Raw genomic sequence first — 109,600 nt, 5'->3', positions numbered from 1 at the left:
GCATCGACGCGCTGAAGAACAAGGACGCGCTGAAGGACTATTCACTGACCAAATTCATCCCCTTCGATCCCGTGAGCAAGCGCACGCAGGCGACGGTGACGGATCGCCAAGGCAAATCGATCATCGTCTCCAAAGGCGCGCCGCAGGCGATCGTCGATCTCGTCCATGCCGAACCCGGCGTTGCGCAGCGCGTGAAAAGAATCGTCGACGAGCTCGCCGAGAAGGGCTCGCGCTCGCTCGGCGTGGCGCGCTCGGAGGACGAGGGCAAGACGTTCCAATTGCTCGGCGTTCTGCCCATGTTCGATCCGCCGCGCGCCGATTCCAAGGCGACGATCGCCGCCGCGCGCGCCAAGGGCGTCGTGGTGAAGATGGTGACCGGCGACGATACGGCGATCGCCATAGAGACCGCGCGCCAGCTCGGCCTCGGCGATCATATCGTCGCCGCCGCCGATATATTTCCGAAGAATCTCGATCCCAATAATCTCTCTGCCGACGTCGTCGACGCGATCGAGCGGGCGGATGGTTTCGCGCGCGTCTTTCCGGAGCACAAATATGCGATCGTCAAGGCGCTGCAGCAGCGCGGGCATCTCGTCGCCATGACGGGCGACGGCGTCAATGACGCGCCGGCGCTGAAGCAGGCCGATTGCGGAATCGCCGTCTCCGGCGCGACCGACGCCGCGCGCGGCGCCGCGGCGCTGATTCTCACCGCGCCGGGCCTCTCCGTCATCGACAGCGCGATCGACGAGGCGCGGCGCATCTTCGGACGCATCGAGAGCTACACCACCTATCGCGTGGCGCTGACGATCGACATCATGTTCGTCGTCGTGCTGTCGAGCGTGTTTTTGGGCTTCACGCCGCTCACCGCGGCGATGATCGTGGTGATGTCGCTGCTCGACGACGCGCCGATCATGACGATCGCCTATGACAACACGCCCGTCGCCCCGCAGCCGATCCGCTGGCGAATGCCGCGTCTGCTCTCCATCGCGACCATGCTCGGCCTCGTCTGCGTCATCGAATCTTTCGGCTTGCTGCTCATCGGCGTGCGCGCGCTGGCGCATGAGCCGCTGCGGGACGCGATGCAGCTGTTCACACCGCAGCAATTGCAGACGATGATGTTCCTGCAGCTCGTCGTCGGCGGCCATCTGCTGCTGCTCGTCGCGCGCACGCAGCGCTGGTTCTTCATGCCGCCTTTCCCCGCCGCCAAGCTGTTCTTCGCGATCGTGGCGACGCAGATTCTCGCCGCGGCCATGTGCTATTTCGGCTGGCTCGTGCCGCCGATCTCGCTGCGGCTCATCGGCATCGTCTGGGCCTATTGCCTCGCCTTCATGTTCATCCTCGGCTTCACGCGCAAGATCGTCGCGCGCGTCGTCGACCACAGGACGAGGCGGCAGGAGAAGAGCGTGGCGACCGTCGAGCGGCCGCTCGCCGGCGGCCTCGTGCTGGCGCAGGAAAAGGCGCCGTGACGAAGGCCCCCGTGAAAAAACGCCCATCGAGAGGAAACGCGAATGGACTGGCGTGACAAATATATCGTCGACCCGGGCGCGAAGCTGCGCCTATCCGATCACGACCCCTCCGACACGGGCAAGCACAAAACTCACGAGGAGGCGCTGCCCAAGATCAAGGAGCATGTCGAGCGGATGGCGAAGCTGCAATATCTGCTCTACGCCGACGGCTCGCAGGCTCTGCTCATCGTGCTGCAGGGGCTCGACGCCGCCGGCAAGGACGGCACCATCCGCCATTTGTTCTCCGGCATGAATCCGCAGGGCGTCTCGGTCGCCTGCTTCAAGCAGCCGACGCCGATCGAGCAGGAGCATGATTTTCTCTGGCGCATCCACGCTCATGCGCCAGCCAAGGGCGACGTCGTGATCTTCAATCGCTCGCATTACGAGGACGTGCTGGTCGTGCGCGTGCACAAGCTCGTCCCGCGTGACGTCTGGTCGAAGCGCTACGACGAGATCAATGAGTTCGAGCATCTGCTGACGCGCGACGGCAATGTGCGCATTCTGAAATTCTATCTCCACATCAGCCCTCAAGAGCAGCTCGCGCGCTTTGCGCAGCGGCTCGACGATCCCGCGCGCAATTGGAAGATCAGCGAGAACGACTACACGGAGCGCGAATATTGGCCGCAATATGTGGAGGCCTATGAGGAGGCGCTCTCGCGCACCAGCGCCAAGCATGCGCCCTGGTTCATCGTGCCCTCGAACCATAAATGGTTCCGCGACCTCGTCATTTCGCGCATCGTCGTCGATACGTTGGACGAGATGGGGCTGAAGCTGCCGCCGACGCGCGTCGATCTCGGGCAGATCGCCAAAAAATATCACGCGGCCGTGGCGGAGGCGAAGAACGGAAGCTTCGGGAAGGGCAAATAGGCCTCGAATAGAGTCGCACGCGATCGTAAAGCGAGCCTGAAGGCTCGCGGTCCAGGGACCGCTCGGACCGCGAGCCTTCAGGCTCGCATCGCATCGATTAATTGGAAAGCCTGTCAGTCGGCCTTGCGCTGGGGCGAGCCGTCGCTCTCGTCGCGGCGGCGGAAGCGCAGCACTGCTCCCGGCGCGCGATTGCGGGCGCTGATGCGGCTGCGGCCAGTGCCGGTGAGCACGTAACGGCCGCGGCTGTCGTCCCAACGCATCAGATCGGCCGCGATGGCGCGCTGGCGCAGCGCCATCGTCATCGGATCCTGCACATGCGGCGGCGCGATGTCGCCATGCGCATCGACCTTCTTCAAGGCCTCGATCAGCGTGGTTTCTTGAGAGTCCGTCATCGCTCTCCGTATATGACGCCGATCGGGCCGAGGAGCAAGGATTTTGAACGAATAGCCGAGGCGAAGGTTAGCGCTGTCTTGCGTTCGGCGCCGTCTCGCGCACCGTCTCGCTTGGAGACGGCGAACTCGGCGCTGCGTCGCGTGCTCAGCGGGCGGCCTCGGGAAGGCGGCGCTTCCATTTCTCGCCGGCCCGCAGCTCGGTTCCCAGAACCCAGCGCAACTGGATGGAGCGGCGGACCCGGCGGCCCGTCGTCGCGACGTCCGCGGCAAGGGCGATAGCGACAGGAGCGGGCGGCTGCTGCGCAATGACGGCGATCGGCGGCGGCGCGGGCGAGCGCCGGCGCGCAGGAGCAGAGGAGGGGGCAGGGGCGAGGGCAATGACGGGCGCGGCTTCCGTCGGCGCGCGCCGAATCGGCGCCTCGGCTTCCGGCTTGGGCTCGACGGCCTTCTTCACCCCGCGCGGACGGCCGCGTCCGCGGCGAACGGGCTCTGCCGTCTCGGACTCGGTCTCCGGCGCCACGGTCTCGACGAGGCTCGGCAGCACGCGTCCGGTCGTTGTCGGGGCGAGCGGGGCGTCCGCCGTCGCCGGCTCGATCTTTTTCCCGAAGACGAGGTCGGCCGCTTTCATCGCGGCTTCATAGCTGTCGTCATGGTGCGTTTCGCGTTCGACAACCCGCGGCGCGAAGGACGCGAGGTCGAGAAACGCCGGTTTCGGCTCCGCCGCCGCCGATTCTTCGATCAGAGGGAGGCGGCCCGCCGCCGCCTTGGCGGAGCGAGATTTGAATTCCTTCACGAAGGGGCGGACGATGCGGCGCATGGGTCTCCGGCGTCGATTGGGGCGAAACGACTTCCTTCGGACGATCAATCGTCCGAATCGGCTACGTCAGCTCCGAGCTTTCTCAGGATGAACGGAAATTCCGAACGCTGGTAGAGTGGGCGAATACTTAGTCGATGTCGAGAGGAAATGCTATGACGGTAACAGATTTGTTACCCAGGCGCACGCGACGATAGATGTCTTCGCGCGCATCTCTACTTTGTCGTGCGAATCATATCGCTGCCGCCACATCGCGCCGAAGTTTACGATGCGGCGCGGCGAGGCCGGGATTGAAGTCGCTCGAAGCGCCTCTAATTGCATGGCGATAGACGAGAACTCGGGAGCCGATCATGGAGTCCTGCGAACAGCCGCTCGCGTCGATGACATTCTGCGAGGCGGTGAGCTGCGTATGGGCCAAGGGCGAAACCGCCGTGAATTCGGTGGTGCAGACGCCGGCTTCGGCGAGCATAGGCGATTGGGGCCTGACGCTCCTCTTGGGGCTCATTCTCGTCAATCTCGTCATCATGCTGTTCAGAGCAGCGTTTCCGCGACGCCGATTCGACGAGCACGCTCCGACCCCGAGAGCGTGAGGATCATTCGGCAGGTCTGCGCGGAGAGGTCGTCTGCGCGGGAAACTCTGAGCGGGCGGCTGGATTTGGCTTGGTGGAGCTGCGGGGAATCGAACCCCGGACCTCTGCAGTGCGATTGCAGCGCTCTCCCATCTGAGCTACAGCCCCGTTCCGAGGCGCTGGATACTCGGCGCCTATCCGGCTGTCAATCCGCTCCGCGTCTAAATCGTTCCCGGCGACCGCGATCGAGCCGAAACGAGGCCGCGCCAAGGCCGCGCCGTCGCTTTCTCCGGGCCGCGGGGCGAGTGTGGGGCGGTGGCGAAGCGGTGGCGGGAGTTGCGGCGGCTGGACAGGAAGGATAGAGACGTCTGCGAATTCGACCGGTGGAACGCGCAACATGCAATATGCCGTGGCCAATCTTCTCTTCACGATCATCGACCTCTATTGGTGGGTCGTCATCGCCATGGCCGTGATGTCCTGGCTCATCGCTTTCGACGTGGTGAACACGAGGTCGCGGGTGGTCTATTCGCTGTGGAACGCGCTCAATGCGCTGACCGAGCCGGTGCTGCGGCCGATCCGCAGCGTGCTGCCGAGCCTCGGCGGCATGGATATTTCGCCCATCATCCTGCTGCTCGCGCTGCAATTCCTGCGCAATCTGCTCGCCGGCCAGCTCGGCGGCATGGGCTGACATGGCCGATGCGACGGCGGCAGCCTGGAGCGCGGAGGGCGATGGAGTGGCCCTGTGGGTCCGGCTGACGCCCAAGGGCGGCCGTGACGCCGTCGACGGCGTCGAGCGGCTCGCCGACGGCAGGGCCGTGCTCAAGGCGCGGGTTCGGGCGGCGCCGGAGGACGGGCGCGCCAATGACGCGCTCGTCGAGCTCCTCGCCGAAAAGCTCGGCGCGCCGCGCAAAGCCGTGTCGATCGCCTCGGGCCATACGGCGCGGCTGAAAAAGCTTTTCATCGCGGGCGATCCCGCACGGCTCCTCGCAGCGCTGGAGAAGACCGGCGCGACAAAAAATGGTTGAGGCATGAGCAAGTCGAAGGTCGGAAACTTCTTCGAGGATTTCTCGCTGGGCCAGGTGATCCGCCACGCCGCGCCGCGCACGGTGACCGTGGGCGACGTCGCTCTCTATACGGCGCTCTATCTGCCGCGCTTCGCCGTGCAGTCGTCGGCGGCTTTCGCTCACGCGATCGGCTATCGCGAGGCGCCGATCGACGATATTCTCGTCTTCCATTTCGTGCTCGGCAAGACCGTGCCGGACGTGTCGCTGAACGCCATCGCCAATCTCGGCTACGCCGATTTCAAATTTCTGGCGCCGGTCTATCCGGGCGACACGCTGACGGCGAGCTCCGAGGTCATCGGCCTCAAGGAAAACTCCAATAAGGAGACCGGCGTCGTCTATGTGCGCTCCACTGGCAAGAATCAGCGTGGCGAGACGGTGCTCGACTACGCCCGCTGGGTGATGGTGAAGAAACGCGACAAGGACGCTCCCGTCGGGCCGGAGGTCGTGCCGACGCTGCCGAAATCCGTCGCCCCGGCCGATCTCGGCAAGGCCGCGCCGCCGATAAACGTCGCCGCCTATGACAAGGATCTGGCCGGCTCGCCCTATTTCTGGGGCGATTATGAAATCGGCGAGAAGATCGACCACATAGACGGAATGACCGTGGAGGAGGCCGAGCATCAGATCGCCACGCGCCTCTACCAGAACAACTCCAAGGTCCATTTCAACCAATATTACGAAGCGCAGGGGCGCTTTGGAAAGCGCATCATCTATGGCGGGCATGTGATCTCGCTCGCCCGCGCGCTCTCCTTCAATGGTCTCGAGAACGCTTTCCATATTACGGCGGTGAATGGCGGACGCCATGTCAATCCGCTGTTCGCGGGCGGCACCGTCTTCGCCTGGTCGGAGGTGCTGGACAAGGCCGAGATTCCGGGCCGCGCGGACATTGGCGCGCTACGTCTGCGGCTCGTCGCCACCAAGGATCACCCGCCGGCGGATTTCCCGCTCACGACCGCCGAGGGCAAGCCGCATCCGGCGGTGCTGCTCGACCTCGATTATTGGGCGGTTCTGCCGCGCTGAGGTTCTGCCGCGCTGACGATCGCGGCGGCCGGAGAACCGGCCGCCGCTTTGTCTCTCCCCTGGGAGCGCAGCGGAGAGGCGTCGCTCAGTGAAGCGTCTTCAGCCAGTCATCGACGTCTTTTTGAACGGCTTCCTTGCTCTTTCCGTAGCGTTTCTGCAATTCGCCTTCGAATTGGTCGCGCTTGCCCTGGATTCTCGTCAGATCGTCATCGGTCAAGTTGCCCCACTTCTCTTTGATCTTGCCTTTGGCCTGTTTCCAATTGCCTTCGATCTGGTTCCATTCCATCTTTCTTCTCCTCTGCTGGGGCGCGTCTATTTCGAGCGCCGCATAGGATCGGATGACAATTCTTGCGACGGCAGATGGTTCCATCGCCCTTCGCCACGCTCGAGCGCGGCGCTATTTGTTCGATGCAATCGTGAAACGAGAGGTCTGGATATGATTTCGAAAGCCTGGATTGCGCTCGCGCTCGCTCTGGTCCTCGCCGGCTCGTCGAGCCTCGCCGCGCCGCCCGCCGCGCAGAAAAAGGAGAGCGAGGAGGCCGCCGACCAATCGCAGGGCCTTCCGACGGAGGTCACGACCACCCATTCGATGTCGATTCGCGGCGAGAAGCTGTCCTTTCTCTCGCGCGCCGGCGCGGTGCGGCTGCGCGACGCGCAGAGCGGCGCGCCGCGGGTCGACGTCGCCTATGTCTCCTATGAGCGGTCCGACGTCGACGCGCTGGCGCGGCCGATCGCTTTCGTCTTCAACGGCGGGCCGGGCGCGGCCTCCGCCTGGCTCGGCCTCGGCGGACTTTCGCCCTGGCGCCTTTCGCTCGGCTCCGGCCCTCTCTCGCCGTCCGCTCCGCCTGTCGTGATCGACAATGCCGAGAGCTGGCTGCCTTTCGTCGATCTCGTCTTCATCGATCCGCCGGGCACGGGCTACAGCAAATTCCTCATCGACAATGAGGAGATGAGAAAGCACTTCTTCTCGACCCAGGGCGACGCCGAGGCGCTCGCCGTCGTCGTGCGCAAATGGCTGGCGACGCATCGGCGCATCGCCTCGCCGAAATTTCTCGTCGGCGAGAGCTATGGCGGCTTTCGCGCGGTCGAGGTCGCCCATGCGCTGCGCGAGCGCGAGAGCGTCGGCGTCGAGGGTCTCGTGCTGATCTCGCCGGCGCTCGATTTCGCCTGGCTCGACAGCCCGCGCAATCTTCTGTCTCTGGCCGGCCGCCTGCCGTCCTATGCGGCGGTCGCGCGCGACGCCAAGCAGCGTTCCGAGCTCGCCGATGTCGAGGCCTACGCCTCGGGCGAATTTCTCGTCGATCTGCTCAAAGGCCCGCGCGACAAGGAGGCGCTGGAGCGGCTTGACGCCAATGTCGCCCGCTTCACCGGGCTCGAGGCGCGCATCGTGGAGGAGGAGGGCGGCCGCGTCGCGCTGAAGACTTTTTTGCGCGATCGGCTGCGCGCCTCGCGTCTCGTCTCCAGCGCCTATGACGGCGAGGTGACGGGCTTCGATCCGCGGCCCTTCTCGCGCGAGAGCGATTGGGCCGATCCGGTGCTCGACGCGCTCGCCGCGCCGCTCGGCGCAGCCATGACGCGCGTGACGATCGAGAAGCTGCAATGGCCGATCGGCGACGCGCGCTATGAGATTCTCAATCACAAGGTCGCGCGTGATTGGGACTTCGGCCGCGGCGGCCGCGCCAACGCCGAGGCGATCTCGACGCTGCGCGACGAACTCGCGCTCGACGGGCGTTTGAAGGTGCTCGTCGCCCATGGGCTCGCCGATCTGGTGACGCCCTATTTCGCCAGCAAGCTGCTGCTCGATCAGCTGCCGGCCTTCGGCGAGGCGACGCGGCTGCGGCTGGTGACCGTGCCAGGCGGGCACATGTCCTATATCCGCGACGACTCCCGCCGTCTGCTGCGCGACGAAGCGCGCAAGACGATCGAAGGCAAGTGAGTTTTCGCGAGGCCGGACGAAGCAAGGGCGGCGCCGCAGCGCGCCGTCTCTCGAGCCATAGGATGCTCGTCGCGCGCTTGTCTACGCGGTGAGACGAGCGAGATAGTTCCGCCCGATTCTAAAATGGAAATATTCCAATCAGCGCCTTTCGAACAATGTTCGAAAGGCGACAGAAGCTTTTGTCGCGAGCAGTTCAAGAATTGAGTTCCTGCAAGATTTCCAGTCTACGCATCCGTCGATTGACCCTGCCCCCAACGGAAAATACTCATAGTGGAATACCTTACCGGCTTTGCCGGATTGGATTCCACGGGGGCAGGACAGAATGAACAAGATCAAAGCGCCGTTTTCTCTGCGCAGCCTCCGACGCGGCTCGTCCGCGCCGGCGCCGCGCATCGACGGCCCGTCCGCGAAAGTATTGGGGGCTGCGGCTTTGCTCGTCGCGGGCGTCGGCGTCGCGACGGCGCAGGAGTCGACGCAGCCATTGCCTGCGGTGCGCGTCGACGCGCCGAAAGAAAAGCCGAAGCCGGTCGTTCACGCCGCGGCGGCCGCGCATCACGCCGCCAAGCCGCGTCGCACGACGCGCGCTCCGGCGCAGCAGCCGGCCGGGCCGCAGGGCGGCGTGCAGGGCGCTCAGACCGCGCAGGCGGGGACGGGCGGCGGCGCCGCGCCGGCGGACGCCAATCCCTACGCCGATCCGAAGGCGCCCTATAAGGCCGATCGCCTGTCGTCGAATAAATTCACCCAGCCGTTGCTGAACACGCCGCGCACCGTCACCGTCCTCACCAAGGAAATTCTCGAGGACAAGAACGCCACCACGCTGAAAGAGATCGCCCGCAGCACGGCCGGCGTCACGCTCGGCTCGGGCGAGGGCGGCAACGCCTTCGGCGACCGTTTCTTCATTCGCGGCTTCGACGCCCGCAACGATATATTCGTCGATGGCGTCCGCGATCCGGGCGTCAGCCTGCGCGAGAATTTCTACACGGAGCAGGTGGAGATCCTGCGCGGCCCGGGCTCGACCTTCGCCGGCCGCGGCACTGCCGGCGGCGCGCTGAATATCGTCACCAAACAGGCCAAGGATCAGGATTTCACCGATGTGAAATTCTCCGGCGGCCCTTCGGACAATTCCAAGCGCATCACCGTCGATGTGAACAAGGCGATCAGCCCGATTCTCGCGGTGCGCGTCAACGGGCTCTTCCAGGACGCCAATGTCGCGGGACGCAATTATGTCACCGACGATCGCAATGGCGTCTCGGGCTCCGTCGTCTTCAAGCCGATCGAGAATTTCACGCTCACGGCGAATTACACGCATTCCTATCAGAACGGCCTGCCGGACTTCGGCATTCCCTATAATCGGAACACCAATCGGCCCTTCTCGGAAGGCGTGACGTCGCGCAGCACCTGGTACGGTCTGCTCAATCGCGACTTCCAGAAATATCGCCAGGACTTCGGCACTTTCACCGGCGAATATCGCGTCAACGACGATCTGAAGATCACCAGCCGCCTGCGGCAGGAACGCTCGGTCATCGATTATATCGGCACGCTGACGCAGAGCGCGAGTCAGGCCGCGTCCTCGGTCAATATCGGCGCGCAGAGCCGTTATCAGGTGACCAATGTTCTCGCGAGCCAGACCGACATAAATTACAAATTCGCCACTGGCCCGGTGAAGCACGAAGTGGTGCTCGGCGCCGAATACAGCCGTGAAGGCGTCACGCGAACCAATTATCAGGGGCTCGTGTCGGAGTTCAACGGGCTCGCCTCGGTGGGCGGCGCGCTTGTCTGCAATCTCTATCTGCCCTGCAATGCACTGCCTTTCCCCAATGAGCCCTATCTCAATCAGAATGTGACGCGCGTCGCGGTCGACACCAAGGCCGGCTATCTGATCGAGACGGCGAATTACGAGGATATCGTCATCGCCAACGCCGGCGTGCGCTTCGACGATTACACGATCAGCAACCGCAACGAGGCCTATACGACCTTCGCCGCCAATCATTCGTCTTTGGTGAACTATAATTTCGGCCTCGTGCTGAAGCCCTTGCCGGAGGTGAGCCTCTATGCGGCCTATGCGACCTCCGCCAATCCGGTCGGCGCGGAACTCGACGGCGGCGCCGCCAATTACGGCGGTCTCACCACGGCGGTGCAGATCTTCCCGCCGCAGCGCAATTACGCCAAGGAGATCGGCGCCAAATGGGAGCTGTTCGATCGGCATCTCCTGGCCACGGCGGCGCTGTTCCGCACCGATGTGACCGGCGCGCGCGAGGTGAACGGCTCGGTGACGAGTGGCGACGCGGCCTATTACGTGCAGGGCGCGGATCTGGAAATCGCCGGCAATATCACCGACAAATGGAGCGTGACCGGCGGCATCGTCATCATGGAGTCGAAAGTCACGCGCTCGCAGATCGCCACCAATGTCGGCCTGCAGCTCGCCAATATCGCGCATGAATCCTTCAGCCTGCTGAGCAAATACAAGCTCGGCGATCTCTTCGGCCTCGATCCGGACACGATCGAATTCGGCGGCCAGGCGGTCTATCGCTCGAAGATCTACGGCGGCAACAATATCATCGCCAATGGCGCGACGAGCGTGAACGGCGTGACCGGTTGGCCCGCGCCGACTGCGGCCAATCCCTTCGTGAATGTGCCGACGGTGCTGCCTTCCTATTGGCGCTTCGACGCGTTCCTCGAAGGCAAGGTCACGGAGAATATCACGCTGAAGGTCTCGGTCGTGAATTTGTTCGACCGCACCTATTATGACGCCTTCTATCAGACCGCCACGCCCTTCACCCAAGTGGCGCCCGGCCGCACCGTGCTGTTCGAGGCCCGTGCGAAATTCTGAGACGCGCCTTTTACGGCGGGCGCCGGCTCCCTTGGAAAAGTTTCAAACAAGGAGCCGGCGCCTTTCCTCGGCGCTTCGAAACATGGAAGGTGCGGCGACAGAGGGGTCCCCATGCTGATCTGCGTCCCGGACGTTCTGAGCAAGGAGGCGGTCGCCCAGTTCCGCAGCGTCATGGACGCGGCGGACTGGGAGGACGGCGCCTCCACCGCCGGCGCGCAGCCGCCCTCGGTGAAGAGCAATGAGCAGCTGCCGCCCAATGGCGAATTGTCGCGGCGCCTCGGCGAGCGCCTGTTGCAGGCGATCGTCTCGCATCCGGGCTTCGTCTCGGCGGCGATTCCGCTGCGCATCTATCCGCCCATGTTCAATCGTTATCGCGTCGGCCATCGTTTCGGCGTGCATGTCGACAATGCCGTGCGTGGCGATCCGCTGACCGGAACGCGCATTCGCGCCGATCTCGCCGTCACCATCTTTCTCTCCGAGCCGGACGAATATGACGGGGGCGAGCTGGTCGTCGACGACGCCTATGATTCTCATCAGGTCAAGCTTCCGGCCGGCGCGCTCGCCGTCTATCCGGCGAGCGATCTGCACATGGTCGCGCCGGTCACGCGCGGCGCGCGCGTCGCCTCTTTCTTCTGGGTGCAGAGCATGATCCGTCAGGAGAGCGTGCGCGATGTGATCTATGACCTCGACACGGCGATCCAGGAGCTCGCGCCGCGCCTCGGCGGAGATGACGAGGATGTGATGAAGCTCGGCGGCGTCTATCACAATCTCATCCGCCATTGGAGCGAGGTATGAGGGTCGCGCCATGCTGATCTGCATACCCGATGTGCTCGATGCGCGGCAGGTCGCCCATTTTCGCGACGTGATGTCGCAGACCGCGTGGGAAGACGGCCGCACGACGGCCGGTGCGCAATCCTGCCTGGTGAAGAATAATCTCCAGCTGCCGCAGGATGGCGCCGCTGCGCGCGAATTGGGCGATAGGGTGCTCGATGCGCTCGCAGCCTGTCCGACTTTCGTCTCCGCGGCTCTGCCGCTGAAGATTTTCCCGCCGCTGTTCAACCGCTATGGGGCCGGACACGACTTCGGCCTGCATGTCGATAACGCCATTCGCGGCGTGCCGCGCACATCGGTGCGCATTCGCACCGATCTCTCCGTCACTCTGTTTCTCGCCGACCCCGACGAATACGACGGCGGCGAGCTCGTCATCGAGGACCATTATGGCGCGCAGGAAGTGAAGCTGCCCGCAGGTCATCTGGTGCTCTATCCATCGACCAGCCTGCATCTCGTGCGAGAGGTGACGCGTGGTGAGCGCATCGCCTCGTTCTTTTGGCTTCAAAGCATGATTCGCGACAACGTGGTACGTTCGTTGCTATTCGATTTGGACCAGACGATTCAAGGACTCACGGGGAGGCTCGGAGCGGGCGATCCGGCCTGCGTCAAGCTGACAGGCGTCTATCACAATCTCATTCGCATATGGGCGGAAGCATGAAACGATCATACCAGACGTTCACGATCGCGGCCTCGTCGCTTCTCCTCTCGATGTCTCTCGCTTTCGCGGAAGGACGCACGGACATCGTCAATCGTCCGCATGATCTCTCGATATCGAGCATGTTCCTCAATGCCGATATCGTCGTGAAGATCGTCATGCTCGGCCTCGTCGCCGCCTCCATCGGCACATGGACGGTGCTCATCGCAAAGACGATCGAATTGAAGCGCGCACGCACGCGCATTCGCGACTCGATCGAACGTCTGCAGGATGCGCGCGGCCTTTCCGAAGCGCGTCTCGCGCTCGGCGCCGCCGATCCTCTGGCGAGCGCTCTGATCGCCGAAGCGCTGCGCGAGTTTCGTCTCTCCTCCGATCTTTCGTCCGCCGGCGGATTGAAGGAGCGCGTCGCGTCGAGCTTCGCCGAGATCGAGCGCGCCGAGAGCCTCTCCATTCGTCGCGGCACGGGCCTGCTCGCTTCGGTCGGCTCCACCGGCCCCTTCATCGGCCTGTTCGGCACGGTCTGGGGCATTATGAACGCGTTCATCGGCATTTCGAAAGCGCAGACGACCAATCTCGCCGTCGTCGCGCCGGGCATCGCCGAGGCGCTGCTCGCCACCGCCATCGGCCTCGTCGCCGCCATTCCCGCGGTGCTGATCTATAATCATCTGGCGCGGCAGACGGGCGCCTATCTCGAGCTCGTCTCCAATCTCTCCGGCGAGCTGCTGCGCATCGTCTCGCGCGATCTCGATCGCGGCGTCCAGCAGGCGCCCGCCGCGCTGCGCGCCGCGGAGTAACGCCAATGGCCGGCAATATCGGAGGATCGCCGCGCGGCGCGCTCGAAGAGACTCACGAGATCAATGTCACGCCCTTTATCGACGTCATGCTGGTGCTGCTGATCATCTTCATGGTGGCGGCGCCGCTCGCCACTGTCGATCTTCCCGTCGATCTGCCGGCCGCGAGCGCGGCGACGCACGCCAAGCCCGACAAGCCGGTCTATCTCACCATTCAGGCCGATCTCGCCTTGGCTCTGGGCGAGACGCAAGTGAAGCGCAATGATCTCATCGCCTCGCTCGACGCGCTCGCGGGCGGCGACAAGGACAAGCGCGTCTTCCTGCGCGCCGACACGGCCGTGCCCTATGGCGAGATGATGGCCATTCTCGAGCGCCTGCGCGCCGGCGGCTATAGCAAGATCTCTCTCGTCGCGCTCGACGCCGGCGGAGCGACGACGGGCGGGGCGACGAAATGAGCGTCGCCGCCGATCTCGGCAATTCGGGCGCGAACAATCGCGTCTGGCGCGGCGCGGCGCTGGCCGCGCTGGCGGCGCATCTACTCGCGCTCGCCGCCATTTTCGTCGTCTTCGAGATCGAGCCGGACGATGACTCGAGCGGCGCGCCGGCGATCGAGATCGGCCTCGCGCCGGCCGCGCCGCACGTCGAGGATTCGCCCGACGCGCCGCCGGGCCCGCAGGCCGACGAGGCCGCCGCCGCCGCGCCTGCCGTCGCCGCCTCGCAGACCAAGGACAATGACGATCCCAAGATCGCCCGCGTCGAGGCCGACGACGCCGATTATACGACCGCCGAAAAGCACGAGAAGCCGGTGGAGGAGCCGACGAAGCGCGAGGCGACGCCGGTGATCTCGGCGGAGTCGGCGGCCTCCGAGGCGGCCGCGCCGCCACAGACCGACGCGCTCGCCGAGGCGCCGCGCGCCGTCGCGCCCGCGCAAGGCGCCGACAAGGCCGCGCGCGCGGCCAAGCTCACTTGGCTGAAGGCGTTGATGGCGCATCTCAATCGCGCCAAGCGCTATCCGAGCGGCGCGGGCCGGCGCGCTGGCGAGGTCGCCGTCGCCTTCACGCTCGACCGGCTCGGCCATGTGGTGAGCGCGAGCGTCAAGCGCTCCGCCGGCGATCGCGCCTTCGACGACGCCGCGCTCGCCATGATGAAACGCGCTGATCCCGTGCCGCCGCCGCCGCCGGCCGTCGCCGATGAGGGTCTCACCTTCGAGGTGCCGGTTCAGTTTCGCGCCGATAAGCACTGAAGCGGCGATCGACAGCTACGGAACATGCTAAGCTTCGGGAGAAATTCAACCGAAGGGACGGCATGACTGAGAGAGCCTCTTTCCTGCGCGATCTCGCGCGCGTCAAATCTCTGGAGACTCTCGCGGCGGAGTCCGGCAGGCCGAGCGAGCTGCGCCGCGTGCTCGGCCTTTGGCAATTGACCAGTATCGGCCTCGGAGGGCTGATCGGCGTCGGCATTTTCGTTCTAACCGGCGTTGTGGCGGCGACGCAGGCGGGGCCCGCGGTCTCGCTGTCCTTCCTCATCGCCGGCGTCGCCAGCGCCGCGGCCGCGCTCTGCTACGCCGAATTCGCCGGCATGATCCCGGCGGCGGGCAGCGCCTATACTTACGCTTATGCGGTGCTCGGAGAGCTCGCGGCCTGGATCATCGGCTGGGACCTGTTGCTCGAATATGCGCTCGTCGTCGCGGTGGTCTCCATCGGCTGGTCCGGCTATCTGCAGGCGCTGCTGGGCCAGCTCGGCCTCGCTCTGCCGGTCTGGGCCTCGGGCGCCGCCGGGACGGGCGAGGGCAGAATCGTCGATCTCGCGGCGATATTGGGCGCGCTCTTCGTCGCCGGCGTGCTCGTGCTGCGTATCGAATGGGGCGCGCGCTTCAACGCCGTCATGGTTGTGGTGAAGATCGCCGCGGTTCTGCTCGTCGTCGCCGTGGGTCTGCCGCATGTGCGCGTCGAGAATTGGACGCCCTTCATGCCCTATGGTTTCGGCGGCGTCGTCGAGGGCGCGGCGGTCGTGTTCTTCGCCGTCTTCGGCTATGACACGCTGACGACCGCGGCAGAGGAGGCGAAAGACCCGCAGCGCCAATTGCCGCGCGCGGTTCTGCTCTCGCTCGGCGTCGCGCTCACGCTCTATGTGGTGATGTCGATCGTGCTCACCGGAATGGTGCGCTACGACACGCTGAACAATCCGGCGCCTGTCGCCGCGGCCTTCACCGCCGTCGGCCTTCCCTGGGCGACCTTCGTCATTTCGGTCGCCGCGGTCGCGGGCATCATCAGCGTCATGCTCGCTTTTCTGCTCGGCTGCGCGCGCATCTGCTTCGCCATGAGCCGCGACGGGCTTCTGCCCGCCTGGTTGTCGCATGCGCATCCGCGCTTTCATACGCCGCATCGACCGACGCTCGTCATCGGCGCGCTGACGGCCGTCGTCGCCGGCCTCTATCCGATCCGCGAAGTCGCCGAGCTCGTGAATATCGGAACGCTTTCGGCCTTCGTCGTCATCTGCATTTCCGTCATCGTGATGCGGCGCACGCGGCCGGATGCGCCGCGCAGCTTTCGCACGCCGCTCGTGCCTTTCATTCCGCTCGCCGGCGTCGGCTTCTCGCTCTGGCTTCTCTCCAAGCTGCCCGCCGCGGCCTGGGAGCGTTTCGCGATTTGGATGATTCTGGGGCTGATCTTTTATTTTTGCTATGGCCACAAGCGAAGCAAGCTCGCGCGTGCGGCGGACACGAGCGCGCAATCGGCGAAAGTGTAGCTTGAAAATTTGCGACGCCAGCTTCAGATAAATGAAAACAGGTCCGTGCGACGGACGTCGTCCCGACACGTCGCTCGGCGGGATCGGATCGAATGAGCGAAGTCGCGGGCGTATCCTCGGCTGTCGAGGGCACAAACAGGATCGTCGAGCTCGAGGCCGAGCTCGCCAGTGTCCAGGCCGAGCTACGCGCTGTGAAGGATCGCTATCGTGAGCTTCGCCATCGCGTGCGCAATGATCTGCAGGCGCTGGCGACATTGATCTCCGCGCAATCTCGGCGTCTCGAGAAGCCCGAAGGCTGCAGCAATTGCGCCATGCGCCTGCGCAGCGCGGTGGAGCTCCACAATGCGCTGGACGAGGACGACGACGCCGAAATCTGCATGTCCTCCTATCTCTGGGCGCTCTCCGAAGCGCGCCGCAAGGCTTTCGACGACCGCATCATCGGCGAGACGATCGCCGACGACGACATTTTTCTCGACTATCGTCGCGCGCAATGCGTCGGCCTCGTCTATGTCGAAGCCGTCACCAATGCGATGAAGCATGCGTTTCCCGGCGGAACGCGTGGCGAGGTGCAGGCGCGTCTGCGCCGCATCGGCGACAGGCTCGAGCTGACGATCTCCGACAATGGCTGCGGTTTCGATCCGGGCAAAGTGGTGAAGGGCGACGGGCTTCAGCTGATGCGAGGTCTCGCGCGTCAGCTCAAGGGCGAAGCTTTTTTCGAGCGTCTTGCGCAAGGCACATTGGTGCGGCTCGATTTCCCGGAGCATTTGGCGGCGATCCAATCGGATCGGAAACTGCTCTAGAGTCATTCCGGTTCAGATTGAACCGGAATGATTCTATATCTCCTTGTTCGGTCGTGTTTTCTTCACGCGAACCGGTTCCCACTTCGCTCGAAAACACTCTAGAGTCTTTTATTTTGACGCGTTTCCAACGCCGAACCGGCGTCCACTTCGGCTGGAAACTGCTCTAGCCGTAGCGGATCGCTTCTCCGTTCAGCGCTCTCACCACTCCCTTCGGGCGCTTCGCTGCGGCGGATCGCGCCACGAGACGAATGCGCCGCGTCGCGCCCGGCGCCAGATGCAGCCAATTTTCGGCGGCGCGGTAGTCTTCGTCTTCGATCGCCACCGATTGTGCGGCGACATCCGTCGTCAAGACGATGACAAATCCGTCGTCATCCTCTTCGATCGCCACGCGCAATCCGAGCTGCGACTTTCGGGCGCTGCGCCCGAGCGGGAAATGGAAAGCTTCGATCGTCGCGCCGTCCGCCGCGTCGACGAAGCGCGCCACTGTGAGGTCATGCGACGGCGGACCGAAATTATAGGCGAGCGCCGTGTCGAAAAAGCCGCCCCAGAATTCTGCGTCGCGCAATGTCGTGACGCCATGCGGCTCGACGACGATGCTGCGGTTCGCTTTCATCACCGGCACATGGCCGTCGCGGAAACAGCCGAGCGAAATCTCTCCCTCTATGCGCCGCGGACCGTCGTTGCGCAAATGGATGAAGAGGCCGTTGACGCTCTCGTCGGTCAATATCAGCGACAGCGGACGAAAGGCGCGCTTTGCCGCATGATAGGCCGATTTCGGCTCGCCCTGCGCGTCCAGGACGCCCCAGCCGGCGCCCGGCCACATATCCTTGAAGAACCAGACGATCGCGCCATGCGTCGTGGAGCCCCCGCGCCGCCATTCGCCGATCGCCGCCTCTATCGTCTCGGCGACTGACGCGCGCGCTATGTCGAGATAGAGCTGCGGATCGCTCTCGCGCAGCGTCGCGGGATCGCAGCCATAGAGCAGGCGCATATAATGTTCGGTGACGTCGCCGAATGTCTGTGTCGCGCCCATATCGCGCGCGACGCGCGCGGCAAAGAGCGGCGAGGCGAGCGGCGCTTCGCCGAAATCGCGGCGCAGCGTGGCGTCTTCCGCTATATTGGCGAAGCCGAGGCATTCCGAGGCGAAACGCACATTGGCGCGGCGCGCGTCATCGAGAGGGCGTCGATAGGCGCCGACGCCATAGTAATGCGACACGCCTGTATCTGCATGGAAGGGCAGCGGGCCGCCGGAGGGCGAGTTCTCGACATAGATCGTATCCGGGCGCTGCTCGCGAACGAGATTCGGCAAAATCTCGTCGAAGAGCGGCGAGCGCCATTTTGTCTCGGCGAGGCCGAGCATGGCGGCCTGCTGATAGATTTCGCTGCCGCCGCAGAGAACGGCGAGCGACGGTGAAGATCGCGTCCGCGCCAGAAACTCCGTCGCCTCGCGCTCGACGCTGGCGCAAAAGCCCGTATCCTGAATCGGATAATCGAAATTGGCGAAGGCGAAATCCTGCCAGACCATGAGCCCGAGCTCGTCGCAGAGCGCGTAGAAATCATCGCTCTCATAGAGCGTGACGCCCGGAATGCGAACCATATTCATGCCGGCGTCGCGCATGGCGCGCAGCAGCGGCGCGCAATCTTCTCGCCCGCCGGCGAGCGACACGACGTCGGCCGTCGTCCAGCAGGCGCCGCGGCAGAACAGTGGAATATCATTCACGCTCAGCGCGAAGTCTGCGCCATCCGCGCCGCGATCGACGCGAATGTCGCGAAAGCCCGTGCGGCCGAGATCGATGCGGCGATCGCCGATCTGCGCCGCGGCCGCATAGAGATGCGGCTCGCCATGCGTATGCGGCGTCCACAGCTTCGCGTCGGGTAGAGACAGCTCGGCGGTGATGCGATTGTCCGACACGCGCTCGAAGCGCGCGTCCACATCGCCGCAGAGGAGGCGCGCTTGCGCATCGGCGCCGCTCGCGAGCTCTAGCGTGACGCGCAGGCTCGCGCGACGCGCGCTCACAACCGGACGCATGTCGACGTCGAGCAGGCGCAGCGCGCCATGCTCGATCAATTCGACCGCGCGCCAGGGCCCGACGGGCGGCGTCGGCGGCGCGAAGCCGGGCAGGCGGCCGAGCGCCGTGGTGCGGATATGGCGCAGGCCGGCCGGCGTGATCATGCGCGGCCGCCAGCGCGCACGGCCACTCTTGGTCGCGATCTCGCGCTCTACGGAGCGAAAACGTATGTGGAGATCATGCGCGCCGGGCGTCTCGATCTCGATGGCGTGCGCATGGAACATATTGTCCGAGCGCAGCGCGAGCCGTCCGTCGAGATAGACATCGGCGAGGCTCGCGAGCCCGTGCAGTCGCAGCTCGGCCGGCGCCGGATTGGTGAAGGACGTCTTGTACCAGACGTCGATGGAGTCGAGTGGCGGCAGATCGTCGAAGCGCGCGCCGTCCTCGATCAGCGCCTGCGCCAGCGTGCCGGGAACGCGCGCGGCGCGCCAGCGCGCCGCGGTGGGAATGGCGGAAGGCTCCGTCCATTCGCCGGCCTCGTCGATCGCAAAAGACCAGGAGGCGTCGAGACGTAGGCGCCTCTCTCCTTCGATGCGCGCGCGCATATGCGTTCTCAGCGCAGCTTCGCCGCGAGACCTCCGAACAAGCCGTCATAGACGCAGGCGAGCTCGTCGAGCGTCTCGCGCGGATCATAGACGCGCTTGCGCGAGGAGGCGCGCGCCGCCTGGAACTGCATCGCCTTGGCGCCGGCGGAAATGCGGCGGCAGGCTTCCGCTTCCGCGGCGAGATCGCCATTCGGCCGCAGCCAGTCGAGATGGCTGCCGAGCAGCTCGAAATTGGCGCCGAGCTGGCGGAATGTGTTGAAGGCGAGGCTGTGGAAGAAGCAGGGCAGGCGCGCCTCGAGCACGGTCCACAAAGCCGGGAAGCGTGCGGCGAAGGCGCGGATGGGATTGTCGCTCGGGCGACGTGCGAAATGCTCGCGCGCGAGATCTTCGGCCAGTCCGCGAATGTCGTCATGCGCGCGCTCGCGGTCGAAGCGCACGAATTCGGCGTAGGGAAACAGCGCCGACGGATCGCGCGTCTCGCCGGCGCGGCCGAAGATTGCGTCGAAGTCTTCGCGGTCCAGCGCGAAATATCCGTCATTGTGGAAATAGTCGATACGCCGCGCGACGAGATCGATCTCGGCGACGCCGATCGTCGTCTTGGAGTGATCGATGCGATAGGTGACGCCGCGCGTGTCCGGCAGATGATAGCCGTCCACCTCCACCATCACCACGCGGCCGCGCGCCGTCTGGCGCGCGATGTGATCGTCGAGCCGATCATAGAGCGCGAGCTCCTCGACGCGCAGGCCGTAGAGTCGCTCGAGATCGGCGAGGCGCGGCTTGAAGAAGGTGAATTGATCCTCTTCGCAGTCCTGCGCCAGCGTGAATCCGAGCATGGCCTCGGGCTCGAAGCCGCGCATGGCGACGAGCTCGATCATGAGATCGACATAGCAATTCGTCTGCGGCCAGTCGCGCTCCGCATGATGCAGCGCATGACGGAAGTGCGGCTTCGCCGGTTTTGGCGGCGAAAGCTCCGCGTCAGAGAGAGAGAGCAGTGCGGACTGAGGTCGGCCAGCCATTGGTGTCGATCCCGTGATGTTTGAACAAAGCGAGGGCGAGGCGCTCCATGCCGAAGCCGACGCAAGCGGTGTGCGCGGTCTCGCCGGAGGCGGTCTTGATGTCCCAGAGCGCGCCGAAATGATCCTGATGATAGTTGAAGCTCTGGCACGCGGTCGGATTTTCCGCGCTCTCGATCGGCACGAGCAGCTCGAATTTGAGCGCCTGCTCGCGCTGGCTCGACGCCATCATGCGTCCGGCGCGGCCGAAGAAAGGATCGTTCGCGACATCGATGTGATGCGGCAGCTCGAGCTGCTCCGCAAAGTCGCGCGCGCGCTCCAGCCAGGATTCGCGGAAGCTCGCGGCCTGCTCCGGCAAGCCGATGCGGACGAATTCGCGCATGCGGAACATTTGCATGCGCGCCGGGTCCTTCGACGGCTCGTGGCGGAAGCAATAGGATTGAATGTCGAAGAGCCCGCCCTCGGCCGCGAGCGGCCCGCGCCGCGCGACGATCGGGTAGAGCGGATAGCAGGCGGCCGGCGTCAGCACTATGTCGGTCGCTTGCTGTCCGCCGGTCCATTGGCCGCCATTGTGAATATTGTCGAGAAGGGCGAGATGGTCCTTCTCGCTTCCCGCGAAGCTGTGCACGGTGCCGGCGAGCTGCGGGAAGTTTTTCATATAGCCGCTCTTCTCGAAGAGCGCGCGATTCATGCCGGGCGGAAAGCGGATGACCTCGGCGTGATCGTCCGCGCCGAAGCGCGTGATCAGCCGATCCATTCCTTCGATGACCGCCTCGAAGGCCTGGCCGCGGCCATAGAGTCCGTCGACGCCGGTCTCATGCAACACGCCTTTGGCGAAAAGGCGATCCATGAAGCTGTCGCAGGCCTGGCACATGGTCAGTCTCCCAGTCGCTGGTCGATGCGCTGCGCGAGCAGCAGATTGGACAGATTGGTGAAGATGCGGTCGTTGGAGATCATCACCTGCGCGGAGAGCGCGTCGCGCATATGGCGGCCGACGCTGAACGGCGTGTCGTTCTTGTAGCCGGCGATGCCGGCGATCAGCAGCGCATGATTGATGATCTCGATCGAGAGCTGCGACGAGCCGATCTTGATGTTGTTCATCGCCACGGCGAAGCTCATCGAATTGAGATCGTCCGCATTCTGCTGCGCCTTGGCGAAGCGCTTCAGCCCTTCGACGATATTGGCGCGCATGAGCTGCAGCTTGCTCGTCGCCTCGGCGAGGCGCAGCGCGCCGGGAGCCGGGCCGTTGGGATGACGACGCGCATCCTTGCGCACGAAGGATTGCGCGCGTGCGAGCGCGTCCGAGGCGACGCCATACCACACGGCGCTCCACAGAAGATGCGCGGTCGCGAGCATAGATTCCGAAGCGATCTCGGCGAAGTCATGGGTGAAGATCTGCTCGACGGGCGCCTCGCCGCTGAAGGTGAAGCCCTCGCTGCAGGTGCCGCGCATTCCGAGCGCGTCCCAGCCGCCGGTGCGCTCGAGCCGAAATTGGCTCTTCTCGAGCACGGCCATCTGCTGATCGGAAGGCGGCGCGTCCGGCGCGCGACGCGCCGTGACGAGGATCGCGTCCGAATAGGCGCCATAGGAGATGAGCGCGCCTTCCTTGGCGACGCGGAAGATCGCGCCGTCGCGCTCGAACGCGCAAATGCTGTTGCGCATATTGCCGCCGACGCCGCCTTCCGTCGTTGCCGAGCCGAGCAGCAGCTGCTCGTCGCAGAGGCGGCGCATGAAGGCCTCGTGCCAGGCGCCGCCGCGGCCATGCGCGATGAGGCTCGACACTTTGATCTGATGCATCGCGAAGATCATCGCGGTCGAGGCGCATCGATGGCCGAGCGAGGTGCAGATCTCGGCGACATCGGCGAGCGAGGCTCCGCCGCCGCCGAATTCGTTCGGGATCAGCAGAGACAGCAAGCGTGCGTCTTTGAGCGCCTGGATCGCTTCGATCGGGAAGCGGCCATTGCGGTCGACATCGTCGGCGTGGCGGGCGGCTGTCGCAACGACATGCGCTCCGCGATCGAGCGGCGCATTCATCAGGCGGCTTCCTCTGCCTCGAGTTCATGCAGGCAACCGGCGATCGCGGCGATCGACGAGAAGCTGCGGCGATTGAGCATGCGATCGGGGAATTCGATGTCGAAAGTCTCCTCGAGCGCCAGCATGAGCTGGACTGCGGCGAAGGATGTGAGGCCCGTCGCGTATAGATCGGCGTCGTCGCCGATCGTGGCGGCCGCGACGGACAAACGTCCTTGTTCGTCGACCAGTCGTCTAATCGTATCGAGCATCATCTTCTCCATCGACCAAGCTCTAGTTTCATCCTCACCATACGCCGTTGCGCAGTATTTTCAGCTCATTTGCGGTTCGTTGGTGAACAGTTTGCGGATTTGATCGTTGCCAAATTCGTTCCGTAAAATTTGACCCGTTTTGGAAAGAACTCGCCGCGATTTGCGTGAAAATGATACGCGGTTATGATGGTCTGGACACAAGCGAGACACCCGGGGCGTCCCGATATCTGTCACGACCGGCTCGGTGGAGCGAATCCGCGCCGCGGACCCTATTTTCGACATGAAGAGGATGAATGAGAGAGAGGAGTTTAAGAAAAGTTAACCATGAACTGGAACATTCGCGTCCAACGCGAATGCGGGGCTGTACTCGCTTGTTCGACGTCGGAACGGAACTCGCGTGATGTTGGATTATGAATCCGGGTCGAAAAGTCTCGCAGAGCGTGAACGGCCTGCCGCCGCGGAGGCGCCGCGTCCCCGTTCCGCGGTGACGCCGGGACGATTGATCGCGCTCGCGCTTCGCAACAAGCTGTTTATTCTCGCGGTGGCGCTGGCCGGCGCGTCGGGCGGATATGCGCTGACCAAGCTGCTGACGCCGCGCTATGTCGCGGCGGCGCAGATCTACCTCGATCCGCGCGGGCTGCCCGGTCTCGAGGGCGACGCCAATCAGGGCCAGGATTCGACCGGCTTCATCAATTTCGTCGAGACGCAGACGCGCATTTTGACCTCGCAGGTCGTGCTGGAGCGCGTCGTGGAGGCGGAGAAGCTCACCGAAGATCCCGAGTTCGGCGCCACGACCTCCTTTTTCGGCAAGCTGTTCGGCCGCTTCGGCCGCACGCCGACGAAGGAGGAGATCGCCGACGGCGCGGTGCGCGTTCTCGGCACCAAGATCATGGTGCGTCGCCCGGAGCGCACTTTCATCATCGACATCGCCGCGTCGAGCGACAATGCGCAGAAGTCGGCCCGCATCGCCAATGCGGTGGCGCAGGCCTATATCGACGTGCGCGCCGCCATGCATTCGGACGCGGCGCATCAGGCGGCGACGTCCTTCACCGGGCGCCTCGACGGGCTGCGCGAGCGCCTGCTCGTCGCCGAAAAGGCGGTCGAGGCCTATAAGGCGGAAAACGGCTTCGTCGGCACGCGCGATTCCTATATCGACGAGCAGCGGCTCAAGGAGCTCAATCAGCAGCTCACTTTCGCGCGCACGCGGCTCGAGGACACGCGCTCGCGCTTCGAGCAGGCGCAACGGGCGGCGCATTCCGACACCGAGCTCGCCGCCATCGCCGCCAATATGAACCTCATGACGTTGAACGCCTTGCGCGGGCAACAGGCGGAGGCGGCGCAAAAGCTCGCTGATCTCTCCGCCGAGCTCGGGCCGCAACATCCGGTCGTCAAAAATGCGACGGCCCGGCTCGCCGAAACGCGGCGCCTCGTCAGCACGGAGCTCACCCGCGTCGCCGCGTCGCTGCGCAAGGATTACGAGCGGGCGCGCGGCACAGAAGAGGCGCTGAACCGGCAAATGCAGAAGCTCGAGGGCAAGGCCGTCGTCTCGGCGCAAGCCTCGGTCAAGCTTCGCGATCTCGAGCGCGAGGTCGAGGTCAGCCGCACGATCTACGAATCCTTCCTCACGCGCTCGCGTCAGACCGGCGAGGCGCGTCAGCTCGACGCCGCCAGCACGCATATCATCACAATGGCGACGCCGCCGATCGCGCGCAGCTTCCCGCCCGGTGCCGGGCTGATGACGAGCGCGGGCTTCGTCGCCGGCCTCACTTTCGGTCTCGGTCTCGCCTTTCTGCGCGAGCGCGGTTTCGGCGGCTCCGACCCCGAGGAGGGTCGGCGGCGCGACCGGGAGGCGGCGCCTTTGCGCGTCGCCGTGACCGATGCGACGAAATTCACCGTGCGCGGCCCGACGGCCGGCCCGGACAGGCTCGAATTGACGCGCCTCGGCATTCCCTTCGTGCGCCCCTTCGCCGATCGCCGCGAACTGGAGGCGGTGGTGTCGCGCTTCGGCGCTCTCGTCGCGCAGAGCGCGCATCGGCCGCTGGTCATCGGGCTCGTCGGCGATGCGCCGGGCTCGATCCGCACGGTGATGGCGGTCAATATCGCTCTGGCGCTGCGGCTGCAGCATCTCGAGGTCGCGCTTGTCGACGCCGATCGCGACAACGCCGCGCTCACCGTCCTCATAGAGGATGGTCTCGAGGCTTTCGGCGACGCTGACGATCCCTTCGTGCGGACCAATGACAGCGTGCTGCTGGCGCTACCCGCGATCGATCGACGCTCGCGCGCGGCCGGCGCGGTCGAGCGCATCGTGGATGGCTTTCGCGACGGCAATCCGGCGGAGGTCGACATCGTGCTCTGCGACGGCGTCGGACAGGACGAGAGCATGTTCGAGCGGCTCGACTTCGTGGCGCCGGTGCTCGGGCGCGACCAGGACGAAGAGACGGCGATCGCCGAGCTTCCCGAGGCGCTGCGCGCCAAGATCGCCGTGATTCTCCGGGTCGATCATAGCGACCCCTGGCTGCCGCGGCGCGATGCGCGCCGACGATCGGAGACGCGCAGGACCGCCTGAAGCGGCGGCTCTTGTTTTTCCGCGCGGATGTGAAGGAAAGCGAAGGCTCTCGGGCTTTCGCGAAAGTCACTCGGCGGGAAGCGGCGCCGTTCCCATGGGCTCGAGATCGAGCGAGGCGGCGACTGCGGCGGCGGCGTCGCGCCAGCTCTGATCATAGAGCGACGACATCGGCCGCGACGTGCGGCGCTCGGCATGCGCGAGACGTTCGGCGTAGACGCGCGCATCCGCCTCATGCGGGAGCAGGATCAGCGAGCCGTCGGCGATAGCGCGACGATAGGCGCGATGATGGTCGAATTCGCCTGCCTCGCGCGGCGCGTTGACGATGACCGGCTTGCCGGACTGCAGGCAGGCGAGAACGCTGCCGCGGCGAGAGGTCAGGCCCTCGGGAAAACGATAGAGGAAGCAGTCGACCTCGCCGAATAGCGCGTGGAGCGGGCGCGCGCCGTCGACATAGCCGGTCACGACACAATCCTCGGAGAGGCCGAGCGCTTGCGCCTTGGCGCGAAACTCCTCCTCGACCCGATCGACGCCCTTGATGAAGTCGCCGATGAAAAGGCAAAGCGCTGGACGGCCGGCGTCGCGGAGCCTGGCGGCGACGTCCAGAACGAAGTCCGATTGCTTCTTCGGATAGATCGAGCCGAAATGGCCGATGATGATGCGCCCTTCGGCGCGCGCCTCGCGGATGCGTTCGGCGAGCGGGGAGGGGCTGTCCGGCTCGGTCGGCGGAATGTTGGACGGAATGGGCGCTATGACGCTGCGCGCGGGCAAGTTGCGCGCGGGCAGGAGCCGCGTCACGCCGCCCTTGGCGAAGCCGTCGCGCACGAAGGGCGAGGAGAAGACAAAACGCTGCGCGAAAAGGGCGTAGACGGAGATCACGAGCCGGCGCCGCCAGTCGAGATCGGCCCATTCATGCAGGACGAGGATGCGCCCGCGCCCGCGCAGCAGCGCCAGCACCAGCGCGACGAGAGGCGTCAGCACGACCTTTTTCCAAGCCACCACCGGCAGATTGATCGCCAGCGCGTCGACCTCGCCCAGCGCGCGCCAGATCGCCGCCCAATCGCCGACGCGGCCGGAGACCGGGAGCCGCTGCGCCTCGAGGCCGAGCTCGCCCCAGCGGGCCGCCACATGGCGCGCGAAAGATTCGACGCCGCAGGGCTGCGTCGTCGTCGAGACCAGAAACAGCGTCTTCTTGCGTTCGGTCGCGCGGATCATGAAAGATTCCCGTCCTGCATCAAAATGAGACAGCGGCGTCGCCGCCACCCGGCTCGGAGCAAGAGGCGAACCGTTCCGCTCAGCGGCCGGCTTTCACCCTGGTCCATTCGCGCGTGACGATCTTCTGGATCGGCTGGTCCGGGGCCGTGACGGTGAACAGCCGCTTCATCGTCGCCGCATCGGGATAGATGGCCCGGTTTTCGGTGATATCCTTGTCGACGAGCGGTCGCGAGGCGGCGACTCCATTGGCGAAATTGGTGATCTTGGTGTTGCGGGCGGCGATCTCCGGCCGCAGCAGATAATCGATGAAGAGATGCGCCTCATCCGGGTGCGGCGCGTCCTTGGGGATGGCGAGGCTGTCGAGCGACATCAGTGTCCCTTCCTGCGGGATCACATAATTGATCTCGACGCCATTGGCGGCCTCGCGCGCGCGATTGCGCGCCTGGAAACTGTCGCCGGCCCAGCCGATGGCGAGGCAGATGTCGCCATTGGCCAGCGCATTGATATATTCCGAGGAGTGGAATTTCTTTATGTGGCGCCGCAGGCCCGAGAGCAGATCGGCGGCGCGGCGAATGTCGCCCGGCTCCTTGGAGTTGGGATCGAGCTTCAGATAATTGAGCGTGATCGAGAACAGATCTTCGGGACTGTCGAGCACATAGACGCCGCAATCGGCGAATTTGCGCAAATTCTCGGGCTTCAGCACCTGATCCCAGGAGGTGATCGGCTTGTCGCCGATGCGCTCCTTCACCTTGGCGACATTGTAGGCAATGCCGGTCGTGAACCACATATAGCTCACCGCATGGGCGTTGCCCGGATCGTAGCGGGTGAGGCGCTGCGCGATCTCCGGCCAGAGATTGTCGAGGTTTTTCAGTTTGGTCTTGTCGAGCGGCCGATAGACGCCGGCCTTGATCTGCCGTTGCAGAAAGGTCGCCGATGGAACGACGACGTCATAGCCGGCGTTGCCGGCGAGCAGGCGCGTCTCCAATATTTCGTTGGAATCATAGGTGTCATAGACGACTTTGACGCCGGTCTCGCGGGTGAAGTCCTCGAGCACGCCCGGGTCGATATAGTCGCTCCAATTGAAGATATTGACGATCCGCTCCGCGCCCTGCGCGCCGACGGCGCCGCCGATGAGAAGCAGACATGCGGCGAGGATTCTCATTCTATCGGCTCTCCCTCATCGCCCGGCGATTCGCTTCGCCGCTTGCGCGGCGCGCCGCCTCATGGGCACAATGTCTCACGACCGCACTCCCGCCGTTTCGAGATGCTCCCGATGGACATGGCGCGTCCGATCGAAAGTCTGCGCGAACAAAACGCCCGTCTCGTGACGCGCGGCGCGCGCCGCTATCTTCGCGCCGCGGGTTTTTCCGTGCTCGCGGAGCTGCCGCTGCCGGGCGGCCGGCGCGCCGATCTCGTCGCGCTCGGGACGGATGGCGCTTTGCGCATCGTCGAGGTGAAGAGCTCGCTCGCGGATTTTCGCGCCGATCGCAAATGGCTGGACTATCGCCTCCATTGCGACCGCTTCTATTTCGCCATTCCCTGCGATCTGACCGAGGAGGCCTTTCCGACGGACGCCGGCCTCATCGTCGCCGATGCGCATGGGGCGATGCTGACGCGCGAGGCGCCGGTCCACAAGCTCGCGCCGGCGAGCCGCAAGGCCATGCTGCTGCGCTTCGCGGGCGCTGCGGCGGAGCGGCTTCATTACGCTTTGCATCGCGACGAGTTCTGAACCGCGCCGCCGCGCATCATCTGGGCGCGCTCATCGCGGCGCACGCTTGGCCAAAATGCGTTGCAGCGTGCGGCGATGCATGTTGAGGCGGCGCGCCGTCTCCGACACATTGCGATCGCAGGATTCATAGACGCGCTGAATATGCTCCCAGCGCACGCGATCCGCCGACATCGGATTGTCGACCGCATCAGGCTTGTCGATCTTGGTCGCCATCAGCGCGTGATAGATTTCGTCGGCGTCGGCGGGTTTCGCCAGATAATCGAAGGCGCCGAGCTTCACCGCCGTCACCGCCGTGGCGATATTGCCATAGCCGGTGAGGATGATGCCGCGCGCGTCCGGTCGTTTCACCTTGAGCGAGGAGATGACGTCTATGCCATTGCCGTCGCCGAGCCGCATGTCGATGATGGCGAAAGCGGGCGGGGCGGCCTCGACGGCCGCGAGCCCTTCCGCGACGCTCTCCACCGCGGTGACGAGGAAGCCGCGCGCCTCCATCGCGCGCGTGAGCCGGCCGAGGAAAGGCTTGTCGTCCTCCACGATCAGCAGCGAGCGCTCCTGCGGGAGCTCCCCGAGCGCGGCCTCCACGGCCGCGTCGAAATCCGTATGTTCGGCTGCGCCAGCGTCGTCGATCATGCGTCGTCGTCCTGGTTTCGGTTCGTTCAATATAACATCACGCCGCGTCGGACGCAGGCGTTTGTTGGTCCAAGTCGCGCTCACGTCCGGCCGCCTCGCCGCCCGCCGCCGACCGCTCGAACGCGCTGCGCGGCCAGTTGATCGTCACCTTGGCGCCCGTCAGCGGAGCTTGGACATTGGCTGTCGTCACCGTCGCGCCGGAGCGCTCGAGCAGCGTCTTGGCGATGAAGAGGCCGAGGCCGAGGCCGGAGCCCGGCTCGTTTTTCGTGCGCCGATCGGTCGGGCGTCCACTGACATATGGGTCGCCGAGGCGGTTCAAAATCGCCTGCGAGAATCCCGGTCCGTCGTCCTCTATGACGATGACGACGAGCTCCTTCGACCACAGCGCCTCTATGCGCACGCGCGAGCTGGCGAAATCGACGGCGTTCTCGACGAGATTGCCGAGCCCATAGACGATTCCCGGATTGCGCGAGAAGGTCGGCTCGTCCGGAGGGCCGCGCCGCGTCAATTCGATCGCCACGCCGAAGGCGCGATGCGGCTCGATGACCTCCTCTAGCAAAGTCTCGAGCGTCTGCATGTCGAGCAGGCCCCCCGTATCGGCCTGGCCGAGCGAGACCAGCTTGCGCAAAATCTCGCGACAACGCCGCGCCTCCTGCGCGAGCAGCGCGAGATCGTCGGCGAGCGCCGGCGCCGTCGACGGCGCGGATTTCTGCAGCTCCTTCGTCACCACGGCGATGGTCGCGAGCGGCGTGCCGAGCTCATGGGCGGCGGCCGCGGCGAGCCCGTCCAGCTGCGAGAGATGCTGCTCGCGCTCGAGCACCAGCTCCGTCGCCGCCAGCGCCGTCGACAATTGGCGCGCCTCGTCGGAGACGCGGGCGGCGTAGAGGCCGACGAAGGCCGCGCTCAGCAACAGCGCCGTCCACACGCCCGTGCGATAGAGCAGCGGGAAATGCAGCTCGACCCCTTCGTACCAGGGCAGCGGCTGATATTCGACGGTCAATATGGTGGCCGAGGCGATCATCAGCACGCCGAGCAGAATGGTCAGCTTGCGCGGCAGCGACACGGCCGAAATCATCACCGGCGCGAGAAACAGCATGGCGAAGGGATTGGCCACGCCGCCGGTGAGATAGAGCAGGGCCGAGAGCTGCAATATGTCATAGGACAAGAGCAGAGCCGCCTCGCCGTCGTCGAGGCGAAACGTGCGCGTCGTGGCGAGCCGCAGCGCGGCGTTGAGGCAGGCCGAGGTCGCAATGGCGATGAAGCTCAGCCCGATCGGGAAATCGAACTGAAAATAGAAGAAAGTGACGAGCGTCGCGAAGGTCTGGCCGGCGATCGCCAGCCAGCGCAGGATGATGAGCGTGTCGACGCGGAGCTGGCGGGCCTGATGGCCGAAATCGGCGTCGGCGGGATTGGTCATGTGGCGGTGTCGTCTCGAAAATTGCAGCAGCGCGAGACGCGCGACTTTTCGATTTGTAGCGCGTTTCGCCTGCGCTCCGCAGCGATTTTCCGTAGGACTATATGCCGCGCCCCCTTGCCGCGCGCCAGAGCCGCCATTGCCGCCGCCATTGCGCGGGCTCGGCGATGGAGCGGAACGGGTCGAAGCCTTTGCGCTCCATTTCTGCTAGATAGAGTGGAATCAAGGCTGCGGGCAGCAGAGCGGCGCGCGCGGGGCCGTCGCCGCGCACCGCTGTGCGCGCCTTTTCGAAATATTCGCGCGCTTTTCCGCGTAGCTCCGCCAGCGCTCCCGCAACCGCGGGCGTCGCCTCGGCCCCGGCGAAATCGCTCTCGGCGCGATGGCGCGCCAAGAGATCGACGGGCACGAATCGCTGCCCCTGCGCCAGATGGCGGGGCAGGGCGCGCAGAATGGCCGTGAGGCCGATGGCGCGCCCGGCGTCGCGCAGCGCGTCTTCCTGCCGGCTCGCGTCCTGCGCGTCGATGGCGATGGCGCGCCAGCGCATGGGCGCGCCGAAGACGCGGTCGCAATAGGTCTCCAGCGCCGCGAGACTCTCCATCGGCTCGTCATAGAGATCGAAACTATGGGCCTCGAGCAGTTCGACGACCTCCTCGCGCGCAATCGCATGGCGGTCGAGCGTGTCGATGAGCGCGTCGGCGATGGGATGGGCGCGCGCCGCTTCGCTATCGGCCGCCGCCTCCAGCGAATCGTACCACCAGCGCAGGCGCATCTCGCCGAGAATCGGCTGCGAGACGCGTGCGCGCACGCCGGCGATCTCGGCGGCGAAAGCGCCGATCGCATGGAGGTGCGGGCGCGCGCTCGCGGGCGCGAAGAGGCCGGCGAGCCAAAGGTCCAGCTCCTGCTCGCGCAGCGCCGCCTCGCAATGCCGATAGTGATCGGCAAGCTCCGTCCGGCGATCGGTCGCGGCGTCGTCCATGGAGGAAAAACCCTCGTCAGCGCTCACACCATGATCAGCACGGCCGCGACGCGCCGGTCTTCGTCGAGCAGCATATTATAGGTTCGGACCGCCGGCCCCGTCGCCATGGCCTCGACCATGATTCCCGCTTGTCTAAGCCGGGCGCGCAGCGCCGCGGAAGGCGGCCGCAGATTCTCTCCGGAGCCGAAGATCAGCAGCTCGACCGTCCCCGCGGGCTCGGCGAAGAGCGGCGCGAGCGCCGCCTCGTCGATCTGCGCCGCCGCTACCGCGTCCAGCGCGTGAATTCCGGAGGGCAAAGCGAGCAGCGAGCCGCGATGCGACATTTCCGCGAAGCGAAAGCCGCCGCCGCCATAGGCCTCGACCCTATGGCGGCCCGGAACGAAGCCTCGACCCTGCTCTGCCATTCGGGGCGGCCTTCAGGCCGTTTTGGGCTTGGCGCGCGTCGTCGCTTTGGCGGCGGCCTTGCTCGGGGCCGCCTCCGGCGCCTTGTCGGTGTCCTCGTTGCGCAGGCCGAGATAGATCAGCATGGGCGAGCAGATGAAGACCGAGGAATAGGTGGCGACGAAAATGCCCCAGATCATGGCCAGCGAGAAGGAGCGGATCACATGGCCGCCGAAGATCGCCAGCGACAGCAGCGCCAGAAACACGGTGGTCGCGGTCATGATCGTGCGCGGCAGCACCGCGTTGATGGAGAGATCGATCATCTGATCGGTCGGCATTTTCTTGTATTTGCGCATCATCTCGCGAATTCGGTCGAGCACGACGACGGTCTCGTTCAGCGAATAGCCGACAATGGTCAAGATTGCCGCGATCGACGTCGTGTTGAACTCGAGCTGGGTGAGCGAGAAGAAGCCGACGGTGAGCAGAAGATCGTGCATCGTCGCGATGACCGCGCCTATGGCGAATTGCCATTCGAAGCGGAACCACAAATAGGTCAGCACGGCGACGATCGACAGCACGACGCCGAGCGTGCCCGATTGCACCAGCTCGCCGGAGACGCGCGGGCCCACCACCTCGACGCGGCGCAGCTCGTAATCGCCGCCGACGGAATTGCGGACTTTCTCCACCGCGGCCTGCTGGGCGGTGTCGCCGCCCGTCTGCGGGCCGAAGCGCAAAGTCGCATCGGAGTCATTGCCGAAGGACTGCACCTCTATGTCGCCGAGCTCGAGCTTCTCGAGGCCCGTGCGCAGCGTCGCGATCTCGGCGTGGCCGGATTTGGCGCGCAGCTCGATGACCGTGCCGCCGGCGAAGTCGATGCCGAAATTCATGCCGATGAAGACGAACAGCAGCACAGAGCAGATCGAAAGAACCGCCGAGAAAGGATAGCTCACGCGGCGGAACCGCATGAACGGGAATTTGGTGTTCTCCGGGGCGAGACGCAGCAGCTTCATATCTGTTTCACCCTCAGATCGGCAGGCGCGTCGGGCGCGCGAAGTGATACCAGACCGCGATCATCATCCGCGTCATGGTGACGGCGGTGACGATGGTCGTCAGAATGCCGAGCGCGAGCGACACGGCGAAGCCGCGCACGGGGCCCGATCCGAGGAAATAGAGGATCGCCGCGGCGACGAACATCGTCACATTGGAGTCGACGATGGTCGCGAAAGCGCGGTTGAAGCCCGCGTCCAGCGAGGCGAGGATCGAGCGCCCGCCATGCTGCTCCTCGCGGATGCGCTCATAGATCAGCACATTGGAGTCGACCGCCATGCCGATCGTCAGCACGATTCCGGCGATGCCCGGCAAGGTCAGCGTCGAGCCGAGCAGCACGAGGCCGGCGAAGATGAAGGCGATATGGACGAACAGCGCCAGATTGGCGAAGATTCCGAACACGCCATAGGTGATGAGCATATAGACGACGACGAGGCCGGCGCCGACATAGGCCGCGCGCTTGCCGGCGTCGATCGAATCCTGGCCGAGGCCGGGGCCGACGGTGCGCTCCTCGATGATGTCGAGCTTGGCCGGCAGGGCGCCGGCGCGCAGCAGGATCGACAGATTATTGGCCTGCTCGACGGTGAAATGGCCGGAGATCTGGCCCGAGCCGCCGGTGATCGGCTGCAGGATGCGCGGCGCCGAGATCACCTTATTGTCGAGCACGATGGCGAAGAGCCGACCGACATTCTTGGAGGTCACTTCGCCGAATTTCTGCGCGCCGCGAATGTTGAAGCGGAAATTGACCACCGGCTCGCCGCCGCGCTGCTGGTCGAAGCCGGGCTGGGCGTCGGTCAGATCCTCGCCCTGCACCATGATCTGCTTCTCGATGGCGATCTTGCCCGGCTGGTCGACCTGATCGAGCTCCTCGAGCTCGGACTGGCTCTGGCCCGGCTCGGCGACGAGGCGGAACTCCAGCTTGGCGGTCTGGCCGAGAATGGTCTTGAGCTGCTCGGGATCCTGGAGGCCGGGCACCTGGACGATGATGCGGTCGTCGCCCTCGCGCTGAATGCTGGGCTCGCGCGTGCCGAGCGCGTCGACGCGGCGGCGGATGACCTCGATCGACTGGTCGACGGCGTGGCGGACCTTGTCGGTCACGCCGGCGTCGGTGACGACGATCTGGACCAGTCCGTCGCCCGAATCGCGCACGTCGAGAGGCGACGCGCCGCCGACTTTGGCGCCGGCGAAACTATGCGCGAGATTGCGGAATTTCGGCAGCACTTTGGCGCGGTCGGCGGCGTCCGGGATGCGCAGCTGCACGCCGCGCGCCTGCGCGCCTATGCCGCCGGTGATGGCGACCTTCTCCTCGCGCAGGATGCGGCGGACGTCGTCGCGCAGATTGGTCACCTGCGTGTGCAGCACCGAGGCCTTGTCGACCTCGAGCATCACATAGGAGCCGCCCTGAAGGTCGAGGCCGAGCACGATGGTGCGCGGCTGCGCCCAGGAGGGGAGGGCGGCGGCCAGCGATTTCTGGCTCGCCGGCGCGAGCATGCTCGGGACGACGACGAGAACGGCGGCGAGCGTCAGCGCCAAAATCGCGATGATCTTCCAGGTGGCGAAGCGCAGCATGGATCGTCGGTCCTGTGAGGGCGGTCCAGAGGGGCCCGGCGCCGGGGATCGGCGGCCGGGGTGGGGGCGGGCGGCGCGTTGCGCGCTAGCGCGAGGCCGCTTGGTCCTTCACCGGCTCACCCTTGGCGCGCACCTCGGTAATGGCCTGGCGTAGCACGCGCACGCGAATGTTCTGGGCGATCTCGACCTCGACCTCGGCGTCGTCGACTGTCTTGGTCACTTTGCCGATCAGCCCGCCGCTGGTGACGACAGTGTCGCCGCGCCGCACATTCTTGAGCGATTCCTTCTGCTCCTTCGTGCGGCGCGCCTGCGGCCGCAGCACGATGAAATAGACGATCAGAGTGACGAGCAGCAGCGGGACGAGCTGCGTGATCATATCGGGGGCCTGAGCCGCCGGGGGAACGCCCGCATCCGGCGTCGCCTGCACAGTGGCGCTGGGCGGGACCGGCGGCGCCGAGGGAGCCACGGGAACCGGAGGAGCGGTGGGGGCGGGCGCAGCGGGAGGCGTCGACGCCGCAGGGGCGTCGGTCTGGGCTTGGGCAGTTTGGATCAATTTCATGTTCGATCTCTTGGAATCGGCGCGCGCGCCTTCGTGCCGGCAGGAAGCCGCCTTGCAACGGGCGCGGACTATAGCCGGCCCTATCCCGAAATCAATGGCGGCGGGCGCCGCGTCACTTCGCCTTCGTCGGTAGGAATTCGGCGAGGTCTGTGCGACAACTCACAGTCGGCGGCCTCGGCGGGTATTAAGTCGCTTCTTGGAAGCATCGGGGCGGAGAGGCTCCAGGCGCTTCGCAGCGAAGGTGAGGAGAAATCCGATGTTGCACAAATTATCGCTCGTCGTCGCTCTGGGCGCTGCGCTCGCGCTGCCATCCGAGGCTTTTGCTCAGCATCACGGCGGCGGCGGTCATGGCGGCGGAGGCGGCTGGTACGGCGGCGGCGGCGGCGGCGGAGGCGGCTGGCACGGCGGTGGCGGTCATGGCGGAGGCGGCTGGCATGGTGGTGGCGGCTGGCATGGCGGCGGAGGCGGCTGGCATGGTGGCGGCCACGGCGGCGGCTGGCGCGGCGGCCCCGGCTGGCGCGGAGGGCCCGGCTACGGCGGACGCGGCCGCTATTGGCATGGGCGTTGGTATGGCTATGGTGTCGGGCCCTGCTGGCGCTGGGTCGGCTATTGGGTCTGGGCCTGCTATTGAGGGCCAGCGCCCGCTCGGCGCCGTCAGGCGCCGAGCTCGCGGGCGAGGCCGCGCATGAACTCGACGCAGGCCGCAAGCTCGGCCACTTCTATATATTCATCCGGCTGATGCGCCTCGTCGATGCGGCCCGGGCCGCAGATGACGCTCGGAATGCCCGTCTGCTGGAAGTGTCCGGCCTCGGAGGCATAGGGCACGGCGATGGTGCGATTGGCGCGGGCCAGCCGTAGCGCCAGCGTCTCCGCCGGCGAGCCCGGTTGCGGCGCGAGGCCTGGAACCTCCACCTCCATCCGCGTCTCGATCCCGGTTCCGGGGAAGGGAGCGAAATAACGCTCGGTCAGCTCCGCGGAATAGGCGGCGAGCCTTTCCTCGACGATTTTTTCGGCGTTCGTCCCCGGCACGCCGCGAAGCTCCCAGTGGAACGCGCAATCCTTGGCGACGATATTGCGGGCCGTCCCGCCCTCGATCGCGCCGATATGCAGGGTGGAGTAGGGCGGGTCGAAGCGGCCGGTGGGATCGCCCACCGCGACCAGCTCCTCGCCGATTCGCAGCAGCTCCGCGCCGAGCAGCAGAGCCGTATGCACGGCGCTGACGCCGCGATGCAGATTGGCGGAGTGAATCTCGAAGCCACGCACCTTGGTGACGAAGGTCGTCACGCTCTTATGCGCGTCGGCGACCTGCATGGAGGTCGGCTCGCCGATGACGGCGGCCGCCGGCCGCGGCAGATCGTGGCCGAGGCGCCCCAGCAGATCGAGCGGCCCGAGGCAGGTGGTCTCCTCGTCATAGCTCAGGAAGATGTGGATCGGGCGTGTGAGCCCCGCCGCCTTGAACTCGGGAATCATCGCGAGGCAGACGCCGGCGAAGCCCTTCATGTCGACGGCGCCGCGGCCGAGCAGCCGATCGCCCTCGCGGCGCAGAGTGAAAGGATCGGCGGTCCAATTCTGCCCCGTGACCGGCACCACATCCGTATGGCCGGAGAGCACGACGCCGCCTTCGATCGGCGGGCCGATCGTCGCGAATAGCGCCGCCTTGTCCCCCTTTGCGTTGGGCGCGCGGATAAAAGGCACGCCCTGCTCACGCAAATAGGATTCGACGAAATCGATGAGCGCCAGATTGGACTTGGAGCTCTCTGTGTCGAAAGCGACGAGCCGGCTGGTCAGCTCGATCGCGCGCTCGATGGTCGACATGTCCCGCTGCGACATGTGGACGGCTCAGTTGAGGGTCGGCTTGGAGAGCGGGCTGTCCAGCGAGAAGGCCGGCACTTCTATGTCGAACGTCTCGCCGTGGGGGGTGATCATCGTATAGCTTCCCTTCATCAGTCCCGAGGGCGTCGAGAGCGGACAGCCAGAGGCGTAGCGAAACGTCTCGCCGGGCTCGAGAACCGGCTGCTCGCCGACGACTCCGGGCCCTTTCACTTCTTCCCGACGCCCATAGGCGTCGATGATGATCCAATGGCGTGACAGCAATTGGACACGTTCTTTGCCGAGATTGGCGATCTCGATCGTATAGGACCAGACGAAACGATCGTTGGCGGGGTCCGACTGCTCCGGCAGGAAGTCGGGCAGGGCGGTGACCTGAATGTCGCGTGTGACGGATATATACATGGGGCCTACTCTAGGACGCGGCGCGTCGAAGGTGAATGTGGATTGCGTCGGCCCCTGCTGTAAAAGCAGGCGCCGACCCACCTCTGTGAAGCAAAATCTGTGACATAATAGACGCGGGTCAAGAAAGGGGCTTTCGTCGGAACGAGCGTGGGAGCTCTTTGTGCGCCGCCATTCGCGGCCTCTGCTGTCGGCTCCGACGCCTGCGCGTCCCTAGCCGCGGCCCAGCCCCAGCCCCATGTCTCGCGCGACGACCGAAGCGTCGCCTTCACGCCGATATCAATGCGGGGCGGCTCCGTCGATCTGGTAGATCAGATATCGACGCCCCGTGTCGTCTTCGGGAGTCGTCGTCGAAATGCATTTTCCAAAGGGTTCGAGGAAGCGGAAATCATGTGCGAAAGGCGGTCTATCGGGCTGGTAGGCGGGAGCCGCCCATTCGTTGAACTGGTCTAATATCAGATATTTTATGTGGCCGAGGTGCGGGCGAATGAAATTTTCTAGCTCTAGCGGGCTGAGATAATGCGCCATTCCGACGCCCAATAGCACGTCGATCGTTCCTTCGATCTGGTTCAGTCGGCTGCAATCGCCTTCGATCCAGACGACATTTGCAAATGGATGGACAATTCGGGCGGATTTTATCGCCATTTTATCCGGATCGATCCCGAATTTCCGCGGCGCGTCTATATTGGCGATAATGTCGCCCAGACCGCAACCGATCTCCACCACGCAGGTTGGATCGAGGCCGGCGGCGAGGTCGGCGACATACTTCTTATACGAGCGGCTACACCATGGGTTGCCGGCGTGCCAGGGATGGAATCCATAGAAGAAGCGCAGAGCATGCAAGAAGGACGAATAGAGCTTGCAGGCCAAATATTTCGTTGCGCCTCGCCTTTGGATAGTTTCGATTCTGCGTTTCGTGACATCGACGATGCTCATGACGAGTCCTTGCAAATACAGTTGTGTCTCGAAAAAATTTTCGTGGGCGGAGCGCTCCATGCGGCGCGCCGGTGTTTCGTCGCTCGAAAAAAGGCTGCATCCAGCATTGCGCGCGCAGCAAAATCGCCGCGCCGCGAGCTGATGTGGCGGCGGACCGAAGCGGCTGCGTTCTCCCTTCATCAGTCCCGCTGGCGTCGAGATCGGACAGCCTGGGCATTCTAGGATGCATCGCGCCGCAGGGGAATGAGGGTTGCCTCGCCCCTGTGGCGCAAGTCCGCGGCGAATGGTTGCTGGAAAATCTGTGACATAATTGACACGGATCGAGGAAAAGTCCCCCCGTCGCCTCGGAGTTCGATTGCCCGAGTCGTGGGCGGCGCGTAACTTCTGTCGGGCCAAATCTTCCCGAGCGGCGACCGGTGGCGATGCGTCGATTGTGTCTTCGCAAAATATTGGCGGTCCTCGCCCTGGCGCTTCAGGCGCTGACCTTCGCCTATGGCGTCGGCGCGTCGCCCGCGGCCGCGCATAGCCGCAGCGAGGCCGGCATTTGCGACGCCCTCGGCGCCGCGGTCGACCGACGCGCTCCTGCCGGCGGCCACAGGGACACCGGCGCCTGCCTCGTTTGCCAATATTGTCTCGACGGTTTCTCGCCATTCGTTCCTTTGTCCGTCGCCGACCATCTCGCCGACCGGCGCGGCGTGGCGGCGGCAGATCGAATGCTCGGCGCGACGATCGGACTGGGCTTCGATCTCGCGCGCGCGCACCGCGCTCGCGCTCCCCCGGCCTCGGCCTGACGTCCTAGCGCCGCGGCCGAGCGTCGGCGGCTTATCATGGCAGACATTTTTCGCCGCAGCCCCAAGAGCGCGGACGGGATGGTCGGCTTTCCCAAATTCGTCATCGTCGAGGATCGTCGCGCCGGCCGGAAGCGCCGCTGGCCGCGGTCCGGAAAAGCGCCCGCATGAAGGCGCTGGAGGGTAAAATATGCTGGATCGCTCCAATTTGCGGCGCGGCGTCTCCGCTTGTGCGCTGGCCTTTTCGCTCGCCGCCGGGACGGCGCGAGCGCAAGAGGCGCTACCCAATATCGACATCGCTGCGCAGAATGGCGGTGAGGGACAGGGCTCCGCGCGAGCGCCCGAGACGCCCGTCCGCCGCGCGATTCCCGACAATATTCCCGCCGTGGTGGAGAGCGTCACGCGCGCCGACATCGACCGCACCGTCAATGTCATGACCACCGCCGAGACGATGAAATATCTGCCGAGCGTGCTGGTGCGCGAGCGCTTCATCGGCGACCGCAACGGCATATTGCAGACGCGCGTCAACACGCCGATCGCCGGGGCGCAGAATCTCGTCTACGCCGACAATATTCTGCTCTCCAATCTGTTCGGCAACACATTCAGCACCGCGCCGCGCTGGGGCATGGTGTCGCCCGGCGAGATCGACCGCATCGACCTCATCTACGGGCCTTTCTCTGCGCTCTATCCCGGCAACTCCATGGGCGGCGTGATGACGATCACGACGCGCATGCCGGAGAATTTCGAGTTTCACTTCTCCGGCAACGCCGGTCTGCAGCCTTATTCGCTCTACGGCTCCAAGGAGAACAATCTCGCCGGCGACATGAATCTTCTCGTCGGCGACAAGATCAACGATTTCTCCTTTTGGGTGAGCTACGACCGGCTCGACGCTCAGGGCCAGTCGCAGACCTTTCCGGGCGGCAATGTCAAATCGGGCTCGGGCACGCCGATCCTCGGCGGCTATGCCGACATAGACCAGGCGGGCAATCCGCGCTTCGTCGGCGGCGCCAATCAGGCCGACCATTCCGAGCAGCATATGGCGAAGATAAAGCTAGATTACGAGCTTTTGCCTAAGGTCCATGCGACCTATCAGCTCGGCTTCTGGTCGTTGATCGACAACACCTATCCGACGAGCTACATCACCGACAAGAACGGCGTGCCGATCTACAACACGCAGAACGGCAATGTGCAGATCGGAAACGCGGTCTTCCCCTTCACCGTCAATCCGAGCCATGGCGACGCCTCGCATCTGATGCAGGCGCTTTCTTTGAAGTCCGACACCAAGGGCGTCTTCGACTTCGACTTCTCGGGCACGTCCTATAATTATCTGCGCGACTACAACAACACGGCCAAGGCCTACGGCTGGCTGCCCAACGCCGCGGGAACCGCCTATTCGATCAATCCGGCGGGCTCGAACGTCAATCAGACGGGGTCTTTCTGGCATACATTCGACGCCCGCGGCATTTGGCGGCCCGAATGGACAGAACTCGGCAAGCACGAGGTCTCGGTCGGCGCGCATTGGGACATTTATTCGCTGGCCCAGACGCAGACCAACACCAATGTCTTCACCGACAATTATTACAACTCGATCCAGGCGATAAACCTCGGCAAGACGGAGACCAAAGCCGTCTATCTCCAGGATGTCTGGTGGTTCGCGCCGAAATGGAAGCTCACTTTCGGCGGCCGCGAGGAGTTCTGGAGCGCTTTCGGCGGCGTCAACAACACGCTCGGCCAGAAATACACGCCGGGCTTCGCCGGCTGGCCGCCCATGCTGGTCACGCCGCCGACGCTGCCCGCCGTCACGAAATCGGCCTTCTCGCCCAAGGCGGCGATCGAATATCAGGTCTTTCCCGATCTCACGCTGCGCGGCTCGGTCGGGCGCTATTATCGCTTCCCCACCGTGCTCGAGCTGTTCCAGAATATTTCGGGACCCAGCTCCATCTCGATCAGCAATCCGACTCTGCAGCCGGAGAGCGGCACGTCCTATGATCTCACCGGCGAATATGTGACGGACAATGTATTCGACGGCCTCATCGGCCAGGCGCGGCCGCGCATCTCGCTGTTCATGGACCAACGCTGGAATGCGATCCTCTCGCAGACGGATTTCACGACCGGCGTCTCTGTGTCGCAGAACTCCAATGTCGGCAAGGCGGTCTTTCGCGGCGTCGAGGCCGCCGTCGTGCTGAAGGATGTCGTCTGGAAGGGTCTCGACTTCAACGGCAGCCTGACCGTTACCGACGCCAGGGTCGTGTCCGACTATCAGCAGCCCTGGGTGCAAGGGATGCAATATCCCCGCATTCCGCGCATCCGCATTCGCGCCGTCGCCTCTTATGCGCCGACCGACGAGTTCTCGATCGCGGCCGGCGTGCGCTATGCGACAGGCGCCTTCGTCAGCCTCAACAACAACGACTTCAACCACGACAACTACGGCAGCGTCGACAGCGAATATCTCGTCTTCGACGCCAAGGCGACCTACAGACTGACCAAGGAATGGACGCTCAACGCCGGCGTCGACAACATCGGCCGGTGGAAATATTACGTCAATCCGAATCCCTATCCACAGCGGACCTATTTCCTCGGTCTGAAATACGACTTCGGCGGCCCGGCTTCGGGCATGTTCTCCGATGTGAAGCTCGGCGCAAAATAGGGCGCTTTCCGCTCGAGCGGAATCGTTCGAGCGATCGGAGTGTCGAGCCGCGATCGAGACGACGGCGGGGAGCTGATGCTGCGGCGCATCACATTCCCCGCCACTCGGTCTCTTGCCCCGCGGGGTGAATTACGACAGACTTTCGCCCCGTCGCAGGCAGGAGCGTTCATGCGCCGGAATCTGGTCAGCATATTGCTGTTTTCGTTGGCGTTGGCCATTCAGGCCATTGCGCCGGCGACGGCAGGGCTCGTCCAGTCCTCGCTCGCTCCGCGGCAGATTTGCGCGACTCTCGCCGATGTCTCCGCCGCGACCTCGGCCGCGCCCACGGGCCATTCCGAGACCGGGCCTCGGCTTTGCGATCTTTGCGCTCTGTGCTGCGGCGGCGGCGCGGCTCCGCTGGCGGCGCGTCCGGAAATCGCGGACGTCGCTTCGCCGGACTGGGCTTTCGCCGAATGGGCGGCGACCGTCCGCCGGATCGTGGTTTTCCAGCCCGATCACGCGCGGCGGGCGCGGGCGCCGCCCCTCTCCATCTGACTTTCTGACCGACGCCGACCGCCCGTATCGCTCGCGGGTGTCGACCATCGTTTCGAAAATGATGATGCGGCGCGAAAAGGCGGCGCGGGGAGGGGAAAAAGTGTTTCGATTTTCGATGGACAATCGCGCCGGGCTCGGCGCGTTCATTCGTGATTTTCTGCGGACGCTCACCGGCGAGCGGCGCGCCTTCGGCGTGTTCGAGACGCGCGGCGCGATCGTCATCCCGCTTCCGCAGCGCGAGGCGGAGCCCGAGCCTCAGCCGGCGCCCCTGGTCGCGGCGCGGCGCAGCGGCCGCCTGATCGACCTCGAGCGCCGGGCCAAATTCGGCCAGTTCGGCTCCTGACGGCCTCAGCCGCGCGCGGCGGCGAGGCCGCGCGCCAGATCGTCGATGAGGTCGTCCGCGTCCTCGAGCCCGACCGAGAGACGCAGCAGCCCGTCGCCGACGCCGATACGCGCCCGCGCCTCCGGCGTCAGCCGCTGATGCGTCGTCGTCGCCGGATGGGTGATGAGGCTCTTGGCGTCGCCGAGATTGTTGGAAATCTTGACGATCTTCAGCGCATTGGCGAGGCGGAAGGCCGCCGGTTTGCCGCCTGCGACATCGAAGGTCACCAGCGTGCCGCCGCCCGTCATCTGCCGCCGCGCCAGCTCCGCCTGCGGATGATCGGCGCGGAAGGGATAGAGAACGCGGGAAATCTCCTTCTGCTCGGCGAGGAAATCGGCGATTTTCGCCGCGCTCGCCGTCTGCTGCGCGACGCGCAGCGGCAGAGTCTCCAGCGCCTTCAGCATGGTCCAGGCGTTGAAAGGCGACAGCGCCGGCCCGGTCTGGCGCAGGAAATTATGGATATTCTCCTCGATCAGCGCCTGCGACGCGAGAATGACGCCGCCGAGGCAGCGGCCCTGGCCGTCTATGTGCTTCGTCGCCGAATAGACGACGACATCCGCGCCGAGCTCGAAGGGCTTTTGCAGCAGAGGCGTCGCGAAGACATTGTCGACGACGAGCCGCGCGCCGGCCTCATGGGCGATATCGGCGATGGCGCGAATGTCATAGACCTCGAGGCCCGGATTGGTCGGGCTCTCGAGGAAGAACAGCTTCGTCTCCTTACGGACGGCGGCCTTCCACTCCTCGAGATTCGCGCCGTCGACCAGTGTCGAGGCGACGCCGAAGCGCGGCAGCAGATCCTCGACCACATAGAGACAGGAGCCGAACAGCGCCCGCGCCGCGACAATATGATCGCCGGCGCGCAGCTGCGCGAGCAGGGCGGCGGTGACGGCGGCCATGCCGCTCGCCGTGGCGCGCGCGGCCTCGGCGCCCTCGAGCAGGCACATGCGCTGCTCGAACATGGCGACGGTCGGATTGGAGAAGCGCGAATAGATGAAGCCCGGGTCCTCGCCCTTGAAGCGGGCCTCGGCGGCCTCCATCGTCGGATAGGCGAAGCTCTGCGTGAGGAACATCGCCTCGGACAATTCGCCGAATTGGGAGCGCAGTCCCCCGCCATGGACCAGCTGGGTCGCAGGCCGCAGCTTCTTCTTGTCGTCGCTCAATTTTCGTCTCCCCGTGCGGCGCGAGACGCACCACTGCGGCAAAAAGCGGATTTCACGAGGAAACCCGGCCTTTTAGCGCCTTTTTTTAACGTGGCGGCAAGCCGGCCGGCTCAAAGAACCACGCGTTCGATATATAGAATGCCCAGAAGGACGCGGCCAAGTCAACCGCGGCGGCGTTTCCTTCGTGTCCTTGGCGTGTTCGTGGATTTTTTACCTCTTAGCTTTCTTTCGTTGGAGCGAATTCCGATCGAACGATTCCGTTCGATCGGAAAGCGCTCTAAGACGCAAAGGACACGAAGGCGTGGGGCGTGTAAGGTCCCACGACGAGTGAATTTTTGTGACAGGAGTTCAGATGGCGTCCGCGCCCGCCGCGTCCTTCTCTTACGGCGTGCTCTCTTGCGAGCAGATTCGCGAATTGGCGGCCGCGGGCGCGATTCTCGCGACACGGCCGATCGAGGATGGGCAGCATCAGCCGGCGAGCCTCGATCTGCGTCTCGGGCCCAAGGCCTATCGCGTGCGGGCGAGCTTTCTGCCGGGCAAGCGCCGCAGCGTCGAGGCGCTGCTCGCCGAGCTGACCTATGACGAGATCGATCTCGAAGGCGTCGGCGCCGTGCTCGAGCGCGGCTGCGTCTATGTGATCCCGCTTTTGGAGAGTCTCGCTTTGCCGCCGGATATTTCCGGCGTCGCCAACCCCAAGAGCTCGACCGGGCGGCTCGATATTTTCACCCGCCTCATCACCGACGACACGGAAATTTTCGACCATGTCGCGGCGGGCTATCGCGGGCGGCTCTATGCAGAAGTCTCGCCGCGCAGCTTCAGCGTGCGCGCGCGCCAGGGCTCGCGGCTCGACCAGCTGCGCCTTCGCCGGCGCGATCCGGGGGCGGAGCTGACGCTCTCCGACGCGGCGCTCGCGGCCGAGCATGCGCGCGCGCCGCTCGCCGATGGCGAGCTGACCCTGCGCGACGGCCTCATCCTGCGCGTCGCGCTCGACGGGCTCGGCGATGTCGTCGGCTATCGCGCGCAGAAACATACGGATGTGATCGACGTGGACTGCGTCGATCATTACGCGGTCGAGGATTATTGGGAGCGGCTGACGCCGCGGCGCGGCCGCAAGCTCATCCTCGATCCGAATGAATTCTATATTCTCGCCTCGCGCGAGCGCATCCGCATCCCCTCGCATCTGTCGGCCGAGATGATGGCGATCGACCCGGCCATGGGCGAGTTCCGCGTCCATTACGCCGGCTTTTTCGATCCGGGCTTCGGCTATGGCGAATCGGGGCGGCCGGGCAGCCGCGCTGTGCTGGAGGTGCGCAGCCATGACGTGCCTTTCATATTGGAAGACGGGCAGGTCATCGGCCGGCTGGTCTATGAGTCCATGGCCGCGGAGCCGACGATTCTCTACGGCCAGAGCGGGGTCTCCAATTACCAGGGCCAGGAGCTGAAGCTCTCCAAACATTTCAAGGCGCCGTGAGCGCGACAGGGCGTCGCCTCGCTTTTCGTCGATAAACTGCAATAGTTCGGTGAAACAAGGAGCGGTGGCCGTCACCGTTTCGTCGCTCCGCTCCACGCGATGACGGCGCGGCGCCGATTTCGAACGCTAGATGTTGTGATATGGACAAAGGCATGACAGAGAGCCGCTCCATCGTCGACGCCGCAGGGCTCGAGGCACTGCTCGAGGCTCTGCGTCAGCACGGCTATTCACTCATCGGCCCCACCGTGCGCGACGAGGCGATCGTCTATGACGAGATCGCGACGCTGAATGATCTGCCGCGCGGCGTCGGCGACGAGCAAGACGGCGGCCATTATCGCCTGACGCGTCGCAATGACGAGGCGCTGTTCGGCTATGTCGTCGGCCCGCAATCCTGGAAGAAATTCCTGCATCCGCCCGTGCTGCGCCTGTGGAGCGCGCGGCGCGAGGGCGACGAGCTGCGCGTCGAGGCCGAGCCCGAGACACATGAGAAATTCGCCTTCATCGGCGCGCGCTCCTGCGAGTTGCACGCCATCGCCATTCAGGACCGCGTCTTCCTCGGCGGAGATTACATCGACTCGCATTATCGTGCGCGGCGCGAGGATGTCTTCATCGTCGCGGTGAATTGCGGCGTCGCCGGCGGCGCCTGCTTCTGCGTCTCGATGGATACGGGCCCGAAGGCGACGATGGGTTTCGATCTCGCGCTGACCGAGATCATCGCCGGATGCTCCTTTCTCGTCGAGGCGGGGACGGAGGCGGGCAGGGCGCTGCTGGAGACATTGCCGCATCGCGCCGCGACCACCGGCGAGATCGAGGATTCCGAGGCGATCCTCGCGGGCACGGCGGCCAATATGGGCCGCAGCCTCGAGGCCGGCGATGTGCAGCAATTGCTCGCGCGCAATCTCGATCATCCGCGCTGGGACGATGTTGCCTCGCGCTGCCTCGCCTGCACCAATTGCACAATGGTCTGTCCGACCTGCTTTTGCACGAGCGTCGAGGACACGAGCGATCTCGCCGGCGTCGAAAGCGCGCGATCGCGGCGCTGGGATTCCTGCTTCACGCTGGATTTTTCCTATATTCACGGCGGCAGCGTTCGGCAGAGCGTCAAATCGCGCTATCGCCAATGGATGACGCATAAGCTCTCCACCTGGCATGACCAGTTCGGAACCTCGGGCTGCGTCGGCTGCGGGCGCTGCATCGTCTGGTGCCCGGTGGGCATAGACCTCACCGAGGAAGCGCGCGCCATTCGCGAGAGCGACGCGCAGAAAGGCGCGACATGATCGAGAGCATCGAGCATATCGTCAAAGAGCATCGATTTTTCGCCGGAATGGATGCGGAAATCGTCCAGCTGGTCTCCGGCTGCGCCAAGAATGCGCGCTTCGATCCCGGACAATATCTCTTCCACGAAGGCGATGGCGCCGATTGGTTCTATCTGCTGCGCAATGGCCGCGTCGCCATCGAGCTGCGTGATCCCGCGCGCGGCGCCGTGACGCTGCAGACGCTGCGCGAGGGCGAACTCTGCGGCCTCTCCTGGCTGGTGCCGCCCTATCGCTGGACCTATGACGCGCGCGCGATCGATCTCGTGCGCGCCATCGCCGTCGACGCCGCCTGCCTGCGTCGCAAGAGCGAGGCCGATCCGCGGCTCGGCTATGAGATGATGAAGCGCTTCATGCCGCCGCTGCTCGAGCGGCTGCAGGCGGCGCGACTGCAGATGATCGACATATATGGCGCCCATGGTTGACGCATTTCCGACGGCGCGCGCTGGAGACCCCATGATTGCGCCCATGGTTCCGCGCGTCGCGCGTATCGCCAAGCGCCGGCGCGAGATCGCCGATGTCGTGACATTGGAAATCGAAGGCGGCGCTTTCGATTTCGCGCCCGGGCAGTTCAACATGCTCACCGCCTTCGGCGTCGGCGAGGCGGCGATCAGCGTCAGCGGCGATCCGGCGGAGAGCGCGCGTCTCGTTCATACGATCCGCGCCGTCGGCGCCGTCTCGCGCGCGCTCACCGAGCTGCATCCGGGCGAGCCGATCGGTCTGCGTGGACCTTTCGGGCGCGGCTGGCCGATGCAGGAGGCGGAAGGGCGCGATGTGATCGTCGTCGCCGGCGGGCTCGGCCTCGCGCCGCTGCGTCCGGCGCTCTATCGCTTGTTCGCCGAGCGCGAGAAATATGGCCGCATCGTTCTGCTTTTCGGCGCGCGCAGCCCGCAGGACATTCTCTTTCGCGACGAGCTCGAGGACTGGCGTGGCCGCCTCGATGTCGAGGTGGAGGCGACGGTCGATCATGCGCGCGGCGACTGGCGCGGCAATGTCGGCGTGGTGACGTCGCTGATCTCGCGCGCGAGCTTCGATCCGTCGCGCGCGCTCGCCATGCTCTGCGGGCCGGAGATCATGATGCGTTTCGTCGCCAATGCATTCGTCGAGATGGGCGTCGCCGAGGAGCGCATCTATCTCTCGATGGAGCGCAATATGAAATGCGCGATCGGCTGGTGCGGCCATTGCCAGTTCGGGCCGGTCTTCATCTGCCGCGACGGGCCGGTGTTTCCCTATTCGCAATTGCGTGGCCTCATCGCGAAGAAGGAAATCTGATATGAGCGCGCAACATCACGCGCCGCGGCTCGCCGTGTGGAAATTCGCCTCCTGCGACGGCTGCCAGCTCAGCCTGCTCGATTGCGAGGACGAGCTGCTCGCCGTGGCGCAGGCGCTGGACATCGCCTATTTTCCCGAGGCGACGCGCGCGCCGATCCGCGGCAATTATGATCTCTCGCTCGTCGAAGGCTCCATCACCACGCCGCATGACGCGGAGCGCATCCAGGATGTGCGGCGACGCTCGCGCGCGCTCGTCACCATCGGCGCCTGCGCGACAGCGGGCGGCATACAGGGCTTACGCAATTTCGCCGATGTGCGCGACTATGCGTCCATCGTCTATGCGCGGCCGGATTATATCCATACGCTCGCGACGTCGACGCCGATCGCCGATCATGTGAAGGTCGATTTCGAGCTGCGCGGCTGTCCGATCGACAAGGGCCAGCTGATCGAGGTGATCTCGAGCTTTCTGGCCGGCCGCAAGCCAGCGACGCCGTCGCATAGCGTCTGCCTGCAATGCAAGCTGAAGGGCAATGTCTGTGTGATGGTGGCGCATGGGACGCCGTGCCTCGGGCCCGTCACTCATGCGGGCTGCGGCGCGCTGTGTCCGTCTTACGATCGCGGCTGCTATGGCTGTTTCGGTCCGATGGAGACGCCCAATGCGCCCTCGCTGAGCGCGCGGCTCTCGGCGCTCGGCATGGATGAGGAGGCTTTGCGCCGCGTCTATCGCACGTTCAACGCCGATGCCGATGCCTTCCGCAAAGAGAGCGAGCGCCATGACGACTAGAACCATTTCGGTCGGCGCGCTGGCGCGGGTGGAGGGCGAAGGCGGGCTCGAGATCGTCGTGCGCGATGGCGTGGTGAAGAGCGCTGCGCTGAACATCTTCGAGCCGCCGCGCTTTTTCGAGGCGCTGATCCGCGGGCGCGCCTTCACCGAGGCGCCCGACATAGCCGCGCGCATTTGCGGCATTTGTCCCGTCGCCTATCAGATGAGCGCGGTCCATGCGATGGAGGATGCGCTCGGCGTCCGCGTGACCGGGCCGCTGCGCGATCTGCGGCGCTTGCTCTATTGTGGCGAATGGATCGAGAGCCACATGCTGCACGTGCACATGCTGCATATGCCGGATTTTCTCGGCTATGCCGGCGGCGTCGAGATGGCGCGCGATCATGGCGATGTCGTGCGGCGCGGCCTTGCGATCAAAAAGGCCGGCAACGAGATCATGACGCTCGTCGGCGGGCGCGAGATTCATCCGATCAATGTGCGCGTCGGCGGCTTTTATCGCGCGCCGCGCAAGCGCGAGCTGCTCGCGCTGGTGGAGCGGCTGGAGCGGGCGCTGAGCGGAGCGCTCGAGGTCGTTCGCTTCGTCGCCGGATTCGATTTTCCAGATTGCGCGCGCGATTATGTCTTCGTGGCGCTGCGTCACGAGGGCGAATATCCGTTTAACGAGGGACGCATCGTCTCGAGCCGTGGGCTCGATATCGCCGCGCGCGAATTCGACGCGCATTTCGAGGAATTCCACGTCGAGCGCTCAACCGCGCTGCATGCGCGCATGCGCCATGGCGGTGGGGCCTATCTCACCGGCCCGCTCGCGCGCTATGCGCTGAATTTCGCGTCTCTGTCGCCGCTCGCGCAAGAGGCCGCGCGCGAAGCGGGCCTCGGGCCCGTCTGCTCCAACCCTTTTCGCAGCATCATCGTGCGCGCGGTCGAGACCGTCTATGCGCTGGACGAGGCGCTGCGCATCATTGCGCGCTATGAGGAGCCCGACGCGCCCTGCATCGCGATCGCGCCGCGCGCCGGCGTCGGTCATGCGGCGACAGAGGCGCCGCGCGGCATGCTCTATCATCGCTATCGCCTCGAGGCGGACGGAACGATCGCCGAGGCCGTCATCACGCCGCCGACCTCGCAAAATCAGGGGATGATCGAGGAGGATTTGAAGAGCCTCGTCGGCCGCTTCCTCGATCTGCCGGAGGAGGATTTGCGTTACCGCTGCGAGCAGACGGTGCGCAATCATGACCCGTGCATCTCCTGCTCGACGCATTTCCTGCGGCTCGTCATCGACCGGGGCTGAGATGGAGCGTCGCATCGTCCTCTGCATCGGCAATCCCGATCGCGGCGACGACGCCATCGGCCGCCGTGTAGCCGCGCTGCTGCAGGGCGCTACAGCAACGTTCGAGCTCGTCGAATGCGGCGGCGAGGCGACGCTCGTCCTCGACGCGCTGGAAGGGGCGTTCGTGGCGATCATCGTCGACGCCGCTCTCTCCGGCGCGCCGCCGGGGACGGTGCGACGCTTCGATCTCCGCGACGCGTGGCCGCCGCTGGCCGGCGATTTCGGCTGGTCGAGCCATGGCTTCGGTCCCGCCGAGGCGATCGGCCTCGCGCGGGCGCTCGGAGATCTTCCGCCGGTTTGCGTTCTGTTCGCGATCGAGGGGGAGAGCTTTGCGCCGGGCGCGCCTTTGTCGGCCGGAGCAGAGGCGGGCGCGGCGGAGGCGACACGGCTGATCCTGGCCGAATTCGCGCTCGATCGGTAATTCGGGGGCGGACGCTTTCCACCGACGGAAAAACACGCGCGACCTTGCCCAGGCGACGGAAAAACCCTATAGGATTAGCAATCTTCAGGCGGTTCGCGGGCGTAGTTCAGTGGCAGAACGACAGCTTCCCAAGCTGTATGTCGTGGGTTCGATTCCCATCGCCCGCTCCATTTCGCGCAGTTCGTTTCAACAGCGCTTGCTTTTTGGCCGCCTCGCTCGAATAGGTCGCGTGTTTTCGCGGGGGAGACGGTCGGAAAGTTTCATCCGGATCGTGTGACCATGGCGGATTGTCTCCCGACGTTGCTGCTGATGCATTCCTGCGTGTTTGCGGTTCTCGGCGCCTTTCTCTTTCTCGTCTGGCGCGATGATCCGGAGGCCGTCGAATATCGCTGGTGGTGCGTGGCCCAGTTCGCGATCAGCGCAGGCGTCGCTCTGCTGTCGTTTCGCGAGTCCTACCCTCTTCTGGCGATCGGACTCGGCAATGCGCTCACCCTTTGGGGCAGTGGGCTCGTCTGGGGCGGGGCGCGCGTGTTCAGCGGCCAGCCCGTGGATATGCGACTGGCGCTCGCGGGCGGCGCGTTCTGGCTTCTGTTCTTTTCCTTGAGCGTCGATTCGGTCCGCATCGTCGATCGCTGCGCGATTTCGGCGGTCTACGCCTTCTTGCTCGCCGACGAATTCGCCTCGTTACGCCGGCAACGGTCCTGGACCCAGCAGGCGACGATCGCGCTCACCGCCGCGCATGCCTGTTTCGGAGCCGTCGTCGCCGCTCTCGTGGTGCTGTCGATGGCGCGCGGCGATGCGTTCGATCCGCGGCCCTTCGTCGCCGCGGTCTCGCTGGAGGGTATGAGCTACGCTCTCCTGCTCGGCTTCGCTTTGCTGGCGGTGACGAAGGAGAGCGCCGTCGCGCATCAGAAGTTCATGGCGGCGACCGACCCTTTGACCGGACTTTCCAACCGGCGCAGCTTCGATCACAACGCCGATGTCGTGATCCGCAATTCGCGCGACCAAGGCGATTCCGCTCTGCTCATCTTCGATCTGGATCGGCTGAAGGCGATCAACGACGGCTTCGGCCATTCGATGGGCGACCGCGCCTTGACGACCTTCGGCGAGGTGGCGGCCAAGAGCATTCGCAACGAGGATTTTCTGGCGCGCATCGGCGGCGACGAATTCGCGCTTCTGCTGACGCGCGTCGACCGCGCGCGGGCGGAGGCGGTGGCCGAGCGCATTCGTTCCGCCTATGGCTCCGCCGCGGCGGCGCTCGGCGACGGCCTCGCCTCCGTCAGCGTCGGCATTGCGCTCTCCGGACATGAGACGCCCGATCTCTCCGCGCTGAAAGAGGCCGCCGACAAGGCGCTCTATGTCGCCAAATCCGGCGGCCGCAATCAGGTCTTCGTCGCCCAGCGATAATCGTCTCGAGCGTCGGGCCGTTCCGCGCTTCGCGCGATCGAATTTCGCTGCGAACGAAAAGTCAGATCAGCCCGCCTATGCGCTCGATGAAGCCGGCGATCGCGTCGAGCCCGATATTCTCCTTCAGATTGGCGAAGACGAAGGGCCGTTCGCCGCGCATGCGGCGGGCGTCGCGATCCATCACCTCGAGCGAGGCGCCGACGAGCGGCGCGAGATCGATCTTGTTGATGATGAGTAGATCGGAGCGCGTGATGCCGGGGCCGCCCTTGCGCGGAATCTTGTCGCCGGCCGAGACGTCGATGACATAGAGCGTCAAGTCGGCGAGCTCGGGGCTGAAAGTGGCGGCGAGATTGTCGCCGCCGCTCTCGATGAGGATGAGATCGAGATCGGGGAATCTGCGGTTCATCTCGGCGACTGCCGCGAGATTGGCCGAGGCGTCCTCGCGGATCGCCGTATGCGGGCAGCCGCCCGTCTCGACGCCGACGATGCGCTCGGGCGCGAGGGCGCCGGAACGCGCGAGAAATTCCGCGTCCTCTTTCGTGTAGATGTCGTTGGTGATGGCGGCGAGGCGATATTTGTCGCGCAGCGCTTTGCAGAGCCGGTCCATCAGCGCCGTCTTGCCGGAGCCGACCGGGCCGCCGACGCCGACACGCAGCGGACCATGGGGAGAGCGCGTCATGAGCGGAACAGCCTCGTATATTGGGTTTCATGACGCATGGACGCGAGGTCTATGCGCAGGGCGGAGGTGGAGAGCGCGTCGAGCGGCGTGTCTCGCGCGGCGCGCGCGGCGTTCGTCACCACGGGAGCGAGGGCGGCGAGCGCCAGCAGCCCATCGGTCTGGCCGAGCGGGATGAGCCGCACGCCGGCGGAGACCAGATTGGCGGCGAAGGCCTGTGCAAAGGCCAGGAGCGCGGCCTCGAGCGGCGCATTCACCGTCGCCGCGCCGACCGCGACGGGAAAAGCGATCTCGCCGCCGCGCCGCTCGGCGAGCGCGTCGAGCGGCGTCCCGGGAAAAGCGGCGCATGTGGCGCGCGCGAATGCCGCGCCCTGATGGCGCGCTTCGAGCGCCGTTTCCGCGCTGCCGCGCCAGGCGGCGGAAAGATCGGCGATCGCGTCCAGCGTATCGGCGTCGCCGTCACGCGCGGCGCGCCAAGCGGCCGCCAGAAAGACGAGATCGCACCAGCCGCCGCCGTCTTCGAGCGCGGTGCGGACATAGGATTCGAGATCGCCACGGCAGCGGACGTCGCCCGTCTCGACCGCCCATTCGAGCCCGTGGCTGAAGGCGAAGCCGCCCACCGGATAGGCCGGCGACATCCATGTCAGCAGCGGCAGCAGCCAGTCGCGCGGCTCATCCATGTTCATGCTCGTGGCGACGCTTATGCTCGTGATGATGATCGTGCTCGTGATGATGATCATCGTGACGATGCGAGGCATGGCCGCCATAGGCGCCGCTCTCCGGATCGAAGGGCGAGTCGCGCCGCGTGACGATCCCGCCCAGCCCCTCGACCATATCGGCGATGACAGCGTCCGCGCGAATGACGAGTCGATCGGCGAAAATTTGAATGGCGAGATGCCGATTGCCGAGATGATAGGCGAGGCGCGCCAACCCGGCCGTTCCCGCCCCGATTTCCAGAACCGGTTCCGGCTTGGCGACGACGCGGATCACCGAGCCGTCCTCGAGCGCGAGCCCGTCGCCTTCGCCGAGTCGCGCGGCTTCGGCGAGATCGAGCAGAAAGGGCTCACCCTGATCGCTGGTCAGGCTGCGGCGCCGGCGATGGCGCTCGTCCCAATCGAGCGTCGCGGTTCCGCGCTCTCGGTCTTTGTCCCAGCCCCCCGCAGGAAGAACATGCGCCGCACGCATCTTTGTCTCCTCAGAACAGGAAATAGCGTTGCGCCATCGGCAGGACCGTCGCTGGTTCACAAGTCAGGAGCTCGCCGTCGGCGCGCACTTCGTAAGTTTGCGCATCGACCTCTATCTTCGGCGTCGCGTCATTGAGGATCATGCTGCGCTTGGAGATTTGTCCGCGTGTGTTGGTCACGACATGCAGCGGCCGCTCGAGCCCATATTTCTGTGCGACGGACGCCTCGCGCGCAGCGCGGCTGACGAAGGTCACGCTGCTCTGCGTGAGGCTGCGGCCGAAGCCCGCGAACATAGGCCGATAATGCACCGGTTGCGGAGTCGGGATGGAAGCATTGGGATCGCCCATCGCCGCCATCGCAATGCTGCCGCCCTTCAATATGAGATCCGGCTTCACGCCGAAAAAGGCCGGCGACCACAGCACGAGATCGGCGAGCTTGCCCGGCTCGATCGAGCCGACGAGATCGGCGATCCCATGCGCGATGGCGGGATTGATCGTATATTTCGCCACATAGCGGCGGGCGCGGAAATTATCGTTGCCGACGCCGTCGCCTGCGAGCTTGCCGCGCTGGCGGCGCATCTTATCTGCCGTCTGCCAGCAGCGAATGATCACCTCGCCGACGCGGCCCATCGCCTGGCTGTCGGAAGAATACATCGACAGCGCGCCGAGATCGTGGAGAATATCCTCCGCCGCGATCGTCTCCTTGCGAATGCGGCTCTCGGCGAAGGCGATGTCCTCGGGAATCTTCGGATCGAGATGATGGCAGACGAGCAGCATGTCGAGATGCTCGTCGAGCGTGTTGATCGTGTACGGGCGCGTCGGATTGGTGGAGGAGGGGAGCACATTGGGCTCGCCCGCAACTTTGATGATATCCGGCGCATGGCCGCCGCCGGCGCCCTCCGTGTGGAAGGCGTGAATGGTGCGGCCCTTGAAGGCGGCGATCGTCGCCTCGACGAAGCCGCTCTCGTTCAGCGTGTCGCTGTGCAGCGTGACCTGCACGTCGTAGTCGTCGGCGACGGTCAGCGCGCAATCGATCGCCGCCGGGCTCGAGCCCCAATCCTCATGCAGCTTGAGGCCGATGGCGCCGGCCTCGATCATCTCGACGAGCGCGCGCGGCTGGCTGGCGTTGCCCTTGCCGAAGAAGCCGAGATTGACCGGCAGCCCCTCGGCAGCCTGCAGCATGCGCTTCAAATGCCAGGGGCCGGGCGTGCAGGTCGTCGCCTTTGTCCCTTCGGCGGGGCCAGTGCCGCCGCCGAGCATCGTTGTGACGCCGCTCGCCAGCGCCTCCTCGCACTGCTGTGGGCAGATGAAATGAATATGCGTGTCTATGCCGCCCGCGGTGACGATGCGGCCCTCGCCGGCGATGATTTCCGTGCCGGGCCCGATGATGATGTCGACGCCGGGCTGCACATCGGGATTGCCCGCCTTGCCGATGCGCGCGACGCGGCCATTGACGATGCCGATATCGGCTTTGACGATGCCCCAATGATCGAGGATCACGGCGTTGGTGATGACGGTGTCGACCGCGCCTTCCGCATTAGAGCGCTGGCTCTGCCCCATGCCGTCGCGGATGACCTTGCCGCCGCCGAATTTCACCTCCTCGCCATAGATGGTGCAGTCGCGCTCGATCTCGATCAAGAGCTCCGTATCGGCGAGGCGAATGCGGTCGCCCGTCGTCGGGCCGAACATTCCGGCATAGGCGCGCCGGGAAATCTTATTCGCCATCTCGCGCCTCCAGAGGTCCCATCACCGCGCCATTGAATCCATAGACCGCGCGCTCGCCGGCGTAAGGTACGAGCGTGACGATGCGCGTCTGTCCCGGCTCGAAGCGCACGGCCGAGCCGGCCGGAATGTCGAGCCGCATGCCGCGCGCCTTGGCGCGATCGAATTGCAGCGCGTTATTGGTCTCGCCGAAATGATAATGCGAGCCGACTTGGATCGGCCGATCGCCTGTGTTGGCGACCGCGAGCGAAATGGTGGCGCGCTCTTCGTTGAGGGTGATCTCGCCATCGGCGGGAATGATCTCGCCCGGTATCATCGGATCGGCTCGTGAACGGTGACGAGCTTCACGCCATCCGGGAAGGTCGCCTCGACCTGCACGGCCTCGATCATCTCGGCCACTCCCTCCATCACCTGCTCGCGCGTCAGCACGCTCGCGCCTCGAGTGCGCAGCTCCGCCACCGAACGTCCGTCGCGCGCGCCTTCGACGACGAAATCGGTGATGAGCGCGACCGCCTCCGGATAGTTGAGCTTGGCGCCGCGCTCGAGGCGCCGGCGCGCCACCATCGCCGCCATGGCGACGAGCAGCTTGTCCTTTTCGCGCGGCGTCAGATGCATTCCGCCTTCTCCCTTCTCGAGCGAGCCTGATGGCTCGCGGTCCTTTGGCGCGCTCGGTCCGCGAGCCTTCAGGCTCGCCCCGGCGCATCTTCTTTAGTTGAGCCACAGACGCGGCGCGGCGCCGCGCCCGCCGGTCGCCTCGGGTCGCAACGCCGCCAGCGTCTCGATCACCGCGCCGCGCAACCGCGCCGCGTCGCTATCGAGAAAACGCAGCAGCAGAACGCCATTGACGAGCGTCGCCGCGCCTCGCGCGAGGTCGCGTGCGCGCGGCAGAAGCGTCGAAGCATGCGGCCCGGCGACGACGATGGTCGCATAGCCGGCGGCGTCGCCGAGGCCGAAGCGCCCGGCGCGTTGCGCGGCCATGTCGCCCGCGAGGCCGATGGCGTCGGCCCACGCCGGCTTACCGTCGATGCGCAGCATCCAGGCGTCGCGCAACGCGCCGCTGTTCAAAAATTCGCCGCTCGCGCGCCGGCCGAACACTATCGTCTCGACGCCGAGGAAGCGCGCATTCGGCGAAAGATCAATCTCGAGGCGCCGACGTAGGCGCGCGCCATCGAAGAGGATCGTCTCCTGCGGCAGCCATTCGAGCCGCGCGCCTTCTCCGCAGCGAAGATGCGCGACGATCTCGGCGTCCGCGCCGCTGGAGCGATAGATTTTCTCGGCCGCCGGCGTGGTGATCGTCAACGCGGCGCCGGCCTCGACCTCTATGTCCAGCGCATAGCGATCGCCGCCGACGACGCCGCCGCCAGTGTTGACGATCGCCGCCTCGGGCGCCTCATGAGGCTCGACGGCGGGAAACAGCGCCCTCAGCGGCGCCTCCTGCGCCAAATGTCGCAACCGGCTCGCTCCCTGAACTTGCGCATAGCGCAATTCGACGCGGCCCCTCGCACGTTGAGGACCGTTCACAACGCCACGAAATCCCTGATATTGTCCTTGTCCATATCGGCTCCGAGGCCTTGTCTGACGATCTGCCCGCGCGACATGACCATGTAATGATCCGCCAGCTCGCGGCCGAAGTCATAATATTGCTCGACGAGCAGAATGGCGAGATCGCCGCGTTTGCTCAAGCCCTTTATCACCTCGCCGATGAGCTTGATGATGGAGGGCTGGATGCCTTCCGTCGGCTCGTCCAGAATGATGAGCTTAGGATCGGCGACGAGCGCGCGGGCGATGGCGAGCTGTTGCTGCTGGCCGCCGGAGAGATCGCCGCCGCGCCGCCGCAGCATCTCCTTCAGCACCGGGAACATCTCATAGATTTCGCTCGGCACGGTGGAGGCCTTGCGCGCGGGCTTCACCGCCATGCCCATCAGCAGATTTTCCTCTACTGTGAGGCGGGAAAAAATCTCGCGGCCCTGCGGCACATAGGCGACGCCGCGCGCTGCGCGCTGATTGGACGAGAGCTTGGAGATATCCTCGCCATTGAAGCTTATGGCGCCGCTGCGGATCGGCGTGACGCCCATAATGCTGCGCAGCAGCGTCGTCTTGCCGACGCCATTGCGCCCGAGCAGCACGGTGCAGGCGCCTTTGGGCGCGGTGAAGGAGACATCGCGCAATATATGGCTGCTGCCGTAATATTGATGGAGGCCGCTGATTTCGAGCATGGTCCTAGCGCCCCAGATAGACTTCGATGACGCGCTCGTCGCTCTGCACATCGCTGAGCGGACCTTCGGCCAGCACGGCGCCTTCGTGTAGCACCGTCACCTTGCGCGCTATGGCGCCGACGAACTCCATATCGTGCTCCACCACCATGATCGAATGCTTTCCCGCGAGCGACAGCAGCAGCTCGGCGGTGCGCTTCGTCTCGTGATCGGTCATGCCGGCGACCGGCTCGTCCAGCAGCAGCAGCAGCGGACGCTGCGCCAGCAGCATGCCGATCTCGAGCCATTGCTTTTGCCCATGCGAGAGCAGGCCGGCGCGCTCCTTGGCCTTGTCGGCCAGCTCCACCGTCTCCAGCAATTCACTGATGCGGTCGATCTGCTCGCCGGTGAGGCGGCGAAACAGCGAGGCGCGCACGCTCTTGTCCGCCTTTATCGCGAGTTCGAGATTCTCGAACACGGTCAGATGCTCGAACACGGTCGGCTTTTGGAATTTACGCCCTATGCCGGCGGCGGCGATCTGCGGCTCGTTCATTTTGGTGAGATCGAGCGAGCGGCCGAAATAGACGGTTCCCACATCCGGCCGCGTCTTGCCGGTGATGACGTCCATCATCGTCGTCTTGCCGGCGCCATTGGGGCCGATGATGCAGCGAAGCTCGCCCGTGTCGATCGACAGAGAGAGGCCGCGCAGCGCGCGGAAGCCGTCGAAAGTCACCTGCACATCGTCGAGATAGAGCGCGACTCCGCTCGACATATCCGCCTCGCCGATCATCGCGCGCGCTCCTTGCGGACGGAAGCCAGCGTGTCGAGGAGGCCGATGACGCCCTTGGGCAGCAGCAGAGTGACGAGCACGAAGAGGAGCCCTAAGAAGAACAGCCAATATTCGGGAATGGCGGCGGTGAAGAAGCTCTTCGCGCCATTGACGAGAAAGGCGCCGATCAGCGGACCGATCAGCGTGCCGCGCCCGCCGACCGCCGCCCATATGGCGATCTCGATCGAGGCGGCCGGCGACATCTCGCTCGGATTGATGATGCCGACCTGCGGCACATAGAGCGCGCCGGCGAGCCCGCAGATCGCCGCCGAGAAGGTCCAGATCGCGAGCTTGTAGGCGAGCGTGTCATAGCCGCAGAACATCACCCGGCTCTCCGCCTCGCGTATGGCGGTGAGCACGCGGCCGAATTTGCTGGTGACGAGAAAGCGCGAGACGAGCAAGAGAGCGAGAAGGCAGGCGCCGGTCAGCGTGAAGAGGATCATGCGCGTTGTCGGCGTCGCCAGCGGATAGTCCAATATTCGCTTGAAATCGGTGAAGCCATTATTGCCGCCGAAGCCGGTCTCGTTGCGGAAGAACAGCAGCATCATCGCATAGGTGAGCGCCTGGGTGATGATGGAGAAATAGACGCCCTTTATGCGCGAGCGAAAGGCGAAATAGCCGAACGCCAAGGCGAGAGCCGCAGGCGCGAGAATGGCGAGCGCGGCGGAATAAGCGAAATGGTCGGTGAAGCTCCAGAACCAGGGATAGGCTTTCCAGTCGAGGAAGACCATGAAATCCGGCAGATCGGAATGATAGCTGCCGTCCCGGCCGATCTGGCGCATCAGATACATTCCGAAGGCGTAGCCTCCGAGCGCGAAGAAAATGCCGTGGCCGAGGCTCAGGATTCCCGCATAGCCCCAGACGAGGTCCATGGCGAGCGCCAGCATGGCGTAGCAGAAGAATTTGCCGAGGAGCGCGACGGAGGCGTCGGAGAGATGAAGGAAGGAGCCCTCCGGCGTGACGAGATTGGCGAGCGGCGCGGCGACGAATATGGCGAGCGCCGCGGCGTAAAATGCGATCCAGCCGCGTAGGCCGAAGAGCCGTGTGGCCAGCGATGGGGCGGGGGGGATGTAGAGCATCGTTCGAAACTCAATCGGCCTGTCGGCCGCCGAGCGCGAACAGGCCCTGCGGACGCTTCTGAATGAAGACGACGATGAAGATCAGAAGTGTGATCTCCGCGAGAACGGCGCCGGACATGTTTTCGAGAATCTTTCCGGCGACGCCCAAGCCGAGCGCGGCATAGACGGCGCCCGCGAGCTGGCCGACGCCGCCGAGCACCACCACCATGAAACTGTCGACGATATAATGCTGGCCGAGATCCGGCCCCACATTGCCGACCTGCGACAGCGCCACGCCGGCGAGCCCGGCGAGGCCGGAGCCGAGCGCGAAGGCCATGGTGTCGATGCGCGCGGAATCGACGCCGACGCAGCGCGCCATTCCGCGGTTCTGCGTCACCGCGCGCACGAAGAGCCCGAGGCGCGTGCGCGCGAGCAGGAAGGAGACGAGCAGCAGCACGCCGACCGAGAAGGCGATGATGACGATGCGGTTGTAGGGGAGCTCGAGATTGTCGGTGACGAAGACGCGGCCGGACATCCAGGCGGGATTTTCGACCTGCACATTCTGCGCGCCGAACAGGCTGCGCACCGCTTGCATCAATATGAGGCTGACGCCCCAGGTGGCGAGCAGCGTCTCCAGCGCGCGGCCATAGAGAAAACGGATCACCGTGCGCTCTATGGCGACGCCGACGAGAGCGGCGACGAGAAAGGCGACCGGCGCGGCGGCGGCGAGATACCATTGGAAATAATCGGGAAGATGCGCGCGGAAAAGATTTTGCACGACATAGGTCGCATAGGCGCCGATCATCATCATCTCGCCATGCGCCATATTGATGACGCCCATCAGCCCGTAAGTGATGGCGAGGCCGAGCGCGGCGAGCAGCAATATGCTGCCGAGGCTCAGCCCCGAGAAGACGACGCCGAGATTCTCGCCGACCGCGAGGCTCGATTCCACATTGCGCAGCGAGCGCGTCAGCGCCACGCGCACCTCGCCGTCCTCCTCCTTGGCGAGGCGCGTCTTCAGCGCCTCGCGCACGCGGCCGGAAATCGTAGTGCGCAGGGCCTGCGCGGCGGAAAGGCGCAGCGTGCGATCCGCGCTCTGTAATTCGCCGAGCGCGCGCATCTGGCGCAGCGTGTCGCGTACGCCGGCGTCGCGCTCTTTTTGTTCGGCCTTGGCCAGCAGCGAGAGGCGGGCCTCGTCGAATTCGGCGTTCTGGAGCCGTTTCACCGCCTCCTGGCGAAGGGCGCGATCGGGCGAAGCCAGCTCGAGCAGAGCAATGGTCTCCTCGATCGTGAGGCGCAGGCTGTTGCTCGTCGATACGTCCTCGGGGTCGGCGGGAAGCTCGGCGGGTGTGCGGTCGAGCGCATCGACGATCGTGTCGCCGTCGACGATCAGCGCCTTGTCGTTGGCAAGCTTCACGCGATCGGCGAGCAGATCGCGGAGAAATGGGATGGCGGAAAGATCGCCGCGCGCGGCGGCGGCGTCGAGCGCACTGCGCTGCTCGTCCGGATCGCCGCCGGTCAATTGGGCGATTCCCCCGCGGTCGAGCGCCATGGCCGGCGCCGCGGACATCGCCAGCAGCATAAGGCCGGCGACCAGTCTGAGCATACGCAAATTTCAACGCTCCATTCGCCGCCGCATTCGGGCGGCCCGATCGTCGGGCCGCCCGTCTTTTTCGTCAATGCGTATCCGGCTCGTCCTTCTTCTTGTCATTGCCGGGAATGAAGGGGCTCCAGGGCTGCGCGCGCACCGGGCCCGGCGTCTTCCACACCACATTGAACTGGCCGTCCGCCTTCACCTCGCCGATGAACACAGGCTTGTGGAGATGGTGGTTCTTCGCATCCATCTCGGCGGTGAAGCCGGAGGGCGCCTCGAACTTCTGGCCGCCGACGGCGGCGATCACCTTGTCGACATCGGTCGTCTTGGCCTTCTCGACGGCCTGCTTCCAAATATTGACGCCGATATAGGTGGCCTCCATCGGATCATTGGTGAGCGGCTTGTCGGCGTTGGCGATTCCATGCGCCTTGGCGTAGGCGGCCCATTTCTTCTTGAACTCCGTATTGGCGGGGTTCTTCAGCGACATGAAATAATTCCACGCCGCCAGATGGCCGACCAGCGGCTTCGCATCGACGCCGCGCAGCTCCTCCTCGCCGACCGAGAAGGCGACGACCGGAACTTCCGTCGCCTTGAGCCCGGCATTGCCGAGTTCCTTGTAGAAGGGCACGTTGGAGTCGCCATTGATCGTGGAGACGACGGCCGTCTTGCCGCCCGAGGCGAATTTCTTGATATTGGCGACGATCGTCTGATAGTCGCTGTGACCGAAGGGCGTGTATTCCTCCATAATGTCGGCGTCGGTGACGCCCTTCGAATGGAGAAAGGCGCGCAGGATCTTATTGGTCGTGCGCGGATAGACGTAGTCGGTGCCGAGCAGCACGAAGCGCTTGGCGCCGCCGCCGGCCTTGCTCATCAGATATTCGACCGCGGGAATGGCCTGCTGGTTCGGCGCCGCGCCCGTGTAGAAGACGTTCTTCTCGAGCTCCTCGCCCTCATATTGCACCGGATAGAACAGAAGCCCATTCAGCTCCTTGAACACCGGCAGCACGGATTTGCGCGACACGGAGGTCCAGCAGCCGAAGACGACGGCGACCTTGTCGGCAGCGAGCAGCTGGCGCGCCTTTTCGGCGAAGAGCGGCCAGTTGGAGGCGGGATCGATGACGACGGGCTCGAGCTTGCGCCCGAGCACGCCGCCCTTGGCGTTGATCTCCTCGATCGCCATCAGCGCCGTGTCCTTGAGCACGGTTTCGCTGATGGCCATCGTACCGGAGAGAGAATGCAGAATGCCGACCTTGATCGGCCCCTTGTCATCCGCGCGCGCCGGAACGAGCGCGGTCGACGCGAGCAACGCGCCTGCGGCGAGCATGCCGAGGCTCTTCACCAGAACTCTACGTTTCATTCGTCTCTCTCCCAGGTCGGATAGGTCGCGCCGCGCTCAGAACTGGATCTGAACGCCGAGGATGAACTTGTCGATGTCCTTGCGCGCAGTGAATTGGTTGATCGCGTAATTGGCCGTGATGCGCAGATTGTGTCCGTCGATCACATAGGAGACGCCCATGTCGTATTGCCGCTCCCATGTCGCGGCGAGCGTGTCGCGGAAGGATTGATAGCGGAAGTAAGGCTGGAAGCGGCCCCATCCGATCACGTAAGGGATGAGATAGCCGGCGCCGACCATATAGGCTTCGCCGGGCCGTATGCCGCCGACGAGATCGGTCGAGCGGGCGTTGTTGAAATTGGTGGCGACGTCGTTCACGCCATGGGTGTAGTAGCGGTAATAGGCGCCCTCGAAGGTCGCGGCGCCGAATTCGCCGAGCTTCTTCTCGAAGAGAACATCGACGTTCCAGGCGGTGAAATCGGCGCGCTGCAGCTGATTGCCGACGCCGTCCTGCTGATATTGCGCCGCGACGCCGATCGCCAGCACATCTGCGCCGCCGAAATAGGTGCTGCTGGTGTAATAGGCGGGATCGGGATCTGGATCGAGCAGATTGAGATTGAGGCGGCCGGCGAACAGCGGATTGCCGGATTGGTTCGACGCGCCGATGATTTGATTGTGGCCGTCATAGACGCCGAATGAATAAGTGAGGCGCTTCTCGAACAGCTTGCCCCACACCGTGCCGCCGTCCATGCGGCCGGAGACCTTGCCGGGATAGCGGGAGACGACGCCGGGATAAGACCAGCCGAGCAGATAATAGGGACCGTCGAGATTGGCGCGGTCGCTCGGCGGCAGCATGCGGCCGCCCCAGACGTTGATCTCGTCCAGCGGCTCGAACTGGCCATAGCCGTCGAGCACTTGGATCGTATTGTTGCTGGAGACTTCCGTGTTGAAGGTCGCCTTCAGATATTGATTGAAGGAGGCCGAGGAGAAGATGCGGAAGCTCTCGAGGTCGACGCGATCGGGATTGGTTCCCGCCGCGTGATTGCGCGTGACGTCGCTGAAGAAGGGACGCAGGCCGAAGCCGACGCTGACCCATTGATCGTCGCCGAACGGAACCACCACACGGGCCTGCGCCGCCTGATCCCCAATCAGGCAGCAGACCGCCAAGGCGAGCGCCGGCGCGGACTTGGCCGCGAGCTTGGACCGACGGCGCGCTGTCCTTCGCGCCGCAAGTGCTTCGTGGGTTTGGTTCATCTGTCCCCCTCGTGTCGTCCCCCCGGCGATTCGCGCCGGTTTCGTCACGTCAAGGACTAGTCGTGCGAACCCCTAGGTAGGAATACGCCGAAATGCGTATTGCTCCGTTCGCGCCTTTTCGTCGAATAGGGCATGAGAGCCGGCAGAGGATTCGCCGGCGCGGGGGAGTGAGGCGAATGCGCAAGACGACGGCATTGGATATTTTCGGATTGACCGCGGGAGCGCTCGCGCTCGTCGTCGCGGTCGGACAGGCGAACGCATCGTCGAAGAGCCATAAGGCGCCGAAGCCTGTCGAGGCGCTGGCCAAGCAGCGCTACGCCGTGGACATGTGGTGGAACATCGGCGGCGACATGGGCGGCCTGAAGAAAGCCACAGACGCCTGCGTGAAGAAGCTCGGCGAGGCCGAGCGGCCGACGCTGGTGTCGCCGCCGCCCTCGACGACGATCCTGACCAAGCCCATGCTAGACTGTCTCGAGGCGCAGGGCTGGCGACCGGCGGGCGAGCCTCGGCCGGTCTGACGCGGGCGACGCCCCAACGTAAAGAGAGCATGCGCGAGCAGCAGCGAATTTTCCCGGTCCGTCGGACCTATAACCAGTTCGTCGCCGACCAGACGCTCGAGGATTATTCGCTGCGCTACACGGCGGAAGCGGCGCGCCGCTTCACGCCGTGGCGCGTCGCCAACACAGCGCTCGGGGCGATCTCCTTTCTCGCCTGCGAGGCGCTGGGCGGCGGCGTGACGCTGATGTTCGGCTTCACCAACGCCATGGCGGCGATCCTCGCCGTCGGCGCGCTGATCTTTCTCGCCAGCCTGCCGATCGGCCATTACGCGGCCAAATATGGCGTCGACATGGATCTGCTGACGCGCGGCGCCGGCTTCGGCTATATCGGCTCCACCGTCACCTCGCTGATCTACGCCTGCTTCACCTTCATTCTCTTCGCGATCGAAGCGACGATCATGGCCGATGCGCTGCAAATGTGCCTCGGCGTGCCGCTCGGCCTCGCTTACGCCGTCTCCTCGCTGGTGATTCTGCCCATCGCCGCGCTCGGCATTCGCTTCATCAGCCGCTATCAGCTGTGGACGCAGCCGATCTGGCTCGTGCTGCAGACGGCGCCGCTCGTCTATCTGCTCTCCGTCGGAACTCCCGCCGTTTCCGGCTGGATGGCCTTTCCCGGCGCCGCCGGCGCGCTGGACGGCTCCTTCGATCTGAAGCTCTTCGGCCTCTCCGCCTCGATCCTCTTGTCGCTGCTGCCGCAGATCGGCGAGCAGGTCGATTATCTGCGCTTTCTGCCGACCAAGGCGCATATCGGCCAGAGGAGCTGGCGCTGCGCGCTCTTCGCTGCCGGGCCGGGCTGGATTTTGATCGGCGTCGCCAAGCTCGCCGCCGGCTCCTTCCTCGCTTATCAGGCGTTGTCGCTCGGCGTGCCGGCCGAGCGCGCGGCGCAGCCGAGCGAGCTCTATTATCTCGCCTTCTCCACACTGTCCCATTCGCCGGGCCTCGCTCTCGCGCTCACCGGCGTCTTCGTCGTCGTCTGCCAGACGAAGATCAATGTCACCAACGCCTATGCCGGCTCCATCGCCTGGTCGAATTTCTTCTCGCGCATCACGCATAATCATCCCGGCCGCGTCGTCTGGCTGGTGTTCAACGTCACTTTGGCGCTGATGCTGATGGAGTTCGGCGTCTCCCATGTCATCGACGGCATTCTGACCTTCTACTCGAATTTCGCGGTGGCCTGGATCGGCGCGCTGACGGCCGATCTCGTCGTCGACAAGCCGCTCGGCCTCAGCCCGCCGCAGATCGAGTTTCGCCGCGCCTATCTCTACGACGTCAATCCGGTCGGCTGCGGGGCGATGCTCGGCTCGCTCATCGTCTCGACAGCGGCGCTCTACGGGGTGCTCGGCGACACTCTGCAGCCGCTCTCGGCGATCGTCGGCTTCGTCGTCGCCTTCTCGCTCGCGCCGCTCATCGCCTACGCCACGGGCGGGCGCTATTACATCGCGCGTCCGGCCGCCGTCTTCCGCGAGCCCTTGCGCTGCATGATCTGCGAGAACGAGTTCGAGCCGCGCGACATGGCCTCCTGTCCGGCCTATGGCGGCCCGATCTGCTCGCTCTGCTGCTCGCTCGACATGCGCTGCAAGGACGCCTGCAAGCCGGAGGCGCGGCTCGCGTCGCAGGCGCGCGCGCTGTTTTCCGCTCTGCTGCCGAAATTCTCCTTGCCCTTCTTCACGACGCGCGCCGGTCGTTTCATCGTGGTGCTGGCGCTGCTCGCAGTGACGAGCGGGGCGATACTCGGCGCGATCTATTTCCAATACGCCGCCGCCGTCGCGCCGGCGGCGCGGCCGATCATTCGCACGACGCTGGAGATCGTCTTCGTCGGCCTGCTGCTCGTCATGGGCGTCGCCGCCTGGACTCTGGTGCTGGCCCAGGAGAGCCGCCGCGTGGCGGAGGAGGAGACGCGCCGCCAGACCGAGATTTTGCGCGAGGAGATCGCCGCTCATGAGCGCACCGACGCCGAGCTGCAACGCGCCAAGGAGGCGGCGGAGGCCGCCAATATCGCCAAGACGCGTTTCATAGCGGGGCTCAATCACGAGATACGCACGCCGCTCAACGCCATCAACGGCTATGCGCAATTGCTCGAGCGCGACGCCGCCGAGCGCCCGCAGGACGCTATTCGCGTCATTCGCCGCAGCACGGAGCACATCACCAATCTCATCGACGGCCTGCTCGACGTCGCCAAGATCGAGACCGGCTCGCTCGATGTCGCGCGCGACATTTTCCGTATCGACGAGACGCTGGACCAACTCGTCGACATGTTCCGCCTGCAGGCGGCGGCCAAGGGCGTCGCCTTCCGCTACGAGCGCAGCGCGGAGCTGCCGCGCTATGTGCGCACCGACAAGAAGCGCCTGCGCCAGATCCTCATCAATCTCGTCTCCAATGCGGTGAAATTCACCGAGCGCGGCCATGCCGGGCTGAAGGTCTCCTATCGCAACGACATCGCCGAATTCATCGTCGAGGACACGGGGATCGGCATAGTGCCGGAGGATATGGAGCGCATTTTCGCGCCCTTCGAGCGCGGCCGCATGGCGGCTGTCTCCGCCATTCCCGGCACCGGCCTCGGCCTCACCATCACCAAGCTGCTGACGCAGATCATCGGCGGCGAGATGCGCGTCGAGAGCGAGCTCGGGCGCGGCAGCCGCTTCGTCGTCCGGTTTTATCTCACCGCCGCGACATCGCCAGAGGAGGGCCAGAAGCCGGCGCAGATCCGCGGCTACGCCGGGGCGCGCCGGACGATCCTCGTCGCCGACGACACCGCGACCCATCTCGATGTGATGCGTCAATCGCTCGGCGGCCTCGGCTTCGAGGTGCTGACCGCATCCAATGGCGCCGATTGCGTCGCGCTCGCCCTGGAGCGCAACCCGGATCTCGTCATGCTCGACATCGCCATGCCCGGCATGGACGGCTGGGAGGCCGCGCGGCGGCTGCGCGATGCGCTCGGGCCCGAGGCGCCGATCATGATGGTCTCCGCCAACGCCCATGAGCTGATGGAGCGTCGCGGGGCGGATTCGCCGCATGATGATTTTCTGGTGAAGCCGATCGAATTCTCCGAAATGCTCGACCGCATCGGCAATCTTCTGGGCCTCGACTGGTTCTATGTGACAGCGCGCGCGATCGCGCGCGAGGAGCCCTTCGCGCCGGCGGCGCTGGCCCTGCCGCGCGAGAGCGTCGAGCGGCTGCTGCGGCTCTGCCGCGTCGGCCACAGCCGCGGCATAGAGACCGTTCTGCGCGAGATCGAGGCCGCCGCGCCGGAGCGCGCCGCCGCCATCGCGCAATTGCGGGCGATGGCGCAGAATTTCGAGTTCGAGGAGCTCGCGCAGACGCTCGAGGCCGCTTTGACGATCGAGGCCGCTCATGTCGCCTGACCTGCGCCAGCGCGACACGGCGCTCGTCGTCGACGACAATCGCGACGAGCTGAGCCTGCTCGTCGAGGCGATGGAGCGCGCCGATTTCACCGCTCTCGCCGCGACCAATGGCGAGGCGGCCCTCGCTCTGCTCGAGCGCGTGACGCCCAATGTCGTCGTGCTGGACGCGGTGATGTCCGGCCTCGATGGTTTCGCGACCTGCCGCCGCATCAAGCAGAATCCGCGCTTCGCCCATCTGCCGGTGATCTTCCTCACCGGGCTCAAGGACACGGGCCATGTGCTCATGGGCCTCGAGGCCGGCGGCGTCGATTATGTGGTGAAGCCGGTCATCATCGAGGAGCTGGTCGCCCGCATCCGCATTCACGTCTCCAACGCCAAGGCGGCCTTCGGCGCGCGTGTGGCGCTGGACGCGACAGGCCGCCATCTTCTGGCGATCGACCGCGGCGGCCGGCTGCTCTGGTGCACGCCGCAGGCGGCCGATCTTCTGGCGACGCGCTTCGGGCCTTTCGAGATTTTGCGATCGCAGCCGCCCGAGTCCTTTTCGGCGCTGCTGCGCGAGGCGGCCGAGCGCCGCGACCATGACGCGCCCGCCGCCGCAGGGCCCGTCTCCGTCTCCTTTCTCTGCGAGATCGGCGGCGAGGAGCTGCTGTTTCGCCTGACCGAGCCGCAGAGCGTCAGCAATGAGGCGTTTCTGGCGCAGAAATTCGCGCTGACGCTGCGCGAGGCGGAGGTGCTGAGCTGGCTGGCGCGCGGCAAGTCGAATCACGACATCGCCGAGATTCTCTGCATCTCGCCGCGCACGGTGCATAAGCATCTGGAGCGCATTTTCGTGAAGCTCGGCGTCGACAGCCGCTCCTCCGCGACCTCCGTGGCCTTGCAGACGCTGAAGGCGCTGGCGGCGGATTGAGGGGCCTTTCCTGCGACATCCGCATCGTATAGCGTGCCGCGTCTCCTCTGATTTTATCGAGATTTCGCCATGCGTGGTCCATTTTCGAAGCTCGTTCTCGCGTTCTTCCGCACAATTCTGGGCGCCGCCGCTCTCTCGTCCTTCGTGAACGCGGCTCTGGCCGAACAGCGCGAGGCCTATCGCGGTTTCACTGTGACCTATTTGGATGGCGCGGCCCCGGGCTCCGCGGAAGTTATGCATCGGCAGATCGACAAGGTGCTCTCTGTCGGCCTCGCGCCGGATGTGATCGCCCTATTGCAGAATGTGCCCGTCGAGGTGATCGGCCGCTCGGAGCATACGCCGGGCCATTACAATGGCGGCAAGGTGCAACTCGGCGCAACCTTGGTCGATAATCGCGACAAGCCAGTGCTGCTGCACGAATTCATGCACGCCTATCATAAGCTCGGTCTCCCGGACGGCTTCGCCAATTCGGAGATAGCGCTCTATTATGAGCGCGCGCAGGGAACCGGGGCCTATGCCGGTTCTTCTCATATGATGAGCAATGTGAAGGAATATTTCGCGACGACGGCGACGACCTATCTCTACGGCCAGACGGCGCAGGAGCCGTTCCAGCGCGACAAGGTCCGAACCGCCCAGCCGCAATATTTCCAATATCTGGCGACGCTTTTCGGTCGTGGGGCGGGGCGCTACGTCGGGGCTCTGCGCTGAGCGCTGGCGATCGCGGCAAGTCGAATCACGACATCGCCGAGATTCTCTGCATCTCGCCGCGCACGGTGCATAAGCATCTGGAGCGGATTTTCGTGAAGCCCGGCGTCGACAGCCGCTCCTCCGCGACCTCCGTGGCGTTGCAGACGCTGAAGGCGCTGGCGGCGGATTGATCGAGCGACGAAAGCTTCGTCTGGACGGAAGGTCGGGAGGAGGCCTTGTCTTTCCGCGCCATCGAAGATTGGATGCGCGGGCCGCCAGAAACGTCTGGCTGGCGCGCCGCGATGGAGCTCCTGATGAGCGATGAGTTTTCGGATCAGTCGTCTCGTCTCGTCGCCCTGGAGACGGCGGTCGCGCATCAGGACAGAATCATCGCCGAGCTGAACGACGTCATCGCTTTGCAATGGCGAAGGATCGACACGCTGGAGCGGCAGATCGCCCGTTTGCTCGAGGAGTTTCAGAAGCTGGGAGACCAGCGCGATTCGCAGGAGCCTCCTCCGCCGCATTATTGACGCCGGGCGCTCTGCCTATCTATTTGAAATAATGTCGATATTTTGCATTTGGTGCCCCTGGCCGGAGTCGAACCAGCACTCCTTGCGGAACTCGATTTTGAGTCGAGCGCGTCTACCAATTCCGCCACAGGGGCGCGGGCCGGCGGGGCCGGCGTCGCGGCGCGGATATTAGCCGGGCCGAAGCCTCCGTCAAGCAGAACGCCCGCCGTTTCACAGGCTTCCTCCGCCGCCAGCCTCGCCTCTGGCCCGGCGAGGTGGTAAGCGAGGGCGCTGCATCCTCCGAACCGGTTGGAAAATGATCAAAAAGCTCTACGACTGGACCATGTCGCTCGCCGCCAGCCGGCACGCGCCGCTCGCGCTCGGCGCCATCGCTTTCGCGGAAAGCTCCTTCTTCCCCATCCCGCCGGATGTGATTCTCCTGCCCATGTCGCTGGCCGATCCCAAGCGCTCCTGGCTCTATGCCGGTATCTGCACTGTGGCCTCGGTCGCCGGCGGCGCGCTCGGCTACGCCATAGGCGCGCTCTTCTACGACACCATCGGGCTCTGGCTCATCGATCTCTATGGCTATGCCGCCAAAATGGAGGCGCTGCGGGCGTTCTACGCCCATTGGGGCGCGCTCTTCATTCTGGTGAAGGGGCTCACGCCCATTCCCTTCAAGCTCGTGACCATCGTCTCCGGGCTGATGGATTATAATTTCGGGCTGTTTCTGGCGCTCTCGCTGATCACGCGCGGCGCGCGCTTCTTCATTCTGGCGGCGGCGATCAATCATTTCGGCGATTTTCTCCGCGACAAGCTCGAGGCGCATTTCGGCCTGTTCATCGGCGTGATGGCGGCGATCGTCGTCGTCGGCTTCGTCGTGGCGGCGAAATTCCTGTGATTGCGGCTCTCCTCTCCACGCGGCTGCGCATGGCGCTCGTCATTCTCGGCGTCGCCGTCGCCACCATAGGCGGCGCCTGGATCATCGAGGCGATGGGCTTTGCGCCCTGCGAATTATGCCTGAAGCAGCGCATCCCCTATTACGCCGGTATTCCGCTCGCCGCCTTTGCGGCCATTGCTGTGCAGCGGGGAGGGGAGGGCGTCGCGCGCATTGCGCTGGCGCTGCTCGGTCTCCTCTTCGCGGCGGGAACGGCGCTCGCGCTCTATCATTCGGGCGTCGAGCTGAAGCTCTTTCCCGGCCCCTCGGAATGCACGGGCGCGCTGCGCAAGGCCGGCTCTTTCGACGATTTCCGTACCTCGCTCGACAAGATGAAGGTGGTGAGCTGCGATCGGCCGGCGCTGCGCATATTCGCGCTCACGCTCAGCAATTGGAACATTCTGATCTCCGGCGGTCTCGCCGTCATCGCCTTGCGCGCCTGGCGCGGACCCCGCGCCAGCGCGTGATCGCTGCGCCTCGCCGCGCCGAAATTCATCGGACGCTCTTGTCGAAGGGTTCGCTCGCGCCATCCTCTGCCCGATAGAGACGTGACTATTCCGCTCGGGGCGCGACGACAATTCGGAGAGTTCGATGAAAAGCTTCCAGCAATACGACATGCAGACGCAGGGCGTTCAGACCTGTCCCGACGGCTCGCCGAACACGCGGGCGCTCGGCCGGCATCTCATCATATTGGAGAATCGCTTCAACGAGCTGGCGAGCGACGTCAATCTCATGCAGGATCGACTGACGAAGATCATCGCCGCGCTCGACAAGCTCGCCGCCAAGGGCGGCCCGGCCGACAAGAGCGCGGCGCGGGAAGAGGCGCTGCGCCGGCTGCTCGGCTGACAGCGGTTCATCGGAGGCGGACGAAGCGCGCCTTCAGGCTCGCATCACTCCACCGCGAGCCGCGCCCGTGCGCGCAATTTCTCGGTCTCGCTCTTCAACTGTCCGCAGGCCGCGAGAATGTCACGGCCGCGCGGCGTGCGCACCGGGCTCGCATAGCCGGCGTTGAAGACGATGTCGGAGAAACGCTCGATCGTCTCCCAATCAGAGCATTCATAAGGCGCGCCCGGCCAAGGGTTGAAGGGGATCAGATTGATCTTGGCCGGTATGCCCTTGAGCAGCCGCACCAATTCGCGCGCTTCCGCCGGGCTGTCGTTGACGCCCTTCAGCATCACATATTCGAAAGTGATGCGCCGCGCATTGGAGGCGCCGGGATAATCGCGGCAGGCGTCGAGCAGCGCGCGGATCGGATATTTCTTGTTGATCGGCACCAGCTCGTCGCGCAGCGCGTCGCGCACCGCATGCAGCGAGATCGCCAGCATCGGTCCGCATTCGGCGCCGAGCTTCTCGATCTGCGGCACGACGCCGGAGGTCGAGACGGTGATGCGCCGCTTCGACAGCGACAGCCCATCGCCGTCGGAGATGATCTCGATCGCGTTTTCCACCTGCTCGAGATTATAGAGCGGCTCGCCCATGCCCATGAAGACGATATTGGACACGGCGCGCACATCGGGCCCGGATGGCACCAGCCCGTCTGTGGGCGGCTCGAGGCCCGGAAAATCGCCGAGCCGCGTGCGCGCGACGAGAAGCTGCGCGACGATCTCGCGCGTCGTCAGATTGCGCACGAGCTTTTGCGTGCCCGTATGGCAGAAGCTGCAATTGAGCGTGCAGCCCACCTGGCTGGAGACGCACAAGGTCCCGCGATCGCTCTCGGGAATATAGACGCATTCGATCTCCGCGCCCTTGTCGTTCGCGTCGACGGGGTCGAGCCGCAGCAGCCATTTGCGCGTGCCATCGGTGGAGACCTGCTCGGCTGCGATCTCCGGCAGCCGCAAGGTGAAGCGCTCGGCGAGCTTTGCGCGCACGACTTTCGAGATGTTGAGCATCTCGGAAAATTCGCGCGCGCCGCGGAAATAGATCCAATGCCAGAGCTGCGAGACCCGCATTCTGATGTCGCGCTCCGGCGTGTCTATGGCGCGCAGCGCATCGGCCAGCTCGGCGCGCGTGGCGCCGGCGAGCGACGGCCTTGGATCGGAAGCGGAAGCTGCGGTCATCAAGTCCTCTTTCTCACGAGGAAAGCAGTATAACATGCGCCGCGGCGGGTTCCACGGCCGGCGAGGAGGCATTCGAACGCGAATGACGGATGGGCGGAAAATCGTCATAGCGACCTTCGGCTCGCTCGGCGACCTCAATCCTTATGTGGCGCTCGCTCATGCGCTGAAGCGCCTCGGCTTTCGCCCGGTGATCGTCGCCAGCGCCTTTTATCGGGAGTGGATCGAGAGCGAGGGGCTCGGTTTCGCCGCCATGCGGCCGGATATCGACGAGCTGGCCGCGCGGCTCGGCATGGATATCGGCGGGCTCGCCGATCGCGTCGCGCGCGAGGACGGCTTCATGTTCCGCGAGCTGATCTTCCCTTATCTGCGCGAGAGCTATGAGGATGTCGCCGCGGCCAGCGAGGGCGCGGCGGCGATCGTCGCGCATAGCATCTGCTTCTCGGCCAAGCTCGCGGCGGAGCGGCTCGGCGTTCCGCTCTTCGACGGCGTGGTGTCGCCGCTCTTTCTGCTCTCCGCCTATGATCCGCCGCTCGGCGCGCGCTCGCGCTTTCTCGCGCGGCCGCGCTCGCGCATGGCGCTCGCCTATAACAAGGCGCTCGGTGTCGCGCTGACGCATTTTCTGGCCTTTCAGGGGCGGCCGATCGCGCGGCTGCGGCGCGCGCTCGGCCTGCCGCATCGTCGCGGGCGCGCGCTCTTGACCGGCGGCCCTTATGCGCGGGCGACGCTCGGCCTGCTCAGCCCGCTACTGGCGCCGCCGCAGCCCGATCATCCGGCCGATCTCTTCGTCGCCGGCCATACGTTCCACGACCGCTTCACCGATACGGCCGAGAGCTTGCCGGAGGCGCTCGCGGAGTTTCTCGCGGCGGGCGAGCCGCCGATCGTGGTGACGCTCGGCAGCTTCGTCGTCCACGCCCGCTCGGAATTCTACCACGCCGCCGGAGAAGCGGCGTTGCGCCTGCGCCGCCGCGCCGTGCTGCTGGTCGCCGAGGAGGAGCGGGAGGCGCTGGCGCAGGGCCTGCCGCCGCAGCTTTTCGTCGCCGGCCATGTCCGCCATTCGCTGATCTTCCCGAGCGCCGCCGCCATCGTGCATCACGGCGGCTCGGGAACTTGCGGGCAGGCGTTGCGCGCGGGCCGGCCGCAGCTCGTCGTCCCTGTCTTCGGCGATCAGGACGACAATGCCGCGCGTGTGGCGCGTCTCGGCGTCGGGCGGTTGCTGCCCTATGAGCGCTGCTCGACCGAGCGCCTCACCGAGGCGCTTGGCGCGCTGCTCGCCGACGAGCGCTATGCAGGCGACGCTCGTGAGGCGGCCGAGCGCATAGGCCGCGAGGATGGCGCGGCGGCGGCAGCCGCGAAGATCGCCGAGCGCATCGGATGCGCGGCAATTGCGGTCGAGGCTTAAGGATGACGAAGTCGATTCTTGCCGCGATGGCGATGATTTTGCTCGAATTATCGGCGGTTCGGGCCGGGGAGGGGCGCTTGTCGCTCGCCGAGGGCGAGACGCGGACGATCGAATTCGTCGAGAACCCCTCGACCGGCTATGTCTGGCGTTTCGACCGCGAGGCGAGCGAGAATCCCGCCATTGTCCGGGTCGGGGAGGGCGGTTTCGCGCCCTCGGGCGGCGGGTCCGATCGGCCGCTGGTCGGCGCGCCGGGCCGGCGCCGTTTCCGCGTCGAGGCGGTCGCCGCCGGCCGAGCCCGCCTGGTCTTCGTCGAAGAACGTCCCTGGGAGAAGCGGCCGGTCCAGCGCTGGGCCGTCGAGGTTCGGGTGCGGTAGCGGCCGATCACGACGCGTCCGAGCCGTCGATCTCCCGCGGCTTCAGCGCATCGGCGAGCCGCATTTGCGCCGAGCCGGGCGCGAGCGGCTTCTGCTGGCTCTCATGCGGCGCCCAGCCGGACAGCCAGACCAGCTCCATCGTCGCGCGCACGCGCCCGTCGGCGTCGGAAAAGCGACTCGCGTAGATTTCCGCCGCGCGCAGCAGAACCGCGCGCCGCAGCGGCTTGCGGGAGCGCTGCGTCAGCACATTGGCCGCGCCCATCGCCCGCAGCTCCGCGCAGAGCGAGAACATGGAGTCATAGCGCAACATGAAGGAATCGACGTCAGTCACCGGCAGGGCGAAGCCCGCCCGCTGCAGCAGCCCGCCGAGATCGCGCAGATCGACAAAAGGGGAGACGCGCGGGCTCGCGCCGCCGCAAATTTCATCCTCGGCCTGGGCGAAGGCGACGCGCAGCTCCATGAGGCTCGCGCCGCCGGGGAAACAGGCGAGAAAGAGCCCGTCCGGCGCCAGCATCCGCCGCGCCTGGGCGAGCGCGCCGGGCAGATCGTCGACCCATTGCAGCGCAAATCCAGAGACGATGAGATCGAAAGCGGCCGTCGCGAAGGGCAGCGCCTCCTCCTCGGCCACGAGATCGACGCCCGGCTCATAGAAGCGCCCGGCCCGCAGCGGCGCCGGCCGTCCGCTCGCCACGACGATCTCGGCGAAATGGGCCGAAGGCGTGCAGAGATCGAGCGAGCGGGGGAAGGGGCGTCTGATGCCCGCCAGCCGATCCGCGAGATCGTCTGCGGCGCGCGCGATCAGAAAATCCGGCGCGCCACGCGCCGCGGCTCGCGCCATCCGGCCGCGCAACAGGCGGCGGTCGAAGATCGCCGGCGCGAAAGCGTTTTTCTCCATGCCTCGTTTCTCTCCGTGCCTCGTCATGCCCCGAACGCCCGCCGCGCGCAACCGGCGCGCGGAACGGCGGAATTAAGGCGGGGATTTCTCCGCTTCTGTCGCGCTTTAGTGAGACAGGTAAGCAAATCTTAGTGTTAAACCGTAACCGCGACCATGGGATGGCTGGCGCGGAATGTGGCCGAAGCTAGAATGCGCGACATGTTCGAATGCGACGCCGGCCATTCGGAGAAGGTGTGAGCCATGAGTATTTCGTTTCGTCAGCGTATTTCGAGTTTCACAGCCGCGGCGGCGCTCGCCGGCGGCCTGGCCGTCCTGCCCGGGGCGGCCGATGCGGCGCATAATGTCGTCTCCTACAGCGCCCCGGTGCAGGCGGGCACAGTGGTCATCAGCGCCCGCCAGCGCAGCCTGTTCCTCGTCAACGGCGACGGCACGGCCATTCGCTATCCGGTCGCCGTCCCCAAGGCCGGCAAGGAATGGTCCGGCTACGCCCATATCGACGGAAAATATGTGAACCCCGATTGGGCGCCGCCGGCTGTCGTCAAGCACGACCATCCGGAGCTGCCCAATCTGATCCATGGCGGCTCGCCGCATAATCCGATGGGCGTCCGCGCTTTGACGCTCGATCGCAATCAGGTGGCGATCCACGGCACCACCAATAAGATGCGCGCGTCGGTCGGCACGGCGGCCTCCTATGGCTGCATCCGCATGCTGAACGAGGATGTCGTCGATCTCTATGAGCGCGTCGGCGTCGGCACGCCGGTGGTCATGACTCCTTGAAACGAAAGCGGAGCTGGTCTCGAGCCGTCGCGCAGCTTCGCGCAAGCCGCGCGGCGGAGACTTGTCCCATGGTTTTTCGTCGCGCGAATGCTTCAGCTTGTGGACGTCGTCTCGCCGCCTGTAGACCGGCCGAAACGAATCCACCACTGTGCGGGCAATCCTCGAACACACATGAGGTTCGCGTCCCACGAAGAGTCGAGTCGGCGGCATTTCAATCGTTTCGAGTATAGTGAACGAGCAGGACGATTCGTTTCGTCGGGCGGTTTCCGAACAAGGGGAGCGCGAGGCTCGCAGTCAGCGTATGCGTCTCTGAACAGAGAAGCGTCCGTCGCCCTTGTCTGGCCGACCCTCACATTAGGTTTCGCTCATGCTGATCGCATCTGACAAAGACTTCGACCGTCCCCGGCATCCTGTCGACATTGTGGAGCAATTGGCGGCCACCAACGACTGGAGCTTCGATCGCGACGACGAAGACGAGATCTCCATTTCTGTCGCCGGCAGCTGGACCGACTATCATGTCGCCTTCACTTGGCTCGGGGAGCTCGAGACTCTCCATGTGAGCTGCGCCTTCGATCTGCGCGTGCCGGAGCGCCGCCGCACCGAGGCGCAGGCGCTGATCCGCACGATCAACGAGCAGCTCTGGGTCGGGCATTTCGATCTGTGGCCGACCGAGGGCGTCGTCATGCACCGCCAGGGCCTGCTGCTGACCGGGGGCGCCCAGCCCTCCGGCCCGCAATGCGCGGCTCTGCTGGACCATGCGCTCGAGACGTGCGAGCGCTATTATCAGGCTTTCCAATTCGTCCTCTGGGCCGGCAAGGGCGCCAAGGAGGCGCTCGAGACCGCGACCTTCGAGACAAAGGGAGAAGCGTGATCCAAATGGCCGCAGCGGCCGCGCTGCCCCGCTCGATCACTCTGGTCGGGGCCGGAAAAATGGGCTTCGCTCTGCTGGAAGGCTGGGCGGCGCAGGGCCTTGCGGGCGAGGGCGTGACCATCGTCGAGCCGCAACCCTCGCCGGCGCTCGTCTCGCTCGCCGAAGAACGCGGCTTTCGCCTAAACCCCGAGAATCGCGCGCCCGAGAGTCGCGCGGCTGCTCGAGCGCTCGTTCTCGCGGTGAAGCCGCAGGCGCTGGACCAGGTCGCGCCGACGATCGCGGGCGAAGCGGGCGCCGACACGCTCATCGTCTCCATTCTCGCGGGCAAGCGCATCGCCGATCTTTCGGCGCGGCTGCCGCAGACGCGTTTTTTCGTGCGCGCCATGCCCAATACGCCGGCCGCCATCGGTCGGGGAATCACCGGCGCCTTCGCCGCGCCCGCCGTCGATGCGGAGAATCACCTGCTGGCCGAGGCTCTGCTCGCCGCCGTGGGCGAGGTGGTCTGGGTCGAGAGCGAGGCGCTGGTCGATGCGGTGACGGCGGTGTCCGGCTCGGGGCCGGCCTATGTCTTCTATTTCGTCGAATGCCTGACCAAGGCCGGCGTCGACGCCGGCCTGCCGGAGGCGACCGCGGCGCGGCTCGCCCGCGCGACCGTCGCCGGCGCCGGCGAATTATTGCGCCAGAGCGCCGATGCGACGCCCGCGACGCTCCGTCAGAACGTGACCTCGCCCGGCGGCACGACGGCCGCGGCGCTGGAGGTTCTGATGGCGAGCGACGGGCTCGGGCCGCTTCTGGAGCGCGCCGTCGCGGCGGCGAAGCGCAGGGCCGGGGAATTGTCCGGATGAGGGACGGAACTCCTTCCGATCCGGCCAAAACGCCCTAAATTAGCGTGGAAGCGGCTGGCTTCGAGGATCTGAGGAGGCGGCGATGGCGACGAGCGGCAAAACCAGTGAGACCGGCAATGGGAGCGGCTCGATCCGCGACCGGATCGTCGAATCCTTGATGCGGCTGGCGGCGCGCCGCGCCTTCGAGGACATAGCCATTTCCGACATCGCCCATGACGCCGATGTCACGCTCGCGGATTTCCGCGACAGTTTTCCGTCCAAGGGCGCGGTTCTCGCGGCCTTCTCGCGCCGGATCGACCGGCAGGTGCTGGAGGATCTCTCCGGCCGCTATGCTTCCGAGCCCGCCAAGGAGCGGCTCTATGAGGTGCTGCTGCGCCGGCTCGAGGCTCTGGAGCCCTATCGCAACGCGCTGGAATCGGTATCGCAATGGGCGTCGACCGATCCGCTCGCGGCGGCCGCGCTCAATCGCGAGACGGTCAATTCAATGCGCTTCATGCTGGAGGCCGCCGAGATAGACAGCGAAGGCGCGCTCGGCGCCTTGAAGCTGCAGGGCCTCGCCATCGCCTGGTGGCGCGTGCTCGGCGTCTGGTTCGACGATCGCGACGCCGACCTCTGCCGCACCAAGGCGGCGCTCGATCGCGAGCTCTCGCGCAGCGAAGCGGTGATCGAGCGTATCGAGGATGTGAGCCGTTTGACCTCGCCGCTGCGCGGTCTGGCGCGGGCGGTGTTCCGCGGCATGACCGGACATCGTCGCCACCGCCATCATGCGCGCGACCGCGACGAGGATTTCGAAGAGGATCACGAGGAGGCCCGCCGGCGTCATCATCACGCCGAGGAGCACCATCACGCCGAGGAGCATCGCCGCCATCCGGACGACGCCACCGCCTGACGGCGGCGGCGGCGCCTCTCGTCAAAAGCCGATGCGCAGGGCCGTCGTCACCGAATGGGCGACGGCGCCGTCGCGTGTCGCGACATCGGCGTCATAGCCGATGCGCCAGCCGATATTCGGCGCGAGATCGCCCTGCGCGCCGACGCCGACCGTGACCGAATTGCGATCATAGGTCGGAATGAGGATCGGCTGCGTCGCCATAGGGCTCAGCACGCCGGCCAGGCTGACGTTGACGCGCTTGGGATCGCGGTCGAGCGTCTGATTATAGGCGACCCGCACCCAAGGGTTGACCCCGAGGAAAGAGGCCGAGACCTCGCCGCCATAGCGCAGCGTCGTCGCATGAATGGCGTGCTCCGGATAGACGACATTGCCGCCGGCCGCGCCGCTCTCCGTATAGCCGCGGATCGTCGCGGTCGTCTGCGTCACGCCGAAGAAGGGCGTGAATTGGAAGGCGTCCAGCTTCAGCTTGGCGCCGATCTCGCCGCCAAACGCAAAGGAGTCGACGCTGGTGCGGCCGACGCCGGTGAGCCCATAGGCGCCGAGGCGGCGTATGTCGGAGAAGCCGACGTCCGGCGAGAAGGTCGCCGTTCCATGGAGATAGAAGAGATCGCCGAAATAGCCGGCGTAGAGGCTCGGCGAGACGGTCGGCGAAATGTCGAAATAGCCGAGCGCGCCGCCGCCATATTGGCCGGCGCGCACCGTCGCCGCGACGCCCGCGCGAATTTCCTTCCAGCCATAGTCGACGCCGAAGGAGCCGCCATAGAGCGTGCGGTCGCCGTCGACCCCGGGCCGCGTGGCGGTCTGGCCGAAATCGACGTTGCCGCCGAGCCAGGTCGAGAGGCCCTGCGCCGCGAAGACGCCGCTCTGCGCGCGGCGGATCGAATGCAGCTGCGCGACGACCGGCGCGCCGGCGCTCGAGGCGAGGCCGAGAGCGCCGGCGTCGATGCGTCCGAGCACCTGCGGCGTCGTATCGCGCATGGATTTGAGGAACAGCGGATCGACGGCGGTCGGCAGAGTGAGCCGATAGACGAGGACCATATTGTCGTTGTTCTGGCCGGAGTTGTAGCTCTGGCCCTGCATCACGCCATTGGTCGTGGTGAAATCATTGTCGTTGGAGACGAAGAGATAAAAGTCGTTCGGCCGGCCCTCGACGAGCGTCGGGACGAGCGCCATGCCCTCCCATTTCTCTGACAGAGTGAGCCGCGACTGCGCCGACTGGCCGGGCGCGCCATTGTCGAGATTGAGGCCGAAGCGGGCGAGCTGAGTCGTGTTGAGCATGTTCACGAGCTCGACAGACTGCGCCGGGGTGATCGCCGGATTCAGCACGCCATTGGGCGCCACCTGGCCGCCCGCCGTCGTATCGGCGGGCGTGCCGGCGATATTGGTCGCATTGCCGATGTCGACGAGATAGATGGATTTGACCATGATCGGATTGCCGCCCGCCGGGCCCTGGCCGGTTCCGTCGCGCGCCAGCACGAGGAACTGCTTGTCGTTGAGCGCCACCATCTCGCTCTGCGCCGCGGTGCGGTTGGCGGCGCCGCCATTGCCGTTCAGCGTGTAGGTCGGCAACTGCAGCACATAGGTCTCGATCGGCGCCGCCGGCGTCGGATTGAGCGAGATGTCGTAGACGAGGATTCGCGTGTTGTTGCGCGTCTGCTGCTGGGCGTCGATCAGATCTTGCATCGGCGCGCTCTGCAATATCGCGAAGAGCCGATTGCCGTCCGGGCTCACCGACACCGCCTCGAGGCCTTGATTGTTGCGGCGTCCCGTGGCCGGCGCGTTGACCGAGTTGAAATTGATCGCGCCATTGGTTCGCGGCAGCAGCGACGAGGGAATGCCGACCGAGCCGACCAGATTGCCATTGGCGTCGAAATAGAAGATCGACGGGCCATATTCGTCGCTGATGTAGAAGGAGCGATCGGTCTTGAAGGCCAGCCCCTCGGCGTCGAGCGAGATTTTGCCGGCGCCGGTCGCTCCCGTGGCCGGGCTCGGCGCGAGGCGGCCGAACAGAGTGGTCGTCGAGGAGCCGGGGTCGGCGCCCGTGAATGTCTTGCCTTGATTGTCGCGCAGCAGCACGCCGCCGTTCGGCGCGATCTGCACCTGATTCTGTGAGGCGGTCGAAGCGGGGAGATTCGCGCCCGCATAAGGCGAGAAGGCGATGTCGAAGCGCAGGAGCCGCCCCGCATAATCGTAGAAGACGCCATTGGCGGGATCGTTCAATCCGCGGTCGGGCAAAGCGAACATGGTCGCGGAGAAGCTCGAGCCGACGCGGCGCCAGGAATAGGGATCGATGGCGAGGCTCGAGAACGAGCCGAGCGTGTCGCCGAGGAAGTCGATCGTCGTCGCCGGAAGACGTCCAGTTCCAGTGAGGCCTTGATTGGTGAAGGTCACGCCTCCGAGACTGATGGAGGAGGGGCCGTCATTGGCGACGACATTGGGCGTGCGATAGGTCTGCGCCAGTGCGACGCCGTGAAGGGCCAGCGTCGAGATGGACGCTAGCAACCAGTTACGAAAAGGCATTTCACTCTCCGGCTTATAGCTCGGCCGGAGGTGTATGGCCGCCTGTTAACGATTCGGTGACAACCGGGTCACATTTGTTAACGGAACAGAAACATAGTGGCGTCGTGGCCTTCGTACCACAAAGGCCACGAAGCGATCACAGGGAGACGTAGACGAATTTCGGTCCCTTGAGGGTCGGATAATTCTCGCGCAGCGCCTTGGCGACCTTGCCGACGAGCTCCTTGTCGCCCGCGGCCGAAGGGCCGACGAAATCCGTTCCCTGCATCCAGGTCTCGAGGAAGCAGTGGAGCTGGTTGTCATAGGCGTCGTCGGTCGGATGAGCCGTCTTGTCGACGAGCGAGGCGACGCCGTCCGCGCCGACCTCGAGGCGCCAGTCGCGATCGTCGACGACCGAACCGATGAGCTTCGCTATATCGGCGTCGGTCCACTCGCCCTTCAAATCAACCGCCATTGTTTTCGCTCCTTGCTGCGCGCGGCTCCGGCGCGGGATAAAATGGACGAAGGGCCGGGAACGCCTGTCGGATATCCGACAGGCGCGCGTCGCGGCCCTTACCGCTCGCTCACTTCTTGGTGAGCTTGGCCACCGCCATATCGATCGCCGTCGTCGCCTCGCCGACGGTCAGCCAGGCGTCCGCGCGATCCTCGTTCTTGAACGTCTTGCCGAGATTATACGGCTCCTCACCCGGCACGTGCAGGAAACAGGCCCATTTTCCGTCGGGCTGCTCCTCGACCGTCACTTTGTAGTCCGCCACGCGGTCCTCCTCCTGTTGCTTTGCGTTGGTTCTCACGGTGCGCCGGTCCGTCCCCGGCGCGACCTACGCGAAGCAGATTGGGCGCCAGAGCCTCGGCACGCTTATTGAACCGTGCCGCCGCCGGCGAGGCGCCGGCGCCCGAAGGAGCAACCCATGACCGATATTGTCGAAGGGCCGGCGCTGGCCGCTCTCTCCTGCGGAAAACCCGCCTTTCTCGTCGTGCTGCTGCATGGTGAGGGCGCGGATGTCCAATCCATGGTCGACGATGCGCTCAATTGGGCGCCGACAATGCCCAAGGCCGAATTTCTCGCCGCCGTCGCGCCCGTCGGCGCCGATGGCGTGCGGCGCTGGTTCGATGCGGAGGACGCCGAGGGGCTCGCCAAAGGGCTCGCGGCGCTCGGCCAGTTCCTCGACGAGGCGCTCGCCAAACGCCGCCTGCCGCCCTCGCATCTGGCGCTGGTCGGCTTCTCGCAGGGCGCGACTCTGGCGCTGCTCGCCGGCCTCGCGCGGCCCGGGCCCGCGGCGGCGATCGTCGCCTTTTCGGGCGGCCCCTATGGCGCTTCGCCGCCCATCGGCGCCGATGGCGCGCCGCCCGTCCTGCTGATCCACGGCGACGCCGACGAGACCGCGCCGCTCGCCGCGGCGCGCGAGACCAAGGCCGCTCTCACCGCGCAGGGCGCCCGCGTCTGGTCGATGACGCGCAAGGGGCTCGCCCATGCGATGGACGACGATGGGGTGATCGCCGCCGGCGATTTCCTCACCGAGCATGTCGTCCACAAGAAGGGCGCGGCGGCGGAGGATCATCACGATCACGACGATCACGATCACGACCATGACCACGATCACGCGGCGCATTGACGTGTGGCACAGCTCTTGCGGGACGAGGGCAGGCTAAATGCGAAAGGAGATCAGATCATGGCCCTGACCGCCGAGGACATAAAAGAAGGCAAATGCTATGCGACGCGCAGCCCGGAGCGATACAAGGTGATCGCTATCAATCCGCGCGGGATCGTCACCTTTTTGACCTGGGAGGGCAATAACAAGCTCGGCCCCTTGCGCGCCAATTGCGGCATGAAGGCCTTTATCGAAGGCGTGACGAAGGAAATCCCCTGTCCGGCGGAGGGCTGAGCGGTCACACCGGCAAAGTGACGGTCGCGCGCAAGCCGCCGAGCGGCGAGCCCTCGAGCGTCACCTCGCCGCCATGCGAGCGCATGATGTCGCGCGCTATGGCGAGGCCGAGCCCGGAATGGCTCTCGTCCTGATTGCGCGATTCATCGAGGCGATAGAAGGGCCGGAAGGCGTCCTCCCGGCGCTCGGGCGGAATGCCGGGGCCATCGTCGTCGATGTGAATGGTGAGCGTCTTGCCGTCATTGAGGCCGCTGAGCGCGATATTTTTCGCATAGCGCTGGGCGTTGCCGACGAGATTGGCGAGGCAGCGGCGGAAGGCGGCCGGGCGCACGGCCACCAGTCTCCGGCCGGCGAAGCTCGCCTGTGCGCCGAGGCCGTGACGCTCGGAATCGCTCTTCAGCTCGTCGAGAAGGGCGGCGACGTCGGTGTCGGCCGTCGCCTCGCCGCCATCGCCGCGGGCGAAGGCGAGATAGGCCTCGACCATGCGCTCCATCTCGTCGACGTCCTTCTTCAGCTCGGTCGTCTCCGTCGTCTCGCCGATCAGTGCGAGCGACAGCTTGAAGCGCGTGATGATGGTGCGCAGATCATGCGACACGCCGTTGAGCATGGTGGTGCGCTGCTCCATGGCGCGCTCGACGCGGCGCTTCATCTCCAAAAATGCCGCGCCCGCCTGCCGCACCTCGCGCGCGCCGCGTGGGCTGAAGGCGACCTCGCGGCCTTTGCCGAACTCCTCCGCCGCGCGGGCGAGGCGCAGGATCGGGCGGATCTGATTGCGCAGGAAGGAGGTGGCGATGGCGATGATGACCAGCGAGGCGATCACCGTCCAGATGAAGAAGATTTCCGAATTGGACGCATAGGCCTGGGTGCGATGGGCGAGCAGGCGCATCACCGAATCGTCGAGCGCGACTCGGATTTCGACGATATTGGAGCGCCCGACCGTGTCGATCCAGAAGGGTCGCTGCAGGCGCAGCGACAATTCCCGCGACAGAGTGTGGTCGAGCAGCGAGAAGAAGGGCTTGGCGGCCGGCGGCGGCAGCGGCTCCTTGGGCAGGAAATGGACATCTATGCTCAAATCCTCGCCGGCGATGCGCTGGAGGATCTCGCGATGCTCTCCTTGCGGAAAGGCGTCGTAGAAATCGATCAGCGCCGCCACGTCGCGCGCCACGGCGGCGGAGAGGCGTGAGGTCACCGCCTGCCAATGCCGCTCCATGAAAAAATAGGCGACAGCCGATTGCAACAGCACGATCGGCAGAATGACGATCAGCAGCGAGCGGGCGTAGAGCCCCTTGGGCATGCGCGCATGCAGCCAGCCGGCGAAGCGCCGCCAGAGCTGGCGCGGGGCGTCGAGCGCGGCGGGGAGGGCTAGGGTCATTGCGCTTTTCCGTATTCCTCATCCGGGCTGACGACGGCGTCCGCCCACAGCCTGTATCCGCGGCCGCGGATCGTCTGCAGATGGCGCGGGCCGCCCGCGTCGCCCTCGATCTTGCGGCGCAGCCGCGCCACCTCGACATCGACGCTGCGCTCGCCGACGGTCTCGACTTTGCCATCGACGAGGCGCTGCGCCAACCTCTGCCGTGATACGATTTCGCCCGCATTCATCGCCAGCACCCGCAAAATCTCCTCTTCGCGAGTCGTCAGATGGATGATTCGATCATGCGCGCGCAATCGGCCCTTTTCGAGATCGAAGCCGAAAGCGCCGAAACGCACGCTCGCCGCGGCGTGGGCAGGGCGGGCCGCGCGGCCGGCGCGACGCAAAATGCTGGCGATGCGCAGCGAGAGCTCGCGCGGCTCGAAAGGCTTGGCGAGATAATCGTCGACGCCCGCCTCGAGCCCGGCCACGCGATCGGCCGTCTCGCCGCGCGCCGTCAGCATGAGGATGGGGGAGGAGCGCAGCGGCTCCGCCTCGCTGCGCAATTTGCGCGCGAATTCGGGGCCGCTCTCGCCGGGCATCATCACATCGAGGACGATGAGATCGAAGGTCATATCGGCGAGGCGGGCGCGGGCCTGGACGGCGTCGGCGGCGGCGCTGACCAGATAGCCCTCGGCGGCGAGATAGCGCGACAGCAGCGAGCGAATGCGCCTGTCGTCGTCGACGACGAGAATATGCGGTCCTGGCTCGGCCGCGGTCTGCGGCGCCGGCGCGCTCATGCGGCGTCGTCTTCGGTGAGCTGCCGCCTCCGCCGGCGCGGCGGCAGATGCGCGCGCACTTTCTCGCGGTCGGGGGCGTTGACCATGGCGAGCAGAAAATCGGCGGTCGCCTCGCGCGCCTGCGGCGGCAGCTCGCCGAAGACGCGGCGGAAGCGCTCCGATTGCAGCACGGCGAGCTCCTGGGCGAGACGCGCGCCCTTGGCCGTGGGGAAGAGGAGGCGCTGGCGGCGGTCGGTCGCGCCCTCGCGCGCCTCGACGAAGCCGGCGTCGAGCAATTGCTTGAGCACGCGGTTGAGGCTCTGCTTGGTGATTTTCAGAATATCGAGCAGAGCGGCGATGGCGAGGCCGGGGCGGCGATAGACGAAATGCAGCACGCGGTGATGGGCGCGGCCGAACTCATAATTCTCGAGCAGCCGGTCGGCGTCGCCGACGAAATCGCGATAGGCGAAGAAGAACAGTTCGATGAGATCGAACATGGGTTCGCTCTCGGGCGCGGGCTCGCGTCCGACGAGCGCCTGCGTCGAGGCGGGGCGCAGCAGCTTGCGTTCGATGGATGTCTTCACGTCGGGAACCGCTATATGTCGGTGGAAGCGAAAAAGCCGTCGGACAGGGCGAGCAATATCAGGCGTTACCACCTCCCCCTGAAGGGGAGGGCGAAACGCCTCTTCCGGCGTCGGGCGATCGTCCTGAACTTATGCGCAGGGCTCCGAATCCAGGTTAACAACTCCTTTGCAGATGCGTCATGCCCGCGCTCGTCGCGGGCATCCACGCCAGGACATCGCGATACGCGGGGAGAAGAGGCTGCCCCATTCCGCTCATTTTCTCAGCCTTCCGAGACGTCGCGGCGTGGATGGCCGCGACAAGCGCGGCCATGACGCTGCAAACATGTCTGCTCGTCGACCCGAATTCGGAGCCCTGAACTTATACGTCAGCTATATTGACATATTTCTGACCGATGGCTAGTGGTTTGGAGAAGGCCGGCTCGAGACCGGCCGCCGTTCGGGACGGCCCCTTTTTTCGCCCTTGACCTCATCGGAGCGTCGGATGTCTGTTTTGCCCTTCGACCAGCGCGACGGCTACATCTGGTACAATGGCGCGCTCATACCGTGGCGCGACGCCAAGCTCCATGTTCTCTCGCACGGGCTGCACTACGGCTCCAGCGTGTTCGAGGGCGAGCGCGCCTATGGCGGCGTGATCTTCAAATCGACGGAGCATTCGGAGCGCTTCAAGCGTTCCGCGCAGATCCTCGACTTCGAGATTCCTTATAGCGTCGCCGAGCTCGACGCGGCCAAGGCCGCGGTGGTGAAGGCCAATGGCTTCGACAGCTGCTATGTGCGGCCGGTGGCCTGGCGCGGCAGTGAGATGATGGCCGTCGCCGCGCAGAATTCGACGATCAATGTCGCCATCGCGGTGTGGGACTGGCCGAGCATGTTCGACGTCGGCGCTAAGATGAAGGGCATTCGCCTCGACATCGCCGATTATCGCCGGCCCGATCCGCAGACGGCCCCCTCGCTGGCCAAGGCGGCCGGCCTGTATATGATCTGCACCATCTCCAAGCATCGCGCCGAGCGCCGCGGCTACGCCGACGCTCTGATGCTGGATTGGCTGGGCCGCGTCGCCGAATGCACCGGCGCCAATATTTTCTTCGTGAAGGACGGCGTGCTGCACACGCCTCTCGCCGATTGTTTTCTGGACGGCATCACGCGCCGCACGGTCATCGATCTCGCCCGCCGTCGCGGGATGGAGGTCGTCGAGCGCCGCATCATGCCGGACGAGCTGCCGAGCTTCAGCGAATGCTTCATCTGCGGCACGGGCGCGGAGGTCACGCCGGTCGCCGAGGCGGGGCCCTATCGCTTCACGCCCGGCGCCATCTCGCGCACGCTGATCGAGGATTACACGCGCGAAGTAAATCCGAAGGCGGCCGCCGCCTGAGCTCGGCCGCGCGCCGAGAGAGCGACATCCGAGACGATTTGCAGAGACGATTTGCGTCGTGTCCTTCCTGTCTTCGTGGTAAAAAATCCCTCGAAGGCGCGAATGAGGCGAAGGGCCGAGGGGTTGGCGAGGCATGGGAAAGGTCACGGGGTTTCTGGAAATCGACCGGCAGGACCGCAAATATAAGCCGGCCGCCGACCGTATCCGCCATTATGACGAATTCGTCATCGCCCTCTCCGAGGAGGCGACGCGCAATCAGGCGGCGCGCTGCATGGATTGCGGCATTCCGTTCTGCCACAATGGCTGTCCGGTCAATAATCAGATCCCCGACTGGAACGACCTCGTCTATCACGGCGACTGGCGCCGCGCGCTGGCCAATCTCCACTCGACCAACAACTTCCCGGAATTCACCGGCCGCGTCTGCCCCGCGCCCTGCGAGGCCTCCTGCACGCTCAACCTCGTCGACCAGCCGGTCACGATCAAGACGATCGAATGCGCGATCGTCGACCGCGGCTTCGAGGCGGGCTGGGTTCTGCCCGAGCCGCCCAAGTCCAAGACCGGCAAGCGCATCGCCGTCGTCGGCGCCGGCCCGGCCGGGCTCGCCGCCGCGCAGCAGCTTGCGCGCGTCGGCCATGACGTGCATGTCTATGAGAAATTCGCCAAGGCCGGCGGACTGCTGCGCTATGGCATTCCCGACTTCAAGATGGAGAAGCATCTCATCGACCGTCGCGTCGCGCAAATGGAGGCCGAAGGAGTCGCCTTCCATTACAACGTCCATGTCGGCGTCGATCTCGCGGCGGACCGGCTCGTGGCCGAGCATGACGCCGTGATCCTCTCCGGCGGCGCCGAGCAGCCGCGCGATCTCGCCATTGCGGGGCGCGATCTGCGCGGCGTGCATTTCGCCATGGATTTCCTGCCGCAGCAGAACCGCCGCGTCTCCGGCGAGCCGCTCGTCACCAATGAGCCGATCCTCGCCTCCGGCAAGCATGTCGTCGTCATCGGCGGCGGCGACACGGGGTCGGACTGCATCGGCACCTCGGTGCGCCAGGGCGCGCTTTCGGTGACGCAGCTCGAGATCATGCCGCGTCCGCCGGAGAAAGAGGCCAAGCTCGTCACCTGGCCGGACTGGCCGCTGAAGCTGCGCACCTCCTCCTCGCATGACGAGGGCTCGACGCGCGATTTCGCGGTGATGACGCGGGAGTTTCTGGGGGCCGATGGGGCCGTCACGGGCCTGCGCTGCGAGCGCGTCGACGGCAAGATGCAGGCCGTTCCGGGCAGCGAGTTCACGCTGAAGGCCGATCTCGTGCTACTGGCCATGGGCTTCGTCTCGCCGGTGCGCGAGGGGCTGCTGGAGAAGCTGGCAGTCACGCTGGACCCGCGCGGCAATGTGGCCGCCGACGTCAAATCCTATCGATCGTCACGCGAGAACGTCTTCGCGTGCGGAGACATGCGGCGCGGACAATCGCTCGTCGTATGGGCGATCCGCGAGGGCCGGCAATGCGCCGCCTCGGTGGACGTCTTCCTGATGGGCGAAACAAATCTACCGAGGTGAGGAGTAACATGCCCACGGCTTTGTGGTTCTGCGACAATATCGGAAATTCGGCTCTGCCCTATGTGCTGCTCGCCATGCCGATCGGCGGCGCCTATCTCTATGGGCAGAAGAAAACGCGCATCGCCTGGATTTTGATCGGCGTCTGGGTCGTCGCTCAGGTCATCATCTCCGGTCTGACCAACGCCAATTGCGTCGGCTGACGCGACGAGAAAAGTGACGCCGGCGACCGTCGCGAGACGAGCGCCGGCGTTTGTCGTCAGAGAACGTGAACCTGCGTGCCGACCTTCACGCGATTGTAGAGATCGCTGACGTCGCCGTTCAGCATGCGGATGCAGCCGGAAGAGACGCCATGGCCGATCGTCCAAGGCTCGTTGGAGCCATGGATGCGGAACATGGTGTCGCGGCCTCCCGAATAGAGATACATGGCGCGCGCGCCGAGCGGATTATTGGCGCCGCCCGTCATATGCCGCGGCAGATCCGGACGGCGGTGGAGCATGGCCGAGGGCGGCGTCCAGGCCGGCCACGCCTCCTTGCGGCCGATATGCGTCTGGCCGCGCCAGGTGAAGCCCGGCCGGCCGACGCCGACGCCATAGCGGATCGCCTGGCCATCGTTCATGGAGAGATAGAGAAAGCGATTTTGCGTGTCGACGGTGATCGTTCCCGCCCGCTGACGGGTCGGGTCGGCGACGACGGAGCGCGTCGACGAATATTCGCCGGAGAGCTGGCCGTCGGAATAGGACGCAGGGCTCGCCACTGAGCGTCCGCTGAACAGGAAAGCGAACGGATTTTCGAAAGCCTGCGCGGCGGGCGCGGCGCAGCCGGACGCCAGCGCGAGCGCGATGGAAAGAGAAGAACGACGAAACGACATGACAGATACTCCCTTCGAGGCCCTCGGGCCCTTCGAGCGGGAGAAAAATGTTTCGCAGGCGCGCCTGTTCCCTCGCGAGCGCGTCGTCGTCGTGCTTCATTCGACTTGAATTGAATGCGGAATTGACGGTTTTCGCGCATTTCGAGCGAAACTGCGGGGCGCCTCAGCGCGTCTCGGCCGCGGAGGAGGTGGCCGCCGCTGGCGTCGGCGCCGGAGTCTCGGCGGGCTTGGCCCCGCCCTTCGGCCAGGAGAAATCATCGGCGCGGCCGGGCTGGCTCGGCTGCTCGCCGCCCTCGAGGAAAATATGGTCGACGAGCGCGCGCGCCGCGGCGGCGCGGGCCTCCTCGCCGGCGGAGGGCGATTTTCCGCGTCGCGCCAACTCTCCATCGGCGGCGATGGTCGTCGTCAGCGACTGCAGGGGGCCGATGGCCGGGCGATCCGGCAGCGTCGGCGCGGCCGCCGGAACCGGGCCGCTCGGGGCGATGATCTGGATCGGCGGCGCCGCAGCGGCCTCGGCCGCCGGGGGCGCTGCTTCGGCGGGCGTCTGCGAGGCTTCGGCCGGCGCGCCGTCGGGCGCGGGGTGGCGCGCGTCGAAGAGGCGCTTGATCTCGCCCTCGACGAAATGGGCGAGCTTTCGCGCGCCGACATCGGTGAAATGGACGCCATCCGCCGATCTCAGCTTGACGATGCGTCCGTTTATATCCGGGCCGAAGGCCTGATACTGGTTGCGCTCGTCGGCGAAAGCTTCCCAAATGTCGATGAAAGGCGCGCTGTCCTGCGCCGCCGCCTGCCGGTAGATGTCGTTGAACTTCGCCATATCGGCGGAGAAATGCTCGTTCTTGGTGACCGGCAGGCCGACCCAGACGAGCGGAATCTTCTTTTCTCGAAAAGCGGCCCGCACATTCTCCACGCGCTGGGCGTAGCGCTCGCGCCAGCGCGGCGACAGCGTCTCGATCGTCTCCGTTCCCTCGTGAATCGCCTGGCGATCGTTGGAGCCGATCATGATGATGGCCATGTCGATCTTGTCGCCGCTGGCCAGCATCTCGCGCGCGGCCTTCGGCCAGTCGAAATAATCGTCGCGCACGAGGCTGGTGCTGTCCTTCGCCTTATGCAGGATGCGGATATCCGGCCGGTCCGCATAGGCTTCCTCGAGGCCGTCGGCCAGCATCTGGCCCAGGCTGTCGCCGATCACCGCCACCTGGAAGGGCGGCGGAGCGTCGGGGTCCTCCGGCTTCTGAGTCTTCTCCTTTTTGGCGGCCTTGCTCTGGCCGTGCCAATAGGCCGGCGCGCCATATTCGCGATGCGGCACGAGACGCCGCATGCGTCCGGTCTCGCGCGCGGGCGGATGGGCCTGTGGGCGGGCGTGCGGCCGGCCGCCGAACAGGCCCTGAAAGAAATCCGCGACAGGGTCCTGCGCGCGCGCGCTTTCCGCGCCGCCGAAGAGCAGCGCGAAGAGGAGGATCGCGAATAGGCCGAGGGAGCGGGGCGGGCTGCGCATGTCGCCAATATAGCGCGGCCCCGGCGGCAAAGCGATCCGGCGCCCCGCTGAGGGGCGCCGGATCGCTGCGGACGGCTCCACAGCCCGGCCCGCGCTTCAGCGCAAATGCGCGGGCGCCTGCGGATTATTCGCGGGATTGGTGTCGTGTTTGGAGAGCTTCTCCACCACGCCGCCGCCGACGAGGGGCGTCAGCTCGGCTTCGAGCGCGTCCGCGGCGGCCTTGGGATAGACCTCCTCGCCTTCGACATAGATGGAGAAGGATTTGACGTGCTTGGCTTTCTTGACCGGGTCCTCGATCGTCGCCTTGGTCCATTTGTAGAGCGGGAAATGCTCGACGCCCTGCTTCTCCGCCTCGGTGACGTAATGGACGAAAGCGTCGAATTGATTGCTCAGCGCCGCATGGTGCTTGGCGAGAATCGCGGCGACCGGCGCGAGCGCCGCATTCTGCGGATCGGTGCGGGCGATCTCGGCATAATCGTCGCTGATGTTCAGCCGGATCTGATAGTCCCACTCTTCGCTCATCGTCTGAACTCCCTCGGCTCGTTGCTGTGGATCAATTGGCGCGGCGAGGCGGTTTCGTCGCGACATTGCGCTCGGCCCGCCGCAGCGCGGCGAGGCAGGGGTTGGTCGAGGCCTCGGCCGCAGCGACGCGAGCGCCGGTGCGATCGGTCCAGGCCGAGCGCCGAAAGCCGCTGAAATAATTGTAGAAGCTGCCGAGGGTCGGACGCCGCGAGAGGCCGAAGCGCAGCGAAGCGTCGCCGAACAGCGGATCGATTTCTCGCAACAGCGTCTGATCGGGGGAGAGCGATTGGCGCCAGCTCGGCGGATCGGCAGGGCCGCCGAAAGGCGTGAGATGTCGCGTCGCCACATAGCCCGTCTCGCCGTCGTAGGAAACAATGCTCCATTTCGCGTCCTGGCGCACCAGCACGATCGGCGACAAGGCCGGTATCACGCCGACGAGATGCTCCCGACTGCCGGGGCCGCCGCGTAGAGCCGCGTCTTGAAAGACGCAGGCCGGTTTGGCCGCCGCCGTTCCCGCGAAGCCGATCAGAGCCGCAAGGGCGCAGAGCGTGCGAATTCCGCTCTTCATGTGACGCTTCCTGTGATGTTGGTCGCAATATCCTAGTGAATAAGTAGGTTGTGTCAACGCCGCCGAACGCGCGCGACGCCGCGGCTTGACGCGGCGCCTCGCGCTCCGGCATCAATCCGTATCCGGGCTGTTTCGGAGCGCACATGTTCAAGCAATCGACTCTCGCCTGCGCCCTCGCGGCGCTCGTCTCTCTCTTTGCGCCGATCTCCTCGATGGCGGAGCCAGAGCTCGCGCGCAGCGAGACGATCGAGCCGGCGGAGGCGCGGGGCGGCGCCGGCCCCTTTGACTTCTATGTGCTGACGCTCTCCTGGTCGCCGGCCTTTTGCGAGAGCGGCAGCGGCCGCGAATATCGCGCGCAATGCGAGCCCGGCCTCGCCAAGGGCTTCGTCACCCATGGCCTGTGGCCGCAATATGAGCATGGCTTCCCGAGCGAATGCGACGGCGCCGCCACGCCCTCGCGCATGGCGCTCGCCCATGTCGCCGGCGTCTATCCCGACGAGGGGCTGGCGCGGCACGAATGGCGCAAGCATGGCCGTTGCTCGGGCAAGAGCCCGACCGATTATTTCGCCGATGTGCGCCGCGCCAGCGAGAGCGTGACGATCCCGACGCTGTTCGAGCGGCCGCGGCAGGCGCAGAGCTTCGCGCCGCTCGACATTCAGCGCGCCTTCATCGCCGCCAATCCGCGGCTGCGTCCGGGCATGCTCGCGGTCACATGCCGCAAGGGCGCGCTGCAGGATGTGCGCATCTGCTTCTCGCGCGATCTGCGCGAGTTCCGCCCCTGTCCCGAGATCGCGCGCGGCGCCTGCCGCTCCGGCGAAATCTCCGTGCCCGCGCCGCTGTAGAATCTTTGGCTTCGACGTGTTTTCGTCACGCGAACCGGCTCCCACTTCGCTCGAAAGCACGAAGGACCGATGAATTATCGTCATGCCTTTCACGCCGGCAATTTCGCCGATGTGTTCAAACATGCGCTGCTGGCGCGGCTCCTTCTCTATCTCACGCGCAAGGAGGCGCCGTTCCGCGTCATCGACACACATGCGGGGGAGGGCGCCTATGATCTCGCCGCCGACGAGGCGGAGCGCACGGGCGAATGGCGTGGCGGAATTGGACGGCTCGCCGATCTCTCCGGCGCGGACGCGCGGCTGCGCGATCTGCTCGCGCCCTATCTCGATATCGTCGGACCTCTCGACGCCGAGGGCCGGCCGGCGCTCTATCCGGGCTCGCCGCTGATCGCGACGCATTTTTTGCGCGCGCAGGATCGCGCCGTCTTCTGCGAATTGCGGCCGGACGCTTTCGAGGCGCTGCAGGCGCGCTTTGCGCGCGACAAGCGCGTGAAGACGATTCACCTCGACGGCTATGTCGGCCTGGCCGCCTTTGTGCCGCCCAAGGAGCGGCGCGGGCTCGTGCTCATCGATCCGCCCTTCGAGCAGCGCGACGAGACCGATCGCATGCTGAAGACATTTCTCGAGGCGCATCGCAAATGGCCGACCGGGATTTATGCGCTGTGGCGGCCGATCAAGGACGAGACCGAGCAGCGCTGGCTGCTCGGCGCGCTGCGCGCGAGCGGCGTGAAGAAGATTTTGCGCCTCGATCTTTCTGTCGGCGGCGCGGATGAAGATCAGAAGCTGCGGCGCACCGGGCTCGTCGTCGTCAATCCGCCTTTCACCTTCGAGGAAGAGGCGCGCGAGCTGTCCGCTTTTCTCGCGCAGCGACTGGCGCAGGGCCCGGGCGGCGGCGTCGAGATCGAATGGCTGAGCGGCGAGTGACGAGATCAGTGATCGACGAACAAAAAGGGGCACGCCTCCGAGCATTTGCGCGCGCAGAGCAAAGCTGTGTCGCCGGTGATGGATCGGCTGGTCGCGCCTTCGGAGAATTCGATGTCGCCTAGCGGCGTCTCTTCGCAGAGCGGAGAAACGAAGCGCGGAGCAATCGTCGATTCGCGGGTCGTCTCGAGCGCGCTGCGATCGGCGGCTGTCGCCACGGCGAGCGCGCCCTGCGTTTCGATCATGGGCGCGTCATCGCGCAATGGCTGGACGAGCCGCCGCTCGCGCGCCTTCACGAATCGTCCAGATGGGCGGCGCACGAAAATGCGCGAGAGATCGCGCGGATCATAGCGCGCCTCGAGGCGCCTGCGCCCGGCCGCGAGATCGTCGGCGAAGGCGCGCGACCAATAGAGGCGGCCGAGCAGCCGCAGGCCGTCCTCCTCGAGCGCGCCTTCGTCGCCGGGCAGCAGCGACAGGCGGAAATTCACGCAATCGAGCGGCATGCGCAGCAGATCGGAGCGCATATGCTTGCGCCAGAGCGTGAGCGGCGCGCGGTCGAGATCGTGATGCTTGCGACAATGATAGCCGCCGGCGATCTCCGCGCCGAGCCAGCTCTCGAGCTCGCTCAGCGTGAGACGCTGCGCATGTGGGCCGACATAGAGGTCGCGCTCGCCGCGCTCCATCGGGCCGACGTCGGTGATGAGCGGAACGCAGCCGAGGCGATTGCCGATCAGCGCTTCCACATGCGCGCCATAGCGGGCGCCCGCGGGCTCGCTCCAGATTGTCTCTATCCCGATCTCGCGGCAGACGCGCACGAAGGCGCGACGGCCGAAAAAGCTGTTGGAGTCGACATGGATCGCTTCGGGAAGTCCAGCGACCGGCCAATCGAAATCGACGCCGTGCTCTGCGCGCCATCGCGTCTTGTCGCAGACGGAGTGGAGAATGCAGAAGCTCGCCGAAAGGCGCGTCGGCGGCGCGAGCGAGAGATGAAAGCCCGTCGCCATGCGCGTGAACGCGTCGACCCCGAGCGTGATCCAAGGCCGGCCGATCTCCCTGCCGGTCTCGTCGTCGATGATCATCACATCGACTTTCGCGTGATCGATCTGAACGGCCTCTAGCGGCCGCGTGGCCTCTGATCTCTTTCGCACCTTTGTTCGCCGCTGCTTCTTTTATTCGGTTTCGCTGCGTCGCCGCGTCCGCGTCTGAATGTCGATATCGTGCACGCGCGCCTTGATGGTCCGCCAATTCGGCGCCGGCAGCCGCTCCTTCAGGCAGCGCTTGGCGATCTCGCGCACGAGCTGGCTGAACTTCGGCCGCGAGGGCTGCAGATAGAAGGTCTCGATCGCGTCGCGAATGAGCAATTCGCGCGCCGAATCGAGCACGCGCGCGCCCTTGGGACGACCGACCGGACGCGTCATCGGCGCAGTGACCGCGCCGCAGCTGCGGAAGGTCTTGATCATGCGATAGGCGGTGGCGCGGCTGACGCCGAGATCACTCGTCAATTTGCGAATGACCTCCTGCGACAGGCGCTCGCCCTCACGCGTGAGAACCTCGCGAATGACTTCCTCGCGATGGCGGTTGTCGTCCGGGCGCCGGCTGCGTCTCTCGCGTCGGTCGACGATCGACGTCTCAAGCTTGCGTTCGGCCGCCGGGGCCAGGCGGGGATGGTCGGGGTCGAGAACATTTCCGCTCATTTCCAGGCGTTCCTCGTGCAGACTGAACCTCCGCGTCGCGCGCTGTTCGATCTTGTCGCCGCGCGTCGCCGCAGGGCACTTTTTCTCATGATTACAAAACCGAAGACAATGTTCGATTTTGCACGGTCTTCACGCCTGCGCGGGGCGGGGCGGGGCGGCCGGGCGGGCGAGCCGCCGCGTCCGTCCTCGACCAGCGCCGGAAAAGCCCCAGGAAACCACGTGTTTCGACGATGTTTCACGGAATTGGAATAGTTCAAAATAGCAAGAACGGCGGTCGTGAATCGAATAGATGAAGTCTTGCTACATAATGTCGCAGCGCAGAGTTCCTTCGACACAGTGGAGCGCATGTCCGTACGTAGTCGGATTCTGGGTCGTATTCTGGAAGACGGGGGGAGGCCGCGTCGGCGCCGGCGGAGCCCGGGCCGCTCGCGCGCGTCCCGGACTCCCGCGCGGCGATGCGCGCGATGCGATCGGTCAGAGATTGAGCGCTCTGTTCACCGTCGGGATGAAGACCGCGAATACGAAGATCGTGACGAGAATCCACAGCACGACCCATTTGAGTTCTTCGACTTTATGCAGCATTCGAGCTTTCTCCTCCCGTTTTTTGAATTGGTCGACGCCGCGTTTCGAGGCGACGCGCGCTCTTCGTCTTGATCCAAGACGCGACGAGTCACAACAAGCATAGGGCGGCGTCACGATGTCGCAGTACTTAAAAATTCAGACAATCTCATATTTGCGTGATTGGTATCATTTAAAAATGCAGCGCACAACGTCATAGTTGCTGGGCGTGTCTCATTTTATATACGATATAAATATCATATTATGACGCTATATAAGTATTAAATGTAGTATATGCAGCATAATGTCGCATATGTATTCTTTACGATCAATTGACAAGCGCCGATCGCGACATGATAGGTTCCGACACTGCGAAGAGCTTTCGGGCTCTACTGCAAAGAGGCGCGGCGCGGAAATAGTTCCGGTGACCGGCTTCGCGCGCCGAACGTCGCGAGGCCGCAGGGACGGCCCGCGAGGTCCCGCGCCACGGGGAAACGAAGCGTCATCCGGAACGGCGGGAGACCGTTTTCGAACGGATGACTTCAAAGAGGAGGAACTCGACAATGAGTCTGACAACAGAGAAAGCGGCAGGCTCCGTCCGAGCCGCGGAGAGCGACACCATCGTCAATTACTGGCCCGCCTATTGGACGATGATCTGTCTCTTCGTGTTCTATGTGACGATCCGCATCTATGAGCAGTATTTCGGCTGGAAAGCGGGCCTCGATTCTTTCGCGCCCGAGTTTCAGACCTATTGGCTCAATCTGATGTGGACCGAGCTGCCGCTCGAATTCATCGCCTTCTGCGGCATCGGCGGCTATCTTTGGAAAACGCGCGACCGCAACATCGACGCTGTCACGCCGCGCGAGGAGATGCGCCGTCTGCTGACGCTGATCGGCTGGCTCGCGATCTACGCTTTCACCGTCTATTGGGGCGCGTCCTATTTCACCGAGCAGGACGGCACCTGGCATCAGACGGTCATTCGCGACACCGACTTCACGCCGAGCCATATTCTGGAGTTCTACCTCAGCTATCCGATCTACATCATCGCCGGCTGGGGCGCCTTCATGTATGCGCGCACGCGCATTCCGCAGTTCGCGAAGAAAATCTCGCTGCCTTTCCTGCTGTTCTTCGCAGGCCCCTTCATGATCTTCCCGAACATCGGCCTGAACGAGTGGGGCCACACCTTCTGGTTCATGGAAGAGCTGTTCACGGCGCCGCTGCACTGGGGCTTCGTGTTCTTCGGCTGGTTCGCCCTCGCCGTCTTCGGCACCACCTGCCAGGTGCTCGACCGCGTGATCGAGCTGTCCAAGGAATATGAGAAGGACGCGCTCTCTCTCTGATCCTTCGCGCGACAGCGCACTCTCCTCCTCCTCGAGCGATCGCGCCTCGCGCGCGGTCGCGACGGGGGCGGGGCAAGCAAAAAGCAACGACCGGCGCCTCTGCGCCGGGGAGGCGACAATCTCAAGGAGCAAGAACAAAATGTCCATTTCCACCGAGGCCGGCGCATCCGCCGGCAAGACATGGAAATCGAAGGAGGAGTTCCTCGGCTGCGTGATGCTGACCGATTGGATTCTCCTCGTCGTGCTATTCGCCGTGGTGCTGGGGTCGTTCCACATCCACTATATGCTGCTCGCCGGCGACTGGGACTTCTGGATCGACTTCAAGGACCGCCGCATGTGGCCGACCGTGGCGCCCATCGTCGCCATGTGCTTCGCCGCCGCGGTGCAATCCTTCCTGTGGCAGAAATTCCGTCTGCCGATCGGCGCGACGGTCGCGTGTCTCGCGCTGCTCGTCGGCGAATGGATCAACCGCTACGACAATTTCTGGGGCTGGACCTTCTTCCCGATCAATCTGGTCTTCCCTTCGGCGCTCATCCCCATGGGCTTCTGGCTCGATGTGGTGCTGATGATGTCGGGCAGCTGGCTGGTGACGGCGCTCGTCGGCTCCATGGGCTGGGGCCTGTTGTTCTATCCGATCAACTGGCCGGTGCTGGCGCAATATCACCAGTCCGCCGAGATCGACGGCGTGCTGCTGACGCTCGCCGATCTCATCGGCTTCAACTATGTGCGCACGGGCACGCCGGAATATATCCGCATGGTCGAGCGCGGCACGCTGCGCACCTTCGGCAAGGACGTCGTTCCGGTCGCGGCCTTCTTCTCCGCCTTCATCTCCATGCTGATCTACTTCCTGTGGTGGAAGATCGGCACTTGGTTCACGAACACCAAATACATCGAGGCCGACGACATCTGATCCGCGAATATTCGCGAGCGCGAAGCGGACCTGCGGCCCGCTTCGCCGAGATATCGCAAGAGATCCGAGACAGCACAAAAGATCCAAGAGGCCCGTCGCAGACGATGGCGCGGCCGAGAAAACAAGGAAAAGGGAGACCGATCGACATGATGAACAAGCTCCTCGCGACACTGGCGGGATGCGTGAGGCCGCGGGCGCTGCGCGCCTTGGCCTTCGGCCTCGCCGCGGCGGTCGTCGCCACCACTCTGCCGGCGGCGACGCCCGCATCGGCGCATGGCGAGCGCTCGCAGCAGGCCTTTCTGCGGATGCGCACGCTCAACTGGTACGATGTGAAGTGGTCGAAGACCGAGGTCAATATCAACGAAGAAATGGTGCTCACGGGCAAGGTGCATGTCTTCTCGGGCTGGCCGCAGGCGGTCGCCAAGCCGGATGTCGCCTTTCTGAACGTCGGCGAGCCCGGCCCGGTGCTGATCCGCAAGGGCGCTTATGTCGGCGACGTGCCGGCGCCGCGCTCCTTCTCTCTGCAGGTCGGCAAGGACTATGAGTATAAGCTCGTGCTCAAGGCGCGCCGGCAGGGACGCTTCCACGTCCATGTGCAGATCAACGTCGAAGGCGGCGGACCCATCGTCGGCCCCGGCGAATGGATCACCATCAAGGGTGATATGGCGAATTTCACCAATCCGGTGACTTTGCTCGACGGCTCGACCATCGATCTCGAGACCTATGGCATCACCTGGACCTACATCTATCACTTTGCATGGATGGCGGCGGCGGCGGTCTGGATTCTCTACTGGTTCATGACCAAGGGGCTCATCGTGCGCTATTGGTGGGTGAAGGCCGGCAAGGCCAATGAGCTCATCACCCTGCGCGAGAAGCGCATCGGCGGCCTGTGGCTCGCCGCCTCTATGCTGGCGGTTCTGTTCGGCTACGCCTGGGCCAATAACGCCTTCCCGCGCACGCTGCCGATGCAGGCGGGTCTGTTGAAGGGCATCGATCCGATCGCTCTGCCGCCGGCCACTGTGACGGCGCATTTCAAGGGCGGCTCCTATACGGTGCCGGGCCGCGAGCTGTCGGTGAAGCTGCGGATCACCAATAGCGGAACCGAGCCGGTGAAGGTCGGCGAGTTCACCACCGCGGGATTGCGCTTCCTCAATCCGTCGGTGTTCACCACGCGGCCGCAATTCCCCGAATATCTGCTCGCCGATCGCGGCCTCGCGGTCAGCGACGAGACGCCGATCGCCCCCGGCGAGACGCGCGACGTCACGATCATCGTTCAGGACGCCCGTTTCGACATCGAGCGCCTGTCCGACCTCGCCTATGACACGGACAGCCAGTTCGGCGGTCTGCTGTTCTTCTTCAGCCCGTCGGGCAATCGCGTCGGCGTCGAGATCGGCGGCCCGGTGATCCCGCGCTTCGCCGCCGGAGCCACGCTCTGAGCGCCATAGAGCTTCACGCGGTTCTCTCCACTCTTCTCCGCGTGTTGGTGTGAAACTTCCTCCCCCGCCCGGTTCGTCCGGGCGGGCTTTTTTTGCCCGAGGATCGGGGACGGGGCAGGGCGATCGGGTGAAGGTTTCCTCATCCTGAGGAGCCGCGAAGCGGCGTCTCGAAGGACGAGGAAACCGTCATGCGCGGCCATCTGGAGCTCCCCCTCGTGCTTCGAGACGGCTCCTGCGGAGCCTCCTCAGCATGAGGGGGAGGATTATTGTCTTTCATCCGATCGCCCTGGGAGGCGGGCACGGCGCTTGCGTGCGGAGAGCGCGTCTCGGCCTCCGCCGGGACAGCTGAGCATTTTGCAGGGTCGCGATGCACGAGCACGAGCGAGCCGGGGACGTCCGCGCCGTTCCGGCGCAATTATTGGAGCGCGGCTTTCGGCTGCTGGCGCTCCGAGAGTTTCGCGCGACCGATCAGCCGCCGGCTCTGGCTTTGATTCAGCAGAATATTTTGCGCGATGTGCATCGCGTTCATCGTCATGGCGTCTCTTTCGGCTGCACATTTCTGCCCGAGATCATGCAATGGCTGATCGAGCTGCTCGGCCGTCCCTCGTTGCATCCGCCGGATTATCCGGCGAGCCCCGCCTATCGCAACCCGGCCTGGCCGTCCTTTCATTGGCGCCAGGAGCGCCGGCTGTGGGACGAGGGCGTCGAGACAGTGGAGTGGCATGTCGATGTGATCTTCGCCGATTCCGCGTCTTTCGACGCTTTCGCGGCGCGCTGGCGCGATCGTCTGACGGAAGGCGGCGCGCCGGGCGAGGCCGGAGACGGGTCGAAGGCCGCGCTCTGACGCGCGCCCTCGGCTTTCGGACGCGGGCGCAGGCCGCTAGGAACAAATTCAGTCCGCGCGGGCGCGCTCCGACGCCTCGCGGCGCGGGAGGGAAGGGCGGTTCGGGACGCTCCGGCCCCTTCGGCCAGTGCGCGAGGAAATCATCCGGGGCCGGAGCGTCCCGAAACGCGGTTGTCGTTCTCGTCGACATCCCGAGGCTTGGTCGAACCCGCGAATCCTGGGGTTTCTCGATCAAGACGCGATCGAGTCCGACGGCCTGGGATCACGGAGCGGTTCTTGTTTCTCCCTATGGACGGGAGAAGAACGCCGTCCGGCGACGCGCTGCCTGTCCATGGACGGGGGTCGCCATCCCGGATGGAGCCGCCCCCCGCCCGCGCTCCCTGACCCGAGAAACGCGCCCTTCTTGGGCGGAGGTGGGAGGGATATAGGAATATTTTCAGGATGTGTCAAGGGGCGGCGTTCGGGCGGGCGGGGTTTTGGGATATGATCCGAAGCTGCCATTCTGACTGCGTCGCCCTGATGCCTTACAGTCTCCATTTATTCCAGATATTTATAGAATGGCTAATATTGAAGGCATTTTAGACGCGCGGTTCTATGCATATGTTTGCATTTACGACTATTCAGCGTCCCCAGAAACATCTTCATCGTCACGGATATTCCATTCGTTTTGACTCATAAGACTGTTGTATCCGAAACACCGCTCCCTAAACGCCTTAAGAGCCCCGTCATGTTGCGACAGGATAAGGATAGCATCGCTATACTGTGGCAGGGTCTCGTCATCTAAGAGGTCTAAATATTTGTATTCTGGCTCGCCTTCAAGGCAATCTCGCACGTCGACGAGGACGCGGTTTATAATTTTTACCTTATTTCCACTTAATGTCGCCTCTGGTTTCTTTTTTGAAAGCTCCTTCAGTTGATTGAACAATTCTGTAAATACGCTGATTACGGCATCATATGCCTGAGCCTGCTCTGTCGTCGTGTAATATTCTGCGGTCATTTACTTTCTCTCGCTTAACTTCTTTGGAGGTGCCGTCCTAATTCGCTCCTGCGAGTCCGACAGTTTATAAATCCATACGCCCGCGTCGCGCTTGAGATTGTCTGCCCGTTTTCTCTCTAACTCCTCGATGTACTGACCTATAATGAACGCCACATCGCTGTTTGACGGTAGATCGTCGGAATCAAACTGTTCGAACTCTTCGAACGGCTTATAGTCATCGCCAAGAACGAGGTTTGCCTCTGCAATAGCTGCATTTATAAACTTGAGTTTAAATTTGTTAATTCCATCGTTCGGAGACTTACGAGTAAGCGCGCCGACCTCCTTATGTAGTCCTTCCATTTGCCCAGATACCTTTTCGAGCTTTTCGACATCCTCAAGCTTCATCAGCATTTCTCCACTATCCTGGGCACATTCTACGATATTCGACGTATTTCTTTTTTATAACGTCGATCGGATTTCGCTGCTTGCTTTCGAACAGCTCGACCATTTGTTCAACATCCATATCATCAATAGTCACAATACACCGCCTGTGGCCTGACCAAAGGTCGACGGTGCTTTGCATCCGAGCTTTGCTCAGGGGATTCCTGGTGACGATTACCCCAAATTTGCCCAGGCTATCGGTCATATAACGGTTGAGCTGGTTCACATGATCGCGGCTGACATCCTTCACGTTTTTCATCTCGAACACCACTTGCCGCGACCCATAGTCCTGCGCGATCTCCTCCAGAAATGGTTCCTTCTGGCCGTTGTAGAATATAAGGTCCCTAATAACAGCACCGCTATCGGTCCTGCTTTGAATGGCAGCGAAATCCAGGTGTGGGTAGAAGAGCGACGGGAACAGCTCCCCTATGGCGGCCTCGTAGGCCACATCTGCGTTGTCGCCCTTGCCCGTTTGCAGCTTTTTGATTTGGGCTAGTTTTCGTTTCGCTGATATGACAGGTATTTGGGAGAATAACGGATCATTGTGGCAGTCCTCAAACGTCCGTTCCTTCTCAAGGATGTAAGCGTCAACCACATCGAAGTGCGAGCGATTAAAATTGAGCACATCGACGCGCTCAAGCGTTTCACCTGGATGAGCGATATCGTCCTGCGGACAGTGGCCTCTAAAATAGTCGTCGAAAGACAGCCATGGGACAAACCGCAACCATCGCTTCGGTACGAGGATCAGCGGTTGTCCATTCTCCGGATTTGCTGGAAGATCGACATCCCTCTCTAGCTTAAATTCATTGGTTCTGTAATCATAGACACTTATATCGTGTTTAGAGAGAGGGATTCCGAGGGAACCGCATTGCTGAATGGAAAAGTCAATCAAAAATGACTTGATAAAACTGCACGCGATGTCGCTGATCCTGTCCTTAGAAATTCCGTCGACATAAAACTGAATTTCCTCAAAGTGCCGGAACCCGCGATCCTTATATTGTGGGACGATTTCAAAGAGATCGATGATTTCCTTCGCCTTCGCCGCTCCAATCCGCTTGCCCTTCCGCCTTGCCGAAGAGCCTAACCCCACTTCATCACACTCCGATACAGCGACGAGGATGGCTATGGCCTTTTCCCGATCCCCCTTCCGTGCGAGATATCCAAGGTGATTGAAGGCATTGATGAGTGAAGTATGTAGTCCCTGATCAACCTGCGACGGCGAACGCCACAACAGGAATGGATCCACGTAAAGCGGAATGTCCTCATTGAAGAACGGAATCGCGAAATCAAGCGAGCTTTGGGGGGCGGCAATCCCGTAATAATCTGTGAGTCGCGGATTGATCAACATAAGGCTTTATCCCACAGCAGACTTCGGTTTTAAAGTTTCGAGTTGTATCAGCGGCCGAATATGGTTTTCATCCGAGCGAGATCGCCGCGAGCCGGCCTTGAATGACCGCTTCTGGCGCGACTTTCCCGTTCGGGGAAGGCAACGAGGAAGCATGGCCTATGAACCCGAATCTGCCTCGACAATTCCTATGCGGCCATGACGTTGGAATAATGTCTGCTCCTCAGCCCGAATTCGGAACCCCGCCGCCCGTGCTCGCGGCCTCCCGCGCTGCCGCCCGCCCACGGCATTTGTGACGCGGCGGCGCGCGTTGTATATGCCGATGCCGCGCGGGCCATGGGAAACGGCGCCGCGGCCGGAGATCGAGCCAGATTGCACACGGACGCCGAACAAACCCCCTCGCCGCTCAGCGCCCTGCGCGCGAGCGGGCTCTCCGGACGCTGCCGCCCGCCCGGCGATAAATCCGTCTCGCATCGCTCGCTGATCCTCGGGACGCTGGCGGTGGGCGAGACGCGTGTCGAAGGGCTGCTCGAGGGCGACGACGTGCTGCGCACCGGCGAAGCCTGCCGCAAGCTCGGCGCGCGGATCGAGCGGCTCGGGCCGGGCGGGTGGAGCGTGCGCGGTCCTGGCCTCGGCTCGTTGCTGGAGCCGCGCGAGACGCTCGATTTCGGCAATGCCGGCACCGGCTCGCGGCTGATGATGGGCGTCGTCGGCGGCCATCCGATCACCGCGCGCTTCGACGGCGACGCCTCGCTGCGCAAGCGGCCGATGCGCCGCATTCTCGATCCGCTGGTCCTGCAGGGCGCGCGCGTGCTGGAGCAGGCGGAGGGCGGGCGCTGCCCCATTCTTCTGCAGGGAACCGCCGAGCCTCTGCCCATCGAATATAAGACGCCGGTCGCCTCGGCGCAGATCAAATCCGCCGTGCTGCTCGCTGGCCTCAATTCGCCCGGCCGCACAGTGGTGATCGAGAGCGAGGCCTCGCGCGACCATACGGAAAAAATGCTGGTCCATTTCGGGGCCCATGTCGTCAGCGAGCCCTATGGCGAGCATGGGCGCAAGGTGACGCTGGAGGGGCGGCCCGAGCTGCGGCCGAGCCTGGTGCGCGTGCCGGCCGATCCGTCTTCGGCGGCTTTTCCGATTGTCGCGGCGCTGCTCGCGCCGGGCTCGGAGATCGTCGTCGAAGGGGTGATGATCAATCCGCTGCGCTGCGGCCTCATCGCGACGCTCGAGGAAATGGGCGCTAGAATCGCGCTCGAGAACAGGCGCGAGGAGGGCGGCGAAGAGGTCGCCGACATTCGCGTGACCGCATCTCGCCTCACGGGCGTGGATGTGCCGGCGGCGCGCGCGCCGTCGATGATCGACGAATATCCGATCCTCGCCGTCGCCGCCGCTTTCGCCGAGGGCGAGACGCGGATGCGCGGGCTCTCCGAGCTGCGCGTGAAGGAGTCCGACCGCCTCGAGGCGATCGCCGCGGGGCTCGCGGCCAATGGCGTCGATTGCGAGATCGTCGGCGACGATCTCATCGTGCGCGGCGGGGCAGGCAGAGTGAAAGGCGGGGGAAATGTCGAGACGCATCTCGACCATCGCATCGCCATGAGCTTTCTCGTCATGGGGCTCGCCTCCGACGCGCCGGCGGTGGTGGACGACGATCGCATGATCGCCACGAGCTTTCCGAATTTTCGCGCCCTGATGGAAGGGTTGGGGGCCCGCTTTGCCTGATCGCGGATTGGTCATCGCCATAGACGGGCCGGCGGCCTCCGGAAAAGGCACGCTGGCGCGGCGGCTCGCGGCCCGTTTCGGCCTTCCTCATCTCGACACCGGGCTGCTCTATCGCGCCACCGCCTGCGCGCTGCTCGACGAGGGGCGGCCGCTCGACGATATTCGCGCCGCGGTGGAGGCCGCGCGTGGTCTCGCGCTCTGCGATTTCGACGAGGCGCGGCTGCGCTCGCGCGAATTGGGGGAGGCGTCCTCCGTCGTCGCCGCCATTCCGCAGGTGCGCGCGGCTCTTGTCGAGATGCAGCGCAGCTTCGCGTCGCGCTCGGAAGGCGCGGTGCTGGACGGGCGCGACATCGGCACGGTGATCTGCCCCGACGCTGTGGTGAAAATCTTCGTCACCGCCAGCGCCGAGAAGCGGGCGCAGCGTCGCGCGCTGGAGCTCGCCTCGCGCGGCGAGCGCGTCGATTATGCGCATATTCTCGAGGATGTGCGCCGGCGCGACGAGCGCGACAGCGGCCGCAGCTCGGCGCCGCTGAAAATGGCCGATGACGCGGTGCGGCTCGACACCTCCGATCTCGATATAGAAGAGGCCTTCGCCGCCGCTTGCGCGATCGTGCAGGAGAAGGCGGCGCTCGCCGGCTGAAGCGGGATGCGCGCAATGAGCGGGGACGCGACGAGAAAAGTCTTTCGCTTCGCGCCGTCGCCCAATGGCTATCTCCATCTCGGCCACGCCTATTCGGCGCTGCTCGATTTCGATCTCGTGCAGCGCGAGGGCGGCCGCTTCCTGCTGCGCATGGAAGATATCGACAGCGGCCGGGCGCGGCCGGAGCTCGAGGCCGCGATCTATGAGGATCTCGCCTGGCTCGGCCTCGTCTGGGAGCAGCCGGTCCGCCGCCAATCGGAGCATTTGGACGATTACGCCGCGGCGCTCGCAAAGCTCGACGCGCTCGGCCTGCTCTATTCTTGCGTCTGCTCGCGCGCCGATATCGCCCGCGCGGCCAGGGAGCGCTCCGATCCGGGGCGCGATCTCGATGGCGCGCCGCTCTATCCTGGAACCTGCCGCGGCAAAGGGCTCGCGCGCGCCGGCGCCAATCTGCGGCTCGATATGGCGAAGGCCGCGGCGCTCGTCGGCGGCGAGGTCTCCTGGTTCGAGCATGGCAAGGAGATCGTCGCCTCGCCGCAGGAATGGGGCGATGTCGTGCTGGCGCGCAAGGACATAGGGACGAGCTATCACATAGCCGTCACCGTCGACGATGCGCTGCAGGGCGTGACCGATGTGGTGCGGGGCAGGGATCTCTATGAGGCGACGCGCCTCCATCGGCTGCTTCAGGAGTTGCTCGGATTGCCGGCGCCCGCCTACCGCCATCATGCGCTGGTGCTGGACGAGGACGGCCGCAAGCTCGCCAAGAGCCGGCTCTCCGAGCCCTTGCGGGAGTTGCGGGCCGAGGGCGCGACGCCGGCCGATGTGCGGGCGATGCTAGGCTTGGCGTGAGTCGGGCGGGGCGGCAGGGCGATCGGGTGAAGGTTTCCTCATCCTGAGGAGCCGCGAAGCGGCGTCTCGAAGGACGAGGAAACCTTCATGCGCGGCCATCTGGAGCTCCCCCTCGTGCTTCGAGACGGCTCCTGCGGAGCCTCCTCAGCATGAGGGGGAGGATTGTTGGCCTTCACCCGATCGCCCTGGGCGGGGCGGCCGCGCCGCTTGTCGCCCCAGATGAAATCATGCATGATTACTCGAGTTTAAATCTCCGCCTTGCCGCGAAGGACCATCCCATGAGGACATTGCTCGCCGTCCTGGCCGCTCTGGCGGCGACGACCTCCGTCGCCCGCGCCAATTATGGCTATTGCTTCACGCACGGCCTATTGGGCGGGACCAAGGTCGTGGTTCACGATCAGGTTCGCGAGGCCGATTTCTGGGACGGCGCCACGGTGAACGCCTATCGCGCGCGGCTCGAGTCGGCGCATCGCTTCCGCTTCGGCGCGCTGACCTGTCCGGGGTTCGAGACGGAAAAGGAGGCGCAGGAGAGCCTCGCCCTACTGCGGCGGGCCTCGGTCGAACAGGGGTTCGCCGATTTTCCCTATCCGCCGCAGCCGGCGGTCGATTGAGGCTCAGCTCTCGTCCCGAGGGCCTTTGTCGGAGAGCAGCGCCGCGACCCAGCGGCTCGAGGGGAAGTGGTCGCAGAGCGTCAGAAAGGCGATGGCGATCGGCACGCCGATGAAGGCGCCCGGCAGGCCCCATAGAAACGTCCACAGCAGCACGGAGAAGACGACGACGGTCGGCGACATTGCGAGGGCCGAACCCGAGAAGGCCGGCTCCAGCCCGCTGCCGATGACGAGCTGAACGAGGCCCAGCACGCCGAGAACGACGAGCGCCGTCTGGCCCGAATCGAATTGCGCATAGGCGAACAGCGCCGGAAGCAGCGTCGCCACGGCCGGGCCGATATAGGGCAGATAATTCAAGGCGAAGGTCAGCACGCCCCAGGCCGCCGGACGATCGAGGCCAATGGCCAGCGCGAAGAGAAAGACGAGCGCGCCGGTAGCGAGGCTCGCCACAGTGCGGACCAGCATGTAGCGGCGCAGCTTGCCGGCGATGCGCGCGCCGGCGTGGAGGAGGGAACGCGCCGTCTCCTCGCTGCGCGAGGCGGCGAGCTTCTTCTCGAATCCGGCCGCTTCGGCGAGGCCCATGATCACATAGATCAGCACCACCAGAGCGAAGCCGACGACTATGTTGATTCTGGTCGCCGCTGCTTGAAGCAGCGCGAGAATCCAGGCCGCGTTGAAATGTTCCGTGACCAGGGAAGCGACGAAAATATCATGCGTCTCCAGCCATTTGGTCGCATTTTCGAAGGACGCCTTCACGCGGTCGACGTTACGGATGAACCAGTCCACGATCTCGCCGCCGCTCCAGACGATGAGCGACGACAGCGCGATCATGACCGCGAGCGCGACGACGATGCTGATGAGGAGCGCGACCGGCCTCGGCGTCATCGTCTGAAGCGTCTGCTGCAGCGGCCAGATCAGCGCGATGATGAACAGCGCGAAGACGACGGGCTCCAGCACCGCCTGGCCGATGGAGAAGGCGGCCAGCATCACAAATCCGATGACGATGACCGCCGCCGTGTCCGCCGCTCTCTCTCCCATCGTCGTCCTCGCTTTTTCGAGCCCTCGCACTCCGGGCCCTCTCGCACAAAGAGAAAGGTAGAGCGGCGCCGTCATCGGAAAATGCCTCGCGAGACCTTTCGTGATTGCCGAAAGCGCGCCGAGCGCTAATTCCCAGCGAGCGTTTTCGGACGAATTGGAGAGATGAGATGTCGACTCCCGAGGAAAACAAGGACGAAAATTTCTCGCGCCGCGCTTTCGCCGCGGGCCTGCTGGCGGCTCTGGTCGCCGTTCCGCTCGTCGCCGCCGCTCCCTCCGAAGCGGAAGCGCAGGAGCGGCAGTTCGTGCGGCCCTCCCATACGCCGCGTGTGCAGCGCCCGCGCAGCCATGTGCGCGGTCCCGTGATGCATCGCAGCCTGTTCCGCCGGCGAGTCCGCGTTCCGGCGCGTTGACGCGATAGAACCATTCGAGCGCGCATGCCCGCTTTCGGGCGGCGCGCCTCAGGGCAGGGGATCGAGATGAACGACTATAGCGTCGCGCCGGAATTCGGCGAGCATGCCGTCGTGGCGCGGGCGGGCGCCTGGCTGAAACGCAAGGCGCCCTATCTCGTCGTGCTCGCTCTGGCGATTTTCGGCGTCGCCTATACGAGCCTCGCCCAGCAGCCGCTCTATGGCTATTGGGAGTTTCTGGGCGTCGCGATCGGCGTCGCCTGCGTCGCCATCGGCTGGCGCCAGGCGTCCGATCGGAGCGCGCGTTTCGCGCTGGCGCGCACCCAGGCGCTGCATTGGGCGGCGTTTCTCGTCGCCATGAACATCGTTCTGTGGCCGAGCGTGAACAGCTTCCTCAATGCGCCGGCGACCGGGCTCGCTCTGCTGCTGCTGCTGGCGCTCGGCACTTTCGTCGCCGGGATTTACGTCTCATTCGACATCGCCGTGCTCGGCCTCGCCATGGCGGTCGCGGTGCCGGCCATCGCTTGGTTCAAGCAATCGGCCCTGTTTCTGATTCTGGCCGTTCTCGTCCTGGGCGCGGTCGCGGCCGCCTTTTGGCGGCGCGGCGGCGGCGCCTCCGCGTGAGACGTCAGCGCCCCTGCCGGGTGGCGACATGGGGGTTGTTGGGCGCCTTGGCCATCAGCTGATCGATACGGTCGCGCTCGCGCTTGAAGTCGGCGAGCAGCCGACCGTCGAACTCGCGCGTGCGCGCCAGCTTGACGCGCATCGGATCGACGAAATGGCCGTTGACCATCACCTCGTAATGGAGATGCGGGCCGGTCGAGAGGCCCGACGAGCCCAAAAATCCGACGATCTGGCCCTGCTTGACGCGAATCCCGTCGCGAATGCCGCGCGCGAAGCCCGACATGTGATTGTAGGAGGTCGAATAGCCATTGGCGTGCTGAATCTCGACGCGGCGGCCATAGCCGCTGTGCCAGCCGGCCTCCACGACGACGCCATTGCCCGCAGCCAGAATGGGCGTGCCGATGGGCGCGGCCCAATCGACGCCCGTGTGCATCTTGTAATAGCCGAGGATCGGATGGCGGCGCATGCCGAAGCCCGAGCGCGTCTCGCCCGCGGCGATCGGCTTGCGCACCAGGAATTTGCGGCTCGAGCGGCCGTTCTCGTCAT

114 protein-coding genes, 3 tRNA genes, 1 pseudogene and 1 riboswitch (2 of these 119 running past the window's edge) are annotated in these 109,600 nt (G+C 65.0%); of the genes and pseudogenes, 62 read left to right on the top strand and 56 right to left on the bottom strand.

What is annotated here, in order from left to right:
• On the top strand, positions 1-1,463 hold the 3' portion of the coding sequence (locus AC6IY7_RS00625; RefSeq protein WP_497781041.1) for a plasma-membrane proton-efflux P-type ATPase. The gene continues 1,153 nt to the left of window position 1, outside the view; the window shows 1,463 of its 2,616 coding nt (coding positions 1,154-2,616); its start codon lies beyond the left edge, outside the window; it ends in the stop codon at positions 1,461-1,463.
• 42 nt (positions 1,464-1,505) lie between these two features.
• Positions 1,506-2,369: a polyphosphate kinase 2 family protein gene (locus tag AC6IY7_RS00620; protein WP_497781040.1), complete on the top strand. Its 864-nt coding sequence runs from the start codon at positions 1,506-1,508 to the stop codon at positions 2,367-2,369.
• A 113-nt stretch (positions 2,370-2,482) separates the two neighbouring features.
• On the opposite strand, the gene AC6IY7_RS00615 is transcribed toward AC6IY7_RS00620, so the two are convergent.
• The 4 genes from AC6IY7_RS00615 to AC6IY7_RS00600 all read right to left on the bottom strand — a co-directional run bounded on the left by AC6IY7_RS00615 (position 2,483) and on the right by AC6IY7_RS00600 (position 4,312).
• Positions 2,483-2,761: a hypothetical protein gene (locus AC6IY7_RS00615; RefSeq protein WP_428988080.1), complete on the bottom strand. Its 279-nt coding sequence runs from the start codon at positions 2,759-2,761 to the stop codon at positions 2,483-2,485.
• 145 nt (positions 2,762-2,906) lie between these two features.
• Positions 2,907-3,578 (bottom strand): hypothetical protein, encoded by a 672-nt coding sequence (locus AC6IY7_RS00610; protein WP_497781039.1) that lies wholly within the window; start codon positions 3,576-3,578, stop codon positions 2,907-2,909.
• A 229-nt stretch (positions 3,579-3,807) separates the two neighbouring features.
• Positions 3,808-4,080, bottom strand: coding sequence for a hypothetical protein (locus tag AC6IY7_RS00605; protein ID WP_497781038.1), 273 nt, complete (start codon positions 4,078-4,080; stop codon positions 3,808-3,810).
• 156 nt (positions 4,081-4,236) lie between these two features.
• Positions 4,237-4,312, bottom strand: a tRNA-Ala gene (locus AC6IY7_RS00600).
• A 229-nt stretch (positions 4,313-4,541) separates the two neighbouring features.
• On the opposite strand from AC6IY7_RS00600, the gene AC6IY7_RS00595 reads away from it, so the two are divergent.
• From AC6IY7_RS00595 to AC6IY7_RS00585, 3 genes are read left to right on the top strand one after another with little or no spacing between them, the layout of a single operon-like run.
• A complete protein-coding gene (locus AC6IY7_RS00595; protein ID WP_497781037.1) occupies positions 4,542-4,832 on the top strand; it encodes a YggT family protein in 291 nt (96 codons plus the stop codon).
• A 1-nt stretch (position 4,833) separates the two neighbouring features.
• The gene (locus tag AC6IY7_RS00590) at positions 4,834-5,169 is read left to right on the top strand and encodes a DUF167 family protein (protein ID WP_497781036.1); all 336 of its coding nucleotides are present in this window, start codon (positions 4,834-4,836) and stop codon (positions 5,167-5,169) included.
• A 3-nt stretch (positions 5,170-5,172) separates the two neighbouring features.
• Positions 5,173-6,225, top strand: a complete 1,053-nt coding sequence (locus AC6IY7_RS00585) for a MaoC family dehydratase (RefSeq protein ID WP_497781035.1) — start codon at positions 5,173-5,175, stop codon at positions 6,223-6,225.
• 85 nt (positions 6,226-6,310) lie between these two features.
• Here AC6IY7_RS00585 and AC6IY7_RS00580 read toward each other — a convergent pair whose 3' ends face one another.
• On the bottom strand, positions 6,311-6,511 hold the full coding sequence (locus AC6IY7_RS00580) for a CsbD family protein (protein ID WP_497782755.1): 201 nt from the start codon (positions 6,509-6,511) through the stop codon (positions 6,311-6,313).
• A 150-nt stretch (positions 6,512-6,661) separates the two neighbouring features.
• Between AC6IY7_RS00580 and AC6IY7_RS00575 the strand changes: the two genes are divergently transcribed.
• The 9 genes from AC6IY7_RS00575 (at position 6,662) to AC6IY7_RS00535 (ending at position 16,816) form a co-directional block, all read left to right on the top strand.
• Positions 6,662-8,161 (top strand): S10 family peptidase, encoded by a 1,500-nt coding sequence (locus tag AC6IY7_RS00575; RefSeq protein WP_497781034.1) that lies wholly within the window; start codon positions 6,662-6,664, stop codon positions 8,159-8,161.
• Between the two features lie 322 nt (positions 8,162-8,483).
• Entirely contained in the window at positions 8,484-10,991 is a 2,508-nt protein-coding gene (locus tag AC6IY7_RS00570) for a TonB-dependent receptor (protein ID WP_497781033.1), read from the top strand.
• A gap of 111 nt (positions 10,992-11,102) precedes the next feature.
• The gene (locus tag AC6IY7_RS00565; RefSeq protein WP_497781032.1) at positions 11,103-11,786 is read left to right on the top strand and encodes a Fe2+-dependent dioxygenase; all 684 of its coding nucleotides are present in this window, start codon (positions 11,103-11,105) and stop codon (positions 11,784-11,786) included.
• A 10-nt stretch (positions 11,787-11,796) separates the two neighbouring features.
• Positions 11,797-12,480, top strand: coding sequence for a Fe2+-dependent dioxygenase (locus AC6IY7_RS00560; protein ID WP_497781031.1), 684 nt, complete (start codon positions 11,797-11,799; stop codon positions 12,478-12,480).
• A complete protein-coding gene (exbB, locus tag AC6IY7_RS00555; RefSeq protein WP_497781030.1) occupies positions 12,477-13,271 on the top strand; it encodes a tonB-system energizer ExbB in 795 nt (264 codons plus the stop codon). Before AC6IY7_RS00560 ends, exbB begins: the two co-directional genes overlap by 4 nt.
• A gap of 5 nt (positions 13,272-13,276) precedes the next feature.
• Positions 13,277-13,723, top strand: coding sequence for a TonB system transport protein ExbD (gene exbD, locus AC6IY7_RS00550; protein WP_497781029.1), 447 nt, complete (start codon positions 13,277-13,279; stop codon positions 13,721-13,723).
• Entirely contained in the window at positions 13,720-14,511 is a 792-nt protein-coding gene (locus tag AC6IY7_RS00545; RefSeq protein ID WP_497781028.1) for an energy transducer TonB family protein, read from the top strand. The genes exbD and AC6IY7_RS00545 overlap by 4 nt, the downstream gene beginning before the upstream one ends.
• Before the next feature lie 62 nt (positions 14,512-14,573).
• Positions 14,574-16,016 carry an amino acid permease gene (locus tag AC6IY7_RS00540; RefSeq protein ID WP_497781027.1) on the top strand — a complete coding sequence of 481 codons (1,443 nt, stop codon included), beginning with the start codon at positions 14,574-14,576 and terminating at the stop codon, positions 16,014-16,016.
• A 92-nt stretch (positions 16,017-16,108) separates the two neighbouring features.
• Positions 16,109-16,816 carry a sensor histidine kinase gene (locus AC6IY7_RS00535; RefSeq protein ID WP_497781025.1) on the top strand — a complete coding sequence of 236 codons (708 nt, stop codon included), beginning with the start codon at positions 16,109-16,111 and terminating at the stop codon, positions 16,814-16,816.
• Positions 16,817-16,979: 163 nt separating this feature from the next.
• Here the strand turns inward: AC6IY7_RS00535 and AC6IY7_RS00530 are convergent, their stop codons facing one another.
• From AC6IY7_RS00530 to AC6IY7_RS00510, 5 genes are read right to left on the bottom strand one after another with little or no spacing between them, the layout of a single operon-like run.
• Positions 16,980-19,430 (bottom strand): glycoside hydrolase family 2 protein, encoded by a 2,451-nt coding sequence (locus AC6IY7_RS00530; protein ID WP_497781024.1) that lies wholly within the window; start codon positions 19,428-19,430, stop codon positions 16,980-16,982.
• A gap of 8 nt (positions 19,431-19,438) precedes the next feature.
• The gene (locus AC6IY7_RS00525; RefSeq protein ID WP_497781023.1) at positions 19,439-20,446 is read right to left on the bottom strand and encodes a DUF1839 family protein; all 1,008 of its coding nucleotides are present in this window, start codon (positions 20,444-20,446) and stop codon (positions 19,439-19,441) included.
• Positions 20,406-21,317 carry an amino acid--[acyl-carrier-protein] ligase gene (locus tag AC6IY7_RS00520; RefSeq protein ID WP_497781022.1) on the bottom strand — a complete coding sequence of 304 codons (912 nt, stop codon included), beginning with the start codon at positions 21,315-21,317 and terminating at the stop codon, positions 20,406-20,408. The genes AC6IY7_RS00525 and AC6IY7_RS00520 overlap by 41 nt, the downstream gene beginning before the upstream one ends.
• A 2-nt stretch (positions 21,318-21,319) precedes the next feature.
• Entirely contained in the window at positions 21,320-22,477 is a 1,158-nt protein-coding gene (locus AC6IY7_RS00515; protein WP_497781021.1) for an acyl-CoA dehydrogenase family protein, read from the bottom strand.
• Entirely contained in the window at positions 22,477-22,725 is a 249-nt protein-coding gene (locus tag AC6IY7_RS00510; protein WP_497782754.1) for an acyl carrier protein, read from the bottom strand. The genes AC6IY7_RS00515 and AC6IY7_RS00510 overlap by 1 nt, the downstream gene beginning before the upstream one ends.
• A 400-nt stretch (positions 22,726-23,125) precedes the next feature.
• On the opposite strand from AC6IY7_RS00510, the gene AC6IY7_RS00505 reads away from it, so the two are divergent.
• The gene (locus AC6IY7_RS00505; RefSeq protein WP_497781020.1) at positions 23,126-25,291 is read left to right on the top strand and encodes a GumC family protein; all 2,166 of its coding nucleotides are present in this window, start codon (positions 23,126-23,128) and stop codon (positions 25,289-25,291) included.
• Between the two features lie 66 nt (positions 25,292-25,357).
• Here the strand turns inward: AC6IY7_RS00505 and AC6IY7_RS00500 are convergent, their stop codons facing one another.
• Positions 25,358-26,503, bottom strand: a complete 1,146-nt coding sequence (locus tag AC6IY7_RS00500; protein ID WP_497781019.1) for a glycosyltransferase — start codon at positions 26,501-26,503, stop codon at positions 25,358-25,360.
• A 79-nt stretch (positions 26,504-26,582) separates the two neighbouring features.
• The gene (locus tag AC6IY7_RS00495; RefSeq protein ID WP_497781018.1) at positions 26,583-27,665 is read right to left on the bottom strand and encodes a polyamine ABC transporter substrate-binding protein; all 1,083 of its coding nucleotides are present in this window, start codon (positions 27,663-27,665) and stop codon (positions 26,583-26,585) included.
• A gap of 111 nt (positions 27,666-27,776) precedes the next feature.
• On the opposite strand from AC6IY7_RS00495, the gene AC6IY7_RS00490 reads away from it, so the two are divergent.
• Positions 27,777-28,232 carry an MmcB family DNA repair protein gene (locus tag AC6IY7_RS00490; RefSeq protein ID WP_497781017.1) on the top strand — a complete coding sequence of 152 codons (456 nt, stop codon included), beginning with the start codon at positions 27,777-27,779 and terminating at the stop codon, positions 28,230-28,232.
• 30 nt (positions 28,233-28,262) lie between these two features.
• On the opposite strand, the gene AC6IY7_RS00485 is transcribed toward AC6IY7_RS00490, so the two are convergent.
• The 7 genes from AC6IY7_RS00485 to yajC form a co-directional block, all read right to left on the bottom strand.
• Positions 28,263-28,862: an ActR/PrrA/RegA family redox response regulator transcription factor gene (locus AC6IY7_RS00485; RefSeq protein WP_497781016.1), complete on the bottom strand. Its 600-nt coding sequence runs from the start codon at positions 28,860-28,862 to the stop codon at positions 28,263-28,265.
• 37 nt (positions 28,863-28,899) lie between these two features.
• Positions 28,900-30,279 carry an ActS/PrrB/RegB family redox-sensitive histidine kinase gene (locus AC6IY7_RS00480; protein WP_497781015.1) on the bottom strand — a complete coding sequence of 460 codons (1,380 nt, stop codon included), beginning with the start codon at positions 30,277-30,279 and terminating at the stop codon, positions 28,900-28,902.
• 97 nt (positions 30,280-30,376) lie between these two features.
• The gene (locus AC6IY7_RS00475; protein WP_497781014.1) at positions 30,377-31,252 is read right to left on the bottom strand and encodes a phytoene/squalene synthase family protein; all 876 of its coding nucleotides are present in this window, start codon (positions 31,250-31,252) and stop codon (positions 30,377-30,379) included.
• A 23-nt stretch (positions 31,253-31,275) separates the two neighbouring features.
• Entirely contained in the window at positions 31,276-31,656 is a 381-nt protein-coding gene (locus AC6IY7_RS00470) for an Mth938-like domain-containing protein (RefSeq protein ID WP_497781013.1), read from the bottom strand.
• Positions 31,657-31,668: 12 nt separating this feature from the next.
• Entirely contained in the window at positions 31,669-32,643 is a 975-nt protein-coding gene (gene secF, locus AC6IY7_RS00465) for a protein translocase subunit SecF (protein ID WP_497781012.1), read from the bottom strand.
• Between the two features lie 13 nt (positions 32,644-32,656).
• Positions 32,657-34,249: a protein translocase subunit SecD gene (gene secD / locus AC6IY7_RS00460; protein ID WP_497781011.1), complete on the bottom strand. Its 1,593-nt coding sequence runs from the start codon at positions 34,247-34,249 to the stop codon at positions 32,657-32,659.
• A gap of 85 nt (positions 34,250-34,334) precedes the next feature.
• Positions 34,335-34,808: a preprotein translocase subunit YajC gene (yajC, locus tag AC6IY7_RS00455; RefSeq protein WP_497781010.1), complete on the bottom strand. Its 474-nt coding sequence runs from the start codon at positions 34,806-34,808 to the stop codon at positions 34,335-34,337.
• A 256-nt stretch (positions 34,809-35,064) separates the two neighbouring features.
• On the opposite strand from yajC, the gene AC6IY7_RS00450 reads away from it, so the two are divergent.
• Positions 35,065-35,439, top strand: coding sequence for a hypothetical protein (locus AC6IY7_RS00450; protein ID WP_497781009.1), 375 nt, complete (start codon positions 35,065-35,067; stop codon positions 35,437-35,439).
• A gap of 23 nt (positions 35,440-35,462) precedes the next feature.
• Here the strand turns inward: AC6IY7_RS00450 and argE are convergent, their stop codons facing one another.
• From argE to AC6IY7_RS00435, 3 genes are all read right to left on the bottom strand, one after another.
• Positions 35,463-36,623: an acetylornithine deacetylase gene (argE, locus tag AC6IY7_RS00445; protein ID WP_497782753.1), complete on the bottom strand. Its 1,161-nt coding sequence runs from the start codon at positions 36,621-36,623 to the stop codon at positions 35,463-35,465.
• 24 nt (positions 36,624-36,647) lie between these two features.
• Positions 36,648-37,040, bottom strand: coding sequence for a Co2+/Mg2+ efflux facilitator ApaG/CorD (gene apaG, locus AC6IY7_RS00440; protein ID WP_331937960.1), 393 nt, complete (start codon positions 37,038-37,040; stop codon positions 36,648-36,650).
• A 276-nt stretch (positions 37,041-37,316) separates the two neighbouring features.
• Entirely contained in the window at positions 37,317-38,033 is a 717-nt protein-coding gene (locus AC6IY7_RS00435; protein ID WP_497781008.1) for a class I SAM-dependent methyltransferase, read from the bottom strand.
• Between the two features lie 371 nt (positions 38,034-38,404).
• Between AC6IY7_RS00435 and AC6IY7_RS00430 the strand changes: the two genes are divergently transcribed.
• From AC6IY7_RS00430 to AC6IY7_RS00415, 4 genes are all read left to right on the top strand, one after another.
• Complete coding sequence (locus AC6IY7_RS00430) at positions 38,405-38,764, top strand: hypothetical protein (RefSeq protein WP_497781007.1); 360 nt, start codon at positions 38,405-38,407, stop codon at positions 38,762-38,764.
• Positions 38,765-38,951: 187 nt separating this feature from the next.
• The gene (locus AC6IY7_RS00425; protein WP_497781006.1) at positions 38,952-41,408 is read left to right on the top strand and encodes a TonB-dependent receptor; all 2,457 of its coding nucleotides are present in this window, start codon (positions 38,952-38,954) and stop codon (positions 41,406-41,408) included.
• A gap of 168 nt (positions 41,409-41,576) precedes the next feature.
• On the top strand, positions 41,577-41,942 hold the full coding sequence (locus AC6IY7_RS00420; RefSeq protein WP_497781005.1) for a hypothetical protein: 366 nt from the start codon (positions 41,577-41,579) through the stop codon (positions 41,940-41,942).
• A 100-nt stretch (positions 41,943-42,042) separates the two neighbouring features.
• Entirely contained in the window at positions 42,043-42,285 is a 243-nt protein-coding gene (locus AC6IY7_RS00415) for a hypothetical protein (protein ID WP_497781004.1), read from the top strand.
• Positions 42,286-42,290: 5 nt separating this feature from the next.
• On the opposite strand, the gene AC6IY7_RS00410 is transcribed toward AC6IY7_RS00415, so the two are convergent.
• Complete coding sequence (locus tag AC6IY7_RS00410; protein WP_497781003.1) at positions 42,291-43,484, bottom strand: O-succinylhomoserine sulfhydrylase; 1,194 nt, start codon at positions 43,482-43,484, stop codon at positions 42,291-42,293.
• Between the two features lie 52 nt (positions 43,485-43,536).
• Positions 43,537-43,616, bottom strand: a riboswitch (SAM riboswitch).
• A gap of 220 nt (positions 43,617-43,836) precedes the next feature.
• Here AC6IY7_RS00410 and AC6IY7_RS00405 point away from each other — a divergent pair.
• The 9 genes from AC6IY7_RS00405 to AC6IY7_RS00365 all read left to right on the top strand — a co-directional run bounded on the left by AC6IY7_RS00405 (position 43,837) and on the right by AC6IY7_RS00365 (position 51,473).
• The gene (locus tag AC6IY7_RS00405; RefSeq protein ID WP_497781002.1) at positions 43,837-44,955 is read left to right on the top strand and encodes a 2'-deoxycytidine 5'-triphosphate deaminase; all 1,119 of its coding nucleotides are present in this window, start codon (positions 43,837-43,839) and stop codon (positions 44,953-44,955) included.
• Between the two features lie 152 nt (positions 44,956-45,107).
• Positions 45,108-46,232, top strand: a complete 1,125-nt coding sequence (locus tag AC6IY7_RS00400; protein ID WP_497781001.1) for a 4Fe-4S dicluster domain-containing protein — start codon at positions 45,108-45,110, stop codon at positions 46,230-46,232.
• A complete protein-coding gene (locus AC6IY7_RS00395) occupies positions 46,229-46,693 on the top strand; it encodes a cyclic nucleotide-binding domain-containing protein (RefSeq protein ID WP_497781000.1) in 465 nt (154 codons plus the stop codon). Before AC6IY7_RS00400 ends, AC6IY7_RS00395 begins: the two co-directional genes overlap by 4 nt.
• Positions 46,694-46,724: 31 nt before the next feature.
• Positions 46,725-47,540: an FAD/NAD(P)-binding protein gene (locus tag AC6IY7_RS00390; protein WP_497780999.1), complete on the top strand. Its 816-nt coding sequence runs from the start codon at positions 46,725-46,727 to the stop codon at positions 47,538-47,540.
• A gap of 1 nt (position 47,541) precedes the next feature.
• Positions 47,542-48,324 (top strand): NADH-quinone oxidoreductase subunit B family protein, encoded by a 783-nt coding sequence (locus tag AC6IY7_RS00385; protein WP_497780998.1) that lies wholly within the window; start codon positions 47,542-47,544, stop codon positions 48,322-48,324.
• Entirely contained in the window at positions 48,314-49,606 is a 1,293-nt protein-coding gene (locus tag AC6IY7_RS00380) for a Ni/Fe hydrogenase subunit alpha (protein ID WP_497782752.1), read from the top strand. Before AC6IY7_RS00385 ends, AC6IY7_RS00380 begins: the two co-directional genes overlap by 11 nt.
• Position 49,607: 1 nt before the next feature.
• Positions 49,608-50,066, top strand: a complete 459-nt coding sequence (locus AC6IY7_RS00375; RefSeq protein ID WP_497780997.1) for a hydrogenase maturation protease — start codon at positions 49,608-49,610, stop codon at positions 50,064-50,066.
• A 95-nt stretch (positions 50,067-50,161) separates the two neighbouring features.
• Positions 50,162-50,236 (top strand) — tRNA-Gly (locus tag AC6IY7_RS00370).
• A gap of 109 nt (positions 50,237-50,345) precedes the next feature.
• The gene (locus tag AC6IY7_RS00365) at positions 50,346-51,473 is read left to right on the top strand and encodes a GGDEF domain-containing protein (protein ID WP_497780996.1); all 1,128 of its coding nucleotides are present in this window, start codon (positions 50,346-50,348) and stop codon (positions 51,471-51,473) included.
• 61 nt (positions 51,474-51,534) lie between these two features.
• Here the strand turns inward: AC6IY7_RS00365 and ureG are convergent, their stop codons facing one another.
• From ureG to AC6IY7_RS00300, 13 genes and pseudogenes are all read right to left on the bottom strand, one after another.
• On the bottom strand, positions 51,535-52,152 hold the full coding sequence (gene ureG, locus AC6IY7_RS00360) for an urease accessory protein UreG (RefSeq protein WP_497780995.1): 618 nt from the start codon (positions 52,150-52,152) through the stop codon (positions 51,535-51,537).
• Positions 52,149-52,916, bottom strand: a complete 768-nt coding sequence (locus AC6IY7_RS00355; protein ID WP_497780994.1) for an urease accessory protein UreF — start codon at positions 52,914-52,916, stop codon at positions 52,149-52,151. The genes ureG and AC6IY7_RS00355 overlap by 4 nt, the downstream gene beginning before the upstream one ends.
• The gene (locus AC6IY7_RS00350) at positions 52,822-53,334 is read right to left on the bottom strand and encodes an urease accessory protein UreE (RefSeq protein WP_497780993.1); all 513 of its coding nucleotides are present in this window, start codon (positions 53,332-53,334) and stop codon (positions 52,822-52,824) included. Before AC6IY7_RS00350 ends, AC6IY7_RS00355 begins: the two co-directional genes overlap by 95 nt.
• Before the next feature lie 10 nt (positions 53,335-53,344).
• Positions 53,345-55,057, bottom strand: coding sequence for an urease subunit alpha (ureC, locus tag AC6IY7_RS00345; protein WP_497780992.1), 1,713 nt, complete (start codon positions 55,055-55,057; stop codon positions 53,345-53,347).
• A complete protein-coding gene (locus AC6IY7_RS00340; protein ID WP_497780991.1) occupies positions 55,047-55,370 on the bottom strand; it encodes an urease subunit beta in 324 nt (107 codons plus the stop codon). The genes ureC and AC6IY7_RS00340 overlap by 11 nt, the downstream gene beginning before the upstream one ends.
• Positions 55,367-55,669 (bottom strand): urease subunit gamma, encoded by a 303-nt coding sequence (locus tag AC6IY7_RS00335; RefSeq protein WP_497780990.1) that lies wholly within the window; start codon positions 55,667-55,669, stop codon positions 55,367-55,369. Before AC6IY7_RS00335 ends, AC6IY7_RS00340 begins: the two co-directional genes overlap by 4 nt.
• Before the next feature lie 93 nt (positions 55,670-55,762).
• Entirely contained in the window at positions 55,763-56,575 is an 813-nt protein-coding gene (locus AC6IY7_RS00330; protein ID WP_497780989.1) for an urease accessory protein UreD, read from the bottom strand.
• The gene (urtE, locus tag AC6IY7_RS00325) at positions 56,572-57,270 is read right to left on the bottom strand and encodes an urea ABC transporter ATP-binding subunit UrtE (RefSeq protein WP_497780988.1); all 699 of its coding nucleotides are present in this window, start codon (positions 57,268-57,270) and stop codon (positions 56,572-56,574) included. The genes AC6IY7_RS00330 and urtE overlap by 4 nt, the downstream gene beginning before the upstream one ends.
• A 4-nt stretch (positions 57,271-57,274) precedes the next feature.
• Complete coding sequence (gene urtD / locus AC6IY7_RS00320; protein WP_497780987.1) at positions 57,275-58,036, bottom strand: urea ABC transporter ATP-binding protein UrtD; 762 nt, start codon at positions 58,034-58,036, stop codon at positions 57,275-57,277.
• Entirely contained in the window at positions 58,033-59,154 is a 1,122-nt protein-coding gene (gene urtC / locus AC6IY7_RS00315) for an urea ABC transporter permease subunit UrtC (RefSeq protein ID WP_497780986.1), read from the bottom strand. The genes urtD and urtC overlap by 4 nt, the downstream gene beginning before the upstream one ends.
• 10 nt (positions 59,155-59,164) lie before the next feature.
• Positions 59,165-60,739, bottom strand: a complete 1,575-nt coding sequence (gene urtB / locus AC6IY7_RS00310) for an urea ABC transporter permease subunit UrtB (RefSeq protein ID WP_497782751.1) — start codon at positions 60,737-60,739, stop codon at positions 59,165-59,167.
• Between the two features lie 14 nt (positions 60,740-60,753).
• Positions 60,754-62,084 (bottom strand): annotated as a pseudogene (urtA, locus tag AC6IY7_RS00305) (urea ABC transporter substrate-binding protein); the annotation flags it as partial.
• Between the two features lie 36 nt (positions 62,085-62,120).
• Positions 62,121-63,314: a hypothetical protein gene (locus AC6IY7_RS00300; RefSeq protein WP_497780983.1), complete on the bottom strand. Its 1,194-nt coding sequence runs from the start codon at positions 63,312-63,314 to the stop codon at positions 62,121-62,123.
• 176 nt (positions 63,315-63,490) lie between these two features.
• Between AC6IY7_RS00300 and AC6IY7_RS00295 the strand changes: the two genes are divergently transcribed.
• The 6 genes from AC6IY7_RS00295 to AC6IY7_RS00270 all read left to right on the top strand — a co-directional run bounded on the left by AC6IY7_RS00295 (position 63,491) and on the right by AC6IY7_RS00270 (position 69,357).
• A complete protein-coding gene (locus tag AC6IY7_RS00295; RefSeq protein ID WP_497780982.1) occupies positions 63,491-63,832 on the top strand; it encodes a hypothetical protein in 342 nt (113 codons plus the stop codon).
• Between the two features lie 29 nt (positions 63,833-63,861).
• Positions 63,862-67,233 (top strand): hybrid sensor histidine kinase/response regulator, encoded by a 3,372-nt coding sequence (locus tag AC6IY7_RS00290; RefSeq protein ID WP_497780981.1) that lies wholly within the window; start codon positions 63,862-63,864, stop codon positions 67,231-67,233.
• Positions 67,223-68,140 (top strand): response regulator, encoded by a 918-nt coding sequence (locus tag AC6IY7_RS00285; protein WP_497780980.1) that lies wholly within the window; start codon positions 67,223-67,225, stop codon positions 68,138-68,140. The genes AC6IY7_RS00290 and AC6IY7_RS00285 overlap by 11 nt, the downstream gene beginning before the upstream one ends.
• A 69-nt stretch (positions 68,141-68,209) precedes the next feature.
• Positions 68,210-68,848, top strand: coding sequence for a hypothetical protein (locus AC6IY7_RS00280; RefSeq protein ID WP_497780979.1), 639 nt, complete (start codon positions 68,210-68,212; stop codon positions 68,846-68,848).
• A gap of 65 nt (positions 68,849-68,913) precedes the next feature.
• A complete protein-coding gene (locus tag AC6IY7_RS00275; RefSeq protein WP_497780978.1) occupies positions 68,914-69,018 on the top strand; it encodes a hypothetical protein in 105 nt (34 codons plus the stop codon).
• A gap of 123 nt (positions 69,019-69,141) precedes the next feature.
• Positions 69,142-69,357, top strand: a complete 216-nt coding sequence (locus AC6IY7_RS00270; protein ID WP_497780977.1) for a SlyX family protein — start codon at positions 69,142-69,144, stop codon at positions 69,355-69,357.
• A 49-nt stretch (positions 69,358-69,406) separates the two neighbouring features.
• Here the strand turns inward: AC6IY7_RS00270 and AC6IY7_RS00265 are convergent.
• Positions 69,407-69,491, bottom strand: a tRNA-Leu gene (locus AC6IY7_RS00265).
• Positions 69,492-69,652: 161 nt separating this feature from the next.
• On the opposite strand from AC6IY7_RS00265, the gene AC6IY7_RS00260 reads away from it, so the two are divergent.
• The 3 genes from AC6IY7_RS00260 (at position 69,653) to AC6IY7_RS00250 (ending at position 71,116) form a co-directional block, all read left to right on the top strand.
• On the top strand, positions 69,653-70,234 hold the full coding sequence (locus AC6IY7_RS00260; protein WP_497780976.1) for a YqaA family protein: 582 nt from the start codon (positions 69,653-69,655) through the stop codon (positions 70,232-70,234).
• Positions 70,231-70,737: a disulfide bond formation protein B gene (locus AC6IY7_RS00255; protein WP_497780975.1), complete on the top strand. Its 507-nt coding sequence runs from the start codon at positions 70,231-70,233 to the stop codon at positions 70,735-70,737. The genes AC6IY7_RS00260 and AC6IY7_RS00255 overlap by 4 nt, the downstream gene beginning before the upstream one ends.
• Before the next feature lie 124 nt (positions 70,738-70,861).
• Positions 70,862-71,116, top strand: coding sequence for a hypothetical protein (locus tag AC6IY7_RS00250; protein WP_497780974.1), 255 nt, complete (start codon positions 70,862-70,864; stop codon positions 71,114-71,116).
• Positions 71,117-71,160: 44 nt separating this feature from the next.
• Here the strand turns inward: AC6IY7_RS00250 and rlmN are convergent, their stop codons facing one another.
• Positions 71,161-72,399 (bottom strand): dual-specificity RNA methyltransferase RlmN, encoded by a 1,239-nt coding sequence (gene rlmN / locus AC6IY7_RS00245; protein WP_497780973.1) that lies wholly within the window; start codon positions 72,397-72,399, stop codon positions 71,161-71,163.
• Positions 72,400-72,409: 10 nt separating this feature from the next.
• On the opposite strand from rlmN, the gene AC6IY7_RS00240 reads away from it, so the two are divergent.
• Positions 72,410-73,726, top strand: coding sequence for a glycosyltransferase (locus tag AC6IY7_RS00240; RefSeq protein WP_497780972.1), 1,317 nt, complete (start codon positions 72,410-72,412; stop codon positions 73,724-73,726).
• A 2-nt stretch (positions 73,727-73,728) separates the two neighbouring features.
• A complete protein-coding gene (locus tag AC6IY7_RS00235; protein WP_497780971.1) occupies positions 73,729-74,100 on the top strand; it encodes a protease inhibitor I42 family protein in 372 nt (123 codons plus the stop codon).
• A 7-nt stretch (positions 74,101-74,107) separates the two neighbouring features.
• Here AC6IY7_RS00235 and AC6IY7_RS00230 read toward each other — a convergent pair whose 3' ends face one another.
• Positions 74,108-74,995, bottom strand: coding sequence for a methyltransferase domain-containing protein (locus AC6IY7_RS00230; RefSeq protein WP_497780970.1), 888 nt, complete (start codon positions 74,993-74,995; stop codon positions 74,108-74,110).
• Positions 74,996-75,235: 240 nt separating this feature from the next.
• Between AC6IY7_RS00230 and AC6IY7_RS00225 the strand changes: the two genes are divergently transcribed.
• The 4 genes from AC6IY7_RS00225 to AC6IY7_RS00210 all read left to right on the top strand — a co-directional run bounded on the left by AC6IY7_RS00225 (position 75,236) and on the right by AC6IY7_RS00210 (position 78,377).
• Positions 75,236-75,772 (top strand): L,D-transpeptidase, encoded by a 537-nt coding sequence (locus AC6IY7_RS00225; RefSeq protein WP_497780969.1) that lies wholly within the window; start codon positions 75,236-75,238, stop codon positions 75,770-75,772.
• Between the two features lie 367 nt (positions 75,773-76,139).
• The gene (locus tag AC6IY7_RS00220) at positions 76,140-76,643 is read left to right on the top strand and encodes a type III secretion system chaperone family protein (RefSeq protein ID WP_497780968.1); all 504 of its coding nucleotides are present in this window, start codon (positions 76,140-76,142) and stop codon (positions 76,641-76,643) included.
• A 5-nt stretch (positions 76,644-76,648) separates the two neighbouring features.
• Positions 76,649-77,488, top strand: coding sequence for a pyrroline-5-carboxylate reductase (gene proC, locus AC6IY7_RS00215; RefSeq protein ID WP_497780967.1), 840 nt, complete (start codon positions 76,649-76,651; stop codon positions 77,486-77,488).
• Between the two features lie 82 nt (positions 77,489-77,570).
• Positions 77,571-78,377, top strand: a complete 807-nt coding sequence (locus AC6IY7_RS00210) for a TetR/AcrR family transcriptional regulator (RefSeq protein WP_497780966.1) — start codon at positions 77,571-77,573, stop codon at positions 78,375-78,377.
• A 21-nt stretch (positions 78,378-78,398) separates the two neighbouring features.
• Here AC6IY7_RS00210 and AC6IY7_RS00205 read toward each other — a convergent pair whose 3' ends face one another.
• From AC6IY7_RS00205 to AC6IY7_RS00195, 3 genes are all read right to left on the bottom strand, one after another.
• Positions 78,399-80,897: an esterase-like activity of phytase family protein gene (locus tag AC6IY7_RS00205; protein ID WP_497780965.1), complete on the bottom strand. Its 2,499-nt coding sequence runs from the start codon at positions 80,895-80,897 to the stop codon at positions 78,399-78,401.
• A gap of 136 nt (positions 80,898-81,033) precedes the next feature.
• Complete coding sequence (locus AC6IY7_RS00200; protein ID WP_497780964.1) at positions 81,034-81,348, bottom strand: hypothetical protein; 315 nt, start codon at positions 81,346-81,348, stop codon at positions 81,034-81,036.
• A gap of 109 nt (positions 81,349-81,457) precedes the next feature.
• Positions 81,458-81,649: a hypothetical protein gene (locus AC6IY7_RS00195; RefSeq protein ID WP_497780963.1), complete on the bottom strand. Its 192-nt coding sequence runs from the start codon at positions 81,647-81,649 to the stop codon at positions 81,458-81,460.
• A gap of 153 nt (positions 81,650-81,802) precedes the next feature.
• Between AC6IY7_RS00195 and AC6IY7_RS00190 the strand changes: the two genes are divergently transcribed.
• Both AC6IY7_RS00190 and AC6IY7_RS00185 read left to right on the top strand, forming a co-directional pair.
• Positions 81,803-82,507 carry an alpha/beta hydrolase gene (locus AC6IY7_RS00190; protein WP_497780962.1) on the top strand — a complete coding sequence of 235 codons (705 nt, stop codon included), beginning with the start codon at positions 81,803-81,805 and terminating at the stop codon, positions 82,505-82,507.
• Positions 82,508-82,564: 57 nt separating this feature from the next.
• The gene (locus AC6IY7_RS00185) at positions 82,565-82,777 is read left to right on the top strand and encodes a hypothetical protein (protein WP_497780961.1); all 213 of its coding nucleotides are present in this window, start codon (positions 82,565-82,567) and stop codon (positions 82,775-82,777) included.
• A 4-nt stretch (positions 82,778-82,781) separates the two neighbouring features.
• On the opposite strand, the gene AC6IY7_RS00180 is transcribed toward AC6IY7_RS00185, so the two are convergent.
• Genes AC6IY7_RS00180 through AC6IY7_RS00170 form a run of 3 tightly spaced genes read right to left on the bottom strand, consistent with a single transcriptional unit; the run spans position 82,782 to position 85,488 of the window.
• Positions 82,782-84,149 carry an ATP-binding protein gene (locus AC6IY7_RS00180; RefSeq protein ID WP_497780960.1) on the bottom strand — a complete coding sequence of 456 codons (1,368 nt, stop codon included), beginning with the start codon at positions 84,147-84,149 and terminating at the stop codon, positions 82,782-82,784.
• The gene (locus tag AC6IY7_RS00175) at positions 84,146-84,925 is read right to left on the bottom strand and encodes a response regulator (protein ID WP_497780959.1); all 780 of its coding nucleotides are present in this window, start codon (positions 84,923-84,925) and stop codon (positions 84,146-84,148) included. Before AC6IY7_RS00175 ends, AC6IY7_RS00180 begins: the two co-directional genes overlap by 4 nt.
• Entirely contained in the window at positions 84,922-85,488 is a 567-nt protein-coding gene (locus tag AC6IY7_RS00170) for a MarR family winged helix-turn-helix transcriptional regulator (RefSeq protein WP_497780958.1), read from the bottom strand. Before AC6IY7_RS00170 ends, AC6IY7_RS00175 begins: the two co-directional genes overlap by 4 nt.
• Before the next feature lie 481 nt (positions 85,489-85,969).
• Here AC6IY7_RS00170 and AC6IY7_RS00165 point away from each other — a divergent pair, with 481 nt between their 5' ends.
• The 3 genes from AC6IY7_RS00165 to AC6IY7_RS00155 all read left to right on the top strand — a co-directional run bounded on the left by AC6IY7_RS00165 (position 85,970) and on the right by AC6IY7_RS00155 (position 88,609).
• On the top strand, positions 85,970-86,857 hold the full coding sequence (locus tag AC6IY7_RS00165; protein WP_497780957.1) for a branched-chain amino acid aminotransferase: 888 nt from the start codon (positions 85,970-85,972) through the stop codon (positions 86,855-86,857).
• 133 nt (positions 86,858-86,990) lie between these two features.
• Complete coding sequence (locus AC6IY7_RS00160) at positions 86,991-88,409, top strand: glutamate synthase subunit beta (protein ID WP_497780956.1); 1,419 nt, start codon at positions 86,991-86,993, stop codon at positions 88,407-88,409.
• Positions 88,410-88,417: 8 nt separating this feature from the next.
• Positions 88,418-88,609, top strand: a complete 192-nt coding sequence (locus tag AC6IY7_RS00155) for a hypothetical protein (RefSeq protein ID WP_497780955.1) — start codon at positions 88,418-88,420, stop codon at positions 88,607-88,609.
• A gap of 56 nt (positions 88,610-88,665) precedes the next feature.
• On the opposite strand, the gene AC6IY7_RS00150 is transcribed toward AC6IY7_RS00155, so the two are convergent.
• The 4 genes from AC6IY7_RS00150 to AC6IY7_RS00135 form a co-directional block, all read right to left on the bottom strand.
• A complete protein-coding gene (locus AC6IY7_RS00150; protein WP_497780954.1) occupies positions 88,666-89,277 on the bottom strand; it encodes a L,D-transpeptidase in 612 nt (203 codons plus the stop codon).
• 163 nt (positions 89,278-89,440) lie between these two features.
• The gene (locus AC6IY7_RS00145; protein WP_497780953.1) at positions 89,441-90,775 is read right to left on the bottom strand and encodes an SGNH/GDSL hydrolase family protein; all 1,335 of its coding nucleotides are present in this window, start codon (positions 90,773-90,775) and stop codon (positions 89,441-89,443) included.
• 96 nt (positions 90,776-90,871) lie between these two features.
• A complete protein-coding gene (locus tag AC6IY7_RS00140) occupies positions 90,872-91,297 on the bottom strand; it encodes a hypothetical protein (protein ID WP_497780952.1) in 426 nt (141 codons plus the stop codon).
• Between the two features lie 31 nt (positions 91,298-91,328).
• Entirely contained in the window at positions 91,329-91,865 is a 537-nt protein-coding gene (locus tag AC6IY7_RS00135) for an SH3 domain-containing protein (RefSeq protein WP_497780951.1), read from the bottom strand.
• A gap of 143 nt (positions 91,866-92,008) precedes the next feature.
• Here AC6IY7_RS00135 and AC6IY7_RS00130 point away from each other — a divergent pair, with 143 nt between their 5' ends.
• Both AC6IY7_RS00130 and AC6IY7_RS00125 read left to right on the top strand, forming a co-directional pair.
• Positions 92,009-92,707, top strand: a complete 699-nt coding sequence (locus AC6IY7_RS00130; RefSeq protein ID WP_497780950.1) for a ribonuclease T2 family protein — start codon at positions 92,009-92,011, stop codon at positions 92,705-92,707.
• Positions 92,708-92,776: 69 nt separating this feature from the next.
• Entirely contained in the window at positions 92,777-93,628 is an 852-nt protein-coding gene (locus AC6IY7_RS00125) for a 23S rRNA (adenine(2030)-N(6))-methyltransferase RlmJ (RefSeq protein ID WP_497780949.1), read from the top strand.
• A 5-nt stretch (positions 93,629-93,633) separates the two neighbouring features.
• Here AC6IY7_RS00125 and AC6IY7_RS00120 read toward each other — a convergent pair whose 3' ends face one another.
• Together AC6IY7_RS00120 and AC6IY7_RS00115 are read right to left on the bottom strand one after the other, a co-directional pair.
• Positions 93,634-94,773: a Mu transposase C-terminal domain-containing protein gene (locus AC6IY7_RS00120; RefSeq protein WP_497780948.1), complete on the bottom strand. Its 1,140-nt coding sequence runs from the start codon at positions 94,771-94,773 to the stop codon at positions 93,634-93,636.
• A 21-nt stretch (positions 94,774-94,794) separates the two neighbouring features.
• A complete protein-coding gene (locus tag AC6IY7_RS00115) occupies positions 94,795-95,319 on the bottom strand; it encodes a transposase (RefSeq protein WP_497780947.1) in 525 nt (174 codons plus the stop codon).
• 1,121 nt (positions 95,320-96,440) lie between these two features.
• On the opposite strand from AC6IY7_RS00115, the gene amoC reads away from it, so the two are divergent.
• From amoC to AC6IY7_RS00095, 4 genes are all read left to right on the top strand, one after another.
• Positions 96,441-97,217 carry a bacterial ammonia monooxygenase, subunit AmoC gene (gene amoC / locus AC6IY7_RS00110; RefSeq protein WP_497780946.1) on the top strand — a complete coding sequence of 259 codons (777 nt, stop codon included), beginning with the start codon at positions 96,441-96,443 and terminating at the stop codon, positions 97,215-97,217.
• 139 nt (positions 97,218-97,356) lie between these two features.
• Positions 97,357-98,127, top strand: coding sequence for a bacterial ammonia monooxygenase, subunit AmoA (gene amoA, locus AC6IY7_RS00105; protein ID WP_497780945.1), 771 nt, complete (start codon positions 97,357-97,359; stop codon positions 98,125-98,127).
• A gap of 149 nt (positions 98,128-98,276) precedes the next feature.
• Complete coding sequence (gene amoB / locus AC6IY7_RS00100; protein WP_497782750.1) at positions 98,277-99,563, top strand: bacterial ammonia monooxygenase, subunit AmoB; 1,287 nt, start codon at positions 98,277-98,279, stop codon at positions 99,561-99,563.
• 367 nt (positions 99,564-99,930) lie between these two features.
• Entirely contained in the window at positions 99,931-100,407 is a 477-nt protein-coding gene (locus AC6IY7_RS00095; protein ID WP_497780944.1) for a hypothetical protein, read from the top strand.
• Between the two features lie 616 nt (positions 100,408-101,023).
• Here the strand turns inward: AC6IY7_RS00095 and AC6IY7_RS00090 are convergent.
• The 3 genes from AC6IY7_RS00090 to AC6IY7_RS00080 are packed head-to-tail and all read right to left on the bottom strand — an operon-like array spanning position 101,024 to position 103,172.
• A complete protein-coding gene (locus tag AC6IY7_RS00090; RefSeq protein ID WP_497780943.1) occupies positions 101,024-101,404 on the bottom strand; it encodes a hypothetical protein in 381 nt (126 codons plus the stop codon).
• Positions 101,405-101,794, bottom strand: a complete 390-nt coding sequence (locus tag AC6IY7_RS00085; RefSeq protein ID WP_497780942.1) for a hypothetical protein — start codon at positions 101,792-101,794, stop codon at positions 101,405-101,407. It abuts the gene before it with no gap.
• Positions 101,795-101,801: 7 nt separating this feature from the next.
• Positions 101,802-103,172: a DUF8370 family protein gene (locus AC6IY7_RS00080; RefSeq protein WP_497780941.1), complete on the bottom strand. Its 1,371-nt coding sequence runs from the start codon at positions 103,170-103,172 to the stop codon at positions 101,802-101,804.
• 369 nt (positions 103,173-103,541) lie between these two features.
• On the opposite strand from AC6IY7_RS00080, the gene aroA reads away from it, so the two are divergent.
• The 4 genes from aroA (at position 103,542) to AC6IY7_RS00060 (ending at position 106,988) form a co-directional block, all read left to right on the top strand.
• A complete protein-coding gene (gene aroA, locus AC6IY7_RS00075; RefSeq protein WP_497780940.1) occupies positions 103,542-104,888 on the top strand; it encodes a 3-phosphoshikimate 1-carboxyvinyltransferase in 1,347 nt (448 codons plus the stop codon).
• On the top strand, positions 104,881-105,528 hold the full coding sequence (gene cmk / locus AC6IY7_RS00070) for a (d)CMP kinase (protein ID WP_497780939.1): 648 nt from the start codon (positions 104,881-104,883) through the stop codon (positions 105,526-105,528). Before aroA ends, cmk begins: the two co-directional genes overlap by 8 nt.
• Before the next feature lie 15 nt (positions 105,529-105,543).
• On the top strand, positions 105,544-106,377 hold the full coding sequence (gene gluQRS, locus AC6IY7_RS00065) for a tRNA glutamyl-Q(34) synthetase GluQRS (RefSeq protein ID WP_497780938.1): 834 nt from the start codon (positions 105,544-105,546) through the stop codon (positions 106,375-106,377).
• 278 nt (positions 106,378-106,655) lie between these two features.
• A complete protein-coding gene (locus tag AC6IY7_RS00060; protein WP_497780937.1) occupies positions 106,656-106,988 on the top strand; it encodes a hypothetical protein in 333 nt (110 codons plus the stop codon).
• A gap of 3 nt (positions 106,989-106,991) precedes the next feature.
• Here AC6IY7_RS00060 and AC6IY7_RS00055 read toward each other — a convergent pair whose 3' ends face one another.
• Entirely contained in the window at positions 106,992-108,023 is a 1,032-nt protein-coding gene (locus AC6IY7_RS00055; RefSeq protein ID WP_497780936.1) for an AI-2E family transporter, read from the bottom strand.
• A 167-nt stretch (positions 108,024-108,190) separates the two neighbouring features.
• Here AC6IY7_RS00055 and AC6IY7_RS00050 point away from each other — a divergent pair, with 167 nt between their 5' ends.
• Both AC6IY7_RS00050 and AC6IY7_RS00045 read left to right on the top strand, forming a co-directional pair.
• The gene (locus AC6IY7_RS00050) at positions 108,191-108,433 is read left to right on the top strand and encodes a hypothetical protein (RefSeq protein WP_497780935.1); all 243 of its coding nucleotides are present in this window, start codon (positions 108,191-108,193) and stop codon (positions 108,431-108,433) included.
• A gap of 66 nt (positions 108,434-108,499) precedes the next feature.
• The gene (locus tag AC6IY7_RS00045) at positions 108,500-109,054 is read left to right on the top strand and encodes a hypothetical protein (protein ID WP_497780934.1); all 555 of its coding nucleotides are present in this window, start codon (positions 108,500-108,502) and stop codon (positions 109,052-109,054) included.
• Between the two features lie 4 nt (positions 109,055-109,058).
• Here the strand turns inward: AC6IY7_RS00045 and AC6IY7_RS00040 are convergent, their stop codons facing one another.
• Positions 109,059-109,600: the final stretch of a peptidoglycan DD-metalloendopeptidase family protein gene (locus AC6IY7_RS00040; protein ID WP_497780933.1), read on the bottom strand. The gene runs 1,492 nt beyond the window's last position; only the last 542 of its 2,034 coding nucleotides appear in the window; its start codon lies beyond the right edge, outside the window — the gene reads right to left on this strand; it ends in the stop codon at positions 109,059-109,061.

It is taken from the genome of Methylosinus sp. is20ea (assembly GCF_059718135.1).
The sequence above is the reverse complement of the archived record's forward strand: the minus strand, read 5'-3'. Positions and strand labels throughout refer to the sequence as shown.

Coding starts and splice junctions, on each gene's coding strand:
- AC6IY7_RS00620 (WP_497781040.1), top strand. CDS start 1,506: ATGGACTGGCGTGACAAATATATCGTCGACCCGGGCGCGAAGCTGCGC.
- AC6IY7_RS00615 (WP_428988080.1), bottom strand. CDS start 2,761: ATGACGGACTCTCAAGAAACCACGCTGATCGAGGCCTTGAAGAAGGTC.
- AC6IY7_RS00610 (WP_497781039.1), bottom strand. CDS start 3,578: ATGCGCCGCATCGTCCGCCCCTTCGTGAAGGAATTCAAATCTCGCTCC.
- AC6IY7_RS00605 (WP_497781038.1), bottom strand. CDS start 4,080: ATGAGCCCCAAGAGGAGCGTCAGGCCCCAATCGCCTATGCTCGCCGAA.
- AC6IY7_RS00595 (WP_497781037.1), top strand. CDS start 4,542: ATGCAATATGCCGTGGCCAATCTTCTCTTCACGATCATCGACCTCTAT.
- AC6IY7_RS00590 (WP_497781036.1), top strand. CDS start 4,834: ATGGCCGATGCGACGGCGGCAGCCTGGAGCGCGGAGGGCGATGGAGTG.
- AC6IY7_RS00585 (WP_497781035.1), top strand. CDS start 5,173: ATGAGCAAGTCGAAGGTCGGAAACTTCTTCGAGGATTTCTCGCTGGGC.
- AC6IY7_RS00580 (WP_497782755.1), bottom strand. CDS start 6,511: ATGGAATGGAACCAGATCGAAGGCAATTGGAAACAGGCCAAAGGCAAG.
- AC6IY7_RS00575 (WP_497781034.1), top strand. CDS start 6,662: ATGATTTCGAAAGCCTGGATTGCGCTCGCGCTCGCTCTGGTCCTCGCC.
- AC6IY7_RS00570 (WP_497781033.1), top strand. CDS start 8,484: ATGAACAAGATCAAAGCGCCGTTTTCTCTGCGCAGCCTCCGACGCGGC.
- AC6IY7_RS00565 (WP_497781032.1), top strand. CDS start 11,103: ATGCTGATCTGCGTCCCGGACGTTCTGAGCAAGGAGGCGGTCGCCCAG.
- AC6IY7_RS00560 (WP_497781031.1), top strand. CDS start 11,797: ATGCTGATCTGCATACCCGATGTGCTCGATGCGCGGCAGGTCGCCCAT.
- exbB (WP_497781030.1), top strand. CDS start 12,477: ATGAAACGATCATACCAGACGTTCACGATCGCGGCCTCGTCGCTTCTC.
- exbD (WP_497781029.1), top strand. CDS start 13,277: ATGGCCGGCAATATCGGAGGATCGCCGCGCGGCGCGCTCGAAGAGACT.
- AC6IY7_RS00545 (WP_497781028.1), top strand. CDS start 13,720: ATGAGCGTCGCCGCCGATCTCGGCAATTCGGGCGCGAACAATCGCGTC.
- AC6IY7_RS00540 (WP_497781027.1), top strand. CDS start 14,574: ATGACTGAGAGAGCCTCTTTCCTGCGCGATCTCGCGCGCGTCAAATCT.
- AC6IY7_RS00535 (WP_497781025.1), top strand. CDS start 16,109: ATGAGCGAAGTCGCGGGCGTATCCTCGGCTGTCGAGGGCACAAACAGG.
- AC6IY7_RS00530 (WP_497781024.1), bottom strand. CDS start 19,430: ATGCGCGCGCGCATCGAAGGAGAGAGGCGCCTACGTCTCGACGCCTCC.
- AC6IY7_RS00525 (WP_497781023.1), bottom strand. CDS start 20,446: ATGGCTGGCCGACCTCAGTCCGCACTGCTCTCTCTCTCTGACGCGGAG.
- AC6IY7_RS00520 (WP_497781022.1), bottom strand. CDS start 21,317: ATGTGCCAGGCCTGCGACAGCTTCATGGATCGCCTTTTCGCCAAAGGC.
- AC6IY7_RS00515 (WP_497781021.1), bottom strand. CDS start 22,477: ATGAATGCGCCGCTCGATCGCGGAGCGCATGTCGTTGCGACAGCCGCC.
- AC6IY7_RS00510 (WP_497782754.1), bottom strand. CDS start 22,725: ATGCTCGATACGATTAGACGACTGGTCGACGAACAAGGACGTTTGTCC.
- AC6IY7_RS00505 (WP_497781020.1), top strand. CDS start 23,126: ATGTTGGATTATGAATCCGGGTCGAAAAGTCTCGCAGAGCGTGAACGG.
- AC6IY7_RS00500 (WP_497781019.1), bottom strand. CDS start 26,503: ATGATCCGCGCGACCGAACGCAAGAAGACGCTGTTTCTGGTCTCGACG.
- AC6IY7_RS00495 (WP_497781018.1), bottom strand. CDS start 27,665: ATGAGAATCCTCGCCGCATGTCTGCTTCTCATCGGCGGCGCCGTCGGC.
- AC6IY7_RS00490 (WP_497781017.1), top strand. CDS start 27,777: ATGGACATGGCGCGTCCGATCGAAAGTCTGCGCGAACAAAACGCCCGT.
- AC6IY7_RS00485 (WP_497781016.1), bottom strand. CDS start 28,862: ATGATCGACGACGCTGGCGCAGCCGAACATACGGATTTCGACGCGGCC.
- AC6IY7_RS00480 (WP_497781015.1), bottom strand. CDS start 30,279: ATGACCAATCCCGCCGACGCCGATTTCGGCCATCAGGCCCGCCAGCTC.
- AC6IY7_RS00475 (WP_497781014.1), bottom strand. CDS start 31,252: ATGGACGACGCCGCGACCGATCGCCGGACGGAGCTTGCCGATCACTAT.
- AC6IY7_RS00470 (WP_497781013.1), bottom strand. CDS start 31,656: ATGGCAGAGCAGGGTCGAGGCTTCGTTCCGGGCCGCCATAGGGTCGAG.
- secF (WP_497781012.1), bottom strand. CDS start 32,643: ATGAAGCTGCTGCGTCTCGCCCCGGAGAACACCAAATTCCCGTTCATG.
- secD (WP_497781011.1), bottom strand. CDS start 34,249: ATGCTGCGCTTCGCCACCTGGAAGATCATCGCGATTTTGGCGCTGACG.
- yajC (WP_497781010.1), bottom strand. CDS start 34,808: ATGAAATTGATCCAAACTGCCCAAGCCCAGACCGACGCCCCTGCGGCG.
- AC6IY7_RS00450 (WP_497781009.1), top strand. CDS start 35,065: ATGTTGCACAAATTATCGCTCGTCGTCGCTCTGGGCGCTGCGCTCGCG.
- argE (WP_497782753.1), bottom strand. CDS start 36,623: ATGTCGACCATCGAGCGCGCGATCGAGCTGACCAGCCGGCTCGTCGCT.
- apaG (WP_331937960.1), bottom strand. CDS start 37,040: ATGTATATATCCGTCACACGCGACATTCAGGTCACCGCCCTGCCCGAC.
- AC6IY7_RS00435 (WP_497781008.1), bottom strand. CDS start 38,033: ATGGAGCGCTCCGCCCACGAAAATTTTTTCGAGACACAACTGTATTTG.
- AC6IY7_RS00425 (WP_497781006.1), top strand. CDS start 38,952: ATGCTGGATCGCTCCAATTTGCGGCGCGGCGTCTCCGCTTGTGCGCTG.
- AC6IY7_RS00420 (WP_497781005.1), top strand. CDS start 41,577: ATGCGCCGGAATCTGGTCAGCATATTGCTGTTTTCGTTGGCGTTGGCC.
- AC6IY7_RS00405 (WP_497781002.1), top strand. CDS start 43,837: ATGGCGTCCGCGCCCGCCGCGTCCTTCTCTTACGGCGTGCTCTCTTGC.
- AC6IY7_RS00400 (WP_497781001.1), top strand. CDS start 45,108: ATGACAGAGAGCCGCTCCATCGTCGACGCCGCAGGGCTCGAGGCACTG.
- AC6IY7_RS00395 (WP_497781000.1), top strand. CDS start 46,229: ATGATCGAGAGCATCGAGCATATCGTCAAAGAGCATCGATTTTTCGCC.
- AC6IY7_RS00390 (WP_497780999.1), top strand. CDS start 46,725: ATGATTGCGCCCATGGTTCCGCGCGTCGCGCGTATCGCCAAGCGCCGG.
- AC6IY7_RS00385 (WP_497780998.1), top strand. CDS start 47,542: ATGAGCGCGCAACATCACGCGCCGCGGCTCGCCGTGTGGAAATTCGCC.
- AC6IY7_RS00380 (WP_497782752.1), top strand. CDS start 48,314: ATGACGACTAGAACCATTTCGGTCGGCGCGCTGGCGCGGGTGGAGGGC.
- AC6IY7_RS00375 (WP_497780997.1), top strand. CDS start 49,608: ATGGAGCGTCGCATCGTCCTCTGCATCGGCAATCCCGATCGCGGCGAC.
- AC6IY7_RS00365 (WP_497780996.1), top strand. CDS start 50,346: ATGGCGGATTGTCTCCCGACGTTGCTGCTGATGCATTCCTGCGTGTTT.
- ureG (WP_497780995.1), bottom strand. CDS start 52,152: ATGACGCGCTCTCCCCATGGTCCGCTGCGTGTCGGCGTCGGCGGCCCG.
- AC6IY7_RS00355 (WP_497780994.1), bottom strand. CDS start 52,916: ATGGCGGCCATGCCTCGCATCGTCACGATGATCATCATCACGAGCACG.
- AC6IY7_RS00350 (WP_497780993.1), bottom strand. CDS start 53,334: ATGCGTGCGGCGCATGTTCTTCCTGCGGGGGGCTGGGACAAAGACCGA.
- ureC (WP_497780992.1), bottom strand. CDS start 55,057: ATGGCGAATAAGATTTCCCGGCGCGCCTATGCCGGAATGTTCGGCCCG.
- AC6IY7_RS00340 (WP_497780991.1), bottom strand. CDS start 55,370: ATGATACCGGGCGAGATCATTCCCGCCGATGGCGAGATCACCCTCAAC.
- AC6IY7_RS00335 (WP_497780990.1), bottom strand. CDS start 55,669: ATGCATCTGACGCCGCGCGAAAAGGACAAGCTGCTCGTCGCCATGGCG.
- urtE (WP_497780988.1), bottom strand. CDS start 57,270: ATGCTCGAAATCAGCGGCCTCCATCAATATTACGGCAGCAGCCATATA.
- urtD (WP_497780987.1), bottom strand. CDS start 58,036: ATGATCGGCGAGGCGGATATGTCGAGCGGAGTCGCGCTCTATCTCGAC.
- urtC (WP_497780986.1), bottom strand. CDS start 59,154: ATGCTCTACATCCCCCCCGCCCCATCGCTGGCCACACGGCTCTTCGGC.
- urtB (WP_497782751.1), bottom strand. CDS start 60,739: ATGCTCAGACTGGTCGCCGGCCTTATGCTGCTGGCGATGTCCGCGGCG.
- AC6IY7_RS00300 (WP_497780983.1), bottom strand. CDS start 63,314: ATGAACCAAACCCACGAAGCACTTGCGGCGCGAAGGACAGCGCGCCGT.
- AC6IY7_RS00295 (WP_497780982.1), top strand. CDS start 63,491: ATGCGCAAGACGACGGCATTGGATATTTTCGGATTGACCGCGGGAGCG.
- AC6IY7_RS00290 (WP_497780981.1), top strand. CDS start 63,862: ATGCGCGAGCAGCAGCGAATTTTCCCGGTCCGTCGGACCTATAACCAG.
- AC6IY7_RS00285 (WP_497780980.1), top strand. CDS start 67,223: ATGTCGCCTGACCTGCGCCAGCGCGACACGGCGCTCGTCGTCGACGAC.
- AC6IY7_RS00280 (WP_497780979.1), top strand. CDS start 68,210: ATGCGTGGTCCATTTTCGAAGCTCGTTCTCGCGTTCTTCCGCACAATT.
- AC6IY7_RS00270 (WP_497780977.1), top strand. CDS start 69,142: ATGAGCGATGAGTTTTCGGATCAGTCGTCTCGTCTCGTCGCCCTGGAG.
- AC6IY7_RS00260 (WP_497780976.1), top strand. CDS start 69,653: ATGATCAAAAAGCTCTACGACTGGACCATGTCGCTCGCCGCCAGCCGG.
- AC6IY7_RS00250 (WP_497780974.1), top strand. CDS start 70,862: ATGAAAAGCTTCCAGCAATACGACATGCAGACGCAGGGCGTTCAGACC.
- rlmN (WP_497780973.1), bottom strand. CDS start 72,399: ATGCCTCCTCGCCGGCCGTGGAACCCGCCGCGGCGCATGTTATACTGC.
- AC6IY7_RS00240 (WP_497780972.1), top strand. CDS start 72,410: ATGACGGATGGGCGGAAAATCGTCATAGCGACCTTCGGCTCGCTCGGC.
- AC6IY7_RS00235 (WP_497780971.1), top strand. CDS start 73,729: ATGACGAAGTCGATTCTTGCCGCGATGGCGATGATTTTGCTCGAATTA.
- AC6IY7_RS00230 (WP_497780970.1), bottom strand. CDS start 74,995: ATGGAGAAAAACGCTTTCGCGCCGGCGATCTTCGACCGCCGCCTGTTG.
- AC6IY7_RS00225 (WP_497780969.1), top strand. CDS start 75,236: ATGAGTATTTCGTTTCGTCAGCGTATTTCGAGTTTCACAGCCGCGGCG.
- AC6IY7_RS00220 (WP_497780968.1), top strand. CDS start 76,140: ATGCTGATCGCATCTGACAAAGACTTCGACCGTCCCCGGCATCCTGTC.
- proC (WP_497780967.1), top strand. CDS start 76,649: ATGGCCGCAGCGGCCGCGCTGCCCCGCTCGATCACTCTGGTCGGGGCC.
- AC6IY7_RS00210 (WP_497780966.1), top strand. CDS start 77,571: ATGGCGACGAGCGGCAAAACCAGTGAGACCGGCAATGGGAGCGGCTCG.
- AC6IY7_RS00205 (WP_497780965.1), bottom strand. CDS start 80,897: ATGCCTTTTCGTAACTGGTTGCTAGCGTCCATCTCGACGCTGGCCCTT.
- AC6IY7_RS00200 (WP_497780964.1), bottom strand. CDS start 81,348: ATGGCGGTTGATTTGAAGGGCGAGTGGACCGACGCCGATATAGCGAAG.
- AC6IY7_RS00190 (WP_497780962.1), top strand. CDS start 81,803: ATGACCGATATTGTCGAAGGGCCGGCGCTGGCCGCTCTCTCCTGCGGA.
- AC6IY7_RS00185 (WP_497780961.1), top strand. CDS start 82,565: ATGGCCCTGACCGCCGAGGACATAAAAGAAGGCAAATGCTATGCGACG.
- AC6IY7_RS00180 (WP_497780960.1), bottom strand. CDS start 84,149: ATGACCCTAGCCCTCCCCGCCGCGCTCGACGCCCCGCGCCAGCTCTGG.
- AC6IY7_RS00175 (WP_497780959.1), bottom strand. CDS start 84,925: ATGAGCGCGCCGGCGCCGCAGACCGCGGCCGAGCCAGGACCGCATATT.
- AC6IY7_RS00165 (WP_497780957.1), top strand. CDS start 85,970: ATGTCTGTTTTGCCCTTCGACCAGCGCGACGGCTACATCTGGTACAAT.
- AC6IY7_RS00160 (WP_497780956.1), top strand. CDS start 86,991: ATGGGAAAGGTCACGGGGTTTCTGGAAATCGACCGGCAGGACCGCAAA.
- AC6IY7_RS00155 (WP_497780955.1), top strand. CDS start 88,418: ATGCCCACGGCTTTGTGGTTCTGCGACAATATCGGAAATTCGGCTCTG.
- AC6IY7_RS00150 (WP_497780954.1), bottom strand. CDS start 89,277: ATGTCGTTTCGTCGTTCTTCTCTTTCCATCGCGCTCGCGCTGGCGTCC.
- AC6IY7_RS00145 (WP_497780953.1), bottom strand. CDS start 90,775: ATGCGCAGCCCGCCCCGCTCCCTCGGCCTATTCGCGATCCTCCTCTTC.
- AC6IY7_RS00140 (WP_497780952.1), bottom strand. CDS start 91,297: ATGAGCGAAGAGTGGGACTATCAGATCCGGCTGAACATCAGCGACGAT.
- AC6IY7_RS00135 (WP_497780951.1), bottom strand. CDS start 91,865: ATGAAGAGCGGAATTCGCACGCTCTGCGCCCTTGCGGCTCTGATCGGC.
- AC6IY7_RS00130 (WP_497780950.1), top strand. CDS start 92,009: ATGTTCAAGCAATCGACTCTCGCCTGCGCCCTCGCGGCGCTCGTCTCT.
- AC6IY7_RS00125 (WP_497780949.1), top strand. CDS start 92,777: ATGAATTATCGTCATGCCTTTCACGCCGGCAATTTCGCCGATGTGTTC.
- AC6IY7_RS00115 (WP_497780947.1), bottom strand. CDS start 95,319: ATGAGCGGAAATGTTCTCGACCCCGACCATCCCCGCCTGGCCCCGGCG.
- amoC (WP_497780946.1), top strand. CDS start 96,441: ATGAGTCTGACAACAGAGAAAGCGGCAGGCTCCGTCCGAGCCGCGGAG.
- amoA (WP_497780945.1), top strand. CDS start 97,357: ATGTCCATTTCCACCGAGGCCGGCGCATCCGCCGGCAAGACATGGAAA.
- amoB (WP_497782750.1), top strand. CDS start 98,277: ATGAACAAGCTCCTCGCGACACTGGCGGGATGCGTGAGGCCGCGGGCG.
- AC6IY7_RS00095 (WP_497780944.1), top strand. CDS start 99,931: ATGCACGAGCACGAGCGAGCCGGGGACGTCCGCGCCGTTCCGGCGCAA.
- AC6IY7_RS00090 (WP_497780943.1), bottom strand. CDS start 101,404: ATGACCGCAGAATATTACACGACGACAGAGCAGGCTCAGGCATATGAT.
- AC6IY7_RS00085 (WP_497780942.1), bottom strand. CDS start 101,794: ATGCTGATGAAGCTTGAGGATGTCGAAAAGCTCGAAAAGGTATCTGGG.
- AC6IY7_RS00080 (WP_497780941.1), bottom strand. CDS start 103,172: ATGTTGATCAATCCGCGACTCACAGATTATTACGGGATTGCCGCCCCC.
- gluQRS (WP_497780938.1), top strand. CDS start 105,544: ATGAGCGGGGACGCGACGAGAAAAGTCTTTCGCTTCGCGCCGTCGCCC.
- AC6IY7_RS00060 (WP_497780937.1), top strand. CDS start 106,656: ATGAGGACATTGCTCGCCGTCCTGGCCGCTCTGGCGGCGACGACCTCC.
- AC6IY7_RS00055 (WP_497780936.1), bottom strand. CDS start 108,023: ATGGGAGAGAGAGCGGCGGACACGGCGGCGGTCATCGTCATCGGATTT.
- AC6IY7_RS00050 (WP_497780935.1), top strand. CDS start 108,191: ATGTCGACTCCCGAGGAAAACAAGGACGAAAATTTCTCGCGCCGCGCT.
- AC6IY7_RS00045 (WP_497780934.1), top strand. CDS start 108,500: ATGAACGACTATAGCGTCGCGCCGGAATTCGGCGAGCATGCCGTCGTG.